The following is a 115343-nucleotide window of genomic DNA, read 5'->3' on the forward strand; positions in this document are numbered from 1 at the left end:
ACAGTGGCCTTAAACATCGCCGCTGAATGTATCGCAGGATTCCAGCTTTCCGCTGTCGAAACCGCGCTGGAACCATTTGGCGCGCTGGGCTGAGGTGCCATGGTTGAAGCTTTCCGGCACGACATAGCCTTGGCTGCGGCGCTGCAACGTGTCATCGCCGATCTGATGCGCGGCATTCAGCGCTTCCTCCAGGTCTCCGGCTTCCAGAATGCCTTTCTGCTCGGTGTAATAACCCCATACACCCGCGAAGCAATCGGCCTGCAATTCCACGCGCACCGACATCTGGTTCGCCTGCGTCTCACTCAGTTGCTGACGCATCTGGTTGAATTTCGGCAGAATGCCCAAAAGATTCTGGACATGATGCCCGACCTCGTGCGCCAGAACATAGGCCTGCGCGAAATCGCCGGATGCGCCGAAACGGTTCGCCAGTTCCTTATAAAAACTCAGATCGATGTAAAGCTTGCGGTCGCCGGGGCAATAAAATGGCCCGGATGCGGCAGAAGCAAAGCCGCAGGCTGAACGGACCTGGCCGGAAAACAGCACCATGGTCGGCGGCGTATAGGTCTGGCCCCGCGACTGGAAAATGCCGCTCCACACGTCTTCCGTCTCGGCCAGCACCGTGCGGGCAAACTGCGTGGTCTCATCATTGGCGACATTGCCGCCTTCGGCGACCGTCCGTCCTGATTGGTCGACTTGCTGGGTCATGCTCGGTCCCATGCTGCCATCGCCGAACAGGATCGGCAGCGGGTCAATGCCGAGCGCGCGCAACACGAAGAACATTACCACCAGAATGAGAATGCCGGAAATGCCGCCGCCGCGCACGATTCGAAAACCGGGACCGCCGAGTCCCCCGCCGCGACCGAAGCCGCCGCCTATACCACCGCCCTGCTCTCCGCGCAGATCTTCAACATTGTCGCTTTGCCTACGGCCTTGCCAGCGCATTGACCAACTCCCCTGCACCGTGCCGCTCCGAAGAAGCGCCACCAAACTATACCTGTAATTGTCGCAGAAAGAGTTGGCACGGCAACATAAAAAGTAAATGGCAGCGTCAATCACAAACGAAGACTCTTTCGCAATAGTTTGGGCACAAGAACACCCGTCATGCGCCGATAGGCGAAGCCTCTGCGATCTATACGCTAGCAATTGCAGAAATGCTCGGTTATCGCTACAGCATGTACCGTCAATGTGGGCACAGACGATGCAGAACCGAAAGCAACTTTACTCGATCCAGATCTTGCGCGGTCTCGCCGCAACTGCCGTCCTGATCGCTCATACGATCGAGCATCCACGCGCTGAAACCAACAATGCCATCACGATGCTGGGCGTTTTCGGTGTTCAACTGTTTTTCGTCATCAGCGGTTTTATCATCGCCTATGTCAACGCCGATGGTCCGTTCCGGCCCGGCGACTTCCTGACAAGGCGCGTTTTCCGCATCGTGCCGCTTTACTGGCTATGCACGATCACGGTTTTCTTCTGCGCGCTCTATCTGCCATCCCTGTTCAAAACCACGGTCGCGGATGTCGGCTATTTCATCAAGTCGCTCTTCTTCATTCCTGCGGCCACGCCGGGCGATCCGAGTGACTGGCGCCCGATCTTCAAGCTCGGCTGGTCGCTCAACTACGAACTGTTTTTCTATGCGGTCTTCGCCCTGTTCTGGTGGTGCAAAAGCGCCTTGCAGCGCACGGTCCTCCTGACCATAGTCTTCGGTGCCTGCGTTATCGGAAGCTTCTTTGTCGAGCCGTCGGCAAGTGTCGCCGCGTTCTATCTGCACAAGAACCTGCTGACTTTCATGAGCGGCATGTGGCTGGCGGAAGCGGAAAAACATCGCCTGTGGGAAAGGATGCCCCCGGCAACACTGGCTGGAATCGGGATACTGGCTGTGGCCGCGCTCTACGGCACCTTCTCCACCCCGCTGGCCGCGTTCAACAATTTCCCGATATATCTCATCATGTGCGGCGCGGCTGTCCTGCTGGTCGCTGGCGCGTTGGGCGTCGAGCGCTGGCTTGGCGACCTGCGAGACAATTTCTTTGTGGATCTCGGCGCGATTTCCTATTCGCTTTACCTGACGCACATGTTCGTGGTCGGTTTCGGCTGGGCGGTGCTGCGTAAATTGAACCTTGGCCCTGCTACTGAAATCGCCGGCATGGCAGCCATCGTGGTCGCGGCGATCATCGCGGCCAAGATTTCGTATCGCCTGATTGAACAGCCGTCGAACAGGCTCGGCCAGATGCTCACCAGGCGCAACAAACCATCGCTGACGGTCGCTCAGGCGGAAGCCTGAACGGCCCGTAAACGCTTTGGTTCGGTTATAACATCTTTCGAGAAAGCAGAATTTTCGTGAATGCCCCCACTTTCTTTGAAATAAAACGATTTGTGGGGTTCCGCTTATCGAAATGATTGCCTATAAGGCCCGCTTAGCCCACAGAATTCATACGCTGCCAACCCGCCGGAAAACCGTGCGGGCTTTTCTGGCAGGCTAAGAAGCATGTCTCTCGAAAGTGGGAACCGGTTTCGGGACAAGACAATGCGCGCGAAGAAGATAGGATGAGCTCATGCCGAAACGTACAGATATCAAATCGATCCTGATTATCGGCGCGGGCCCCATTGTCATCGGCCAGGCTTGCGAGTTCGACTATTCCGGCACGCAGGCCTGCAAGGCGTTGAAAGAGGAAGGCTACCGCATCATCCTCGTCAACTCCAACCCTGCCACGATCATGACCGATCCCGATCTGGCCGATGCCACCTATATCGAGCCGATCACGCCGGAAGTGGTCGCCAAGATCATCGCCAAGGAGCGCCCGGACGCGATCCTGCCCACCATGGGCGGCCAGACCGCGCTCAACACCGCATTGTCGCTGCGCCGCATGGGTGTGCTGGAACGTTATAACGTCGAGATGATCGGCGCCAATGCCGAAGCCATCGACAAGGCGGAAGATCGCGCGCTCTTCCGCGAGGCGATGAAGAAGATCGGCCTCGACACGCCGGGCTCGATGCTCGCCAACGCGACCGAAATCAAGGACGAGGACCGCAAGCGTCACGAAGCCAAGCGCGCCGAAGTGAAGGCGCAGTTCTCCGGCGACGATCTCGACAAGGCGCTCGACAAGCTGGAAACCGAATGGCAGCTCGGTGAAGTGGAGCGCAAGCAGCGCTATATGAGCCACGCGCTCGCCAAGGCAGCGCAGGCGCTCGACGTGGTCGGCCTTCCGGCAATCATCCGCCCAAGCTTCACGCTCGGCGGCACCGGCGGCGGCATTGCCTATAACCGTCAGGAATTCTTCGAGATCATCGAACGCGGGCTCGACGCCTCGCCGACGACCGAAGTTCTGATCGAAGAGTCGGTTCTGGGCTGGAAAGAATATGAAATGGAAGTCGTCCGCGACAAGGCGGACAATTGCATCATCATCTGCTCGATTGAAAACCTCGACCCGATGGGCGTGCATACGGGCGACTCGATCACGGTTGCGCCAGCGCTGACCTTGACCGACAAGGAATACCAGATCATGCGCAACGCCTCGATTGCGGTGCTGCGCGAGATCGGCGTCGAAACCGGCGGCTCCAACGTGCAGTTCGCGATCAACCCGGCCAATGGCCGCATGATCGTCATCGAAATGAACCCGCGCGTTTCGCGCTCGTCCGCGCTGGCTTCCAAGGCAACCGGCTTCCCGATTGCCAAGGTCGCGGCGAAGCTTGCCGTTGGTTACACGCTCGATGAGCTCGACAACGACATTACCGGCGGCGCGACGCCTGCCTCGTTCGAGCCGTCGATCGACTATGTCGTCACCAAGATCCCGCGCTTTGCATTCGAAAAATTCCCCGGCTCCTCGCCGATCCTGACCACCGCCATGAAGTCGGTCGGCGAAGTGATGGCCATTGGCCGCACGTTCCAGGAATCGTTGCAGAAGGCGCTGCGCGGCCTCGAAACCGGCCTGACGGGCCTTGATGAAATCGCCATCCCCAACATCGAGGAAGGCGACGAGAAGAACGCCATCCGCGCCGCTATCGGCACGCCGACGCCGGATCGTCTGCGCATGGTCGCGCAGGCAATGCGCCTTGGCCTCACCACCGAGCAGGTCCACGACGCATCGAAGATCGATCCGTGGTTCCTCGAGCAGATCGAAGCCATCGTGAAGACCGAAGAGCGTATTCGCGAACATGGTCTGCCGCAGGACGCTGAAAACCTGCGTATGCTGAAAGCCATGGGCTTCTCCGATGCGCGCCTTGCAAGCCTGACCGGCAAGGACGCCGAAGACGTGGCGAAGCTGCGCGCCGAGCTGGACGTGCATCCGGTCTATAAGCGCATCGATACCTGCGCCGCCGAATTCGCCTCGCCGACCGCCTATATGTATTCGACCTACGAAACGCCTTTCGTCGGCCAACCGCGCTCGGAAGCCGAAGTGTCGGATCGCAAGAAGGTCGTCATTCTCGGCGGCGGTCCGAACCGTATCGGTCAGGGCATCGAGTTCGACTATTGCTGCTGCCATGCGGCCTTCGCGCTCGGCGATGCCGATTACGAAGCCATCATGGTCAACTGCAACCCGGAAACGGTTTCGACCGACTACGACACGTCGGATCGTCTTTATTTCGAACCGCTGACCGCCGAGGACGTGCTGGAAATCCTGCGCGTCGAGCAGGAAAAAGGCACGCTTCACGGCGTCATCGTGCAGTTTGGCGGACAGACCCCGCTCAAGCTCGCCAATGCGCTTGAAAAGGCAGGCATTCCGATCCTCGGCACCTCGCCGGACGCCATCGACCTTGCCGAAGATCGCGACCGTTTCCAGAAGCTGCTCATCAAGCTCGACCTCAACCAACCGAAGAACGGCATCGCCTATTCGGTCGAACAGGCGCGCCTCGTCGCCGCCGATCTCGGCTTCCCGCTGGTCGTGCGTCCGTCCTATGTTCTGGGTGGCCGCGCCATGCAGATCATCCACGATGAACGGGCTTTGCAGAACTATCTGCTCGACACCGTGCCGGAACTGGTGCCGGAAGACATCAAGGCAAAGTACCCGAACGACAAGACCGGCCAGATCAACACGCTCTTGGGCAAGAATCCGCTTCTGTTCGACACCTATCTGACCGAAGCCATCGAAGTGGACGTCGATTGCCTGTGCGATGGCAAGGACAGCTTCGTCGCCGGGATCATGGAACATATCGAGGAAGCTGGCATCCATTCGGGCGACTCGGCCTGCTCGCTGCCGGTGCACACGCTTTCGCCAGAAATCGTCGCAGAACTGGAGCGTCAGACGGCAGCGCTTGCCAAGGCGCTTCATGTCGGCGGGCTGATGAATGTGCAGTTCGCCATCAAGGACGGCGAAATCTTCATTCTCGAAGTCAATCCGCGTGCATCGCGCACCGTGCCATTCGTGGCAAAGACGGTCGGCACGCCGATTGCCAAGGTCGCGGCCCGCATCATGGCCGGTGAAAGCCTTGAAGCCGCACTCGGCGCTTATGGCGGCAAGCCGAAGACGCCTTCCCGCCCGCATATCGCGGTCAAGGAAGCCGTGTTCCCGTTTGCCCGCTTCCCCGGCGTCGATACGCTGCTCGGACCCGAAATGCGCTCGACCGGCGAAGTCATGGGCCTCGACTACGACTATGCACTGGCTTTTGCAAAGGCACAGCTTGGCGCGGGCGTGGAACTGCCGCGCGAAGGCACTGTCTTCGTGTCGGTCCGCGATGAGGACAAGGAACGCGTGCTCGGTCCGGTTCGCCTGCTGGCTGGCATCGGCTTCAAGGTCATGGCGACCGGCGGCACGCAGAAGTTCCTCGAAGCCAATGGCGTCGAATCGACCAAGATCAACAAGGTCATCGAAGGCCGTCCGCATGTGGAAGATGCGATCCGCAATCGCCAGATTCATCTGGTTTTCAACACGACCGACAGCGCAAGCGCTGTTTCCGACAGCAAGTCGATCCGCCGCGCAACCCTGATGCAGAAGCTGCCTTACTACACCACCATGGCCGGTGCAGAAGCCGCCGCCGAAGCCATCGCCGCACTCAAGGCCGGCTCGCTGGAAGTGCGTCCGCTTCAGGATTACTTCCGCTGATCATCTGTCACGATGAGCCTACCGAGCCGCCGGTCATTCCGGCGGCTTTTTTCATGCCGTTTTCGCAGCCCGCACCTCCAGAGGCTTTCCCGAAGGATCGTCTTCCAGACTGACCTGCTGGGTGAAAAGCCCGTCATGCAGATGCGGTTTTCCCAGATGAATGACAGCCGCATCCTTCAGTTCATTAGTCAGCATGTCGCGGATTCGGTCGTAGGCTTCCGCATCAAGGCCGTCGAGCGCGCCATCGATGACGATCCATTTCGGTTTCTGCAAGATCAGGCGGGCAAAGGCGATACACTGGCGCTCGTCGTCGGTCAGGACGCGGTCCCAGCGCGCGACGCGATCCATGCTCGTGGAAAGCCGGTCCAGCCCGGCCCGCCGCAGGACATTTTCCAGATCCTCTTCGGAAAACTTCCTGATATCGAGCGGATAGACCATGATCCCCTTGAGGTTGCCCGGCGGGAAATAGGGCGCGCGCGGCATGAAGGCGACCCCATCGCTGGCGGGCATGCCGATCCGCCCCTCGCCCCATGGCCAAAGCCCGCCCAATGCGCGAAACAGCAGCGTTCGTTGCGTTTCTGTCCCGCCAGTCACCAGCACCCGCTCGCCGGGCTTCACCGAAAAGGCCCTGCGGGAAAGCTTAAGGCACTGATCGGGCGCGGCGATCGACACACCGTCCAGTGTCAGCCTGTCATCGTCATTCGTTGCAAGATCGATCTGCCGGTCCAGATGGCCAAGCGCATCCATGTGCAGCACCGCCTGACGAAAACTCGCGACGCGAAGCAGCGTCGCCCGCCAGTCGGCAATCGCCCCAAAATTATCGACGAACCAGCGCAGCGCGTTATGCACCTGCGTGAACGCGCCGACCGCCATCATCAACCCGCCGAATGTCAGCCCGCCGCCGAAATAGACGGGAGCCGCCACAAGGATCGGCGCGACGATGGTCAGCCAGCCATAACCGGCCGTCACCCATGTCAGCCGGGTGGTTGCGTAGACGATCTTGCGGATCGCGCCCAGAACCGCATCAATGTCCAGATCGAGGCGGCGCCTCTCGTCGCCCTCGCCGCGCGACAGGGTGATGGCGTCGAGATGCTCGTTGACCCGCATCAGCGACGCGCGAAAATCCGCCTCGCGCGCATAGCGATTGGCATTGATATTGACCAGGCTGCGTCCGACCATCCATGTGAGCCACGATGCGGAGGCCGCATAGATGATGACGGCCCAGACCATGTAGCCGGGGATCGAGAAACTGTAACCGGCGACATGAAACACGAAACCGCTCGACAGCGACCACAAGACCCCGACGAAACTCACCAGAATGACAGTCGACTGGAGCAGGTTGATCCCCAGATCGCAGGAGGTTTCGGCCAGATGGCGGGCGTCCTCATGCAGGCGCTGGTCCGGGTTGATGCCAATCTCGCCCGCATTGGCCAGCCGAAAGGCACGCCCCGGCACCAGCCATTGCCCTACCAGATCGCGGGCCAGCCCCTCGCGCATCTTCAGCTTGAACATCTGGTTGAGCCAGGTCTGCGATACGTTGAGCAGCAGGAGCGCGCCCGCGATCCCGAAAAACACCAGCAACTGATGGAAGAAAGCCTGCAAATCCCGGCGGGCAAGCGCATCGTAAAAAGGCTCGTTCCAGCGATTGATGGCGACCTGCCCGATGGCGATCAGCACGACCAGCACGAAAATGCCGGTCCCCAGCGCGATCAGCGTGTTGCGCACCGGCGAAACCAGAAAAGCGCCCACCATCATCGAGACCTGCGAAAAAAGATCGGTCCCATCGCGGGACGGAGTGCCGCCGAACAGCTTCGCTGAACTTTTGCGCAGGCGTTCCGTGACGCTGCGCCTCGCCCTCTTGCGGGGACGGCCTTTTTTGGGTGCGCTCTGCTTCGTCTTGTCCTTGTCTGGTTCAGACGTCATTTCCTGCCTCGCTGCCCACCCGCCGTTCCATGGTGCAGATATATTTGCAACATGCGCATTATGTACGTCACGCGGAAGTCAAAGATAGGATACCAGCACGCTTTTCGTGCAAACCAGCCGTGGTGACCCACAACAATATGCGGGTTTAGTCGAGAACCATTCGCTGCAATCATGGCCGGAAACCAATCCTGCCGGGAAGCAATACATGGCTGTCACGATTACGCCTATCGACAAGGTGCTCATTTATGCGACGTGGAACAACCGCCTTTTAGTCTTTGAAGAACCGGATTTTCCCGAAACGCCGCTTCAGGTGCCGGGCGGCACGGTTGAGGCGGGAGAAGACATTCTCGCCGCCGCCTATCGCGAATTCACCGAAGAGACGGGGCTTCTTTACGGCGACGGGATGATCCATCTCGAAACCGTCGATTATGACTATCCGGAAAGAGGATATACGGAACCTCACCGCCGCCATTGCTTCCATCTGAAATTGCAGGCTGCATTGCCTGAAACCTGGGACCATTATGAAATGTCGCCATGCGGCGGAAGCGATCCGATTCTGTTCAGGCTGTTCTGGCTCGACCGCCGGAGCGCACAAGACCGGCTGGGCCTCGGAATGGCAGGAAGCCTGAATAAAATCAATTTCTAGCTGGCAACGCAGCTGTCTTGTGTTGGTCAAATTTGTCGCATATAGTTAGCGCATCGATTTTTCGGTCGAGTGACTTTGCGACCCGTGCGGCCAGCCGTGCTTCCTGACGATCTCCTGTCCATAAATTCGATCCACAGGGACGTGTGCGAAGCATACGGACTATTCTACTACTTGTTACAAAGGAATTTCCCATGGCTACGGGAACAGTTAAGTGGTTCAACACGACCAAGGGCTTCGGCTTCATCCAGCCTGACCAGGGCGGCACGGACGTTTTCGTTCACATCTCCGCCGTTCAGCGCGCTGGCCTTGCCACGCTCGATGAAGGTCAGAAGGTTTCTTACGAAATCGTCCAGGACCGCCGTTCGGGCCGTTCGTCTGCCGACAACCTCGTCGCAGCATAAGTTTTGCCGCAAGGCATGGAAAAGGCGGGTCTTCGGGCCCGCCTTTTTGTTTGTCCGCATTTTTCTGCTATTCCAACGTCATAACGCTTGTGCAAGCATCAGCGCCGGACAGAAGGTTACGGCAGCCAATTGATCGGCACATGCCCCTTGTCGTTGGCGACACGCTGCAACCATTCACCCACGGCGGGATATTGCTGCATGTCGAAGCCGCCAAGATGGGCTTCATGCGTATAGGCATAGAGCGCGATATCGGCCACCGTATAATTGTCTCCGGCGATGAAGGGCGTTTTCTTCAACTGGGTTTCCATCACCGCCAGCGCCTTTTCGCCGCCAGCCAGCGTGGAAGCCAGACGCTCCGGCGTCGCATCACGCGACCGCTCCGGATAGACCTTCAACGCACGGCGCACGGCAATGTAAGGCTCGTGGCTATATTGCTCGAAGAAAAGCCACTGGTAAACCAGAGCCCGCTCGTAAGCATCTTCCGGCAACAGGGGCGTCCCTTCCGCCAGATGCAGGAGAATGGCATTCGATTCCGCGAGGAAACGCCCGTCTTCCAGTTCCAGCAGCGGAACCTTGCCGTTCGGGTTCTTGGCCAGATATTCCGGCGTGCGCGTCGATCCATCGAGCGAGGAAACCGCGACATGGCGAAACGGCCTGCCGATCTTCGCCAGAAGCAGGCGGGGTTTGTAGCAATTGCCGGAATCGGCTTGTTCATAAAGCGTCAGCATGGTCGTCTCCTGTTTGCCGCAATATTCCTGCCCGCCGGCTTCCTGTCCAATCAGTTTCTTTGCGCCAATATGTCAGCATTGCTGATGGATCTGTTCGTTTCGGCAACACATTTGCGCGAAATCCCGCAATTGCCGCCAAATTCTCAATCCTTCTGTTGCGCTTTCCGGGCCAATGGGACATAGAAAATTCGCAAAACCGGACCGCGCCCGGTGCCGGTTATCAGAGCCTGCCATCTATGGAGATCTATCATGGCATTTCTCGCCGACGCCCTTTCCCGTGTTAAGCCCTCTGCGACCATCGCGGTCAGCCAGAAAGCACGTGAACTGAAAGCCAAGGGCAAGGACGTGATTGGTCTCGGTGCGGGCGAGCCCGACTTTGACACGCCGGACAATATCAAGCAGGCGGCTATCGACGCGATCAATCGCGGCGAAACGAAGTACACGCCCATCTCCGGCATTCCCGAGCTGCGTCAGGCCATCGTTGCCAAGTTCAAGCGCGAAAACGGTCTCGACTACAAGCCGGAACAGACCATCGTCGGCACCGGCGGTAAGCAGATCCTGTTCAACGCCTTCATGGCGACGCTGAACCCCGGCGATGAAGTCATCATCCCTGCCCCTTACTGGGTGAGCTATCCGGAAATGGTGGCGATCAATGGCGGCAACCCGGTCTTCATCAACACCAAGATCGAGGACAACTTCAAGCTGACCGCCGCCGATCTGGAAAAGGCCATCACGCCGAAGACCAAGTGGCTGATCTTCAACTCGCCGTCGAACCCGACCGGCGCGGCTTACACGGAAGCAGAACTCAAGTCCCTGACCGATGTTCTCGTCCGTCATCCGCATGTCTGGATTCTGACCGACGACATGTATGAGCATCTGGTCTATGGCGATTTCGTCTTCACGACGCCGGCCCAGGTCGAGCCTTCGCTCTATGACCGCACGCTCACCATGAACGGCGTGTCGAAGGCCTATGCGATGACCGGCTGGCGTATCGGCTACGCAGCCGGACCGCTGCAGCTCATCAAGGCCATGGATATGGTGCAGGGCCAGCAAACCTCCGGTGCCTGCTCGATCGCACAATGGGCTGCGGTCGAAGCGCTTAACGGCACGCAGGACTTCATCCCGAAGAACAAGGAAATCTTCCAGGCGCGTCGCGATCTGGTCGTCTCGATGCTCAATCAGGCCAAGGGCATCCAGTGCCCGACGCCGGAAGGTGCATTCTACGTCTATCCATCCTGCGCTGACCTGATCGGCAAGAAGACGGAAGCTGGCAAGGTCATCGAAACCGACGAAGATTTCGTCACCGAACTGCTGGAAGCTGAAGGCGTTGCCGTCGTGCACGGCTCGGCATTCGGCCTCGGACCGAACTTCCGCATTTCCTATGCGACATCGGATGCGCTGCTGGAAGAAGCCTGCACCCGCATCCAGCGCTTCTGCGCCAGCCTGCGCTAGGGCATTTCCAGCAAAGGCGTGAAATAGTCAGAGCAAAGAATACCGAGGGGCCGAAAGGCCCCTTTTTCATATCTGCATGTCGGGACATGCCGTGGCGGGTGCCCGGACCTGTCAAAACAGACAGTTGAGCGTGAAAACCATCCGGCTATCCTTGCAATGCGTCGCACGGCCCGGCGAAAGGTCAAAAAAAAAGCCAGACAAATGTCTGGCTTTGAGTTTTGAAGGTGCCTTCAAGGCAAACCTCCAGAGGGGAACACTCAGCCCGCGCAAATGGGAGGAGGAAACGCAGCGCTGAGATGACCTTTATATGCCTGTTGCCCATTGTTTTTGCAATGAGACTTTAGCGCAATGCAGCTATGCATTTTACGCATGTCTAGATCAGACAAGAAAACCATTTAAAATCATCAAGTTACCTCGATCAGAATTACTTGATTATATTATGATTGGCAGATCGACCGCCTAAAGCATGGGCATTGGCAGCAAAGCGATGCCCGCAAATTTGGCAAATCACCCTTTTTGAGTCGCCCTAGCAGATGTCACGCAACTGTCACTGCAATGCAGCGGGCCTGTCACATAACGAGCCTAAAAGCCCCGGCAAGACGCCGCGCATGATGCGCCCGGCGCATGAGCAGCGCGTGAAATGCGCTGCCCCCACAGACAGACCCGAGAAGGAGCGTACCCGTGCGGATCGTTCAGATTACAGACACCCACCTCAGCCCCATCAAGCCGCACTTCAACCGCAACTGGGAGCCGCTCGTTGCCTGGATCGACCAGCAGAAGCCCGATCTCATCATCCACACCGGCGACCTGACGGTGGACGGCGCCGATGTGGAGGCCGACCTTCTGTTCTGCCGCGCCTGCCTCAACGAACTTCCCGCACGCGTTCTCACCCTTCCGGGCAATCACGATATCGGTCATCTTCCCGAAAGCCACCAGCCCGTCAATGCGCAGCGCCTGATGCGCTGGCGCCGTCATATCGGCCCCGACCGCTGGGCGGAAAACTTCGGCGACTGGCGCATTATCGGTCTCAACAGTCTCATTATCGGTTCCGGCGAAGCCGAAGAAGCCGAACAGTTCCAGTGGCTCGAAGACGAATTGAAGCACAGCGACGGCAAGCCGGTCGCCGTCTTCGCGCACAAGCCGCTCTTTGTGGACGGTCCGGACGAAGGCGACAGCGGTTACTGGGGCATCCGCCCTGCCCCGCGCCAGCGTCTCTATGATCTTTTCGCGCAGTATAATGTACAGCTTCACGCCAGCGGCCATCTGCACCGCGCATGGTCGGGCGACGCCTTCGGCACGAACTATGTCTGGGCGCCTGCCGCAGCCTTCATTGTCGGACCGATGGAACGCGATCTCCCCGGCGAGCGCATTCTGGGCGCAGCCGTTCACGATCTCGATGAAGTTGCCACGAGCAGCATCGTCCGCATCGATACGCTGACGCCTTATGTCATCGACGATGTGGTGCATGAAGTCTATCCGCACCACACCGGCGATGGCGAGAAGGTTACCGAGGAGGCAAGCCAGTGAGCACGCTCGTCCTCCGCGACATCGGCAAATCCTACGGGGGAAACCGCATTCTCGATGGCATTTCCATCGAAGCCGCGGAAGGCGAATTCATCGCCCTTGTCGGCCCGTCAGGATGCGGCAAGAGCACGCTTTTACGCATTCTCGCCGGTCTCGACCATGCCGATGAAGGAAGCGTCGAGCTTGCAGGCCGCAACATAACCGGCGCTCATCCCGCCGACCGCAACATCGCCATGGTATTCCAGTCTTATGCGCTCTATCCCCACCTGACGGCGGCGCAGAACATTGCCGTGCCGCTTGCCATGCGCGACCTGACCGCCGTGGAACGCCTGCCGATGATCGGCGCATTCGTTCCGGGGCAGCGCGGCAAACGCGCCGCCATCCAGAAACAGGTCAAGGCAACCGCAACCAGCCTCAAGATCGACCACCTGCTCGACCGCAAGCCGGGCCAGATGTCGGGCGGCCAGCGCCAGCGCGTGGCGCTTGCCCGCGCTCTCGTACGCCAGCCGGGCGCATTCCTGATGGATGAGCCGCTGTCGAACCTCGATGCCAATCTGCGCGTTCACACACGGGCCGAAATCGTCGAACTGCATCGCCGTGCCGGTGTTCCCACCATCTACGTGACCCACGATCAGGCCGAAGCGCTCAGCATGGCCGACCGCGTTGCGGTCATGATGGGCGGCAAGCTGCTCCAGATCGACACGCCGACCGCGATCTATAACGATCCCCGCCATATCGAGGTCGCGCAATTCATCGGCACACCGCGCATCAATATTCTGGAAGCATTGGTCAGCGATAACGGCATGGTGCATTTTGCCGGCCGCGCCATTTTGCAGGATGTCGCCGCCCATTCCGGCACCAATATCCGCATCGGCATTCGTCCCGAGCATTTTAAGCTCAAGCCGCACGACAAGACAGGTATTGCAGGCACGGTCGCGCGGATTGAGTTTCTGGGCTCCGAAGTGCTCGTCTACCTCAAGGCTCCGGGCGCCGCGCAGGACCTCACCGTGAAGCTTGCCCCGGAAGAAGCCCGCGACATCGCTGTTGGCCTGCCTGTCGGGCTGCATTTCGATGCCGCCCACGCCTATCTCTTCGGGGAGGATGGCCTGCGCCTGCGCCAGCCCGCCGGGAATATCGTCAAAACCGCATCTCCGGCAAAGGCCGCCGCTCATGTCTGATATAACGTTATCCGGCACCGCAGTCACCGGCGCACGCACGGCGGCGGAGGAAGCCCGCCGCCGCGAAGAACGGCTTGCCTGGAAGCTGGCGGCTCCGGCCATCATCCTCACGGTGCTGCTGATTCTTCTTCCGACAGCCGCCGTCATTTTCTGGAGCCTCACCAATTTCGAGCTCGGTTATGACGGTTTCGAATTCATCGGGCTGGAAAACTATGCCGAACTGTTCAGTGACCGCACTTTCCTCGTCTCGCTGAAGAACACCGCCATCTATACCGCCATCGTCGCGCCCGCTTCCGTCTTTCTCGGTCTCGGCGTGGCGCTCCTTATCGAAGGCGAAGTTCGCGGCAAATCCTTCTTCCGCACGGTTTACTTCCTGCCGGTCGCCTCGCTCCTCGTCGCCATGGCCACCGTCTGGCAATATCTGCTGCACCCGACCCTTGGCCCCGTCAACGCCATGCTGGGCATGATCGGCATTGCCGGTCCCAACTGGCTCGGCTCCAGCGACACCGTGCTGTTCAGCCTCGCGCTGATCGGCGTCTGGCAGAGCGTCGGCTTCAACATGGTGCTGTTTCTGGCCGGTCTCACCGCCATTCCGCGCGAACTCTATTCCGCTGCAGAAGTGGATGGCGTCAAAAACGGCTGGGAACGCTTCCGGCTGGTCACATGGCCGCTGCTCGGCCCGACCACGCTTTTCGTCACGACGATCAGCATCATCAACGCCGTGAAGGTCTTCGAAACAGTCAAGACGCTGACCGAAGGCGGTCCGAACAAGGCTTCGGAAGTCCTGCTCTGGACCATCTATCAGGAAGGCTTCGTCTATCTGCGCGTCGGCTATGCCTCTGCCATGACGGTGATCTTTCTCGCGGTCCTCGTGATCCTGATGTTGCTGCAATTCCGCGTGCTGGACCGCCGCACCCATTATTGAGGATACCCGGATGACATTGGCTCGTTCTTTCCGTCTTGGACTTCTGTCGCTGGGTGCCCTGCTTTTCCTCGCGCCCTATATCTTCATGCTGTCGACGGCAGCAAAATCGCAGCAGGACATATTCTCATCCTCCTTGTCGCTGATCCCGCACAACTGGGCGCTTTGGGAAAACATCACCAAGGCAATGAGCCGCGTGCCGATGGGGCTTTTGCTGTTCAACGGCGTGGTGGTCTGCGCGCTCGTCCTGGTCATCCAGGTCGTGGTCGCCATTCCCTGCGCCTACGCCATGGCAAAGCTCAACTTTCGCGGCCAGCGCATCATGATGATGATGGTCATGCTCGGCCTTTTGGTGCCGATCCATGCCACGGCACTGCCCTTCTATGTCGGCTTCAACCAGCTCGGCGTGCTCAACAGCTACTTTGCCTTAAGCGCCCCGTTCTTCATCTCGGTCTTCGGCATATTCCTGTTCCTGCAATTCTTCCGCGCCATGCCGGATGATCTCATTAGCGCCGCGCGTCTCGATGGCATGTCGGAAGCTGGCATCGTCATGCGGGTAATCGTGCCCAATGCCTGGCCTGCCATCACCGCCTTCTCGATCTTCTCCGTCGTCGCGCACTGGAACGACCTGTTCTGGCCGCTGATCGTCGTCAACGGCATGGAACGCGCCACGCCGCCGCTCGGCCTCCTTTATTTCCGCGCTGCGGAAGCGGGCGATGATTACGGGGCGCTGATGGCGGCAACGCTCATCATCACCCTGCCGTTGCTGCTGGCATTTCTCGCCGCCCAGCGCCGCTTCATCGAAGGCATCACCCTCACCGGCCTCAAGGGCTGAATTCGTCCCTCCCATCCTCCACAGGAGTTCAAACATGAAACGCTTTTCCGGCGCACTCGCCGCTCTGACCATGGCAACGGCCTTCGGCTCGCCCGCCCTTGCCGACACGACGCTGAACGTGCACTACCCGATGCCGGGTTTCTTCAAGGATGTCATGGCCGACATCTCCAAGAAGTTCATGGAAGAAAATCCGGGCATCAAGATCAACTTCGTCAGCCCCTCGGCAACCTATGAGGAAGGTATCCAGACGATCATGCGTCAGGCTGGAACCTCCGAAATGCCGGATATCACCTTCACCGGCCTGAACCGCCTGCGCGTGCTGGCGGAGCGCAATATCGGCGTCGACATGAAGCCGCTGGTCGAAAAAGAAACCGACATGGAAGCGCAGGGCTTCACCGATCACCTGCTGAGCCTCGCCCGCGTCGGCGACCGTCAGGTCGGTCTTGCTTTCGCAACCTCCAACCCGATCATGTATTACAATGCCGATCTTCTGAAAGCGGCAGGCGGCAATCCCGACACTCCCCCCACCACCTGGGACGAAGTGATTGAACTGGGCGGCAAGATCAAGGCGCTCGGCAACGGCAATGAGGGCATCGATTTCCGCTGGCAGGGCGACGACTGGATGTTCTCCGCCCTTCTGTTCGGCGCGGGCGGCACCATGCTGACCGAAGACGAAAAGAAGGTTGCCTTCAACGGACCGGAGGGGCTCGAAGCCTTCAAGCTCATCGACCGCATGGTGAAGGAAGGCGGTATGCCGGTTCTGACCAAGGCGGCTGGCGAACAGGCTTTCGCGGCTGGCAAGGTCGGCTTCTCGTTCCAGACCACCGGCGCGCTGCGCAACACGATCAAGAATGTCGGCGACAAGTTCGATCTTCGCACGGCGAAAATCCCGCTCATCAACGCCGAAAAGGGTCGCCTGCCAACCGGCGGCAATGCGGTCGTCATCCTGACCGAAGACCAGTCCAAGCTTGATGCGGCATGGAAATTCGCCAAGTTCGCCGCCGGACCTTATGGCGCGTCCGTGGTCGTCCCCGGCACCGGCTATGTGCCGAACAACGAACTGGCCGCAAAGTCCGACGAATATCTCGGCAAATTCTATGAAGAAAATCCACTCTTCAAGGCCGGTCTCAGCCAGATGAACCTGATGATCCCGTGGTATGCCTTCCCCGGTTCCAACGGCGTGAAGGTGACGCAGACCATCGTCGACAATCTTTCCCGCGTCGTTGAGCAGTCCGCCACGCCGGAAGACGCCCTTGCCGACGCTTCCAGAGAAGTCCAGCGCCTGCTGCCGCGCAAGTAGTCAAACCTTGATCCCAGTAGCCCTCACCCTGAGGTGCGGAGCGGAGCGAAGCCTCGAAGGGCGAGGGTGCAGTATACGCTCCCTCGCCCTTCGAGACGCTGCCTTCAGCAGCTCCTCAGGATGCGGGGAGCGGGATGCCGTCCGCCCTAAACAAAAAGGCCGCGCTGGCGATCAGCGCGGCCTTTTGATGGAGTGCAAGATGCGATCAATAGGTCCAGTTGCGGGCCTTCGAGAACAGGAAGTCGCGGAAGGCGTGGAGTTTCGCGGAATTCTTCAAGGCTTCCGGATAGCAGAAGAAGGTATCGAAGGACGGTATTTCCTCCAGCTCCGGCAGAAGCTGGACCAGACCGGACTCCTTGTCCGCCATATAGTCGGGAAGAACCGCGATGCCGACGCCCCGCTGCACGGCGCGGCGGATCGACAGAAGATTGTTGACCTGCAATGCCGGGATGCGCGAGCTGCCGTCGGTGCGTCCGGCGATCTCCAGCCAGTTGAGGCCGGTCAGATAGCTCGGCGCCGGTTCACCGAAGGTCACGACGCGGTGCTGGTCGATCTCGTCTATCGAGTTGAGCTTGCCATATTTCGAGACATAACCCGCAGATGCATAGACATGCATATGCACCGTGAACAGGCGGCGCTGGATCAGGTCGGGCTGCTGCGGCTGCCGCAACCGGATGGCGCAATCCGCATGGCGCATTGTCAGGTCCAGTTCCTCATTGTCGAGGATGAGCTGGAGCTGGATATCGGGATAAAGCTCGACGAATTCCTGAATGCGCTCGATCAGCCAGCCGGAACCGAGACCGACGGTCGTCGTGACGCGCAGGCGGCCTGTCGGCTTTTCCTTGCTTTCGGCAAGCTTCGAGCGAACGTTTTCCAGCTTCATCAGCACATCATGCGCGGTGCGATAGAGCGTTTCGCCTTGCTCGGTCAGGATGAGACCGCGCGCATGACGATGAAACAGCGGGACGCCGACATCCTGCTCAAGCGCGCTCACCTGACGCGAAATAGCCGATTGCGACAGATGCAATGTCTGGGCCGCGTGGGTGAACGACCCAGCCTCAGCCGCCGCATGAAAAATGCGCAGTTTATCCCAGTCGAGCGGTGCGACCACGGTATTCCCCTCTCATTACTCCGCAGCTTCGTGCAGCGGTTCCTGTGCGGCAAGCCAGCGCTCGGCCTCAAGGGCAGCCATGCAGCCCATGCCGGCAGCAGTCACGGCCTGACGATAAATGTCGTCCGTGACGTCGCCCGCGGCGAAAATGCCCGGAACGTCGGTAGCCGTCGAATCGGGCGCGGTCCATAGATAGCCGTTCGGCTTCTGCTTCAGTTTGCCCTCGAACAAGGAAACCGCAGGCGCATGGCCGATGGCGACAAAAACGCCATGCGTGTCGAGTTCCTGCGTTTCGCAGGTCACGACATTCTTGAGACGCACGCCGGTGACGGTCGCGCCCATGGGCGGTTTTGCTTCGGTGCCGAGGATTTCATCGATCACGCTGTTCCAGATAACGGAGACGTTCTGGCGCGAAAGCAGGCGATCCTGCATGATCTTTTCTGCGCGGAAACCGTCGCGGCGATGCACAACCGTCACGCTCTTGGCAATATGCGAAAGGTAAAGCGCTTCCTCGACAGCGGTATTGCCGCCGCCGACCACGACCACATCCTTGCCGCGATAGAAGAAGCCGTCACAGGTCGCGCAGGCCGAAACGCCGCCGCCCATGAAGGTCTGCTCGCTGTCGAGGCCAAGCCATTTGGCCTGTGCGCCCGTGGCGATGATCAGGGCATCGCAGGTATAGACCGTGCCGGAATCGCCTTTCAGGCGGAAAGGACGCACCGTCGTTTCAACCTCGGTGATGATGTCATGGACGATTTCAGCGCCGACATTCTGCGCCTGCGTCGCCATCTGGTCCATCATCCACGGTCCCTGCACCGGATCGGCATAGCCCGGATAGTTTTCCACGTCGGTGGTGATCATCAGCTGACCGCCCTGCTGCAGCCCGGCGATCACGATGGGCTTCAGCATGGCGCGGGCGGCATAAATCGCCGCAGTATAACCAGCAGGACCCGAGCCGATGACAATGACTGGCGCATGACGCTGTGACATGAAGTTTTCTCCGGTCCCGGAGCGCTTCGGCCTGCTCAGGCCTTGTCAGCGCCCCACATGTTGGCTTTCACGTGCGCCTCGAACCGCTCACAATCCGGCACACACTAAAATCGATTAAAAGCGGCGGGTTCCAGCCCAGCAGAATCGCTTTCGCATCCTGTTCGGCCAATGCCCCGATATTATGGCCAAGGTAGGTCCGGCCCTCATCGTTTGCAAGGTTCCACAGGGATTTGCTGCGCTTTAGCCACAGCTTGTAACCATTTGAGCAAAGCCTTTCGCGCCAATACGTTGCGGGTAGATCGATCTCACGCTAAACAAGCTTCATGCAATGAATAATCCGCCAACCCGGAGCCGGCCGCCATTTACAAGTCAGTCGCCAATATCTGCGCGCGTTTCGGCCTCATCATGGCTGCCGCCATGCTTCTGCCTGCGGCGATCGACCTGCGCGACGGAAGCGACGACTGGCTCATTTTCGTGCGCTCGGCTGCGGCCACCGGCGCTCTTTCCGCCCTGTTCCTGCTGGCCACGCAAAACCAGACAATGCGCTTCACGCCGCGTCTCGGTTTTCTGCTGACGGCCTGCCTGTGGCTGACCGCAAGCTTCCTCGGCTCGATCCCGCTCTATTTTTCGCATCTGCCGATCAGCTACGCCACGGCGTTCTTCGAGGCCATGTCGGGCGTCACGTCCACAGGCGCGACCGCGCTCACCGGGCTCGACAACATGCAGCGCGGCATTCTCTTGTGGCGCTCGATCCTTTGCTGGATCGGCGGCGTCGGCTTTATCGGCCTCGCCCTTCTGTTGCTGCCATCGCTGCGGGCGGGCGGGCTGGCGCTCTTTCATATGGAAAATTCCGACAAGTCGGAGAAAATCCTCCCGCGCATGAACCAGATCGCGCTCGGGATCATACTGGCTTATCTCAGCCTGACGGCGGCCTGCATCATCGCCTATTTTGCTGTCGGCATGAGCGTTTTCGACGCCATCAATCATGGCCTGACGACCGTGGCCACGGCAGGTTTTTCCACGCATGACAGCTCAATCGGCTTCTATGAGGGAAACCGGCTGCTTCTTGTCGTCTCCACCATCTTCATGGCGCTTTCGGCGCTCCCATTCGTGCTTTACATCAAGGCCTTCATGCCGCGCCGCATGGAATCGCTTGCCGACCCGCAGGTGAAACTGTTCTTCGCAATCGCCATCGGTTTCAGCTTTGCGCTTGCCGTGGTGCTGCGGCTCGGCTCCGACGTGCCTTTCGGCGACGCGCTGATTTCCGCCTCGTTCCACTTCGTGTCGGTCATGACCACCACAGGCTATGCCACGGAAGACTATTCGCTGTGGGGACCGCCTGCGATTGGAATTTTCTTCCTCGCCTCGTTTCTCGGCGGTTGCGCCGGCTCGACGTCGGGCGGCATCAAGATGAACCGCCTCATCATCCTGTGGAGCCTGACGCAAGCCAATCTCGCCCGCCTCATCATGCCTCATGCGGTCATCAAGATCCGCTATGGCACCTCGGAAATTTCCGGCGATATCGCGCAGAACGTGCTGCTCTACCTGTTCCTCTATTGTGCGTCGCTCGTGATCGGCGCGGTGCTGCTCGCCTCACTGGGCCTCGATTTCGTATCGGCCTTCACCGGCGCGCTGACGGCGCTTTCCAATGTCGGCCCCGGTTTTGGCGACACGATTGGCCCCGTCGGCAACTTTTCCACCATTCACGACCCGGCATTATGGGTGCTTTCATTTCTTATGCTGGTCGGGCGTCTGGAGCTCGTTACGGTGTATATCCTGTTCACTCGCGCTTTTTGGGTGCGTTGACAGGGCGTCAGGCAGTTTACATCCAGCCGCATCATTTGATATGAGCAGGATTAGATTGCGCCGCGATGGCGACGAATGTTCTATAATTACCCCGGAATGAAATTTCCTTGCGCGCGGAGTTACGCATGCCGATCAAGGCCGATCTGGATGAAATCGATTGGAAAATCCTTCGGGAGCTCCAGAATAACGGGCGCATCACCAATGTCGAGCTGGCCGAGCGCGTCGGCATTTCGGCCCCGCCCTGCCTTCGCCGCGTGCGCAAGCTGGAAGAAAGCGGCGTCATCCGCGGTTATCGCGCCATTCTGAACGGCAACTCGCTCGGACAGGACCTCGTTGCGTTCTGTTCGGTCGGCCTGCATCGTCAGGCGGATGCGGACCTCAAGGCTTTTGCGGAGAAAACCAAGCAATGGCCGCTGGTACGCCGCGCCTGGATGGTTTCGGGCGAATCCGACTTCCTGCTCCATTGCGTTGCGCGCGATCTCAACACGTTCCAGACCTTCGTGATCGAGGAACTGACCGCGGCTCCCAACGTGGATTCCGTGCGTACCGCGCTGACCATTCGTCCGGTCAAGGACGAACCGCTGATGATCCTCTGATCGTCTGACGGCAGGCCGGGAAGTTTCCGATTATTTCCCGGCGAACACGCGCTCGTAAACACCGCTGATCGCAGCCGCTTCCTTTTCGAGCGGAAACGTGGCGCGAACATGCCTGAGTGCATTTTCGCCGTCGCGTTCGGCCATTCCCGGATCGGCCAGATAGGGCTCGATAGCCTTGCGCAGCGCTTCCCCGTCACCAGCCGCAACCGATGTTCCGGTGCCTTCCACGATCATTTCCGCATAAGCGCCCGCATCGCTGGCGACCACTGCCGTTTGTGACGCCATGGCTTCCAGCGGCGTCAGCCCGAAACCTTCATTGCGCGAAGGCGCTACATAAAGCGTCAGGCGGCGATACCACACGCGAATATCGGGCACTTCACCCAGAATAAGAATGCGATCCTGCAAGCCCGCAGCCGCGATCTTCGCCCTCAGAGCATCCTCGAAAGACTGGTGTTCGGCAGTCGTGCGCCCGGTAATGATCGCCGTCCAGTCCGGATATTTGGGCAGAAGCGCGACCATCGCGTCGACAAAAAGGTCCGTTCCCTTGGAGGAACGCACGCGACCGAAGCAGCCGACGGCATATTTTCCCGGCAGGCCGGACGCCGCGAAACTGTCCTCGCCGCCAACCGGCGGATGAAACCGCTGCAAATCCACGCCATGCATGATGACATCATGCGGCACTTCAAGAAAGCTTCCCGAACGGCCGCTCGTTGCAATCACCGCATTCATGCGGCGGATCAGCCATTTGGTGAAGGGCTTGTGGTGGCGCTGCGCAGCGGAAGTAAAGATAAGCCTCAGTTTCATGCGCAGCACATCGCGCATGAAAATACCGGCCAGCATTTCGATATTGCGCCGCGCGTGCCAGATGCGGAAGGGCTTCGTTCGCGGCTTCGACCAGAAGGACAGCAACGCGCTCCAGCCAAGATGCGGGAGCGTATCGGGCAGGCCCGGCCCCATCGTCGCGATGTTCAGCCCCTTTGCGCGCTGCAACGGGATGAGCTGGACGATTGTCGATGTAACCCCGGAGAGGCGGCGCTTGAAATTCGGCGCCACCACCTCGACATCCTGAACCGGGACTTTCATGGAAATCAGACGAACTTCAAGCCGACGATTTCATAGGAGCGCGAGCCGCCCGGCGCGTTGACTTCAATCGTGTCGCCTTCGCCCTTGCCGATCAGCGCGCGCGCAATCGGCGATGAGATGGAAATCCGGCCCTGCTTCACATCGGCTTCCTGATCGCCGACGATCTGGTAGATTTTCTCTTCTTCCGTATCTTCGTCGATCATGGTGACGGTCGCGCCGAACTTGATGCGATTACCCGAAAGCTTGGAAACGTCGATGACTTCCGCGCGCGCAACCAGATCTTCCAGCTCGTTGATACGGCCTTCATTCAGGCTCTGGGCTTCTTTCGCAGCGTGATATTCGGCGTTTTCGGACAGGTCGCCATGCGCACGCGCTTCAGCAATTGCCTCAATAATCCGAGGGCGCTCCGATTGCTGGCGCCAGCGCAGCTCTTCCTTGAGCTTTTCAAAACCGCCAGGGGTCATAGGGAACTTTTCCATACCCAGTCCTTTCCTTCATCCGGCGCTTCGCCTCTCCCCGAGGCCCTGCACGCACCGGCAGTTTGATTTGCCCGCCTCACCTCGCGCAATGCTTGGATAGTGCGAGGCGCTTTTCGGAGGCTTCCAACCCCCGAGACACAAAAAGAAAACGGTCGCCGAAACATCCGTCTCGGAACCGTTCGAATAACCATTCACAGAACTATAGCATTTCCATCAATCATTTCACGCGGAAAAATATGTCCCTGTCAACTCTCTGCAAAAGCGGCGCTTTCCCGCGCCGGTTATTTCGGGTTGACTGGCCAGCTCGCCGGCCATTTCTCCGGGCCTCCCGCATAACTGCCATCGCAATCGCCTTTTGAGCGTTCCTGCACCAGCACGAAACGCACCCGGCCCTCGCCGCTGTCGGTGGCTTTCCAGACATCGTAAATGCCGCAATCACCAAGCCCCCTGCCCTTGAAGAAGGCCGTCAGCGTCAGGGATTTCTGGTTCCAGTCTATGTTCCATGCCGTATCGGTCACTGTGGGGCCATCGTCGGAAATGGTAGGCAGGGAGATCGGCACGATCCTGTTTTCATAGCGGCTATAGAAAGCATAGGGCTGATTATAGGCGCCCGGCGATCCGCACGGCAGTCCGATGAGATCGAGACCATCGGCAATCCTTGTCTCGAAGCCGCCCGCATTGCGGAACATGCCGGGACTGGTCCCGCCGCAAACCGCCGTTTCCTCGGAAAAGTCCTTGCGGATTTCAGCCGGTATCTCTTGGACCGTCTCAATCAGCTTGAGTACGGGTGGAGCGGGCGCCGGCTTGCTGCCCTTGACCTGCAACGCCTCGACGGTTCCATCGCGCGATTGTTGTTCATCCACATAGATCAGCCCGCCGACAAATCCCGAAAGTGAATAGGTCGAAGTCACTCCGGCCAGTTTCAGCTGCAACTTCTGGCCGTTCTTCATGGCTTCAAGCACCTTGGCAAGATCGCCCGTATAATCGAGCTGATCGTCCTCTGCCTTCAAGGCCGAGACATCGACGTCAAGCAGCGGCTGGCCGTCGACGGAAATCTCCAGCTTGCCGGTTTTCCGGGATTGATCGACATAGGAAAGCTGCAGCACCGGCTTCGACCCCAGCTGGCTGCTGCGAAAAATGCCAAGTCCTATACCGGATTCGGGCGCTCCATCGCCTGCGACCGGCGTGAGGGTCAATGTGCAGTTCTGCGCGAAATCGCACAGGACCTGCGTGTCGCGAACCTTCTTGAAAGCCGCCTGCGATTCTCCGCTGGCCGCAAACAGCATCGCCGTGGCAATCGACGCCAAGAAAGCGGTCCCGAAAGCGGCGCCGAAAGCGGCCCCGAAAGTGGATTGACGAGATAAAGAAAGCATAAAACCCCCGCCGGTATGAATCCCTGAAAATCCGGTCATGCATGAATGTCGCAGAATCGGAAGGTCCCTTGCCGCCTGCCCGCAATATTGCCTATAGCATGACGGTTGGAAAAGATCGAACCGAGGTAAGGATGACGCGCGTACAGGCCAACATGCTGCTGCTTCTGGCGGGCGCCATCTGGGGCATGGGTTTCGTCGCGCAATCGACGGCGATGGCCAGCATCGGGCCGTTCCTGTTCATCGGCATCCGCTCGGCAATCGCCTCGCTCACCGTCCTGCCATGGGCCGTGGCGGAAGGGCGCCGCGCGAAGATCAGCCTCAGCCACTCGAACTATCTCTTCTTCATGGTCATCGGCCTGAGCCTCTTCATCGGGCTCGTCCTCCAGCAGATCGGGCTCATCACCACGTCCGTCACCAATGCCGGGTTTCTGACCGGGCTTTATGTGGTGATGGTGCCGGTGCTCGGCGTCATCCTGTTTCGCACATGGCCGCATCCGGTGGTCTGGCCCAGCGCCGTGGCCTGCCTTGCAGGCATCTTCCTGCTCTCCGGCGGCACGCTAACCGCGCTCAAGCAGGGCGACCTGCTGGTCATCGGCGGCGCCGTGTTCTGGGCATTGCAGGTGGTGCTGATCAGCCGCGCAAACCGCGCCGGACGGCCGATAACACTGAGCTGCGTCCAGTTCGCGACCAGCGCCGTCGCGGGACTTGCCATTGCTTCCATGGTTGAAGATTTCAACTGGACCGCCATCACGCTGACCTGGAAGGAAATCCTCTTCACCGGCGTTTTCTCGTCCGGCGTCGCCTTCACCCTGCAAGCCATCGGGCAGCGCTATACCACCTCCGCGCAGGCCGCGATCTTCCTGGCATCGGAAGCGCTTTTCGCGGCCCTGTTCGGCGCCATCTTCCTCGGCGAACGCGTGACCTTCATCGGTCTCATCGGCTGCGGACTGATCTTCTCCGCCATGATGGCTGTCGAGCTTGTACCCATGTTCTGGAAACGCAAGCCGGAACTTGCCGCTGCCGAGTGATTTCATCAGGCCTTGAAAATCAAGGCCGCCCCGCCCGCAATGAGCGCAAAGCCCAGCAGGTGGTGCCAGGTAAAGGCTTCCTTGAGATAGAAGACCGAGAACAGGCTGAAGATCACCAGGGTGATGACTTCCTGAATGGTCTTGAGCTGCGCCGCCGAATAGACCTCATGCCCGATGCGGTTGGCCGGAACCGCCATGCAATATTCGATCAGCGCAATGCCCCAGCTGATGAAAATGACGGTGACGAGCGGCGTGCTGGTGAATTTCAGATGCCCGTACCAGGCGAATGTCATGAAAACGTTGGAACCGATGAGAAGCAGGATCGGCAGGACGCTTGGCGAAATCAGTGCTGACATGGAAATGACTTCAGGGACCGGGAGGAGTTGTCTGCGGCATGGCCCGAAAACCGCCGCACGGTGATAAAACAACGGCGGCGATTTGCCAATCCTGCCCCCTGTTGCCCCCATTCCGCCACAGCCCTTAACGCGGGCGCTGACTCTTCCTTTACGCTTGCAGGCTAATATTCAGGAAACGCCATCGGTCTGGTCTCCTGAAGAAAGGTATGGACATGAGTTCCGCGTTGTCCGCCGCCGCTCCAGTCAGCCGCCAGCGCCCCCGGTTGCGAGGTCTGGCCCCCTCTTTATCCATCCTGCTGCTCGCCGTCCTCGCTGGCTGTTCCGGCGAAAGCGCCCCGCGTCCGCAGGCCAGTGTCGGCAATTCCGATATGATGGTGCCCGAGGCCCCGGTAGCGAGAACGGCGCCGGTCGCGCCCCCGCCTGTCATGCAGGAGCCGCATGAAGAGCGCGTCGTCGGCCTTGCCGAAGAGGAAGAAAACCACGTCGCCCAATCCGCACCGCAGAGCCGTCCGCAATATTCGGGCGACTATGGCTTCTCGGCCCCCATTCAGAACCCGGTGACGGCTGCCGAAAACATCTATACGATGTCCAACGCGGAAGCAGCCTGCCGCACGCGCCTCAAACGGCTCGGCGTCGTCTTCAAGGAAAAGCCGACCATCTATCGCAGCAGCTCCTGCCATATCGAGAACCCGATCGAGGTGTCAGGCTTCAACAGCGGCTCCATCGCCTTCAAGCCGGCGGCGACGCTGAACTGTCAGGTGACCGAAGCCTTTGCCCGCTGGATCAAGGGCGACCTGCAACCCGCCTCGCGCCTGCGCTATCTGTCCGGTGTCAGCACGATCTATAATGCCGGGGGCTATTCCTGCCGCACGATGAACCACCGTCGCGGCGCGAAAATGTCGGAACATTCACGCGGCAACGCCATCGACGTCACCAAGATCGTGCTCAACAACGGCAAGAACATCATGGTGCGCAAGCCGGGCTTCTTCGCTTTCCGCGAAAAGGGCCTGCTCAACAGCGTGCGCTCCGATGCCTGCGGCTATTTCACCACGGTTCTCGGCCCCGGCTACAACCCGGAACATGCCGACCATTTCCATTTCGACCTGATGCAGCGCCGCAGCGGGTATCGCGCCTGCAAATAAGCCCGGCGCGATGCCGGGCTTGACGATGCCTCATTTTTCCGGCGGCACCGGCGTCGGCTTGCCCTCTTCATCCAGCGCCACCATGATGAACTCGCCATGGGTCACGAGATCCATCTGCTGGGTCAGATAACGCTGCGCCCAGGCCTCAACCCGCAGGGTGATCGAGCTGCGTCCCACCCGCGTGATTTCCGTATAGACACACAGCGCATCGCCGATCTTCACGGGCTTGGCGAAGGACATTTCCCGCACCGCTGCCGTCACCACGCGCCCCTTTGCGCGCTCCGCAGCACGAATGCCGGAGGCGGAGTCCATCTGCGCCATCACCCAGCCGCCGAAAATATCAAATGCCGCATTCGCATCCTTCGGCATGGCAGGCACACGCAATGTCAGCATACCCTTCGGCGTACCATCACTACTCATCAACATGGTTCCTTCAAAGCTTGGGTGTCTGATTTCAAACCGGCGGGCACCGGAACAGACACCGGAGAGTCGCGCCGGAGTATGTAACAGGCGCACGGCGGTGAAAAGAGCTGCCAATCAATCTTCAATCACAGCTTATTTACACGGCTTTGCTTGATATCCATTAATCATAACGACACCATCATAAATAAATTTAAAGAAATACCGGAATATCCATGATATTAATATATCAATTTCGATGCAATAGGGGTCGACAGGATGCGGAATATAGTTAAATCAGCAGTTATTACATTAGCACTTCTAACTACAACCGGCGCGCAAGCTGCAAACGCCATTGTAACCACCACGATAAACCTGCGTACTGGACCGGGAACCGGCTATGGAAGTCTGGGCAGCATCCCCAACGGCGTCGGCGTCACGGTTGCGGGCTGCACGGACGGCTATGGCTGGTGTCAGGTGAGCTATGGCGGATTGTCCGGCTGGGCTTCTTCCCGCTACATCGCCATCCAGTCCACAGGCGGCGTCTATACGACCAACGACAATTTCGGCTCCACTGCCGCCGCTGTCGGCATACCGCTGATCGCGGGCATGGCCATAGGCGCGGCGGTCGCCAATAGCGGACCCCGTTATTACGACCCCTATTATCGCGGCGGCTGGGGTCGCGGCCCGACCATCGTCAATGGCTGCATTGGCCGCAATTGCCAGTCGAACTGGGGACCGCCGCGCCCGCATTGGGTAGACCGTCCGGGCTGGAACGATCATCCGGGCTATCATCACAATTTCGGGCCGGGCCCGCGTCGTTTCGGCAGGCGGTAAAAAGGTCTGCTCCTGACAGCCTTCTGTCAGGAGCATCGTTGGATATGTTGAGGGCGTGAAGGATTCCACCTTCTCGCCCTTTTCATTTGGGCGTTGAAATTCCATATTGGAAGCATGACGCGGAAAGTGGAAACCGGTTCCGCTTAAGACATGCGGTAACAATATAGGGCCATGGCTTCCTCAAAAGACAAACACTCCCAGGATTCGCACGACAAGGCTGGCGGCTTCGGTGAAGCGCCACAGGCCGGGTTTTCCGGCGCGCCCCTATCCGGGTCCATTGCTGATTGGGCAAAGGAAATCGGCGATGAGGCGGCCAAGCTGCGCGCAAAAAATCCAAAACAACCCAAGAAGATTCCCGAGCGCAGCAAGGAAGCCTCGCGCACGGGCCGCGGCACGTCGATGGGCGGCGCGGCTTCCGCCAAGGAACGCGCGGCGGCTGGCCTCAATCCTGTCGCCGGTCTCGACATCAGCCTTGAAGACGCCGCAGGCCTGAACCCGTCCGGCGCGACGGCGACGGTTCAGGCCCTGTCGGACCTGATCGCCTCCGGCAATCCGCTGTTCAAGAATGGCGAGCTGTGGACCCCGCACCGCCCCGCCCGCCCGGAGAAATCCGAAGGCGGCGTGCCGATCCGCATGGAGACCGAGTTCGAACCGTCCGGCGACCAGCCGACGGCCATTCGCGATCTGGTGGAAGGGTTGGAGAACAATGACCGCACGCAGGTTCTGCTCGGCGTCACCGGCTCCGGCAAGACCTTCACCATGGCGCAGGTCATCCAGCAGACGCAGCGCCCTGCCCTGATTCTCGCGCCCAACAAGACTTTGGCCGCGCAGCTTTATGGTGAGTTCAAGAACTTCTTTCCGAACAACGCTGTCGAATATTTCGTTTCCTACTACGATTACTACCAGCCGGAAGCCTATGTGCCGCGCTCGGACACTTATATCGAGAAGGAATCGTCCATCAACGAGCAGATCGACCGGATGCGCCACTCAGCCACCCGTGCGCTGCTTGAGCGCGACGACGTGATCATCGTCGCCTCCGTATCGTGCATCTACGGTATTGGTTCGGTCGAAACCTATACGGCCATGACCTTTGAAATGAAGATCGGCGACCGGCTCGACCAGCGCCAGCTTCTCGCCGACCTCGTGGCGCAGCAATACAAGCGTCAGGACATCAATTTCGTGCGCGGCTCGTTCCGCGTGCGCGGCGACACGATCGAACTGTTCCCGGCCCACCTTGAGGACCGCGCCTGGCGCATTTCGCTTTTCGGTGACGAGATCGAATCCATTACCGAGTTCGACCCGCTGACCGGCCAGAAGACCGGCGAGCTCAAATCGGTGAAGATCTACGCGAACTCGCACTATGTGACGCCGCGCCCGACGCTCAATCAGGCGATCAAGTCGATCAAGGAAGAGCTGAAGCACCGGCTTGACGAACTGACCCGCGCCGGTCGCCTGCTGGAAGCGCAGCGGCTCGACCAGCGCACCACCTTCGACCTCGAAATGCTGGAAGCGACCGGTTCCTGCGCGGGCATCGAAAACTATTCGCGCTATCTGACCGGGCGCAACCCCGGCGAGCCGCCGCCGACCCTGTTTGAATATATCCCCGACAATGCGCTGGTTTTCATCGATGAAAGCCACGTCACCGTTCCGCAGATCGGCGGCATGTATCGCGGCGACTTCCGCCGCAAGGCAACGCTTGCCGAATATGGCTTCCGCCTGCCATCCTGCATGGACAACCGCCCGCTCCGCTTCGAGGAATGGGATGCCATGCGCCCGCAAACCATCGCCGTTTCGGCGACGCCGGGCGGCTGGGAAATGGAAGAAGCAGGCGGCGTGTTCGCAGAACAGGTCATCCGCCCGACCGGGCTGATCGACCCGCCGGTCGAAATCCGCCCCGCCAAAACGCAGGTCGATGACGTGCTCGGTGAAATTCGCGATACGGCGGCAAAAGGCTACCGCACGCTGGTCACCGTGCTGACCAAGCGCATGGCGGAAGACCTGACCGAATATCTGCATGAACAGGGCGTGCGCGTGCGCTACATGCATTCGGATATCGACACGCTGGAGCGCATCGAGATTATCCGCGACCTGCGGCTTGGCGCTTTCGACGTGCTGGTCGGCATCAACCTGCTGCGCGAAGGTCTCGACATTCCCGAATGCGGCTTCGTCGCCATTCTCGACGCCGACAAGGAAGGCTTCCTGCGTTCGGAAACCTCGCTCATCCAGACCATCGGCCGCGCGGCGCGTAACGTTGACGGCAAGGTCATTCTCTATGCCGACAATATTACCGGCTCGATGCAGCGCGCGATGGACGAAACCAGCCGCCGCCGCGAAAAGCAGATCGCCTATAACGAGGAACACGGCATCACGCCTGCTTCGGTGAAGAAGAATATCTCGGATATTCTCGGCTCGGTTTACGAGCGCGATCATGTCCGGGCGGATATTTCGGGCTTCGCGGAAGAAGGCGCGATGATGGGCAACAACCTTGCCGCCCATCTGGAGCATCTGGAAAAGCAGATGCGCGACGCCGCTGCCGATCTCGACTTCGAAAAGGCCGCGCGGCTGCGCGACGAGATCAAGCGCCTGCGCGAGACGGAATTGGCCATCGCCGACGACCCGCTGGCACGCGAATTCGAGGCGGGCGACGCCGGTGCCAGCCGCAACAAGGGCAAGCCCTCCGGTAATTCGCGCTTCCGCAAGCCGACGCTGGATGAAATGGGTGCGGATACGACGCGCCCGCTTGGCAAGCCGTCCTTGTTCCAGAAACCGTCGCTTGACGATATGGGACCGGGCACGGATATGGCAAAACCGCTGTTCCGCAAGAACACGCTGGACGAGATGACGGTGAAGCGGACGGAAGTGCCGAGCGGCGGCAACGATGCAGCGATCCGCCGTGAGCGCGCCGGCATCGGCTCTTACGAGGACCCGGCAGAAACCGCGCGCAAGAAGCGCCGTCCCGGCAAGACAGGCCGACCGGGGCGGTGAACAGGCCCCGGTTTCCGTTTACCTAATCAAACACTGTTGTCCATGTAAGCTTTTAGTGCATCACCATAGGTGATGTCGTTTGATCCGGAGTGAGCTAGAAGCGCTTTGAGACTCTCAATTAGCTTCTCATTTTTATTTTTCTTGGCTCTTCTGGCCTCTTTCTCTTCCAAATCTTCTATAATTGTAGTTATTTTTATATTCTCAATGGGGACCCGCTTTCGCTCGCCGTCCACTTTTATCGAGTATAAAGATTTCAGTCCCTGATCTTGTCCGAAAATATCAGTCTGTGAATTTGAGAAAACGTTAGCATTTCTGGAAACAATTTCATTTAGGATGCGCCGAAATGCAATTTCTTCTAGTTGTAATTTACTTTCAGAGATAAGGTCAGAATGGTTTTTACGAAGATATTTTATCACATTATTATTGGAAGCATCGCCGGATTGAGCCAAATTATGCAGGGCTTTACTCATCGCAATTTTCAACTCTGTAATTGCTTTTGGCATTGTTCTACCGATCTCCAAATGAAAATTCTGAGGAGTTCACGCTACCAAGAAAGGCGCTCATTGGCAGTGATTTGCTTAGCGCTTCAATATATCTAATCCTAAAATATAACCTGATACTAAATCCAGATATCAACAACTTTTGCGAGCATTTGAGAGATCTGCATCATCAAACTGTAATGTTATACCCCCCAATTGAATGGGTATCGCCCGACAAGACAGGCCGACCGGGGCGGTGAGAAAACCTCTTAGGGAATAAATTGGAAAGGCCGCATTTTGCGGCCTTCCCATATCCCCATTGGTGTTCGGCCTACCGGCACTGCCCGCTGCTCATGATTCGATAGCCTGCACGGTCGGCTTCGCAACGGTTGGGGAAAGTGCGCCTGTCGTTGCCGCGCCGCGCGCAAACCGGCATATATTCGCGAGTGCAGGCGCCTGCGCCCGGCCTGTTGCCCTGATGCGGCGGGCGCACCGGACCGACACCCTGTCCACCCCAGCCGGAGCCGGGCCGCGACGAGCATTGGCCGTTTGAAACAACGCGATAGCCTTCCGCCCGCGCCTGGCATGAATTGCCAAACGTTTTGCGCGAAGAGCCGCGCTGCGCGCAGACCGGCGCATAGATCATCGGGCACATTTGGGGCTGCGACGGTCCGGGCCGCAGCGGCGGACGATGATCGACCCCGCCTTCCGCGACGCAACCGGCAAGAAGTAGCGCGCCCGCAAGCGCGGCCAATTGTTTAAAACGATGAAATTGCATTTTCCTCTCCCTCTGTCCCGAAGTCTAAAATGGCGCAGCCTTCAATAAGGGCAAGTCCTTTCGCAAAAGTGCAAAACCTTGCGGACCATATCGACAACCCGCTCATATAGGTTACCTTGGCCGAAGTTGAGGGGCGGAACAGGCAGCATGAATCGTTACAGGCATAGCATAGCGGTTATCCTCGTTTCGCAGCTTTTCAGCCTGCCTTACGGCATCGTTTCGTCCCACGCGGCGAGCGAACCGAACCCGCCGGTCCACTCGCCGCCCCCCTTGCCGCCGGAGAAGGACGCCCCGACTGTCGACCGCATCTGCCAGCTCATCGGCGCCAATGCCGACACCCACGGAATCCCGCGCGATTTCTTCGCGCGGCTGATCTGGAAGGAAAGCCGGTTCGACCACAAGGCGGTGAGCCCGGTCGGGGCCGAAGGCATCGCACAATTCATGCCCTATACCGCGAAGGAACGCGGGCTGGCCGATCCCTTCGATATCGAGCAGGCCATTCCCGCCTCGGCGAGTTTCCTACGAGACCTGAAAGGCGCTTTCGGCAATTGGGGCCTTGCAGCCGCCGCCTATAATGCAGGCGCGGGGCGTGTTTCCAGTTGGATGCGATCCGGCGGATTTCTGCCGCTCGAAACAGAAAATTACGTACTGGATATTACCGGCGTGCCCGCCGACGATTTCGCTGCCGGCAAGGAGATCGTGAACCGTCCGCTTGATCCCAAGCTCGCCTTTGAAGACGCCTGCAAGCGCCTGCCGATCATCCGCAGCGCCACCATTCCAATGTCGCGCGTCAAGCCGAAGCCGTGGGGCATACAGGTTGCGGGCAATTTCCGCCGCAGCGCTGCCGTCAATCAGTGGGCGCGCCTGCGCAGGCAATTCAGCGCCGTGCTCGCGGGCCACGAGCCGGTCGTCAGCCGGATACGCACGCCCATGGGACGCCGCGGCATCTATGCGGTTCGCATCGGCGCCGACAGCCGAGGGGAAGCCGACGGCATTTGCACAAAACTGCGCGCAGCCGGCGGCGCATGCATAGTTTTGCGCAACCGATGAGAAAAACGCGGTGAGTACCTGCTAAATCAGCAATATATTGGGGAAACCCTGTTCTGTTTTGGGATTCGACCGATGATTTTCTTGAAACTTTCGTAAAAAATTCAAACGATACCGGTTCGAAGATAACCAATCATGTCCTCCCCGAAGAATTTGCTTGCCAAATACCGCTTCATAGATCAGTCTCCATCTGTTCGGGCATTTAGCGAACAAATGGAAGACTGGAAGAACGGCGTGCCGGGGCCGCTATAAGTTCCGGGTCGAAGGCTCCCCTTCGGCAATGATCGGTTCCTTCCCAATGTCGAGAACTGCCTGCATAACCCTCTGCCGGGTGTGTGGTGCGCTTGGCAGAAATCGTAATACCGCCGTCCCTACGGGAGCGGCGGCGCCAAGGAAAAGGAACGGATCCCATGGCACAGACCGGACAGGTCAAATTCTTCAATACCGAAAAAGGTTTCGGTTTCATCAAGCCGGACGATGGTGGCGCAGATATCTTCGTACACATCTCCGCAGTACAGGCTTCTGGCCTCACGGGCCTCGCAGACAATCAGAAGGTTTCCTACGAGACGGAACCGGATCGTCGCGGCAAGGGCCCGAAGGCCGTGAACATCACCGTTACCGGCTGATCGTTCATAAAAGAACCTACCACTTGCCCCGGCTTCTGCCGGGGTTTTTTATTGCCTGTTTGGCGTCTCCCCTATTTGAGCGCGAAATATTACAGATACTGCACGTAATTTACCGGAAACTGGCCGCTTTCCGCCGCGTTTCACCATTGTTCAGCCTCCATTCATGTCGAAAGAGTTAATTAGTTATTCATAAACGATGCGTGCCCCTTTCGGGCCAACGTACCGGAGACATTGCAGTCGAGCTTCTGAAGGAGCGAACAATGAACCGATTTGCGAAAACAGCCATTCTGGCAGCGGCATCCCTCGCGGCTGTGGCCGCGCCGCTTGCGACGGCATCGGCAGATTCCTGGGGTCGTCCTGGTTGGGATCGCGGCGGCTGGGACCGTCCTTACTACCGTGAGCGGCATCGCGACCATAGCGACGCTGTCGCGGCTGGCGTGATCGGCCTCGCCGCAGGCGCCCTTCTCGGCAGCGCACTTAGCCAGCCATCGCAGCCGACCTATGTGCAGCCTGCTCCGGTCTACGCGCCGCCCCCGCCGCCGCCAGCCTATTATCCGGCAGCGCCGGTGCGTCAGGCAACCTATTACCGCGCAGGCTATGAGCCATGGAGCCGCGGCTGGTATCAGTATTGCTCCGACCGCTACCGGTCGTTCAACCCGAACACCGGCACCTATCGCGGCTATGACGGGCGCGATCATTTCTGCTCTGCCAACTGAGATCGCGGAAAACAGACAGATAGAGCGGTTCCGTTAAAACAGGAACCGCTTGAGGCACTCAGCAAAAAGCCGCCCTTCCGGCGGCTTTTTCATTCATGCATATCCGATATCGTTGAGGAACGGATTGGAGCGCCGCTCCTCTCCGAACCGCCCGCCCGGGCCATGCCCGCAGATGAAGCCGATATCGTCGCCAAGCGGCAGCAGTTTTTCCTTGATGGAGCGAATCAGCGCCGCGTGGTCGCCGCCCGGCAGGTCGGTGCGCCCGACCGAGCCGTTGAACAGCACGTCGCCGACAATCGCGAATCGCGCTTCCGGGTTGAAGAACACCACATGGCCCGGCGCGTGACCCGGCGTGTGGAAGACGTCGAACACGTGCCCGGCAACGGAAACCTTGTCGCCCTCGTTCAGCCAGCGATCCGGCGTCACGTTGCGCACGCCCTGAATGATGCCGTATTTCAGGCCCGTCGCTTCCAGATTGTCGAGCAGGAACTTGTCATCCTTGTGCGGGCCGATAATGTCCACGTCCAGCGCTTCCTTGAGGTCGAGCGCAGCCCCGGCATGGTCGATATGGCCGTGCGTGATCCAGATAGCCTCGACGTTGACCGCCTGAGATCCAATCGCGTCCAGAATGCGGTCGAGATCACCGCCCGGATCGATCACCACGCCCTTCTTGCTCTCGCTGTCGAACAGGATGGTGCAATTCTGCTGGAAAGGCGTGACGGGAACGATAATGGCCTGCAATTGCCCCATAGTGTTACTCCACTCAAAATAAACAGCAGCGCTTCCGCCACAGATAGTGTGCCCGACCCGTCAGGTGAAGCTCTAAATAGATACGGGCGGCTGATCGCCGCCCGTTTCCCCTCTCCAGGATTGTACGGAACGCCCTGGCCGAAAGCCGTTTCAAGGTTTTCGGAATGCGCCCCGACAGTTCGTCTAGAGCGGCGTGCGTCCTCACAGACCCACAAAGGTCGCTCTAACCTATCGAATCTACACATCGTGCTTTCCGAAAATCGATTCCGATTTTCGGGCCGATGCTCTAGCCGGTTGTCCCCACAACCTTACGTTCTGCGATGCATCAGGCCTTGGCGGCCATCGCGTTCTTGATCAGGCCGACAATGGCCGTGAGTACGATACCGCCGACGCCGCCGCCAGCCAGTTGGCCGACAACGCCATTGAGCACGGAATCGAGACCGCCGCCGGACAGCATCGGAAGCAGCTGACCGAGGATGACACCGCCGATGCCGCCCGCCACCGTGTTACCCGTGGTTCCCAGACTGATATTCTTGACTGCGCCTGCGATGTTGCCGCCAACCGCGCCAGCGACCAGCTGAAGAATGAGAGGTAGTAGAGCTTCCATAATCGTCACCCCATCTGAGTTTTAAACCGGAATAGCGCGACTCCGGCAAAAAAAATCATGTGCGGAAACTTGGCAATGTCAAACAATAAGCGACGGAAAAACAAAGAAGCGGCCCGAAGACCGCTCTTTTTCTGTTTAAAACCCAGTTACTCCGCCGCAGCGCGCTTCGGCTGAACTTCTGCCGAATAGTCATTCATCAGAAGATTTGTGATTTCGGAAGGCTTGAACCGGTATTGGCCGATCTCCGAAACCGGCGTCACTTCCGCTGCCGTGCCGCACAGGAAGCATTCGGAGAAACCGGCAAGTTCTTCCGGCATGATCGCCCGCTCGATGACTTCGATGCCGCGGCGCTTGGCAAGATCAATGATCGTGCGGCGCGTAATGCCGTCGAGGAAGCAGTCGGGCTTCGGCGTGTGCAGCGCCCCGTCCTTGACGAAGAACACATTGGCGCCGGTTGCTTCCGCAACCTGCCCGCGCCAGTCGAGCATCAGCGCATCCGCATAGCCCTTGGCCTCGGCGGCATGTTTGGAGATCGTGCAGATCATGTAGAGACCGGACGCTTTCGAGCGCGACGGCGCGGTGCGCGGGTCGGGGCGGCGATATTCGGCAACGTCGAGCCGGATGCCCTTCATTTTTTCTTCCGGCGAGAAATAGCTCGGCCATTGCCAGATCGCGATGGCCAGATGAATGCGGTTGTTCTGCGCCGAAACGCCCAGCGAATCCGAGCCGCGCCACGCGATCGGGCGCACATAGGCATCCTCGAAACCCTGTTTCTTGAGCAGTTCGCGGCAGGCATCGTTGATTTCTTCGACGCTGAAAGGAATCTCGAAACCGAGAATGCGCGCGGACTCATGCAGGCGTTCGGTATGCTCATTGAGCTTGAATATCTCGCCGCCATAGGCGCGCTCGCCTTCAAACACGGCGCTTGCATAATGCAGGCCATGGGTCAGCACATGGATTTTTGCATCCTTCCAGTCGACGAATTCTCCGTCCAGCCAGATGAATCCGTCCCGTTGATCGAATGGAATCGCAGCCATTTTCTTGCTCCTTGACTTTCCTCGCGGCGCTGTCTCGACACGGTTTCAGGCCGATTTCAGACCGGACAAACTTCTCCGCGACCCGTCTTCCCCAGTTAAATCGATATAAATGGTGAGACGACCACCTTTTTCTGCGTAATTGCTGGCCTTTTTGTTCAAAATGCTTTGAGGTCACGCAAACATATTGCGCGAAATCCAGCCGGAGCATGCATGGACAGAAAATAAATCCTCCACAGGGATCGAATATTGCGGGGACCCTTCTCGCCATCCGTCCTCGGACGAGCGGCGGCAGACCGGCCAGCGCAATTATTCCTCCTCCATGCACGCGTCAGCGCAAACATTATTCCAAAAAAGCCAGCTCACGCTTATCGAAAATTATCTGGGCGATTGAATTATGTCAATAATGCTGACATATTTAACGCAACAGAACGGAGCACCGATGTGAATTCGACGAACGATCTGAATTATATAAGCAATCCGTTGACGGCTGAGGAGGCGGCCGACCTCAACGTGATCGAACTTCTGTTTTTTTCCTATCGCGATTTCACCGCCGACCCTGATCTCATTCTGGAAAAGATCGGATTCGGGCGGGCGCATCACCGCGTTCTTTACTTCATCAACCGCAAGCCCGGCATGACGGTTGCCGAACTGCTGGAGGTTCTGCGCATAACGAAGCAAAGCCTTTCGCGTGTGCTCAAGCAGCTCATCGATACCGGCCATGTCGTTCAGGCGACCGGCCTGCATGACCGCCGCCACCGCAAGCTTTATCCGACCCGCAGCGGCCGTGAGCTGACGCTTGCGCTGGCCCTTCCGCAGTCGCGGCGCATCGCGCGCGCGCTGGAGGATTGCGGCCCGCAGGACCGCGCGGTGATCGAGCGCTTTCTCTATAATATGGTCAATCCCGAACGGCGTCCGCAGATCGACGAATTTTCTGCCGACGATCCCTCGTCCCGGCCAGCTTGATACGAGTGTTACGCATCGTAGCAGTTAGTGCTTGCATAAAAGCAGGCCCGTGCAGGCAGTGAATGGACGTGCCGCATTCCTGTCGGTAATATGCGTGCCAAAGCATCGGGCTTAAGCCGCAATGCTGAAGCGAAATTATCAGAACGGGATCGAAAGACGCCATGGCAGCAGAAGAAGAAAAAACGCTCTCGGATGACGCGCCGCATCTCCTCGTCGTTGACGACGACACGCGCATCCGCAGCCTTCTTTCGCAATATCTGACCAATAGCGGTTTCCGTGTCACCATTGCCGGCAGCGCCGCCGAAGCGCGCCGCAAGCTGGAAGGCATCGATTTCGACCTTCTGATCCTCGACGTCATGATGCCGGGCGAAACCGGCGTTTCGCTGACGCGCTCGCTGCGCGAAAAGAAGAATGTCCCCATCCTCATGCTGACGGCTTTGTCGGAAACCGACAACCGCATCGACGGGCTCGCCGCTGGCGCGGACGACTATCTGCCGAAGCCCTTCGATCCCCGCGAGCTGACGCTTCGCATCAACAATATTTTGCGGCGCGGCGCGCCTCCGGCGCAGCCCAAGATCGAACAGATCGTGTTCGGCCCCTATACGTTCTTCATCCCGCGTCGCGAGCTGAAAAAGGGTTCCGAAACGATCAAGCTGACCGATCGCGAGCAGGACATCATGGCGATTTTCGCCGAGCGCGCCGGTGAAACGATCCCGCGTCACGAGTTGACCGGTCAGGACGGCGATGTCGGCGAGCGCACGATTGACGTCCAGATCAATCGCCTACGCCGCAAGATCGAGCAGGACCCGGCCAATCCGGTCTGGCTCCAGACCGTGCGCGGCATCGGCTACAAGCTGAGCATCGAGTAGCAATCGGCAGTGCCGGGATAGTGCGATCGGAAATGGTATTCTCACAGAACGCGAAGCGCAGCCTGAAAAGAGCTTTCCGGTTGCGCCGCACACCGGGAACGCCATCGCCAGCCGCGAATGCCGTTCCTGTGCCGCAGCCAGTGTGGGCCTGACACGATGAAATCGCCCTTGAGAAAATTCTCCCGCTGGTTGGCCCGCATCATGCCAAAGGGGCTTTATGCGCGCTCGCTCATCATCATCATCGCGCCGATGGTGCTGCTGCAATCCGTGATCGCCTATGTGTTCATGGAACGTCACTGGCAGATGGTGACGGAACGTCTTTCCACCGCCGTCGTGCGCGATATTTCCGCGATCATCGACATTCTGGAGACCTATCCGCAGGAACCCGGCTACGATAATCTCATCCGCATCGCGCAGCAGCGGCTGGCGCTGAATATCTCGATCCTGCCGCCGGATCCGCTGCCGCCGCCCGGACCGAAGCCGTTCTTCGCCATTCTCGATTACTTCCTCAGCGAAGAAATCACCCGCCAGATCAACCGGCCCTTCTGGGTGGATACGGTAGGCGATTCCGATCTCATCGAAATCCGCATCAAGCTTGAGGACAAGGTGTTGCGCGTCTTTGCAAGGCGCAGTCAGGCCTATGCGTCCAATACCGGCATCTTCCTGACGTGGATGGTGGGTACCGCGCTCGTTCTGCTCATCATCGCCATCGCCTTCCTGCGCAACCAGATCAAGCCGATCCAGCAGCTTGCCGAGGCGGCGGAAAGTTTCGGCAAGGGACGCCCCATGCCCGAAGGTTTTCACCCGCGCGGCGCGGAGGAAGTGCGCCGCGCGGGCATTGCCTTCATCCAGATGCGCTCGCGCATCGAGCGCCAGATCGAGCAGCGCACGGCCATGCTGTCCGGCGTCAGCCACGACCTGCGCACCATCCTCACCCGCTTCAAGCTGCAACTGGCGCTGGCTGGCCATTCCATCGACACCGAGCCGCTCAATCAGGATATCGCCGACATGCAGACCATGCTGGAAGGCTATCTCGCCTTTGCGCGCGGCGAAGGTTCGGAAGAAACGGCAAGCTATGATGTCTCCCGGCTGTGCGAAAAGCTGGAGAACGAGGCGCGGCTGCGCGAACGCGGCTTCAAATACCGCATCGAGGGCGACAGCGAGGTCCATGTGCGCCCCAATGCCTTCTCGCGTCTGGTCAGCAACCTGGTTTCAAACGCCTTCCGTCATGCGCAAAATGTCGAGCTTTCCATTTCGCATGTCGAAGGCTGGCTGAAAGTGGTCGTGGACGATGACGGGCCGGGCATTCCGGAAGACCGGCGGGAAGATGTGTTTAAGCCATTCGTCCGGCTGGATGAGGCGCGAACGCAGGATTCCGGCGGCACGGGGGGGCTCGGGCTTGCCATTGCGCGCGACATCGCGCGCAGCCATGGCGGTGACATTTCGCTGGAAGATTCGCCGCTGGGCGGCCTCCGCGCCATCATCCACATTCCGGCTTAGAGCGGTTCCTGTTCTAACAGAAAAACCGTTTCATACTTTTGCTGGAAATTCTCCAGGCGTTCTGGCTTGGGGCTGGGGAAATAAACTTCAGAGCAAAGCGATAAGCAGGAGTTTTCACGCTTCTTTTCCCTCATCCTGAGGAGCCGTTGAAAACGGCGTCTCGAAGGGCTGAGGGAAAACGCCCAATGCCTGCCACAGTGCCTGCCCTCGTCCTTCGAGACGGCTCCTTCGCAAGCTCAGAAGCCTCCTCAGGATGAGGGGTCGACGCGGTTGCTCAACGCGAAATCATCACGCTCTTAATAAAGCTTGCCGCCGTTTGGCACCGGCTTGTCGATGGCTGCGAGGACCACTTCACCGTTTTCATCCGGCATGCCGAGCGTCAGCACCTCCGACATGAAGGGACCGATCTGGCGGGGCGGAAAATTCACCACAGCCATGACCTGTTTGCCGATCAATTCTTCTGCCGTATAGCGCTTGGTAATCTGGGCCGATGATTTCTTGATGCCGATCTTTTCGCCGAAATCGATCTTCAGCTTGTAGGCGGGCTTGCGCGCTTCAGGAAATGGCACGGCTTCCACGATGGTTCCGCTGCGGATATCGACCTTTTCGAAATCCGCCCAGCTTATGGTGGTGGCTTCGCTCATTTTTTACTCCCCCTCACTCACTCACGATCGAATGAGAGCCTGAATTCAAAAGCGTCATGTGCGTGCGAAAATGGCGATTTTCGAGTACCGGAGCGGAGCGTACTTGAATGTACGTGAGCACCGGAACGCAGATAAATTGCCATTTGCAGCCGCACAGGGTGACTTTTGGAACAGGCTCTCAGGCGCGACCGACTGTCTCGAACACCACACTCTCCAGCGCCTCGCGGGCCGTCACGCCCGACCAGACCACGAACTGAAAAGCCTGAAAATAGGCCTCGCAGGCTTCCAGCGCCGCCGAAAGCAGCACTTCCACCTGACGGCTGGTCGGCTCCGCGCCGCCTGCCAGCAGCAGCGACTGGCGATACATGATCGCGCCTTCCTGCTGCCAGAGATCGAAATGGCCCATCAGCAGTTTTTCGTTGATGAGCGAAAGCAGGCGCATCACTTCGTTGACGCGTGGCTCGGCCACCTTGATGTCGAATGCGCAGGCCAGATGCAATGCCTCGAAATCCTCCATCCAGGAAAACGAGATGTGATAGTCAGTCCAGTTGCCCGCAACCGAGATTGCGATTTCGTCGTCGCCAGTCCGCTCGAACGTCCAGTCGTTTGAATGCGCGACCTGTTCGATCACATCCACCGGATGCGCCTCACGTGCGAATTCAAGCTCAAGAAGGCTCATGTCCGTTTCCTGTTCTGGGAATCATCTGCCCCCAGATGTTTCCTAATTCCCGGCGTGCAGGTAACTGCCCGCCCGCGCCGGTCACCGCGCAAGAACAGGCGCAGGAAAACAGGCACGAATTGATCGGTCGAGGAACCGGCATGCACGGTGGCATGCAAGCGCCCCAATGGCACACGCACATACGCAACTGATACTGGAAAGCAGCCTGAAAGACGCGAAACCTGACACACAGCCCCTCGCCGCCGCCCACATGACCGCATTACGAATCATGTAGTGTTTTCAGTCTATTGATGCTGAATCTGAACGCCAGCCCCTTTTCAAAAAAGAGACATGAAAGCATGTGGAAATATGCGGGGGGCGGGCCGCGACCCTTGCCTTAACCGACTCTAAGACAAGGGTTTTTGCCGCTTGCGGCCTGTTAATAAATAATCAGGGATTATTTTTGGATTTTGCCGAAGTTGAAGCCGATTTTGCCGTTTTGGCATCGGAATCGGCTTCCAATTTCGCAAGACGCGCTTCGAGAGCTTCGATTCTTGCCAGCAAGGCGCTGTTTTCCGCGCGTGCCTTGATCGCCATTTCGCGAACGGCTTCGAAGTCTTCGCGCTGCACGACATCGAGCGTGTTCAGCACGCGTTCGCCCTGCGAACGCAGCGCCGTTTCCACTTCGCGGCGCACGCCCTGCGCAGCGCCTGCCGCATCCGTCACAAGCTTGGCGAGTTCATCGAGAACCCGGTTCTGTCCGCTGGTCATGGCTTTCTTCCTATCTGTTTAACGGCCTGCTCGACCCTGAATTTGAAATAGGGCTGTCTCCGTTGCGATGCAAGCGCGGGCCTGCAATCGTGATTAATCCAAACCCGGCTTGACCGCCGAAACTTCGTCCAGCATGTTCCCCTCACAAAATGGAGTGATTTCATGATCGAGACGTTGCTGCCCGTATCGGCGCTCGCCTTCCCCAATATCGATCCGGTGATTTTCAGGATCGGGCCGCTGGCAGTGCACTGGTACGGCCTCGGCTATGTCGTGGGCATCATGTTCGCCTGGTGGTACGGCAAGAAGCTCCTGCGAAGCCACCGCCTGTGGGCGAACAACCAGCCGCCCATGGCGCCCGAAGCGCTCGACGATTTCGTCATCTGGGCGGCGCTCGGCGTCGTGCTGGGTGGGCGCATCGGCTATGTGCTCTTCTATAATTTCTCCTTTTACATCTCCAACCCGCTCGCCATTCCGGCGGTGTGGGATGGCGGCATGTCGTTCCACGGCGGCATTCTGGGCACGACGCTCGCCATGTTCCTGTTTGCCCGCTCGCGCGGCATCAGGGTGTGGAGCATGTTCGACACGATTGCCGCCGGTGTTCCGGTCGGGCTTGGCGTGGTGCGCGTCGCCAATTTCATCAATTCGGAACTATGGGGCCGCGTCAGCGATGTGCCTTGGGCGGTCTATTTCCCCAATGGCGGTCCGCTGCCGCGCCATCCAAGCCAGCTTTATGAAGCCTTCCTTGAGGGGTTGGTACTGTTCTTCGTGCTGTTCCTGCTCGTCTGGGTCGGGCGCAAGCTGAAGAAGCCGGGCTTCCTCGCGGGCGCATTCGTCACCGGCTACGGCCTCAGCCGCATCGTGGTCGAATTCTTCCGCGAGCCGGACGCACAGCTCGGCTATCTCTTCGGCGGATGGCTTACCATGGGCATGGTGCTTTCGGTCCCGATGGTGCTGATCGGGCTCTGGGCCATGTGGCGCGCAAACCGGGCCGCGGCAAAGGATGCCTGACCTCTCGCTGAAAGACCGGCTGAAACGCCTGATCGCCGCCTCCGGGCCGATCAGTGTCGCCGATTACATGGCCGCCTGCCTCGGCGACCGCGAGGCGGGCTATTACACCACGCGCGAACCTTTCGGACGCGACGGCGATTTCATCACCGCGCCGGAGGTGAGCCAGATGTTCGGCGAACTGATCGGCATATGGTGCGTCAGCGAATGGGATGCGCTGGGACGCCCGGATAATGTGGTGCTGTGCGAGATCGGCCCCGGTCGCGGCACGCTGATGAGCGACATGCTGCGCACCATCGGCAGGCTTGCCCCGCAAATGCTGGCCCATGCGCATGTTGCCATGGTCGAAACCAGCCCGCGCCTTGTCGAAAGACAGAAGGAAAAGCTGGCCGATGCAGGCGCGAAGATCGACTGGTTCGAGCGTTTCGCCGATATTCCCGCCGATGGGCCGCTGATCCTCGTTACCAATGAGCTGTTCGACGCGATCCCGTTCCGGCAATTCGTCAAGGTGGGTGGCCGCTTTGTCGAACGGATGATCGCGCTCGACGAGAAGGACGCGTTTCAATTCGTCAGCGGTCTGGGCGGCATAGACCCCGCTCTCCTGCCGCAAGGTCACGCAGACGCAGAAGAAGGGGCTATCTTTGAAGCAGCCCCGGCGCGCACGGCCTTGATGCAGGAAATCGCCAGCCGTATCGCGACAACGCGCGGCGCGGCGCTCAACATCGATTACGGCCATCTGGAATCCGGCTTTGGCGACACGCTGCAAGCCATGCTGAAACACGGGTTTGACGATGTGTTCGCCCATCCGGGCGAAGCCGATCTCACCAGCCATGTCGATTTCGACAGTCTGGAGAAGACCGCAAAAGCCTGCGGCTGCAAGACCGGAACCATGACGCAGGGCGAGTTTCTGCTTGCAATGGGCTTAGCTGATCGCGCCGGGCGGCTCGGCGCGGGCAAGGATGCGGCGTTTCAGGAGAAAATCCGACAGGACGTCGAAAGGCTGGCCGCGCCCGATCAGATGGGAACCTTGTTCAAGGTTCTCGCATTGAGTGACCGGCAGACACGTCTTTTGCCTTTTGAATGAGAACTACCAGATCACGCTCTTTTAGAAAGCCGCGATTGACAAGCCGTCCGAGCTCCCCCACCATCCCGCCGTTTGAAACGAGATTGCCATGACAGACACGCCGCAACCGCTCCGTTCGCCTCTCCTTGAAAAGCCCGTGGCGCAGAACGGGAAGCGGATCGCGCATGGCTTTTTCACCCGCAAGGGCGGCGTTTCCGATGGCATCTATACGGGCCTCAATGTCGGCAGCGGATCGAACGATGTGCCGGAAAAGGTCGCGGAGAATCGCCGCCGTGTCGCAGCAACCCTTGGCGTTGCGCCCGATCATCTCATGACGGTGCATCAGGTCCATTCGCCCGATGTTATCCGCGTCACCGAACCTTTCGGCAGCCCGCGCCCCAAGGCCGACGCCATGGTGACCAATGTTCCCGGCATTGCCATCGGCGCGCTTTCCGCCGATTGCGGCCCGGTGCTTTTTGCCGATCATGAAGCCGGAATCATCGGTTCCGCCCATGCCGGATGGCGCGGCGCTTTTGGCGGCGTTCTTGAAAACACCATCGAGGCCATGATCGGGCTTGGCGCGAAGCGCGAAAATATCGTCGCCGTTCTGGGACCGACCATCGGACCGGAAAACTATGAGGTCGGACCGGAATTCTATGCCGAGTTCATCGGCAGGGACCCGGCCTATACCGCCTATTTCCGTCCATCGGACAAGGCAGACCACAAGCTGTTCGACCTGTGGACATTCATCACCGACCGTCTGACGAAGGCTGGCGTAAAGGCCGAATCCCTGCGCCAATGCACCTATGCCGATGAGGAACAGTTCTATTCCTACCGGCGCACCACCCATCGCAACGAACCCGATTACGGGCGTCAGATTGCAGCGATCGCCATCATAGAAGATTAGGAGAACCGCATGGCCCTTCACTTCGAGCCGGAAGAATTCGCCGCACGTCGCGACCGACTGATCTTGAAGATGGAGGAGGAGAAGCTGGATGCGCTTCTGCTGTTCGCGCAGGAGAGCATGTACTGGCTGACCGGCTATGACACATTCGGCTTCTGCTTTTTCCAGTGCCTCGTGGTGAAAGCCGACGGATCGATGGTGCTAATGACGCGCTCCGCCGATCTGCGGCAGGCGCGCCATACGTCGAATATCGAGAACATCGTCGTCTGGACCGACCGCGACAATGCCAATCCGGCCTCGGACCTGCGCAATATCCTGACCGACCTTGAGCTGCTCGGCACGCGGATCGGCATCGAATACCAGACGCATGGCCTCACCGGCGCCAATGCGCGCAAGCTGGACGAACAGTTGCAGAGCTTCGCCAAGCTTTACGATGCGTCCGGCATGGTGGACCGCCTGCGCCTTCTCAAAAGCCCCGCCGAAATCGCCTATGCCAGGCGCGCTGCGGAACTGAGCGACGACGCGCTGGATGCGGCGATCAAGCTGACCAAGGGCGGCGCGAGCGAAGCCGATATTCTGGCTGCGATGATGAGCGCCAATTTCGCGGGCGACGGCGACTATCCGGCGAACGAATATATCATCGGCTCGGGCGACGACGCCCTGCTCTGCCGCTACAAATCGGGCCGGCGCAAGCTGAACAAGAACGACCAGCTCACGCTCGAATGGTCGGGCGTGTTCCGGCATTATCACGCGCCGATGATGCGCACGCTGATCGTCGGCAAGCCGACCGCGCATCATCTGGAGCTTTATGCCGCCGCGCGCGAGGCGCTGGAAGCCGTGGAAGCGGCAATGACCCCCGCCTCGACATTCGGCGACGTGTTCGACGCCCATGCGCGGACCATGGAAGCGCACGGCCTCACCCGCCACCGGCTCAACGCCTGCGGTTATTCGGTGGGCGCGCGCTTCACCCCATCATGGATGGATCCGCAGATGTTCTATGCCGGAAACCCGGAAAGCATCCAGCCGGACATGACGCTTTTCGCCCATATGATCATCATGGATTCCGACACGCAGACCGCCATGACGCTGGGGCAGACATATCTCACAACAAATGGCGCAGCTCAGCCATTATCCCGCCATTCTCTTGATATGATTGTCAAATGAGGCGCAATCGGCGATAAAACGGCACGTCAGGAAAAGTCGACTGAACAGAACTGAAATGCCCTACCGCAGGGAACCTGCGCCTTCAGGAGCATGAAGCCGAACATGAACAAGGCACATCTTTCGTTGCTGCTGTTGCTTACCGGGTTACTTGCCGCCTGCAACAGCACTGAATCCGCTTTGAACGTACAGGGCAGCAATCAGAGTTCCGGGCAGGCCGTTGCCCCGGCGACGCCAGCCGCGGGCGCCGCGCAACCCGCGGCAACGACCCCAACCGGCACCGCGCCCGCAACCGGCGCGCCAGCCGCGCCGCAACGCAGTGCGGGCCTGAAGCCGGGCAAGCTGCATATCGCCCCCATTGTCGGCGCGCCGGTCAATGTGGTCACGCCGCTCACGCATCGCATCAATGACGACGCCAAGGCCAAGGGCATCGAGCTTGCGGGCAATAACGACCCGAGTGCGGCCTATGTCATGAAGGGATATTTCTCCGTTCTTTCGGAAGATAACCAGACCACGGTTCTCTACGTCTGGGACGTGCTGGATGCGTCCGGCAACCGCCTTCACCGCATACAGGGTCAGGAGAAAGTTCAGGGCGCGGCAGCAGACTCATGGAGCGTCGTTCCGGCTTCCGCCATGCAGGCAATCGCCGACCGCACCATTCAGGAATATTCCACCTGGCTTGCGGCAAATCGCGCATGAACCGGTCCTTTCGCGGCAAAAGGCTGAAATCTTTTGCTGAATCGGTTTTGCATATTGTGGGAAAGCCGGATTTCCGGCCTTTTTGGAGCAATTGTGTTCCTTCGGGCCTTGCAATAACTGTGACTCTTTGCAATAGCCCCCGCATCCGAAAGAACCTGCAAGCTGCTGTACTTGATCCCGTCAGATAAGTACGCAGCTTTAAAATTTTTGAGATTGTCCGTTCCGGCGGACTTTTGCAACAACCAGACTGCAAACCGCGACCGCATCGGCGTCAGAGGCAAAAGAATGAAACTTTTCGCAGGCAACTCCAACCGGGTTCTTGCCGAATCCGTTGCTCAATATCTCAACATTCCGCTCGGTAAGGCCAGCGTGCGCCGCTTCGCCGATCAGGAAATCTTCGTAGAGATTCAGGAAAACGTGCGCGGCGAAGACGTATTCGTTCTGCAATCGACCTCCTATCCGGCAAACGATCACCTGATGGAACTGCTCATCATGATCGATGCCTTCCGCCGTTCCTCGGCCCGTCGCATCACCGCCGTCCTGCCCTATTTCGGCTATGCCCGTCAGGACCGCAAGCCCGGTCCGCGCACGCCGATCTCGGCCAAGCTCGTCGCCAATCTCATCACCGAAGCCGGCGCCAACCGCGTCCTGACGCTTGACCTTCACGCCGGTCAGATCCAGGGCTTCTTCGATATCCCGACCGACAATCTCTATGCCGTTCCGGTCATCGCCCGCGATGTGAAGGCCAATTACGCCACCGGCAATTGCATGGTCGTCTCGCCGGACGTCGGCGGCGTGGTGCGCGCCCGCTCGCTGGCCAAGCGCATCGATGCGCAGCTTGCCATCGTCGACAAGCGCCGCGAGCGCCCGGGTGAATCGGAAGTCATGAACGTCATCGGTGATGTTTCCGGCAAGGACTGCCTGCTGTTCGACGATATCGTCGATTCCGGCGGCACGCTCTGCAACGCAGCCGAAGCCCTGCTCAACAAGGGCGCAAACAGCGTCACCGCCTATATCACGCATGGCGTTCTGTCCGGCGGCGCGGTTGCTCGTATCGCCTCGTCAAAGCTGAAGGAACTGGTCATCACCGATTCCATCCAGCCGACCACCGCCATCAACGATGCGCCGAATATCCGCGTGCTGTCGATCTCGGACCTCATCGGCGAAGCCATCGCCCGCACGGCAGCGGAAGAGTCGGTTTCCAGCCTCTTCGACTAAAACAACAGCCTGAGGGCGATCCCGAAACATGCCGCCAGCAACAGCACGAGCGGCATGTTCATCCTGAAGACGACAAGCAACAATGCCGCCGCGCCTGCGATCAGGACGGCGGCATTGTCTATTGTGCTCCAGACCGGCAGCGGCAATGTGAAAGGCCCGACAGCCTTCTCCACCACCTGCGAAAACAGGACATGCAGCGAGAACCACAGCGCCAGATTGGCGATAACGCCAACGACTGCAGCCGTAATCCCGCCCAGCATCGCCGACAGCCAGCGCACCTGACGCAGCCGCTCGACGAAAGGCGCACCTGCCAATATCCATAGGAAACACGGCACGAAGGTGAACCACAGCGCGATCAGCCCGCCGAAAAAGCCGCCCAGAAGCGGCGGCAGGCCGGACAGGTTCGCAGCCCCCACAAAGCCGACGAAAACCAGCACGAGGATCAGCGGTCCCGGCGTGGTTTCCGCCAGCCCAAGCCCGGTCAGCATTTCTCCCGGCTTCATCCAGCCGAAATGCTCGACCGCCTGCTGCGCCGTATAGGAAAGCGCTGCATAAGCGCCGCCAAATGTCACCGCGGCAAGCTTCGAGAAGAAAGCCGCTTCCTGCACGAAGACATGCGAGCCGCCAAAAGCCAAGAACAGCCCAAGCAAAGGCAAAAGCCACAGCCCGCCCCAGATCAGCGCCTGCTGCGTGAATTCGTGCAAGGCACCGGGCGTCGCCTCGCCCAGAACTGTTGCTGCACCATTCCCCTCAACCACGTGTCGCAGGCCACCGGCAAGTGCCGCCAGCAGAACGACAAGCGGAAACGGCAATTTCAAAAGCGCTATGGCGATAAATGCCGCAACGGCTACGCAATAGGAAAAGCCGGAAGCGAGCGTGCGCTTTCCCATCCGGTACAGCGCTTCGAAAACCACGGCCAGAACCGCAGCCTTCAGGCCGAACAACAGCCCGGCCACCACGTCCACATGTCCGAAGGCAATATAGATTGCCGACAATGCAAGCATGACCGCCGCACCGGGCAGCACGAACAAAAGCCCCGCCAGCAGGCCGCCGCGCCAGCCTTTGACCGCCCAGCCGGAATAGGTCGCAAGCTGCATGGCTTCCGGCCCCGGCAGCAACATGCAGAAATTGAGCGCATGGATCAGCCGCTCCTGATCCATCCATTTCTTTTCATCCACGAGAACGCGTTGCAGCATGGCGATCTGCGCCGCCGGCCCGCCAAAGGACAGAAGCCCGATCTTGCCGAAGGTCGCGAAAAGTTCTTTGAAATCCGGCTGCTTTATTGGCTGTATCACGCTGTCATCCTGAATGGCTCCTTCGCCAGCTGTCGAGGATGATCATTACAGGTTCATGACAGTTTTCACAGGCCTACTCGGCGGCAGCACCCTCTTCGGCAAAATCGTCTGGGGCATTCGGATCGCCCGGCGCGGTCTCGCAGCCGAGATCAGGGAAATTGACGATGCGCATTCCCTTGAAATCATTGCGGACCACCAGAAGCCCGCGTTCTTCGAAATAGGTCAGGAGACGCCGGGCCCGGCTGAACGAATGCGTGCCATAGGCCCGCGCCAAAGCCGCATCGGACGGGCAAGGCGCGCCGGTGACGGCTGCCTGCGCCACAATCAGGAACACGCCCTGCACATCGTCGGTGAGGCTTTCCGAAAGCGACAGCGCCTGCTGCCATGTCTCGCCATTGGCGACATCGCTTTCGATGCTGGCCTGCGCCACCGCCAGCCTCCTGCGGAAAGCGGGCAATGCCAGCGGCTCGCCCGGAACGCGATGAATGCGGCAACGCACCAGAAAATCCTGATAGAGAACGGCAACCGAGCGGAACGAGGCTTCAGGATCGTCCACGATCTCGCGCATCACCTTTTCCAGAAGCTCTTCGCGTTCGGCCTCCACGATACCGGGGAAAAGCGGCTCTTCGACCGGCTCGGCTTCAGGCTTTGGCTTTGCCACCTGCGCCAGGATTTCCGCCGTCGATGGCGGCGGTGGCGGTGGCGGCGCCCTGCGCACGGCGGTGCGGATTTCCTGCGGCGCTGGCGTGAAGATAAGATCGAGCGCATCTTCCGGCGCATCGGGAAGCGGCATCAGCTTCGGCGACGACGAACGCGCCGATGTTTCGACCTTGCCGATCTTGATCGGCAACGGGCGACGCGATAATGCAGGACCAAGCGCCACAAAATGCCCGCGCTGCAAATCGCGGAACATTTCAGCCTGTTTGCGCTCCATGCCGAGAAGGTCGGCCGCGCGCGCCATGTCGATATCGAGGAAGGTGCGCCCCATCAGGAAGTTGGAGGCTTCGGCGGCAACGTTCTTGGCAAGCTTCGCCAGCCGCTGCGTGGCGATAACCCCGGCAAGACCGCGCTTGCGTCCGCGGCACATGAGGTTGGTCATCGCGCCAAGCGAAAGCTTGCGCGCTTCATCCGACACTTCGCCGGCGGCGGCGGGCGCGAAAAGCTGCGCTTCATCCACGACGACGAGCATCGGATACCAGTAGTCGCGCTCGGCATCGAAAAGACCGCCAAGAAAAGCCGCCGCCGAGCGCATCTGCTGCTCGACGTCCAGCCCTTCCAGATTGAGCACCACCGAAACACGATGCTGGCGGATGCGTCCGGCAATGCGGGTCAGTTCGGCTTCGGTGCGGGCGGCATCGACAACGACATGGCCGTAAAGATCGGCCAGCGTGACGAAATCCCCTTCGGGATCGACGATGCACTGCTGCACCCATTGCGCGCTCTGTTCCAGCAGGCGGCGCAGAAGATGCGACTTTCCGGAACCGGAATTACCCTGCACGAGCAGGCGCGTGGCGAGAAGCTCCTCAAGATCAAGCATGGCCTGCTTGCCACCGCCAAGCGCTGCTGCTGAAGCAGAACCGCTACCAGTGACGGAACCCATGTCGATACCGACCTGCATCTCGCCTCCTTGTTTCAATATCGCAGGAACAGACGACTCGCGCAGCCATGCCGCCAGTCGATCAGGCATTCGCTTAACACTTTTGCGGCTGTCATTGCCACCCGTTAATGCATGTCTCCCAAAAGTGGGAACCGGTTTTGGGATAAAGACATGCATGAAAACAAAAACTTAAAGCGTGTCATATGACGACGAAAAAGGTGACACGCTTTAAGACAAATGCCCACAGATGCCGGGCAGTAGATTTCAACCTGAAGTTTTGATAGCAATCTTCTCAGGGGGCAAAAGCAGCAAGCGTCCAGCCAGCGGGCGCGTCGGGGAGGATGAGCCACCTCGACCGTGGCAAAGGCTTTGCTCTCTATTCGGAGGTGAATTCTATGTGGTTAATACCCATTAGATTCACACTTAGAGTAAAGAAAACCCGCACCGGCTGGCAAGCTACAGTGCGGGTACAGCTCTTCATCTAAGTACATGGTAGCTGGAGTTCGCGCTTCAGCTACCAATCCGAATATAGGCCATCGGGTACATCTTATCAACTGTGACCTGCCATCTGAACGGGCAAACCCAAAAAACTTGCGCCGCCGCACGCTATGGTCTATAGCCACCGCCATCCGCGTAGACACCCTTGGAGGCAACGCGGAATGGAGCGGTCCGGTCTTTCACCCTGTGACAGACGATACGGGCTGTTTCATGTCGTTTGTTGAAGCATGATCCCGAACCGGTTTTCGGACAAGATCATGCGCGGAAAGCAGGCGACACTCCAGTAACATCGAAAGGAAATGCCATGAGCGAGACTTACGTGCTCAAGGCCGATCTGCGTACCCGGGTTGGTAAGGGGTCCTCCCGCGAACTGCGTCGCAACGGCCAGATTCCTGCAGTCATCTATGGCGACAAGCAGGAGCCCCTCGCAATCGCCGTCTCCTATAAGGAGATTTTCTACAAGATCCATGGCGGTGGCTTCAAGACCACTGTTGCCACGATCGAAGTGGACGGCAAGAAGATTCAGGTCCTCCCGAAGGACTACCAGCTGGACCCGGTCCGCGACTTCCCGCAGCATGTCGACTTCCTGCGCGTTTCCGCGAAGTCGGTCGTCCACGTGAATGTTCCGGTTCACTTCAAGAACGAAGAAGCAGCTCCCGGCATCAAGCGCGGCGGCGTTCTCAACATCGTTCGCCACGACGTTGAACTGATCGTTCCGGCCAATGCAATTCCGGAAGCACTCGATGTCGACCTGACCGGCCTCGAAATCGGCGACTCCGTCCACATTTCGGCAATCAAGCTGCCGAAGGGCGTGACGCCTGCTATCCAGGATCGCGACTTCACCATCGCCACCATCGCGGCTCCTGCCGGCCTGAAGTCGGAAGAAGCCGCTGAAGGCGCTGCAGAAGAAGAAGCCAAGGACGGCGAATAATCGCTTTCCGCATAGGTGCGCTATAGAGGGGCTCTGAACCATGCTGCTCATCGCAGGTCTTGGCAATCCGGGCCCCAAATATGTGCATAACCGGCATAATATCGGTTTCATGGCGGCGGATGAAATATTCCGCCGCCATCGCTTTTCCAACTGGCAGAAGAAGTTTCAGGCCGAGATTGCCGATGGCGTGATTGACGGCGAGAAGGTGCTGCTGATCAAGCCGCAAACCTTCATGAACCTTTCCGGCCAATCCATCGGCGAGGCCATGCGCTTCTACAAGCTGACGCCCGCCGATCTCGTCGTCATCTATGATGAACTCGATCTCATTCCGGGCAAGCTGCGCATCAAGACCGGCGGCGGCTCCGGCGGCCATAACGGCATCAAGTCCATCGACGCCCATATGCAATCCTTCCCCGGCGGCCAGAATTATCGCCGCATGCGGCTTGGCATCGGCCATCCCGGCGCGAAGGAACTCGTGCATAATTATGTTCTCGGCGATTTCGCCAAGGCTGATAATGAATGGCTGGATACGCTTCTGGGTGCTGTCGCCGATAATGTCGCCATGCTCGCCAAGGGCGAGAACAACAGTTTCATGAACCGCGTCGCGCTCGCCATGGGCGACGGCAATCAGCGGCCAAGCGGGTTCAAGGCCGATCCTGCGCAACTGGAAAAGGCCCCGCCAAAGGCGCAGAGCCATATCCGTCAGGCGCGGCAGAACCAGAAAAAGCCGAACATTCCCGAAAGCGGCCCTATGGCCGACATGCTCAAGCGGCTTTTCGGGAAAAAGGATTGACGCTATGCCGTCCTATGACGCATAGCCACACCAAGAAAATTCTAGTCTGATAGGTACGATCATGGGTTTCAAATGCGGCATTGTCGGTCTGCCGAATGTTGGCAAGTCGACGCTTTTCAACGCGCTGACCAAAACGGCCGCCGCACAGGCCGCAAACTATCCGTTCTGCACCATCGAGCCGAACACAGGCGAAGTGGCGGTTCCCGATCCGCGCCAGAACGAGATTGCCAAAATTGCCGGTTCCAAGGAAATCATCCCGACCCGCATCAACTTCGTGGACATTGCCGGTCTCGTGCGTGGCGCTTCAAAGGGCGAAGGTCTCGGCAACCAGTTCCTTGCCAATATCCGCGAAGTCGATGCCATCGTGCATGTTCTGCGCTGCTTCGAGGATGACGACATCACCCATGTCGAGGGCCGCATCGATCCCGTATCGGACGCCCAGACCGTTGAAACGGAGCTGATGCTGTCAGACCTCGAAAGCATCGAGCGCCGCATCGTGCAGATCCGCAAGCGCGCGACGGGCAAGGACAAGGAAGCGCTGACCGTCCTGCCGGTGATGGAAGCAGCACTCGAACTGCTCCAGAACGGCCAGCCTGTCCGCCTGATGCTGAAGGACATTTCGCCGGAAGACCTGCTGACGCTGAAGGGCCTGAACCTCTTGACCTCCAAGCCGGTTCTTTATGTCTGCAACGTCGCCGAAGGCGATGCTGCCAAGGGCAACGAATTTAGTGCCGCCGTCGACAAGATGGCTGAGGAACAGGGCGCGCAGACGGTCATCATTTCCGCCGCCATTGAAGCCGAAGTCGCACAGCTTCCCGATGAGGAAGCCAAGGAATATCTGGAAAGCATGGACCTTGAGGAACCGGGCCTCGACCGCCTGATCCGCGCCGGTTACAAGCTTCTCGATCTCATCACCTATTTCACCGCTGGACCGAAGGAAACCCGCGCCTGGACCATCAAGCGCGGCACCAAGGCTCCGGCCGCCGCCGGTGTCATCCACACCGATTTCGAGCGCGGCTTCATCCGCGCCCAGACCATCGCCTATGAAGACTACGTCAAATACAATGGCGAAGTCGGCGCGAAGGAAGCCGGCAAGGCACGCGACGAAGGCAAGGAATACATCGTCCATGACGGCGATGTGATGCTGTTCCGTTTCAATACCTGATACGATCAGGCCGCCGAAACCGGCGGCCTTTTCTTTATGCCTACACGGAGGAAACCCAGGGTGAGCAAGCCTCTGCCGAAATATGCCTATGAGGATATGGAACCGGGAATGACCCTTCCCTTCGGTCCTCGTACGATCAGCAAGGAAGAAATCATCGAATTTGCCAGCGCGTTCGATCCGCAGCCCTTCCATCTGGATGAGGAAGCCGGCAAGGCGAGCGTGCTCGGCGGGCTGGCCGCGTCAGGCTGGCACACAGCCTCCCTCATCATGCGGCTGGTCTGCGATGCCTATCTGACCGATTCCACCTCACAGGGCGGTCCCGGCGTGGAATTTACGCGTTGGAAACGTCCTGTGCTGGCGGGCGATACGCTGAATGGCGTGACGACCATCAAGGACAAGCGCATTTCCAGATCGCGCCCGTCAATCGGGCTGGTAACGTTCCATCATGAACTGTTCAATCAGCGCGGCGAAAGCGTCTGCGAAATGCAGCATCCATGCATGATGCTGCGCCGTGACTACGATGCGGCTGCGGGAGATGCGTCATGAGTTTTCTGGAAGACAATCTCGGGAAAAACCTCGTCATCGGCAGCTATACGTTTACGCCTGAGGAAATCATCGAATTCGCGAGGAAATACGATCCGCAGCCGTTCCATCTGGATGCCGAAGCGGCAAGGAACAGCGTCTTCGGCGGGCTGTGCGCTTCCGGCTGGCATACGACGGCAGTGTTCATGAAGCTCAATGTCGCCTCCATCGTCCAGGCGACGAAGGATGCTCTGAAACGCGGTGAGACGCCGCCGACATTCGGCCCCTCGCCCGGCTTTGAAAACCTCAAATGGCCGAAGCCGGTCTATGCCGGGGATACGATCACCTACAAGCGCATGGTCCATGCCATCAGGCCGATGGCTTCCCGCCCCGGCTGGTCGATGCTGACGATGACGACGACCGCCCACAACCAGAATGGCGAAGAGGTATTGTCATTCGACAATGCAGCCATGGTGAAGCTGCCGCCAAAGGCCGATGTCTGAAACAACAAAGCCCGGAGCGATCCGGGCTTTTTCGTTCCTCAATCGCCCTCAAAGGCGACAAGCGTGCGAACCGGAACGCCGAGCGCTTCGAGCTTCTTGCGGCCCCCCAGATCCGGCAGATCGATGATGAAGCAGGCGGCAACGATTTCCGCGCCCATCTGAAGCAGAAGTTTCGCCGCCGCTTCCGCGGTTCCGCCTGTGGCGATCAGGTCGTCCACCAGAATGATCCGCTCGCCCTTTTCAATCGCGTCGCGGTGCATTTCCATTTCATCGATGCCGTATTCAAGGCTGTAGGCGATGCGCACCGTATCGCGCGGCAGCTTGCCCTTCTTGCGGATCGGCACGAAACCGGCGGAAAGCTGGTGCGCGATCGCGCCGCCCAGAATGAAACCGCGCGCCTCGATACCGGCCACCTTGTCGACCTTGTTGCCTGCATAGGGATAGACAAGTTCATCAACGGCGCGGCGGAACGCCTGCGCATCGCCCATGAGCGTCGTCACGTCGCGGAACTGGACACCCGGCTTCGGATAATCCGGAATGGTGCGGATCGCATCCTTCAAGCTGGCTTTAAATCCGGATTCCATTTTCCATCCTTTCAGTGGCCTGCGGGCCGGTATACTAATTATGGCAAAGCCGGGACCAAGCTCCTTTACACCCTCAAACGAGCAAAATGCAAAAGAAACCGCTCCTTTTAGCGAAGAACATTGCGGCGAAGCACGGACATTTTTATGGCTGAATTGTGGCGGCAAGCAAGGGCTCGCCATTTTTGGCAGCACAAAAAAATGGGCGCCCGTGGCGCCCATTTTCTAACATGAATTGGCCTGTCAGTGCTTCACGTCCGACCAGATCGAACGCTTGGCAACATAGACGAGACCCGCAAAGAGGATCAGGAAGATCATGACCCGGAAGCCGGTCCGCTTGCGTTCTTCCAGATGCGGTTCCGCGGCCCACATCAGGAAAGCTGAAACGTCGCGCGCATACTGGTCCACCGTTTCCGGCGAGCCATCGTCATAGGTGACCTGCTCGTCGCTGAGCGGCTTTGCCATTGCCAGCGACTTGCCGGCAATGAAGTACGGGTTGTAGTGCGTGCCTTCGGCGATCTGCATGCCGGCAGGCGGCTGTTCGTCAAAGCCGGTCAGCAGCGAATGGATATAGTCCGGGCCAGCTTCGTTATACTGCGTGAATACATCGAAGATGAACTGCGGAAAACCACGTTCCACCGCCCGCGCCTTGGCGATGAGCGAAAAGTCTGGCGGAGCGGCGCCATTGTTTGCCGCCGCAGCCGCAGCCGCGTTCGGATATGGCGACGGGAAGTGGTCGGTCGGAAGCGCCTTGCGGGTGAACATCTCGCCATCCGCGTTCGGGCCGTCCTCAACTTCATATTCGGCGGCAAGCGCCTTGACCTGTTCAGGCGAGTAACCGAGACCTTCCAGCGTGCGGAAGGCCACGAGGTTCATCGAATGACAGGCCGCGCAGACTTCCTTGTAGACCTTCAGGCCGCGCTGAAGCTGGCCCTTGTCATAGGTTCCGAACGGACCGGAGAAGCTCCACTTTTCCTGTTTCGGATGGTGGATCGGGAAATGTTCCGGCTCCGCGGCGTTACCGCCTTCCGCAGCCGAAGCGCCGCCCAGAGCTATCCCAAGCGCAACCAGCGGAGCAACACCGAAGGCAGCGAAGTTCTTGAGGATGTTTTTCATTGTGACGTCCTTCATCTCTCTCGCTGCTCAGCCTTTGATTTCCACAGGGGCAATCTCGGCCTTGCCGTTCTTCTCCAGAACCGCCTCGGTGATCGAGTTCGGCAAACGCTTCGGCGTTTCGATCAGGCCGATGACCGGCATGATGATGATGAAGAAGGCAAAGTAGTAGAGCGTGCCCAGCTGCGCCATGAAGACGTAGGAACCTTCCGCCGGACGCGAACCGAGCCAGCCGAGGAAGATGGCGTTGATCACGAACAGCCAGAAGAACAGCTTGAACCACGGACGATAGACAGCCGAACGAACCTTCGACGTATCGAGCCACGGTACGACGAAGAGGATGGCGATCGAGCCGAACATGGTCAGAACGCCGCCAAGCTTCGAATCGATCGGGCCGATGTTGAAGGTGATGGCGCGCAGCATCGCGTAGAACGGCAGGAAGTACCATTCCGGAACGATGTGAGCAGGCGTCTTGAGCGAATCGGCCGGGATATAGTTATCCGGATGGCCGAGGAAGTTCGGCATGTAGAAGATGAAATAGGCGAAGAACACGAAGAAGACGAGCGCGCCGAAAGCGTCCTTGATGGTCGCATATGGCGTGAACGGCACCGTATCGGTCTTGGACTTGACTTCAATGCCGGTCGGATTCGTCTGGCCCGTCACATGCAGCGCCCAGACGTGCAGGATAACGACACCCGCAATCATGAACGGCAGCAGATAGTGCAGCGAGAAGAAGCGGTTGAGCGTCGGATTGTCGACCGCAAAACCGCCGAGCAGCAGCTGCTGGATCGGTTCGCCGATGATCGGGAAAGCCGTGAAGAAGCCGGTGATGACCGTCGCGCCCCAGAAGGACATCTGGCCCCATGGCAGCACGTAGCCCATGAAGGCGGTTGCCATCATGAGAAGGAAGATCACCACGCCCAAAATCCACAGAAGCTCGCGCGGTGCCTTGTAGGAACCGTAATAGAGGCCGCGGGCAATATGGAGATAGACGGCAATGAAGAAGAAGGATGCACCGTTGGAGTGCATGTAGCGCAGCAGCCAGCCGGAGTTGACATCGCGCATGATCTTTTCGACGGAATTGAACGCAATGCCCGTATCCGCAGCATAATGCATTGCCAGCACGATGCCGGTAACGATCTGCGAAATGAGCATGAAGCTCAGGATGCCACCGAAGGTGTACATGTAGTTCAGGTTACGCGGCGTCGGATAGGCCACGAAGGAATCATAGACGAGACGCGGCAAGGGAAGCCGTTCGTCCACCCATTTTTCGATGCCGGTCTTCGGCGTGTATGTGGAGTGTCCACCACTCATGTCTTCTCTCCCCAAGACCTGTTAGCCGATCCTGATGACCGTATCGGAAGTGAACGCATATTGCGGGATGTGCATGTTTTCCGGCGCCGGGCCGCTGCGGATGCGACCGGCCGTGTCATAGGTCGAGCCATGGCATGGGCAGAACCAGCCGCCGAAGGAGCCGGATTCGCCGAGCGGCACGCAACCCAGATGAGTGCACACGCCGATCATCACCAGCCAGTTTTCCTTGCCTTCGCCTGCCGAGCGGGCGAGATCGGTCGCCTGCGCGTCCGAAGCGAGGTTGGCATTACGCGCGTTCGGATCCTTGAGATCGCCAAGAGCGGTCGCCTTGGCATCCTCGACTTCCTTGGCGGAGCGGTTACGGATGAAAACCGGCTTACCACGCCATTTAACAGTTAACGATGCTCCTTCCGTCAGGGACGAAACATCAACCTCGATGGACGCAGCCGCGAGTGTCGAAGCGTCCGGACGCATCTGGTCGATAAACGGCCAGGCCAGTCCGCCAACTCCGACGACACCGGCCATTCCCGTCGCAATATACAAAAAATCACGCCGTGTCGGCTCAGCCGTGTCGTGTGCGCTCACGTGCCAATTCCTTTTCAACCTGCATGTTCAATTGAACTCTCCCCTCGTCCTCTTTTGCACTTGCGCAAAAGTAGTCCCGCAAGTGCTCACAGGACGAAATTCCCTCCATTTCACTTTCCGGTTTATGCGTGTAAAAAACGCTTGTCCAGACACCAAGCCCTTATGACGGCACGATGTCGCAGGCGAATTTGCCTGCCCAATTCAGGGAATGCTCAGTAAAGCTGCAGCGGTGGAAAGCTTTCAACTTTCCCTGTTCTGCCCTATGAAACCGCCCGACTGGCGGGCCCAAAGTCCCGCATAGATGCCGCCGCGGGCGATAAGTTCGTCATGCGTGCCTTCCTCGACAATGCGGCCCTGATCCATCACGACGAGCCGATCGAGCGCTGCAATGGTGGAAAGGCGATGGGCAATGGCAATCACGGTCTTTCCGTCCATCAGGCGTTTCAGGTTTTCCTGAATGGAGGCTTCAACTTCCGAATCGAGTGCCGATGTCGCCTCGTCGAGGATCAGGATCGGCGCGTCCTTGAGGATGGCGCGCGCGATGGCGATGCGCTGGCGCTGTCCGCCCGAAAGCTTGACGCCGCGCTCGCCCACGAAGGCATCGAAAGAGCGGCGCCCCTGCAAATCTTCCAGATTGGCGATGAAGCCGTCTGCCTCGGCCTGCCGCGCCGCCTGCAGCAATTCCTCGTCGGTCGCATCGTCCCGCGCCAGCATGATGTTGTCGCGCAGCGACCTGTGCAGCAACGCGGTCTCCTGACTGACGACCGCAACCGCCCGGCGCAGCGATGTCTGCGTCACGTCGCGGATGTCCTGCCCATCGACCAGAATAGAGCCTTTCTCGACATCGTAGAGACGCAGGATGAGATTGACCAGCGTGGACTTGCCCGCACCGGAATGGCCGACAAGACCGACCCGCTCGCCGCCGCGCACCGTCAGGTTGATATTGTCGAGAACGCCTGCGGCCTTGCCGTAGTGAAAGGTGACGTTGCGAACATCGATGCGCGCCTCGGTCACCTGCAAGGGTTTGGCGTCGGGCCGGTCTTCCAGACCGAGCGGCGCGGAAACCAGCCGCATGGAATTTTCGATGAGTCCGAGCTGGCGCAACATGCCGTTCAACTGCATCATCAGACGCCCCAGCAGCATGTTGAGGCGCAGCACGAGCCCGAGCGTGAACGACACCTGCCCGACCGTGATGGCATTGCGCGTCCACAGATCGATGGCAATCGCCGCAACCGTCACGATCATCAGGCCCGAAAGTGCCGTAAGCGACACGCGAACACCGGTGAGCGAGCGCATGAACGGGAGGATCGCACCCAAATAGCGCTCGAAACCGTCGCGCAGATAGCGCTCATCGTCATCAGCGGTATTGAGCTTGATCGTCTGGATATTGGAATAGCTATCGACAATGCGACCATTGATCATCGAACCGGCCTCTGCGGAAGCCTCGGCATTTTTTCGGATGCGCGGCAGATAACGCCGGGCAATTAAGCAGAAAGCCATTATCCAGAGGACGACGGCCGCCGCCAGTCGCCAGTCAAGCCGCCCCACCAAAAACAGTGTAGTAATGCTGTAGATCGCCATGAACCAGACGACCTGAATGAGGCTTTCAATGAGATCGCCTGCCGCTTGTCCTGCCTGCCAAACCTTGGTGGCAATGCGCCCGGCAAAATCATTCTGGAAGAAGGCGTAGGACTGGCGCAGCACATAGGAATTCGCCTGCCAGCGGATCATGTTGTAGAAGCCCGGCGATAGAGTCTGGTCTTCCAGCAGCGTGTTGATCGCCGTCACGACGAGGCGGATGACAAGGACTGTGATTCCCATGAACAGGAGTTCAGGTCCTGCGGCCTGCAAAAGCGCCGACCAGCTTCGCTCGACGCCGCCCTTGCCCGCCTGATCCAGAATATCGACCAGCCTGCCGGTGAAGTAGAACAGGCCCGCCTCGACCAGCGGCAGCAATCCGCCGACGACAAGGGAAGCCGCCAGCGGCCATTTGGCCTGCCGCGCATAATGCCACAGAAAGCCGAGCGTGGTTGAAGGCGGTCTCAGCCTGTCCGGTTCACGAAAGGGATCGACCCAACGTTCGAACAGGCTGTAAACCGCTTTCATCAATGGCTCTGTCCTTATTTTACCAGCATATCCTCGGTATTTTCATCGAAGCCGAGGAAGCCGCCGGACTGGCGGGCCCATAGACTTGCATAAATGCCGCCGAGCGCCACGAGTTCCTCATGCGTGCCGTCTTCGACGATGCGCCCCTTGTCCATCACCACGAGGCGGTCAAGCGCCGCGATGGTGGAAAGGCGGTGCGCGATGGCGATCACGGTCTTGCCTTCCATCAGCGTGTTGAGGCTGTCCTGAATGGCCGCCTCCACCTCGGAATCGAGCGCCGAGGTGGCTTCGTCCAGAATGAGGATCGGCGCATCCTTCAGCATCACGCGCGCAATGGCGATGCGCTGTCGCTGCCCGCCCGAAAGCTTGACGCCGCGTTCGCCGACATGGGCATCGAGCCCCTGCCGTCCCTTCGGGTCGGTCAGCAGCGGAATGAACTGGTCGGCCTGCGCGAGACGGATCGCCTGCTGGAGCATTTCCTCGGTCGCGTCCGGTCGCCCATACATGATGTTCTCGCGGACAGAACGGTGCAGAAGCGACGTGTCCTGCGTGACCATGCCGATATTGGCGCGCAGCGAATCCTGCGTGACTTTGGAAATATCCTGCCCGTCGATCAGGATGCGGCCCTTCTCCAGATCGTAGAAACGCAGCAGCAGATTGACCAGCGTCGATTTACCGGCACCGGAACGCCCGACCAATCCCACTTTCTGGCCCGGCTTGATGGTGAGCGTGAGGTTTTCGATAACCCCCTTGCCCTTGCCGTAGTGGAAGCCGATCCTGTCGAAGTCGAGCTCGCCTTTGGTCACCTGCAAGGCCGGGGCGTTGGGAACGTCCACAACCTCATGCGAGCGCGCAATCGTGGTGATGCCGTCTTCCACCGTGCCGATATTCTCGAACAGCGCCGACATTTCCCACATGATCCACTGCGACATGCCGTTGAGGCGCAGCACAAGGCCGATGCCGACCGCAACCGCGCCCACGGAGATCGCCTCGTTCATCCAGAGCTGGATGCCGATTGCGCCCACCGCGAACAGCAGGATGCAGTTCGCCATATAGAGCGTGAAATGGAACATCGTGATGAGACGCATCTGCCGGTGCACGGTGCCGAGGAAGCCGTCGAGGCTCTCACGCACATAGGATTCCTCGCGGCTTGAATGCGAGAAAAGCTTCACCGTCGCGATATTGGTGTAGCTGTCGACGATGCGGCCCGTCATCAGGGAGCGGGCATCGGCCTGCTGTTCCGAAACCACCCGCAGGCGCGGGATGAAGAAACGCAGCAACAGGATGTAGACTATAAGCCAGACGGCAAACGGGATCATCAGGACCAGATCCGCGGACGCCGCGATGAACAGCGTGCCCGCGAAATAGACGATGACATAGTTGAGCACGTCCAGAAGCTTCATCACCGTTTCACGAACGGCAAGAGCGGTCTGCATCAGCTTGGTGGAGATGCGCCCGGCAAACTCGTCCTGGAAGAACGCCATCGACTGGCGGATCAGGTAACGATGCATCAGCCAGCGCACGCGCATCGGATAATTGCCGAGCAATGTCTGGTGGATGAGCAGCGAATGGATCAGCACCACGCCCGGCAGGCCGATCAGGACGACGCCCGCGATCAAAGCGAGCCGCCAGCCTTCATTGCTGAGGAAAGTCTCGCGCGACTGGTGCGACAGCCAGTCGACAATATTACCCATGAAGGCAAAGAGCGACACTTCGATCACGGCAATCAGCGTCGTGAAAATTGCCATGCCGACGATCCACGGCCATGCGCCGCGGGTATAATAAAGGCAAAAGGCTACCAGTCCGCGCGGGGGTTCGCGCGGCGGTTCTTCGGGATAGGCTTCGAGTCGTTTTTCAAACCATCTGAACATGGCGATCCTTTTACGGGCACCTTGCAGAATTTCCAAGACGGGACAGGAACAAAACAGGAATATTTTCACGTGGCGAGAACGTTTTTTCTTGCCGGCACTATTCCCGCTTACTGATATGTTGACGTTGGAGACCCAATCACGCTCAACGCTTGCAGCCATCCGATTTGTAAGCTACCCGCATCATATGGAACTGCGCGTCGCACTTTACCAGCCCGACATTCCCGGCAATACGGGAACCATCCTGCGAATGGCCGCTTGCCTTGGCTTCGCGGTCGACCTGATCGAGCCTGCCGGATTCGACGTCTCCGATCGCTCCCTGAAACGCGCCGGGATGGATTATCTGGAACAGGCAGCCCTCACCCGCCACGCGGACTGGCAGCATTTCGAGAACTGGCGCCAGCAGGCAGGCCGCCGCATCGTGCTGCTATCCACCAAGGCGGCGGTTCCCTATACGGATTACCAGTTTCAGGAAAATGACATTCTGCTCTTCGGCCGCGAGTCGTCGGGCGTTCCCGACACGGTGCACGATGCCGCCGATGCGCGGCTTCTGATCCCGATGATGCCCGGCGCGCGCTCGCTAAATCTTGCGATTTCGGTCGCGATGACGACGGGCGAAGCTCTCAGGCAAAGGAAAAGCCTCGCGAAATGACCGGATTCGCGAAGCGCAGCATCTCCTATCCGGTCTGAAAGGCCCGCTTCTCCCATGAACCTGTCCATGCGCACCGTCGCTCTCGCCGCTTCTGCCGCTTGCCTGCTGGCTAGCGCCCCGGCTTTCGCCAAGGAACCCGAAACCATCAAGCCGAAGGTGATGGTCATCACCATGTTCGGCGAGGAAGCCAAGCCATGGCTTGACGGCGAAAAATTCACGCACAAGATCAAGCTGCCGGGCCTCAATCCCGAATATCCGGAAATCGATTGCACCGCCGAAGGGCTTTGCCACATGACGACGGCCATGGGCTTCGCCAATGCTGCAAGCTCGGTTTCCGCCATGGCGCTGAGCGACAGGTTCGATCTCAGCCACACCTATTTCCTGATCGCAGGCATTGCCGGTGTCGACCCGAAGCAGGGCACGCTCGGTTCCGCACATTGGGCAAAATATGCCATCGACGCCAATCTGAACCATCGCATCGACATTCGGGAAGCGCCGGAAGGCTGGCCCACGGACTTCTTCGGCCTCGGTGCTGCGAAACCCGGCGAAAAGCCGAAATGGGCCGCTGGCACGGAAGTCTTCGAGCTGAACGGCAAGCTTGCCGAATACGCTCTGGCAACGACAAAGGACGTTGAACTTCTCGATAGCGACGCGGCGAAGGAATATCGCAAGCACTATACTGACGAAGCGGCAACCGGCGCGCCGAAGGTCACCATCTGCGACACGGCTTCGGGCGATACCTACTGGCACGGCGCGAAGCTCGGCGAAGCCATGGCCGAATGGTCGAAGCTTCTGACCGACGGCAAGGCGGACTATTGCACCTCGCAGATGGAAGACAATGCCACGCTGACGTCGCTGAAGCGCGCCGCCGAAGCTGGCAAGCTCGATTTCGACCGCATCGCGCTCTTGCGCACCGCGTCGAATTTCGACCGTCAGGGCAAGGACCAGACGGCGGCGGAATCGCTTGCCGCGAATTCTGGCGGCTTCCCGCTCGCCACGACCAACGCCTATCGCGTCGGCAAGGCCTATGCCGACAGCATCATCCGGAACTGGAAGGCATGGGAAAAGGCACCGCAGACCGCAGCGCAATAAGCCTGTAATGGAATAACGATTCAAAAAGCGAAGGCACCCCGCGGGGTGCCTTTTCTGCTTGCTAATCTGAATCGCATTTCAAGGCCTTGGCCATCGTGATTGAAGCACTGCTCAATCCGCGGTTGCCAGCCGGCGCATGGTGAACTCGATCACATCGTCGGGGCGCTCGCACCAGCTTTCAATCTCGGTCCAGTAGGCTGCTTTGGGGAATGTCTCAAACCATTCACGCGCCTTTTCGCGCGCCGCCAGCCTCGGCAGGGTGAATGTCTCGCGCACGAAGCCATCGCGCGGCATCCGGCTTTTCGTGCTTTGCTTCGCGCTTTTCTGGGCGCGGCTTTTCTCAAGCTGCCTGCGCAGTCCGTCAAGCGGTGGACGGGGCGGTGTTGCTGCCATGCGGGGGGCCCTTCCCGGCACTTCCAAACCTCAGGTAGAGAAAGATAGGGGAGCAGGGTCGCAAAGACGAGTCTTTTCTTGGGGAGAGCGTCGATACCGGCCTGCGATCAGGCGCTTCACGCTTTGCGCCGGTCGCAGACTTTGGTAAGTCAGGCAACAATAGTTCATCAATTTAACCTTGGCTGCGCGATATTGCCGAGCAATCCGGCGGATGCGCCGGAAGGACACGAAAATGCAACGCGACGAGATTCCGGCCATCATTCCGGCAGACATCGAAGAGAAGAAGCAGGCGGCACAACGCTGGTTCGAGGAATTGCGCGACCGTATCTGCGCAAGCTACGAACAACTTGAAGATGAATTGCAGGGCCCGCTTTCCGATCGCGAACCCGGGCGCTTCGTCCGCACGCCATGGCAGAAGGATGACGGCAAGGGCGGCGGCGGCGTCATGTCGATCATGCATGGCCGCGTCTTTGAAAAGGTCGGCGTCCATGTCTCGACGGTCTATGGCGAATTCTCGCCGGAATTCCGCAAGCAGATTCCCGGAGCCGAGGAAGACCCGCGCTATTGGGCGAGCGGCATTTCGCTGATCGCGCATCCGCAGAACCCGAACGTGCCAGCGGTCCACATGAACACGCGCATGGTCGTGACCACGCGCCAGTGGTTCGGCGGCGGGGCCGACCTGACGCCGGTGCTTGATCGGCGCCGCACGCAGGACGATCCCGACACGCTGGCCTTCCACAAGGCTTTCCGTTTCATCTGCGACAAGCACAAGGATATTGTCGACTACCAGCGCGTGAAGGACTGGTGCGACGAGTATTTCTTCCTGCCGCATCGCAACGAGCCGCGCGGCATTGGCGGCATTTTCTATGACTGGCTGCACTCACCGGAAGAAAAGGGCGGCTGGGATGCTGATTTTGCCTTCACCCGTGATGTGGGGCGCGGCTTCTCCGTTGTCTATCCGCATCTGGTGCGCCAGAACTTCAACAAGGACTGGACCGACGCCGACCGAAACGAGCAGCTCATCCGCCGTGGCCGCTATGTCGAGTTCAACCTGCTTTATGATCGGGGCACGATCTTTGGCCTCAAGACCGGCGGCAATGTGAATTCCATCCTGTCGTCCATGCCGCCCGTGGTGAAGTGGCCGTAAGGCATTGAAAAAGAGCCGGTTTTCCGGCCCTTTGTTTTATACGTCGAATGCCTTGTCAAAAGCGACGTCACCTTCCGGAATGTCCGGCCCGAAGGGCAGACACTGGAAATATTCCGGAGGCACGCCCGGCAGTTTCAGCCGCTGATCGGCCTTGAAGCCGAAGCGCCCGTAATAGCCGGGATCCCCCAGAAGGACGCAGCCTTTCGCGCCCGCCGCTCGCAATAAGGCAAGGCCCTCGCGGATAAGCTTGCCGCCTATCCCCTCGCCCTGCCGGTCCGGGCTGACCGAAACGGGACCAAGCCCGTACCAGCCTTTATCCTCACCGCCGATCTGAACCGGCGAGAAAGCGACATGGCCGAGAACCTGCCCGTCCTCTTCGGCAACCAGCGACAGGGTGAGCGCCTTTGCAGCGCGAAGCGCATCGACGATCTCCCCCTCCTTCTGGTTGCTGTAGGCCACGGTGCGGAATGCCTCGTCCGTCAGGCGACGGATTTCGGCGGCATCTTGCGGCATCTCCTTGCGAATATGCATGATGCCCTCCTTCACCGGTTGTTGAGCTGAGCACGAACATTTTCGCGCCCTTTGAACGAGATGCGATAAGGACTGCCCATGCGGGATTCGATGAGCCGCTTGCGGCGCAATTGCTGGAAAATCGCCATCGTGCAATCGGAAAGCAGATAGCCTTCGCGGGTATAGCATTCGATTTCGCAGATACGCCCGTTTTCGCGCAGATGGCGGATGTAGCCGCCCTGCGCCAGCACGTGCAATACGCGCTGTTCCATGCGTGAGATATTCATTGTTGTTCATGCCTGGATGGAAACCATGACAAGCATCAGCCTTCGCGGACAGCCTGCACCGTCCACGGCCAATGCCGTTTCCGTCCCTGGACCTGCCTGTCAGGCGCGCTCAGCACCCGTCATTCGCAGTTTCGTCCGGAACGCTCAAAGGCTTCCTACAATCTCCAGCATCAACAATTCCTCTTCCAGAGGTCAAAAACAGGAGGGCTATAACCCTCCTGCTCATTTACAAGCACGGAATCCCGGTGTCAAACCGTTCAGGATTTCGGCTGGTTACGCAGCTTTTCAGCTTCCGCGTAGAACTTCTTTTCCCACTCATTGTGGTTGTCCAGCCCTTCCTTGATGAAGGGCGTGAAGATGGCGAGGTTCATCAGGCACCAATTGATGAACCGGGCCGGGAACTTCAGCGGCTTCACGAAATCGACGAAAAGGACCACCCGCGTCTTGTCGGTGTGGTTCCACGCCTCATGCTCATAGGCATCGTCGAAGATCAGAACCTTGCCTTCCTGCCAATGACAGACCTGTTTGTCCACGCGGATGGCAAGCTTGTCGTTCGGCTCCGGCACGATGAGACCGAGATGCAGGCGCAGCACGCCATTATAAGGACCGCGATGCGGCGGCAGGTGCTTGCCCGGCTCGAAGATTGAGAACATCGCCGTGGTCAGGCCGGGGATCTTGTTGACGATCCGCCAGGTTTCCGGGCAGGCCTTGATGTTCTGTTCCGACTTCACACCGAAACCGAGCAGGAAGAACGTCTTCCAGCGATTGTCGGTCGAGATCGTCTTCACATCGGTCGAAATATCCTGAAAGGAAGGCAGTTCGCTCTGGCGCAGGAGAATCGTGTCCAGTTCCTTGCGGATGGCGGGCCATTCCTTCTCGATTTCCGCCGCCCATGGAAAGGTTGCATTGTCATAGACGGGCGGATTGCCGAGCTTGGCATATTTCAAATTGAGACCTTCGGCCCAGGATACGATACCCATGAAAAAACGGGTAATCCGGCTTGGCCGGTCCATCGCGGCGATGCCTTCCGTGCCAAACTTCTGCTTCGGATCGGTCGCTGCCTTGTCTTGTATCGATGTATCGGGATTGGACATCTCACGCTCTTTCAGAATGACGCTGAAACTTCCCAGCCATAAATGAATGAAACTATAGCGAAAATTTGCCGACAAGAGGTCAGCTGTTCATTTTCACGGCATTTCCAACAAAAGCGGGACACGGTTTTGTGTTCGGAAATGCCGGAGGAAAATAGTCAGGGCACAAATGCCCTAACCGCGGTCAAGTTTGTCCAGAAGCGCGGCCCGGTCAAGGCTGAAACCGGAGTCTATCCAGAAAGTTTCAAGGGACCGCAATACCTCGCCGAGCCCCGGCCCCTTCTCGATGCCCAGCGCCAGAAGATCGCTGCCCGTGACGGGAAAGACCGGCGCATCGTAGCGTTCGGCAGCGTCCAGAAGACGCGCGAAACCACCGGCGCGGATCATGGCATCGTCGCTGCCTGCGGCATCGGCCCGCGCCGCGGCATAGGCGAGACGAATGCGGTCGAGTACGGCCTGCTTGCTGCCGCGATAGATGGTCTTCTTCAATGCCTGTTCGGAAAGCTCCGGCTTGACCGCATCGGCGCGCGCCCAGGCTTCAAGGCGCGCCCTTTCCGCGTTGGACATTTTGAGCCGCTTGCCCATTTCTTCCATCCGCACGCTATCGGGCGGAACAATGCTTGCGAGCCGCAAAAGCGGATCAGCCTGCCAGCCAAGGTCGGCCTCGGTGCGCACCAGCCCATGAATGGCGTCGATACCCCATTTCTCGCTTTCCGGCAGGATCAGATTCAGCACTCCGCCCTGCCGCATCCACAAAAGCGCGCGCGACGGATCGGGCGCGGACAGCAACTTCTTCAGTTCCGCCCAGACCCGTTCGGCGGAAAGCTGCGCAAGGCCGTCTTTCAGCCGCGCGCTGGCCCGCAAGCCGTCAGCCTCAGGCCGTCCCGAACCATACCAGGCGAAGAAGCGGAAAAAGCGCAAGATTCGCAGATAATCCTCGCGAATGCGCTGTTCCGCATCGCCGATGAAGCGCAAAGTCCGGCTTTCAATATCGGCAAGACCGCCAACGTCGTCGATAATCGTGCCGTCAGCCGTCATGTAAAGCGCGTTGATGGTAAAATCGCGCCGTTCCGCGTCAGCCTTCCAGTCGGTCCCGAAAGCCACTTTCGCATGACGGCCATCCGTCTCCACATCCTGCCGCAGCGTCGTTACCTCGAACGGATGCCCCTGCACGACGACCGTGATCGTGCCATGCTCGATGCCAGTCGGCACCGGCTTGAAACCGGCCTCCTTCGCAAGCCTCACCGTCTCTTGCGGCAGATGCGTCGTCGCCAGATCGACATCGCTCACCTTGCTGCCAAGCAGCGTGTTGCGCACTGCGCCGCCGACCACGCGTGCCTCGCCGCCATCGCGGTTCAGCGCCTTGAACAGGGCCTGCAAGGGCTTTGCCTTCAGCCAGTCCGCCTTGCCGGAAATATTGATGGTCTCGCTCAAACGTAGAGCCTTTCATAAAGTCCGCGAATGATACCGGCGGTTGCCCCCCAGATGAATCGCTCGTGATAGGGCATGGCGTAATAGAAGCGTTCCTTGCCGTTGAACATCCTGCTTTCGCGGCGATGGTTCTGCGGGTTCATCAGGAAGGAAAGCGGCACCTCGAAAATATCGGCCACTTCGTCGGGGTTGGGATGCAGGTCGAACGGCGTCTTCACCACCGCCAGAATGGGCGTGATCGAAAAGCCGCTGCCGGTGAGATAGCGCGGCAGATTGCCGATGATCTCGGCGCGATCCGCCGCAAGCCCGATTTCCTCATTGGCCTCGCGCAGTGCCGCCCGTTCCGCCGTGCCGTCCTCCGGGTCGATTGCACCGCCCGGAAAGGCGATCTGGCCGGAATGCTTGCGCAATGTGTCGGTGCGCTGCGTCAGAAGCAGCGTGGCTTCCGACCCCCGATCCACCACCGGCACCAGCACGGCGGCATCGCGCATCTTCGCGGTCACCATGGCCTGCGTGAAATCCGGATTGAGCGAATGGTCGCCGGTTACCGCATCATGATCGGGACGCCAGTGCCGGACCCGCTCGGCAAAGTCACCGGCTGAAAAGTCAGGGAATGCATTCATTGCAGCGCCGCCTCCAGCGCATCGGACGCCATGATCGGAAACACCACGCCGCCGGAGCGGACGGCAAATGTCGGCACGCCGTCGATTTCGATTTCCTCGCCCAGCGCCACCAGATCATACATGACCGAACGGGCAATCAGCGCCTCCAGCCGTCCGCGCACCAGCACATAAGGCTTGAGGCCACCGCTTTCCCGCTCGACCACGAAGCGGAGCGGATGCTCTGCATCGGCGGTCACCACGTCACCCACATTGGTGCGGAAGGTCAGCGCCTGCGTCTCGCCTTCGCCGGAAACATCCATCTCGACGGCAATGAAATGGGCGTCTTCCACGCGGATGCCGACTTTTTCCACCGGCGTGACCAGATAGGTCTTGCCGTCCTCATCCTTGCGCAGCACGGTCGAGAACAGCCGCACAAGCTGTTTGCGGCCAATCGGCGTGCCCATGTAGAACCATGTGCCATCCGCCTTGATTTCCATGTCGAGATCGCCGCAAAACTCCGGGTTCCACCGCTCGACGGGCGGAATCCCCCGCTCTTTCGTCGCCGGTCCGCTTTGCGCATCGGCATGGGCGCGCGCGATCAGGGCTTCCAGCCCGCCGGTCGTCCCAGCGTTCCGTATCGAATCTTGCGGCGTGTCCTTGCCTTCAGGGGTGCTTTTTATCATCCGACTCGGTTATTCCTGCTCGAATGTGTTTAATATGCTGGAAGTCATGAAATAGTCACCGTTTCGCGGCTTGTCAGCACTATATGCGATTTATAAGGCACTTCCGCCAGAGCGGTCACATATTGCGAGGTCCATATGAGCGTTGCCGTTACGCCTGAAACCGCCAATCCCGAACAGATAATCGCGGAGGCCGAGCGGGCGCTCGCAGATATTGCCCGCATCAAGGCAAGCGTCGGCACTGTGATCTTCGGTCAGGAAAACGTAATCGAGCGCACGCTGGTCGCCGTGCTTGCCGGTGGCCACGCGCTCCTCGTCGGCGTGCCGGGCCTTGCCAAGACCAAGCTGGTCGAAACGCTTGGAACCGTGCTTGGCCTTTCTGGCCAGCGCATCCAATTCACCCCCGACCTGATGCCCTCCGACATCATCGGCTCGGAAGTCATGGAGCAGGATGCCGACGGACGCCGCTCCTTCCGCTATCTGAAAGGCCCGATCTTCGCGCAGCTCCTGATGGCCGACGAGATCAACCGCGCCAGCCCCCGCACCCAGTCCGCGCTTTTGCAGGCCATGCAGGAATATCATGTGACGGTCGCAGGCCAGCGTTACGACTTGCCCGCACCGTTCCATGTCCTTGCAACGCAGAACCCGCTGGAGCAGGAAGGCACCTATCCGCTGCCGGAAGCCCAGCTCGACCGCTTTCTGATGCAGATCGACATTCTTTACCCAGAACTGGATGCGGAACGCCGCATTCTTCTGGAAACGACCGGCGTTTCCGAGGCAAAGGCCTATGAAATCATCAACGCCGAGCGGCTGATCGAAATGCAGACACTGGTGCGCCGGATGCCGGTGTCGGAAAGCGTCGTGGAAGCAATCCTGAAACTGGTCCGTTCCGCCAGACCGGATGCCGATAATGAGCACGCGAAGAAACATATCGCCTGGGGTCCCGGCCCGCGCGCCAGCCAGGCGCTGATGCTCTGTGCAAGGGCGCGCGCGCTTTATGAAGGCCGTCTCGCGCCTTCGGTGGATGACGTGAAGGCGCTGGCCGAGCCTGTCCTGCAGCACCGCATGGCGCTCAACTTCGCCGCGCGCGCCGATGGCATGCATATTCGTGACGTCATCGCCAATCTGGTAAAGGCTGCTGTCTGATGGTCATCGGCGCAGAAGTTTCCTCCGCAGATCGCAAGGATACGCTTGCCCGCGCCCGTGCGCGGGCAGCCGCCATCCCCGATCTGCTGGTGGAAGCGCAGCGCGTGGTCAACACCATCATGAACGGCTGGCACGGACGCCGCAAACGCGGCCCCGGTGAAAATTTCTGGCAGTTCCGTCCCTATGTCGAGGGCGAATCGCTCGCCCGCATCGACTGGCGGCGCTCCGCCCGCGACGACCACACCTATGTTCGCGACCGCGAATGGGAATCCGCCCATACGGTCTGGCTGTGGTGCGATTTTTCGCCTTCCATGCTCTATCGTTCGCAGTTGGCGCCGGTGTCCAAGGAAGCGCGTTCGCTGGTGCTGACGCTTGCTCTTGCCGAACTTCTGTCGCGTTCGGGCGAACGCATCGCCTTTCCGTCGCTGATCCAGCCCTTTTCGGCCCGCAACGGAGCCGAACGTCTGGCAGGCGCATTGATGCACGAAGCGCCTGCCGCCGCCTTGCCGGATATCGGCCAGATCCGCCGCTTTTCGGAAGTTGTGCTGGTCTCCGACTTTCTGCATCCGTTCGATCAACTGACCGATCTTCTCGACCGTCTGGCAAAGCGCGGCGTTCGCGCGCATCTGGTGGAAGTTGCCGATCCGGCGGAAGAAACATTCCCCTATTCCGGCCGCACCGAGTTCCGTGATCCCGAAACCGGCGCAACGCTCGTCGCCGGTCGGGCTGAAACCTATGCGGACGACTATCGCCGCCTCTACATCGCGCGGCGCGAGACCCTCATCGATTTCTGCAAGCGGCTTGGCTGGAGCTATACGGTCCACCGCACCGACAGGCCGACGGCGGAAGCGCTGGCGCGCCTGCATGATGCGCTGAGCGCGAGCGGGGGACTAGGCGCATGAACTTTCTGCCGCTCGCCTTCGGTTCGCCGCTGATCCTCGCCGGGCTGATCGCCTTGCCGGTCATCTGGTGGCTTTTGCGCATGACGCCGCCGCGCCCGCAGGAGGAAACCTTTCCGCCGCTGCGCATTCTGGCGCAGGTCTTCAAGCGCGAGGAAGTGCCGTCGAAAAGCCCATGGTGGATGACACTGCTGCGGCTGCTCATCGCGGCGCTCGTCATTCTGGCGCTCGCCTCGCCGGTCTGGAATCCGCGCCCGGTGGCGCTTGCCGGAAACGAGCCGCTCGCCATCGTCATCGATAATGGCTGGGCTTCCGCCGAGGATTGGCAGCAGCGGGTCAATGCCGCCGAAAAGCTCATTGCCGATGCGGAAGGCACCGGCGCGCCGATCTATCTCGCAGGCACGGCGGAACCGGCCAATGCCGAAATCGGCCCCTATGACGGCAGGCGCGCCGCCGAGCGATTGCAGGCGATGGAGCCGCGCCCTATTCCCGTCGACCGCAAGGCGGCGATGGAGCGGCTCTCATCCGCCTTGCCAGCCGGTGCCAAGGTTCGCCTCGCCTTCATGAGCGACGGGCTGGCTGCGATAAACGATGCGCAAACCTTCGCCGAACTGGACAAATCAGGCCATCTCGCCTCGGTTCTCTGGTATGGCGCGAGCCTCAGCCGCATCTTCGCGCTGACCGGCATCGATAACAAGGCCGACAGTCTGGAAGCCGTCGCCATCCGCCCGGAGGGCGTATCGGCGCCGCGCACGCTCACCGCAGCCGCCTATGACGACAAGGGACGCCGCATCGCCGAAGCGCCGCTTTCCTTCCCGCTTGGCAGCGCGGAAGGCACGGCGCGGTTCAGCCTGCCGGTGGAGCTTCGCAACGATTTCCGACTGATCCGTGTCGACGGCATCGAACAGGCGGGCGCGACAAGGCTGATCGATGCGGGATCGGAACGGCGCACGGTCGGCCTTATCGCCAGCGGTGACGGCGATCTGGCGCAGCCCCTGCTCTCGCCGCTGCACTATATTTCCCGGGCGCTCTCGCCCTATGTCAATCTGATCGAACCGCGCTCCGCCGATCTCACGCAATCCGTGCCGGAAGTGCTGGATGCAAAACCGTCGATCCTCATCATGGCCGATATCGGCACGCTGCCGCAGCCTGTCACCGAACAGCTTTCCAAGTGGATCGAGGATGGCGGCACGCTGGTGCGCTTCGCAGGACCCCGCCTTGCCGGCGCAAGCGACAATGATCCGCTTTTGCCGGTGAAACTGCGCAAGGGTGAACGCGCGCTCGGCGGAACATTGTCCTGGTCGGAGCCGCAGAAATTGCGCGCTTTCCCGGACAAGGGGCCATTCGCCAGCCTTGCCGTCCCCGATGATGTGACGGTCACGCGGCAGGTTCTTGCCGAACCTTCATTCGATCTCAACGACAAGGCTTATGCCGTTCTTCAGGACGGAACGCCGCTCGTGACCGGCGAACAGCGCGGCCGCGGCAATATCGTCCTGTTCCACATTTCGCCTGATGCAAGCTGGTCGAGCCTGCCGATTTCGGGTTCGTTCGTGGAAATGCTGCGCCGCATCGTGTCGCTTTCACAGAGAACCGGCGCGCAGGACAATCAGGCTTCGGTCTCGCTGCCCCCCTACCAGCTGCTTTCGGCTTCCGGCGCGCTGACCCCGCCGACTTCGGAGGCCAAGCCGCTGATCGTCGAAAAGAACAGGCAGGCGAGCGTCAGCATCAACACGCCGCCCGGTTTCTACGGCAACGAGGATGGCCTGAAAGCGCTCAACATTTTTGAAGGTGCCAATATCAAGCTGCAACCGATTGCCCAGCCTGCATTTTCCGTCGGCATAACGCCCGCTTCCTACACGTCCGACCAGTCGATTTCACTGGCGGGACCGTTCTTCGCTGCCGCCGCAATGCTGCTGGCGCTCGACACGCTTTTGATGCTGTGGCTGCGCGGTGCCTTCCGCCGCCGCATGAAAGTGCGCGCCAAGGCGGCTGGCATCGCCGTGCTGCTGGCAGGTTCGCTTGCTTTCAACCTTGGTCCGTCCGGAACCGGCGAAGCACGCGCCCAGACCCAGCCGCAACCGCAGGTGCACAACGACAGCAAGCCGGGCGACGAAGCGATCGTCAATTCCGTCTCGAAGACGCATCTTGCCTATGTCATCACCGGCAGCGCTGAGACCGACGACATCAGCAAGGCCGGGCTGCGCGGTTTAGGCTTCGTGCTGATGGACAAGACCGCGCTTGAACCGGGCGATCCGATCGGCGTTGATCCCGCCAAGGATGAACTGGCCTTTTATCCGCTGATCTACTGGCCTATCGACCCCAACGCGCCGATGCCAAGCCCGGAAGCAATTGCCAAGGTCGATGCCTATATGCAGCAGGGCGGCACCGTTCTTTTTGACACGCGCGACCAGTTGCAGGCAGGCGCCAGCCTCGACCCGTCCGCCTCACCAGCCAACCAGCGCCTGCGCGCCATCCTCGACGGCATGAATGTGCCGCCGCTGGAACCCGTGCCGGACGATCATGTGCTGACCAAATCCTTCTTCATCATGCCGGATTTTCCGGGCCGCTATGAAGGAAGCCCGCTCTGGGTCGAGGCCACCACGCCCAACGCTTCGCCGCAGGACCGCCCTGTCCGCACCGGTGACGGGGTGACGCCGATCATGATCACGGCCAATGATCTGGCCGGTGCGTGGGCTGTGGATGAGCAGGGGAACCCGCTGCTGCCGACCGTGCCGAACGATCCGATGCAGCGCATCTATGCCCTTCGCGGCGGCGTGAATATCGTCATGTATATGCTGACCGGCAACTACAAGTCCGATCAGGTGCATGTTCCGGCCCTCCTTGAACGGCTGGGGAATTAGAGCATGTTTCGGAAAAGTAGGAACCGGTCTTCCGGTAAAAACATGCTCAAACAGAAGAGAAGGAGGTGAGAATGAATATCGAATTCGAACCCTTCCTCTCCACGCCATGGCTGATTGCGGTACTCGTGCCGCTGGCGCTGTTGGTGCTTGCCACCATTTTCCTGCGGATGCGCGGCGGGCTGATCCGCCTGCTGGCCGCTGCCGCGCTTGCGCTGGCTCTTTTCAATCCGGTCGTCATCAATGAGGAACGCGAGCCGCTGAAAAGCGTGGTCTCGATAGTCGTGGATCGCAGCCAGAGCCAGGAACTGGGCAGCCGCCGCGCTGACACGGATGCTGCCCTGAAAGCGGTGCAGGACCAGCTTCCAACCATGCCGCAGTTTGAGACCCGCGTGGTGGAAGCGGGCAAGCCCGGCGAGAACGAGGACGGTTATGCAACCCGTCTTTTCGGCCCACTGGCGCGTTCGCTTCTCGACGTGCCGCCTTCCCGGGTCGCGGGCGCGATCCTGATCACCGACGGTCAGGTGCACGATATTCCGGCCAACAAGAATGCGCTTGGCTTCGATGCGCCGCTGCATGGGCTTGTGACCGGCAAGCCGGACGAATTCGACCGCCGCATCCGCTTCAACAAGGCGCCGCGCTACGGCATCAGCGGCAAGCCGCTGGAAATGTCGTTCACGGTGATCGATGAAGGCAAGAGCCTCGGCAGCTCTGCGCCGGTTCAGGTCCGCGTCAATGGCGAGACCGTCAGCGAGGAAGAAGCGCGGATCGGGCAGGAAACGCCTGTCACTATCACCTTGCCGCGCGCCGGTGTGAACATCGTCGAAATCACCACGCCTGCGCTTCCCGGTGAAGTGACCGACGCCAACAATCGCGCTGTCGCGACCGTGGACGGCGTTCGCGAAAACCTGCGCGTGCTGCTCGTCTCCGGCGAACCGCACAATGGCGAGCGCACATGGCGCAACCTGCTGAAATCCGACGCCGCCGTCGATCTCGTCCACTTCACCATTCTGCGCCCGCCGGAAAAGCAGGACGGCACCCCGATCAACGAATTGTCGCTGATCGTTTTCCCGACGCGTGAACTCTTCGTGGACAAGGTCAACGAATTCGACCTCATCATTCTCGACCGCTACCAGCACCGCGATGTGCTGCCGCTCCTCTATTACGATTACATTGCGCAATATGTGGAAAATGGCGGTGCGCTGCTGGTCGCAGCCGGGCCGGAATATGCGGGCGAAATGTCGATTGCCCGCACGCCGCTCTATAGCGCCCTGCCCGCTATGCCGACCGGCACAGTGACGGAAAAGGCCTTCTATCCGCGCTTGACCGATCTCGGCAAGCGCCACCCCGTCACGCGCGGCCTCGATGGCAGCGATCAGGAGCCGCCGCACTGGAGCCGCTGGTTCCGCACAATCGACATCACCGCGCCGCAGGGCGAAACGGTGATGAGCGGCGCGGACAACAAGCCGCTGCTGGTGTTGAGCCGCGTTGGAAAAGGCCGCGTCGGCATGTTCCTCTCCGATCAGGGCTGGCTGTGGGCGCGCGGTTTTGAGGGCGGCGGTCCCTACGCCTCGCTCTACCGGCGCATTGCCCACTGGCTGATGCAGGAGCCGGAGCTGGAGGAAGAAGCGCTGACCGCTTCCGGCAATGGCCGCACCCTTTCCATCCACCGCCAGACCATGGGCGACAATCCGGGTGCGGCGAGCGTTACCACCCCTTCCGGCAAGGAATTGCAGGTCAATCTGGCGCAAAGCAAGCCGGGCCTATTCGAAGGCGCGTTGCAGACGGACGAGATCGGCATTTTCCGGGTGAAGAATGGCGATCTGGAAGCGCTGGCCCATGTAGGGCCCATCGATGCGCCGGAATTTGCCGACAGCATTTCGACGGTGGATCGCCTGAAACCACTTGCCGAGGCGACGGGCGGCTCGGTCCATCGTGTCCATGCAAGCGGGAACAGCGCAGTCCGTGTACCCGCAATCACCGCCATCAGCGGCAACCGCGCCGCTGGCGGCAATGATTGGATCGGCTTGCGTGAGACTTCGGATACGCAACTGAAAAGCGTCAACCGCCTGCCGCTGTTCTCCGGCTTTCTGGCGCTGTCTGCCCTGCTTCTGGTCTTCGGCAGCATGTGGTATCGCGAAGGACGATAGTGTTCCCAGGAAATCAGTTCAAACGGACGGATTTCCAATCCCGCTTCTCTGCGTCCGGAAATGCGGCAAAAACAAACAGATAGAGCAGTTCCAGCGATTCCGTTAATACAGGAACCGTTCTGGCAAACACTGTTGCAAGTTCAATCTTGCCGCCTCACCCTTGGTATACTTTTTATATATAAGTAATAAATAAATATAAAGCAGACAAATACCAGTATATTTATAGTTTTTCACATTTTCGCCTTATATTTCCTATAATATATATTTGCATTACTTTAAGGATAATAGATATGATATACCATCCTCCCTCAAATACGCATGAATTTGCTAATCCCGCCTCGCAATTAATTGTTAATGTAAGCACTGGCAAATACGATACTGATATCGATCAGGCTTCGATTAACCGGATGAACAAAATAATTGCCGAGATCGGAAAACATAAAGACCTGAAAAACGGTAATTTAATAGATTTCATATCAAAACAGTTTCTGGGAACGCCCTATGTTGCAAATCGCCTCATCGGGTCGCAAACCACTCCTGAGCATCTTGTTATTGATTTGAATGCCCTGGATTGTTTTACTTATATTGATTATGTTGAAGCATTCAGGAGAGCAAAAAATGCATCGGATTTCATTCGGCAAGTCGCGCATGTCCGATACAAAAATGACACCGTCAGCTTTTTCAAACGTCGTCACTTTTTCTCAGATTGGGCTTACAGCAATCCAGTTCTCGTGAAAGACGTCGCCGCACAAATCAGTCCGAAAACACAAACCGTGAGAAAGAGACTGAATGAAAAAGCGCCTGGTGAAAAATACCTTCCGGGGATTCCCATTGTAACGAGAGATATAAAATATATCCCTTCTCAATATATAGACAACAACGTCATCAAGAATCTGCATGTCGGTGACTATATTGGCATATATAGCCCTGACCACGGCATGGACGTCACACATGTCGGGATTTATACCAAGGTCAATGGCGTGCCAACATTCCGCAATGCATCGTCGCTTCGCGCCAACATGAAGGTCGTCGACAGTCCCTTTATGGATTACGTGAAGAACAAGCCGGGAATTGTCGTATTCCGTATCTCAGGCTCCTGAACAGGAAGCCTGAAAGCGCCGACAAACAGTCAGGCCCGGTTCGCGTGGCGCACGATGCCGCCGACGCCATTGACCGCGCCCGGGTCAATGACTGGATCGGCTTGCGTGGGACTTCAGATACACAACTGAAAAGCGTCAATCGTCTGCCGCTGTTCTCCGGCTTTCCGGCGCTGTCTGCCCTGCTTCTGGTCTTCGGCAGCATGCGGTATCGCGAAGGACGATAGTGCCTCAGGAAATCAGTTCAAACGGACTGATTTCCAATCCCGCTTCTATGCGTCCGGAAATGCGGCAAAAACAAACAGATAGAGCATTTCCAGCGATTCCGTTAATACAGGAACCGTTCTGGCAAACACTGTTGCAAGTTCAACCTTGCGGTCATACCCTTGGTGTACTCTTATATATAAGTAATAAATATAAAGCATACAAACACCAGTATATGTAGACTTCTCCACATCTTCACCTTATACTTAGTATCATATATGTTTTTATTAATTTAAGGATAATAGATATGATATACCATCATCCACCACATATGCATGAATTTGCTAATCCTGCCTCGCAATTAATTGTTAATGTAAGCACCGGTAAATACGATACTGATATCGATCAGGCTTCGATTAACCGGATGAACAAAATAATTGCCGAGATCGGAAAACATAAAGACCTTAAAAATGGTGATTTAATAGATTTCATATCAAAGCAATTCTTGGGAACGCCTTATGGTTCACATCGCCGGATCGGGCGGCACGATACTCATGATTATCTTTTTATTGATCTGAATGGCCTGAATTGCCTTACTTATATTGAGTATGTTGAAGCATTCAGGAGAGCAAAAGATGCATCGGATTTCATTCGGCAAGTCGCGCATGTCCGATACAAGAATGACACCGTCAGCATTATCAAACGCCGTCACTTTTTCTCAGATTGGGCTTACAGCAATCCAGTTCTCGTGAACGACGTTGCCGCACAAGTCAGTCCGAACGCACAAACCGTGAACAAGAGACTGAATGAAAAAGGGCCTAGTGAAAGATATGTTTCCGGGATTCCCATTGTAACGAGAGATATAAAATATATCCCTTCTCAGTATATAGACAACGACGTCATCAATAACCTGCATGTCGGCGACTATATTGGCATATATAGCCCTGACTACGGCATGGACGTCACACATGTCGGGATTTATACCAAGGTCAATGGCGTGCCAACATTCCGTAATGCATCATCGCTTCGCGCCAACATGAAGGTCGTCGACAGTCCCTTTATGGATTACGTGAAGAACAAGCCGGGAATTGTCGTATTCCGTATTTCAGGCTCCTGAACAGGAAGCCTGAAAAGCGCCGACAAAACAGTCAGGCCCGGTTCGCGTGGCGCACGATGCCGCCGACGCCATTGACCGCGCCCGGGGCAAGTTCGCAGGCCAGCATCCGGCGAGGATCGACCGGTGCCGGCATGACCATGCAGCCGGGCGCCACCATCTTGAAGCCGAACGGCCCGTAGTAAGGCTCGTCTCCGACGAGGATGACGAGCTTGTGACCTGCCTTTTCGGCGGCTTCCAGTGACATGCGCATCAGCCTGCCGCCGATGCCCCGCTTCTTCCATTCCGGCCTGACGGCAAGCGGCCCCAGCAGGAGCGCGGGCGTCTTGCCGATGACAACCGGCGTCTGCCGCACCGAGCCGACGACGATGCCGCCCATCAGCGCCACGAAGGAAAGATCGAGCGCGTGTGGACCGCCCTCGCGGATGAAATGTGCGGCGCGTGTAAACCGCCCCGGTCCGAATGCTTCGGCATTGATGGCTTCGATTTCGATGTCGTGCGCCGGGCATTCCTGCGCATAGGTCAGTTCAAGCTGCTGCATGGGCTTAGATCGCAATTGGAGAAGTCGAGGACCGTCAGGTCAATGGAATGCATTCCGCGCGCTTTGGCGCGGTCCAAGTTTCATCGTCGGATGAAAAGCATTTCCATTACATCGTTCTCCTGTGCGGCCAGCAATCGGAATGACCGCAATTTGGAAGTTGCATTACACCAAAATGGACAGAGGTAAAACCATTTTTTTCAAAATGGCGGTTTCAACTGCTCTATTTGACACCGTTACGCACTGTTCACGGCTTGGAATGCTGCAAAATGGCGGCTGTCGCCCTATTTTCCTGCCAAAAGGAGAAATCGCATGGGACTTCTGGTCGATGGCAAATGGCACGATGTCTGGTATGACACCGATAGCACGAAAGGCCGCTTTGAACGGTCGAAATCGCAATTCCGCAACTGGGTAACAGCTGACGGCAGCCCCGGCCCGACGGGCGAAGGCGGCTTCAAGGCCGAGCCGGGCCGTTATCACCTCTATGTTTCCTACGCCTGCCCATGGGCACATCGCACGCTGATCTTCCGCGCGCTGAAAGGCTTGGAAGACGTGATTTCGGTCTCGGTGGTGGATTATCTGATGGCGGAGGAAGGCTGGACCTTCCACGGCACCACCGGCAGCACCGGCGACGGCCTCTACGGCGCAAAGCGCCTCTACGAGATTTATACCCGCGCCGATCCGCATTATTCCGGCCGCGTGACCGTGCCCGTGCTGTGGGACAAGCAGCGCCAGACGATCGTCTCCAACGAATCGTCGGAAATTATTCGCATGCTCAACACCGCCTTCAACGCGTTCGGCGATGCCTCGCTCGACTTCTACCCGGAAGCGCTGCGCGGCGAAATCGATGCGCTCAACGATTTCATCTATCCCAACATCAACAACGGGGTTTACCGCGCCGGTTTCGCCACGACGCAGGAGGCTTATGAAGAAGCATTCGGGCAACTCTTCACCGCACTGGATGCGCTTGAGGATCGCCTTTCCCGCCAGCGCTATCTGACCGGCAAACGCCTGACGGAAGCCGACTGGCGACTATTCACGACGCTGTTGCGCTTCGATCCGGTCTATGTCGGCCATTTCAAGTGCAACCTGCGCCGCCTTGCCGATTATCCGAACCTTTGGAACTACACGCGCGAGCTTTATCAGGTGCCGGGCGTGGCCGCGACCGTGAACATGGAACACATCAAGGGTCATTATTATCGCAGCCACAAGACGATCAATCCGACGGGCGTCGTGCCGCTTGGACCGGAAATCGACTTGTCCGCCCCGCATGACCGGGATCGCTTCCAATAGCACTTCCAACGGAAGTGCGAAGCGCCTGCGCGGTTCACTGGACTGATTTCTGATCCCGCTTCCACCCACTGCGCTTTTCCTGCAACAGTGCCGGAACAACATCAGCATTCTCTTAAATCTCTAGCGCCCCATTGATTTCGATCAATGGGGCGTTTCCTTGCGCGGTCCAGATTGGCGCATCACTACCACTCCCCCAAGACTTCAAGACTGACCACGACTTAAGGAGAGAGAGATGAACCGCTTCACGACAGCATTGCTGGCCGCTACCGCCCTCACTTTGGCCGCACCGGCGGCTTTTGCCGCGGACGCCATCGTAGCCCAGCCTGCGTCCGAAATTCAGGCCGTGCCGGAAGCCCTGTCGCCCTGGCAGATCCGTGTGCGCGCACTCGGCGTCGTTCCGCAGAATTCCGGCTATGTGAATGGCGTTTCCGGTTCGGATCTCGACTACTCCAAGTCGATCACGCCTGAACTCGACATCACCTACTATTTCACCGATAATTTCGCCGCCGAACTCATCCTCGGCACGACCTATGCCAATATCAACGGTGCGGGTTCAATCGACGGCCTGGGCAAGATCGGCAAGGCCTGGATTCTGCCTCCCACGCTGACGCTGCAATATCACTTCACCAATTTCGGCGCCTTCAAACCTTATGTCGGCGCGGGTGTGAACTACACGGTGTTCTACAATCAGGATGCGACCGGCGTCGAATATCTGAAGGTCAAGAACGCATTCGGCGGCGCGCTGCAGATCGGCTTCGATTACATGCTGAACGAACATTGGGGCGTCAACTTCGACGTCAAGAAGCTGTTCCTGGAGCCGAAATTCGACGCCACGCTGGTTGGCGGCACCGAGGTAAGCGGCAAGGCCAAGCTCAATCCGTGGCTAATCGGCACGGGTATCACCTACCGCTTCTAAACTTCAGACGCCACGGTGAAGGCGCGGCGGATGCGCCTTCACCAAACCGGCAGCGGCTCCAGGTCGTGAAGTGCTTCCTGAAGGCGCCGCTTGGTCGAGGGCGTGGTTCCCTCCGGCAGATTGTCGAGCGGAAAAAAACCGCATTCGGCAATTTCGCGGTCAGGCAAGCGCGGCTCTGTCTGCTCGAATTGCCTGCACACATAGAGCGCCACATGATCGCGCGGCGATGCATGGGCGTTCTTGTAAAGCGCGAAAAGCCGGGGGGAGCCTTTCAGCACAATATTGCATTCCTCGCGCAGTTCCTTTTCCAGTGTCTCCATAAAGGTCTCGCCACGTTCGACGCCGCCGCCCGGCAATTGCCATCCGGGTACATAGGTATGCCTTACCAGAAAAACTGAATTGGCCTTCTCATCGAACACAATAGCCCGCACTCCTAATGTCATTGGGCGTCGTAATAAAAAATATGTATGAAATATAAAATGTCGAAAGCGCATTCCGTCTCTCCGCGAAGCAATCTACTTCGTATTAATGCATCAATGTCATCAACAAAAAGTCGCTAAACAGGTTTTGATTTTAAACATTATCCAGTAAACGGGGCATAGGCTCAGGACCTGTTAATTTGCTGGAAATGGCACCCGAAATGACAAGAGCTGCTAGGAGAGACGCGAAGAACGGGGTGGTTTCCCCGGTCAAGCGGTTCGACGCAGCAGATCGCCAGTCCTTTCGGTGTCCGAAGGATGTGGTCCATCCGCCCGGCTACTTCGTCGAAGAGGCTCGAAAATGAACCACATTTCCTTCGCATCTTCTCCTCGTATCCAAACGGATGGCCTCACACCATTTCTATCAAATTAGCAGGTCCTGAGCCTTATGTTCCGTCTCGCCCACATATCCGATATTCACCTTTCACCGCTGCCGCGCGTGCGATACCGCGAATTGGCGTCGAAGCGCATTACCGGTTACATAAACTGGCTGCGCAATCGTAAAAATGCGATGCACGGAACCGTTCTGGACAGTCTCATTTCCGACATGCAAGCGCAGTCGCCGGATCATATCGCGGTCACGGGCGACCTCGTCAATCTGGCGCTCAATCTGGAAATCGACATCGCCCATGACTGGCTCACAAAATTAGGCAATTCGCACGATGTTTCGGTCGTTCCCGGCAATCATGACGCCTATGTGCCCGGCGCGCTCGACAAATCCTGCCGGAAATGGGAACCGTGGATGCGCGGCGATGGCATCGACAACCACGGCAACCGCCCGCAATTCCCCTATATGCGCGTGCGCGGTCCCGTTGCGCTAATCGGTGTTTCCTCAGCGCGCGCGACAGCGCCTTTCATGGCCAGCGGCGACTTCCGTTCAGCGCAGGGCAAGCGTCTGGCGGCCATGCTGGATGAAACCGGTGCCCGCGGGCTTTTTCGCATCGTCATGATCCATCATCCGCCGATCCATGGCGCGACGCCCGCGCATAAGCGTCTTTATGGCATTCGCCGCTTCCAGAAGATCATACGAAAACATGGCGCGGAACTCGTTCTCCATGGCCATACCCATCTTATCACGCATTACGAGATCGACGGGCCGAACGGCAAGGTTCCAGTCATCAGCGTACCATCTGCGAGCCAGAATTTTGGCGGTCACAAACCCGCTGCCCGTTATAACATATTCAATATCGACAAACGGTCGGAAGGCGGCTGGTCCTGCCTCATGGAAGAACACGGCGTTTCCGATGCCAGCGAGAAAATAACGAAGCTCAACGAGCGCGTTCTTTATTGATTCCACAACAAAAACGGCGCCGAAGCGCCGTTTTCATTTCATTTATGTTCGCTCACTTCCCGATAACGCGGTTGGCAGCCGAGACAATCGCTTCCAGTGAAGCGCTGACAATATTGTCATTGATGCCCGCGCCGAACAGCTTGCCGCCCGGATGAGCCATTTCGACATAGGATATAGCCGAAGCGTCCGAACCCTGCTGTAGCGAATGTTCGGAATAATCGACCACCGACATCTTTACGCCGAGATATTTGGACAGCGCATCGACAAAACCGTCGATCGGGCCGGTTCCCTTGCCCTCGATATTTTTTGTCACGCCGTTATCGGTGATTTCGGCGGTGAGAATGCGGCGGCCCTTCTGCTCGGGATCGGGCATGGTGTGATGATCGACGAACTTGATGCGTGCGCCGGGCTGGGTGACATAGAGCTTCTGAAACTCGTCGTGAATGCGCTTCGACGGCAGTTCCTTGCCTTCTTCATCGGTAATGTTCTGGATGATCTCGCGGAACTCGACTTGCAGGTTGCGCGGCAGGTTGAGGCCGTAATCGGCTTGCAGGATATAGGCGATGCCGCCCTTCCCCGACTGCGAATTGATGCGGATGATCGCTTCATAGGAGCGGCCCACATCCTGCGGGTCGATCGGCAGATAAGGCACTTCCCAGACCGGCGAATTGGCCGAACGGCGCGCCTTCATGCCCTTGTTGATCGCATCCTGATGCGATCCGGAGAAAGCCGTATAGACCAGTTCACCGACGTAAGGGTGACGCTCGGCAATCTTCAACTGGTTCGAATATTCATAGACTTCCTTCATCCGGTTGATGTCGGTGCAGTCCAGTTCGGGGTCCACGCCCTGCGTATACATGTTGAGCGCCAGCGTTACGATATCGACATTGCCGGTGCGCTCGCCATTGCCGAACAGCGTGCCTTCAACACGGTCGGCGCCCGCCATCAGGCCCAGCTCGGTAGCGGCGATGCCCGTGCCGCGATCATTATGCGGATGCAGCGAGATGATCAGGTTTTCGCGATTATCGAGATTGCGGCACATCCATTCGATCTGATCCGCATAGACGTTTGGCGTGTTCATTTCCACCGTCGAAGGCAGATTGACGATCAGCTTGTTGTCCGCCGTTGGCTTCACAATATCGATGACGGCATTGCAGATTTCCAATGCCACTTCCAGTTCAGTGCCGGTGAAGCTTTCCGGCGAATACTGGAAACGATAGCCGCCCCCTGTAGAATTGGCTGCCTTGGCGGCCATATCCATGATCATCTTTGCTGCATCGGTCGCGATCTGCTTGATACCGCCCACATCCTTGGCGAAGACCACGCGGCGCTGCAATTCACTGGTGGAATTGTAGAAATGGATGATCGGCGACTTCGCGCCTTCCAGCGCCTCGAAAGTCCGCGTGATCAGTTCGGGACGGCACTGGACCAGCACCTGCAAGTCCACTTCGTCCGGCACATCGCCATGCTCGATGGCCCAGCGGCAGAAGTCGAAATCCGTCTGCGAAGCGGAGGGAAAGCCGATTTCGATTTCCGGAAAGCCCATATCGACCAGCAGGCGGAACATGCGCTCCTTGCGGTCATGGCCCATCGGGTCGATCAGGGCCTGATTGCCGTCGCGCAGGTCGACCGAGCACCAGATCGGTGCCTTTTCAATGCGCTTGGACGGCCAGGTGCGATCATCGAGCCGGGGAGCTGGGAATGGCGAATATTTGGTGCCTGCAATCGGCATGCCCTTGCGGGCAGAGATGGACTTTGTTTGCGGCTTGGCTACGGACTGATTCATTTTCGTTTCCTCCCGGCTGTCGACGGATTAAGGCCGTCAAGCGCGGACAATATTGATCGATATAAGGGTTTTCTGGAAAGGAGCACGGGCCTGCGACCGGGGGATCGACCGCCGGACGCTCCTTTCAGCGAGCCCGGCGATCGCCGCTAAGGCCGAGGGTAAGAAGCGAGTTTAGAACGCAAACATCAACGCGCGCGCCGAAGGCGGCTGCGGAATGTTCCATGGATGTTGCGCTTTTGATCGTCATGGGAAAAGCTTTTACACGCGCGCTATCCGCCATGCAAGACAGTATTTCAGTCAGGCAAATGGCACGGCGCTGGTTCCCGGCGGCAGCTTCGCCTCGTCCTCCGGCTCGACATGGATCACCACGCGCGCGCTGTCGATCTCCTTCTTCAGGGCATCTTCGATACGGTCGCAAATCACATGGGCATCGCCGACGCTCATTTCGGCGGCAACGACCAGATGAAACTCGATGAAGGTGACCCGCCCGGCAATACGCGTCTTGAGGTCGTGAACCTCGATGGCGCCCCCCGCATTGGCCGAAATCACGTCGCGGATGCGCATTTCCTCGGTCGGCTCCACGGCAATATCCATCAGCCCCTGCACCGAGGAATTGATGACATGCCAGCCCTGCCAGAGAATGTTGATGGCGACCAGTATGGCAAGCAGCGGATCAAGTATCGCCCAGCCTGTAGCCACGGCTCCCACAAGGCCAACCAGAACGCCGGCGGAGGTGAACACATCGGTCATGATGTGCTTGCCGTCGGCTTCCAGCGCAGGCGAACGGAACCTGCGGCCGGTGCGAATCAGCAATGTGGCCCACAGGCCGTTTATGATGGCCGCGGCCGTATTGATGGTGAGGCCGAGCCAGGGCTCATCGAGCTTGCGCGGTGTTTGCAGCGCAAACCATGCCTCGCGGAAGATCAGGAGTGCGGCCACCGTGATCAGGACGCCTTCGACGACAGCCGAAATATATTCGGCCTTGTGATGCCCGAATGGGTGATTGCCATCCGCGGGCTTGTAGCTCATGCGGATTGCCCACCACGCACCGATGGCCGCAATCACATTGACGATCGATTCCAGCGCGTCCGAGTAAAGCGCCACGGAGCCGGTCAGCGCATAGGCCAGATATTTCAGGCCCATCACACCGAAAGCAATGGGAATAGACCAAGCGGCAAGCCGCCGAACCTTTGCACTCGCGTCCATGATGAACCTTTGATTATCTTGATCTGTCCCGAAACCGGGACGGGCCTACGCACAGCCCTTCATTCGTTCGCTAGAGCACCGGCCCGAAAACCGGAACCGCTCTAACTATTTGTTTTGCCGCCTTTTCCAACGCAAAACCGTTTCCAGCTTCTCGGGATGCGCTCCAGCACGCGGGGCGTATCCTCAACGCATCTGGCATACGCAGCAGCAATTCGCCGCTGTTCTATACCCTAGAATATCGGAATTTCGTACCCTGTTTTTGTAGTTCCCAAATTTAATTTTCTCCTGCAAATGCAAGGCATTAAACTTGCAAATGAGTTGCCGAAGCAGGCAATGGGCAAGCCCCGGCAAATCTTAAAAAAGCGAGCCGCAGCGTGAGCTGCGGCTGGCTTGAAATCATCACCCGATGCCTTCGGTCAGTAATTGGTGCGGCGCGCCTTGTTCTTGCCCGCCAGATGCGTCACCACATTCTCGATCATGCGCATTCCGGCATTGTGGCCAAGCGTCATGATCGATTCCGGGTGGAACTGGACGGCGGCGACCGGCTCGTGCTTGTGCTCGAAAGCCATGATGACACCGTCTTCGGTCTCAGCTGTCACCAGAAAATCATCCGGCAGACGTTCTGGATCGGCGAAGATCGAATGATAGCGCCCCACCGTCACTTCCTTCGGCAAACCGGAGAAAATGCGCTCCGGCTTCGAGACCCGAATACGCGACGGCTTGCCGTGCATCGGAATGCGCAACTGGCGCAGCGTGCCGCCATAGGCTTCAGCGAGCGCCTGCAACCCAAGACAAACACCGAAGATCGGCAGTTCGCGCTTGCGCGCCTTGTCGATGGTTGCCTTGCAACCGAAATCCTGCGGCGTTCCCGGTCCGGGCGACAGGACCACGAGATCGGGCTTGATTCTGTCGAACACTTCTTCCGCCACCGGCGAGCGGACGGTGGAAACCGTCGCGCCCGTCTGGCGGAAATAATTGGCGAGCGTGTGCACGAAGGAATCTTCGTGATCCACGAGCAGGATGGAGATGCCCTCGCCCACCTTCGCCGCCACGCGCTCCTCTGCAACCTGATTGCTCTTCTGTGCTTCGCGCACGGCAGCAATCATCGCCGATGCCTTCAATTCGGTCTCGGCCTCTTCCTCTTCCGGATTGGAATCGAACAGAAGCGTTGCACCGGCGCGGATTTCAGCGACGCCATCCTTCACGCGGATGGTACGCAGCGTCAGGCCGGTATTCATGTCGCCATTGAAGTGCATCATGCCGATGGCTCCGCCATACCATGCACGCGGGCTGCGCTCGTTTTCTTCCAGAAAGCGCATCGCCCACAATTTCGGCGCGCCGGTAACCGTCACGGCCCACGCATGGCTCAGGAAGCCGTCAAACGCGTCCATGCCGTCGCGAAGCCGTCCTTCGATGTGATCGACCGTGTGGATAAGGCGCGAATACATTTCGATCTGGCGACGACCGATGACACGCACCGACCCCGGCTCGCAGACGCGGCTCTTGTCGTTGCGATCCACGTCCGAACACATGGTCAGCTCGGACTCGTCCTTCTTCGAGTTCAGCAGCTTCAGAATCTGTTCCGAATCCGAAATCGCATCCTCGCCGCGCTTGATCGTGCCGGAAATCGGACACGTCTCGATACGCCGGCCATTGACCCGCACGAACATTTCCGGCGACGCGCCAACCAGATATTCGTTCTCACCCAGATTGATGAAGAAGGAATAGGGCGACGGATTGATTGTCTTCAACCGGCGGAAAATCTCCGATGGGGCGGTGTGGCAGCGCTCGTAGAAGGTCTGGCCCGGAACCACTTCAAAGAGATCGCCGCGCTTGAAGCTGTCCTTGGCGCGCTCGACCAGCTTGGCATATTCGCCCGGATTATGGTCGCCACGCGCAAGCTTGGCATCCGAAGGCTTGAACGGCTTTGCAGGCGTTGCGCGCGCAAGGCCATGCGTGGAGGAACCGCCGCAGGCAAATTCATAACGATCCACCCAGGCGCGTGCCGCATAATGATCGGCTACGAAGATTTCGTCAGGAATGAACAGCACCAGATCGCGCTGGTCGTCGGGGCGCTTCAGCTTGTACTGGATCGGATCGAACTGGAACGCCAGATCGTAACCGAAGGCACCGTAAAGGCCGAGATTGGCGTCTTCCTCGGAGAAGAACAGGCCGACAATGGCGCGCAGGACCGTGAAGACCGAAGGCATGCGCGAGCGCTCTTCCTCGGTGAAGGTTCCGCTCGGCTGGGCAATGGTAAGCTCGATGCGGTTTTCTTCCGCCTTGTCGACCGTCACCTCGGCAAGCGCCTTCACCGTGTCCAGGATAGGACGAAGCAGGATGACGCCGCGGGCATTCAACGCTTCGATGCGCATGGTGCGGGCACGCGAGGTAATGACCACCGGCGGATCGACGATAGCCGTATCCCATCGCGTATAGCGGCCCGGATATTCGTAGTTTGAGGAAAACACCGCACCACGCCGTTCATTCAGCGCATCGATATAAGTCTCGATCGCGCCCTTGTAGGCTGTGAGGTGGCGCACGCGCTCGACGACGATGCCGCCTGCCGTCTCGTGCTGGAATATCTCGCTATCCGCAATCTTCGCATTCATGATCGGCTATCCCAAATCTAACTGTTTCCGAATATTTCCAGAACCCGGTTTCCCCGCCGGTCTTATTCAAACAGCCAAACAAAAAGGCCGCCCGGATAATCCCAGCGGCCTGTTTCCTGAACGCAAATGCACAAACGCCTGCGTGGCCGCTTTTAGCGGGCCCACCACCAACCGTTGATGACGATATTGCGCGAAATGTTCATGGACGTACTGTTAGCGTTCAATCTGCCCGCTTGCAACCGGAAAATTCAACGGCCGAAATCTGCCGCACAAGCCAACATCAGGACGACACGCTCCAAGTCTCGCAAAGAAAATCCGGACAGTTTGCGGCTGTCCGGATTTCCTTTAGAACCGGGATGAACGAGACAGAAGGAGAGGGACGTTTCCTTCAGCTCCGGGCACCCCCACACCCCATGCATAAATTCACAGGTATAATATAACTTTTAGTATGCGCATTATTCTTAGCACGGATTGTAGTTTCTTTGCAACCTGTGATTGTTATTTGCGCGTATGCTTACATTTAAGCTCAATTCATCGAAACAGTTCAAAAATTTGTGGGGCCACCCAACAAGTTTCGTCTTGCGTCCGGGAGCGATTTCGGATTCATTTCCGTGGCAACTCAAACACATATGCAAAAATCAAGAATAGAGCCGTCACACATAAACGGCCATTGGGGACAACTGATGAAGAATCTCGATGCGATGGACAGGAGTATTTTGCGCGCCCTTCAGGAGAACGGACGCCTGACCAATACCGAACTTGCCGATCGCATAAATCTCTCGCAGACGGCAACCGCCGAACGCGTCAAGCGGCTGACCCGCGAAGGGTATATTTTAGGCTATTCGGCGCGGCTTTCGCCGAAGATGCTCGACCGGGCCATGCTGGTCTTCATTGAGATCAAGCTGGACCGCACCACGCCGGAAGTCTTTGAAACCTTTTCGACTTTCACCCGCAACAATCCGGACATCCTGGAATGCCACATGGTTGCGGGCGGCTTCGATTATCTCGTTAAGGCCCGCGTTTCCGACATGGACCATTATCGCCGCTTCCTTTCGGAGGCGCTTCTTTCCCTGCCCGGCGTGCGGGAATCACACACCTATGCCGTGATGGAGGAAGTGAAGGAAACCGCCTATATCGCCGTCTGAGCCGGCAACAAGTCTTTCCTGAAACGCCGTTGCTGTCAGCAGAATGGCAGCAACGAACTCCCGATTTTGCACTTCCATCTTGCACACAACTATTTACGGGTATATACCCGCAATATGTCACATCCGTGTTTCTGCATTCTTCTGCGTCAGGCAGCCCGCAAGACATCAAGCGTCTACGACGACGCGCTGTCTCCGCTCGGCATCAATGTCGCCCAGTTCAGCACCTTGCGGAAAATCCGCCGCGCGGGCGCCATCTCGGTGACGGAACTCGCACATCTGTCGGAGCTGGACCGTTCGACCATGGGCCGCAACGTGAAGGTTCTGCAGCGCATGGGACTGGTCGAGCCCGCCGCCAGCGACGACCATCGCGAGACCAACGTCACGCTGACGGCGGATGGCCGCGATCTCGTGGAACGCGGCGGTCCGCTCTGGGATCAGGCGCAGGAGGAAATCGAGAACCGGTTGGGAAAGGACGGCGTGGAACAGCTTGAAAGCCTGCTTCGCAGCCTTGGATAACCGGACGCATTTTGACTGAAAACAATGAACCGAAGCCCCGCGACCTCTAGGAAGCGACGGGCTTCGCCGTCGACAATGGCTGGTGAATGGCCAGCATGAACCGAAAGCGCCAAAGATGATTTCTGCCCGCCTTGCAGGCTTTCTTGCACAAAGGAACATCCATTACGGATGGATCGTCGCCGCCATCACCTTCCTGACCATGCTGGCGACCGCTGCCGCGATGGGATCGGCGGGCATCCTGATCGAACCGCTCCAACGGGAATTCGGCTGGACGAATGCGAATATCTCCTTCGCAATGGCGCTTCGCCTCGTTCTTTTCGGCCTTATGGGGCCGTTCGCGGCTGCCTTCATGAACCAGTTCGGCCTGCGCCGCGTCGTGGCGACAGCTCTCGTCATGATTTCGCTTGGGCTGATCGGCTCCATTTTCATGACCGAGGAATGGCAGATGGTCGGGCTCTGGGGCATTGTAATCGGTCTTGGAACCGGCATGACCGCGCTTGTGCTCGGCGCGACCGTCGCGGCACGCTGGTTTGAAAAGCGGCGCGGCCTCGTCGTAGGCCTTATGACGGCCAGCAACGCCACTGGCCAGCTGGTTTTTATGCCGATCCTCGCCAGCGTCAGCCAGACTATCGGCTGGCGCACCTCGCTCACCATCGTCATCTGTTTCCTTGTTACAGCACTCCTGCTGGTCCTCGCCCTGATGCGCGATCACCCGGCGGATATCGGCCTCAAGCCTTTTGGCCGCACCGCTCCACTGCCAGCACCCGAACCCCGCAAGAGCTTCGGGGCCATGCTGGCCTCGCCGCTCGTCACCTTGCGCGAAGCATCCTCGACCGCAACCTTCTGGGTCCTGTTCCTGACCTTCTTCGTCTGCGGCTTTTCCACCAATGGCCTGATCCAGACGCACTGGATCACGCTTTGCGGCGATTTCGGCATCGCGCCGGTCGGCGCGGCGGGCATCCTTGCCGTGATCGGCGCCTTCGACCTCATTGGCACGATCATGTCCGGCTGGCTCTCCGACCGGTTCGACAACCGCTGGCTTCTGTTCTGGTTCTATGCGCTGCGCGGCCTGTCGCTGATCTACCTGACCTTCACTGATTTTACCGTGTACGAACTGGCATTGTTCGCCGTCTTTTACGGGCTGGACTGGGTGGCGACCGTGCCGCCGACCGTCAAGCTCGCCGCCGAACGGTTCGGTCCGGAAAAAGCCGGTCTGGTCTTCGGCTGGGTGTTCACCGGCCATCAGATCGGGGCTGCGGCGGCGGCCGCCTTCGCCGGGTTCGTGCGCACGGACTATGACAGCTACACCCCTGCCCTGATCCTCGCCGGTGCCATGTGCTTTGCGGCTGCGGCCATGGTGTTCATCATCAACCGCCCTGCTGCAAGACCTGCCTTGCAGCCATCATGAAGCGGCAGGTTTTTTGCCCTTCCTGTTCAGCGCCAGCACGCCGAGGCTGATCAGCAAGGCGGCGAGCGTGTCGGTCCAGCCCGGCACTTCGCCAAGCAGGACAAGCGCCAGAACCAGAGTAATGACGGGGATCAGCGCCGATAGCGCTGCCCCCGCAGCCGTTCCCAGCAGGACAACCGCGCGGTTGAAGGCAAAGACACCAAAGGCCGAGGTGAGAACGCCCTGATAGAAACCCTGTAAGGCAATATCGCCCCAGGACGTTGCGCCAAGCCCTTTGGGCAGGAAGATCATGTAGATCGGCAGATAGACGATTGCCGAAGTGACGGCGGCGATGGCGGTCGCGTGCAACCCGTCCATCCCTTTCTTGCGAAACACCATGACATAGATCGCCCAGACCAGTGCCGCGACGAAAAAGAACAGGTGCCCGAGCATTTCAGGCCCGCCCAGTAGCGATAGACCGGCGATCAGCATGGCCCCGATCACGATCAGCACGACCCCGGACCACCGTGACGGCGCAAGATGTTCCTTTAGAAGCGCCACCCCCAGAATGGCAACCATCGCCGTCATCAGCCCCGGAATGAGCGCCGCCGCGTGGGACGCCGGGGCATATTGCAGGCCGCAGGTGGTCAGCAGCGCATAGGGAACACCGGCTCCTGAAGCCAGAAGCACGAAGCCGAGCGGACCAAGCCGGCGAAGGCCGAAACCTTTCATCAGAACGACCGGCAACAGCACCAGTCCCGCCACGCCGAAGCGCAGGGCAATGATGTCGAAAGGCGTCAAGGCGGTCTTGAACCCGAACCGCGTCAGGACGAACGAACCGGACCATACCAGAACCCCGGAGAGCCCCCAGGCCAGACCGCGTATGGTATTGGAAGTCGAAGTCGTCGGATGGTTGTCGGTGATAGCCGTCATTGTCGCTCGCATCAGGAAAAAAGGAATAGCGCCGGACTATTGCATTCCTGGCCGCGACGAGCGCCACGGATAAGCGAGATATGAGATATTAGAATTTCTTATGCCGCCTTGCTTCTGGCCTCCAGAGCCACATCGCAAAACCGATCGATCAGATGCCTGACCGGGCTGTCGACCCGAAAGACGATATAGACGGTGCGGAACGTCGGCGGATCGAGGCGGCGCGCGCGCAATCCATGCAGGTCGGCGCCCGGCAGGCTGATTTCAGATAGCAGCGTGGTGCCGATGCCATGCCGCACCATTTCCAGCACCGTGGCGACGTCTCGCGTGCGCACCTGTTCGCTACGCGTTTCACCATCGCCCTCACCATGGATAATCCGGTCGATGATCATTTCGCAGCCCGCTGCCGCGATAAGCTGGCGGTTGCGCAGCTCCTCTGCGGCAACCGTGTCACTGCGCATGAAGGGATCGTCGCGCCTGCCCACCACAACCAGTTCTTCGCGACCAACTTCGCGAGCCTCAAGCTCGGGCGTCGGCAGCGAGGTAATGCCGAGATCGGCAATGCCGTCCCGCACCCACAGGCTGACATCATCATGTCCGCCCTCGAAAGCGCTGAACTCGATGCCGGGATAAAGCCGCTGAAACGTCTTTCGCAGGCCGGGCAAGACATATTGGAGCTGGCTCGGGATTGCCGCAACGCGGAGCCGTTCAGGCGCGCCGGACGCACTACACCGTGCTTGCAACTCTATCCGGTCGATGGCCTGAAGCGCCGCCTTGGCATCGGCAAGGATCGATTGTCCGAATGCCGTCAGGGCAGCCCCGTCCCGCTTTCGCGCCAGCACCTTGACCCCGAGTATCTTTTCCAGTGTCGCAATCGCCTGGCTTGCGCCCGATTGCGTCAGGCGCAGGCGCCGCGCCGCAGCCCCCACGCTGCCGGTTTCCGCGACAGCTTCAAGCAGACGTAACTGGACCAGACTGATCTTCATCGTTTTGGCTACGGCTCAATCTTTCATCAATGCATCGCCCCAGTCGGCGCGACGCGCCCAACGGAACAGATCTCCGTCGCGCTTGGTCAGCAGGCGTTCTTCCGCCCTGCCGTCATCCTTGCAGAGTTTAACCGAAACTTTGCCGCCGCCAACCCGTGTCGGCGCAATGACCCGCGCTTCCACATCCTCAACCGTCTCGCGCACCGCAGCAAGATAGATGAACTTCTCATCCTCCCAAGGCACTTCCGCTTCCTTGGTCAGGCGATGAATGCGCGAACGGGCAACGCGGCGCGAAAAATGGCACCAATCCGGGGCGATCAGTGGACAATCGAGCTGGTGCGGACAGGGCGCAGCAATAACCGCACCTGCGGCGACAAGTGCCCGGCGCGCATCGAGAATGCGCTGCCAGCCCGCCGGTGTGCCCGGCTCCACGATCACCAGCATCTGTCTTGCCGATGCCCACAGGCGCTCGATGAGTTTCTGCCTGTTTTCGGGGGCGAGTTCGTCGAGCACATAAGCAATCGTAACGAGATCAGCTTCAGGAAAATCGAGCTTTTCCCGCACCACATCCCCTGCTCGCCAGTCGAGATCAGACAATCCGCTATCTTGCGAAAGCGCGCTTCCCACCGCCCGGATCGCAGGACTTGCCTCGATCATGGTTGCCGATTGAAGCGTCGGCCAGCATTGCTTTGCCGCCCAAAGAGCCGTTCCCGGTCCTGCCCCCACATCAAGCATGGATTGCGGCGCAAAACCGGGACAGACCTCGGCTGCATTGTCCAGACTGGCGCGAACCGCCGCATAAGTCGCGGGCAGGCGCGCCGCCAGATAGGCCTTTGCCGCAAGATCGTCGGAAATATGCATCCGCCCGTCCCGGGTCTCGGCGCGGTAACGGCGCGAAAGCATGTCGGATGCGCGCTTCAGGTCGGCCAAGGCGACGCCCTCAAGCGCCGCATCCACCGCCTGTCGCAAGGAAGCTGGCAGTTCCATTGCCGGTCAGCGCTCCAGAACCTGTTTCACATCGACCAAGTTGGAACGAACACGCAGGATGTAAAAGCCCATCGTCGTCAGATGCGATGGCGTGAACCAGGCATCGGGGCTGCCGTTGGAAACGATGAAGGGCTGCATGTCGAGCGCGGCGCGCATCTGCTTTTCCATCTCGTCCCACACGCCGTCGAGGTGCTTCTCAGCCAGAACACCGCGGAAATCCGAATGTGCGGCGCGCAATAGGCCGTAATAGGCATAAAGCTGGCCATAGGCGAACCAGAAACGGTCATCCGCACGGGTGTCGAACCAGCCGGCATGGTAATTCTCGGCACGATCCTTGAGGATGGCTGAGGTGGAACCGAGATCGCTCGCGATACGGTCCACGAACTGGATCAGATTGTCGGCGCGGGCATCGAACGTTGCCTGACAGTTTTCAAGCCGCCCGTTGAATGAGCGCAGATCCTTGATCGCAGAACGGTAATAGCTCGGCGTCGGCGTCTTCGGACCGAAAGGACTCAGGCCGAAATACCAGGAATCCTCGGCAAATTGCAGGTTTCCGCGTGCCTTCTGCAAATCCGCATCGATCTGCGATGTGCCGCGCAAGCGCCCGATATTATCCACGAGTTCAATCGCGGTACGGCGCACGGCTGCATTGATGCCGCGCTGGAACGAAGCCTTGTTGTCGAGGAAAGGCGTGCGGTCCCAGTCCAGACCGAAAAGGCCAAGCTTGTAGAGGAGCATGGAGGAAATCCATGCATTCTGGTTGACGTTGAAATCGGTGAGATCGGCGGCGACCTCGGCAATGGCCGAGCGGGAACATTTGCGCGTCGAGGACGGCAATTGCGCTGCCTGAACCGGTTGGCTCGCCGACGCGGGATCGCTGGTCTGGTTGGCCTGTGGCGCGGCGGCAGGCTGCTCTGCCGGTGCAGCAGGAGCTGCCTCCGCTTTGACTTCTTCGCCGGGGGTGGTCGCGGTCTGATAGGTGTATTTGGCCGGATAATCGGGATCGAAATTCGTCCAGGCCTGAGTCTGCCAGATGAAATAGAGGTACAGCCCGCCGAGTCCGATCACGACAACCGAAACGGCGACTTTCCACAATATTCCGAGCCGCAGGAAAAGCCCCCACAATCCGCCAAGCGGAATGGCAATCAGGCGGGCAAGCGCCGCGATGAAACGCCCAAGGAAGGAAAAAACGCCCTTTACTGCATTCCACACCGTAAAAATATCCTTCCTCTTGCCCAAAAATCCGGGCTTCGCACCGCTTTTGCCGTCGCCCACAGACCTATGCATCGCAAGTCCCGTTCGCAAGCAGCCAAGCCTGAAAAGGCTTCAGGTTCTCAAATAGAGTGTGCTCATCTTTTCGACAACCCAACGGTCTGATTCCGACATTTGCATCCCGCGGATATGAGCGTTGAGCAAAGGTCGGAATCAGACCACTGGCAACTTTATGAATCGAGTGGATTTTTCGAATTTGACGTTTGAAACGAGATTTATATCGGACGGATATCAAACGTCAAATTCAATCCACTCGAACGCTCATCCAACTGATTTTATCCGTCATTTTCCGCTGACAGGGTTGAATCCCGGGAGCCGATCCGTAACATGGCGCCGACCCGCTTCGGCCAAGTGCGTGGCAATCCTGCCCGCCTCCCTTGCCGACGGTTCCGGAAATTGATGAGCGGCAAACAGCTTCAAGGCGGTTTCAAGTGAGGTGCGAAACGGTTTTTCGCCGGAAACTGCGATCAACGTCGCAATCAAGAACATTTTCGCCGCTATGGTACTTGAATGGCGAAATCTTTGGTGTTTGCTAAAGCTGGAACCGGAAAAACAATCAATCCGTAAAAACGGCCCGGTAAATGGAGAGAACAATGAAGTCCGCATCGACCTTTATGCTTACGCTTGCCCTGGGTGGGCTGGCCGGGGGAACGGCAATGCTGAGCGCGCCTGCAACCGCCTTCGCCGCTGAACCCGAAAGCTGCTCGACCGTCCGCTTCTCGGACGTCGGCTGGACCGACATTACCTCCACGACGGCGGTAGCGACAGAAATCCTCAAAGGTCTCGGCTACAAGACCGACATCAAGGTTCTCTCCGTGCCGGTAACCTATGCGTCGCTGAGCAAGAAGGACATCGACGTTTTCCTTGGCTACTGGAACCCGTCCATGAGCGCCGACCTCCAGCCCTATCTGGACAACAAGACCGTCGAGACGCTGCGCACCAATCTGACCGGCGCGAAATATACCCTTGCCGTGCCGAAATACGCCTATGACGAAGGCCTCAAGGACTTCAAGGATATCGCCGCTTTCAAGGACAAGCTTGGCGGCAAGATCTACGGCATCGAGCCGGGCAATGACGGCAACCGCCTGATCCTCGACATGATCAGCAAGGACGCCTTCGGCCTCAAGTCGTTCGAGCTGGCGGAATCCTCCGAGCAGGGAATGCTGGCGCAGGTCGCGCGCGCCATCAACAGCAAGGAACCGGTCGTGTTCCTGGCATGGGAACCGCATCCCATGAACAAGCGCTTTGAAATCGCCTATCTGACCGGCGGCGACGACTTCTTCGGCCCCAATCTCGGCGGCGCCAAGGTCGAAACCAATGTCCGCACCGGCTACACGCAGGAATGCCCGAATGTCGGCAAGTTCCTCACCAATCTGGAATTCAAGCTCGATATCGAGAACGAGATCATGGGCAAGATTCTCGACGATGGCCAGGAACCGTCCAAAGCCGCAAACGACTGGCTCAAGGCCAATCCCGGCGTTCTCGACCAATGGCTTGCCGGCGTGACCACTGTCGATGGCAAGGAAGGCCTTCCGGCCGTCAAGGCGGCGCTCGGCCTTTGATCCATGCTGCCGGACTGCGACAGACGCGGCCCGGCACGTTCCAGCACCTTCATCACAAGCACGCAGCAGGAGACTTGATCGTTGAACTGGCTGACGGACTACAAGATTCCTGTCGGACCAACCGCCAAATCTGTGGTGGACTGGCTGACGACCCATCTGGGGCTTTTCTTCGATACTTTGGCGGCGATCATGCAGGGCCTGATTGACGGCCTGTTGTATCTTTTGCAACTGCCCCATCCACTGCTTCTGATCGCCATCTTCGCAATCATTGCATGGCTGATCCAGCGTCGCATCTCCGTCGTCCTGCTCACCGTTCTTGGCTTCCTTTTCATCATCAATCAGGGCTATTGGGATCCGACCCTGAAGACACTGACGCTCGTCCTGTCGTCGTGTTTTGTCTGCATGGCCATCGGCGTGCCGCTCGGCATTGCGGCGGCCCATCGTCCGGCACTTTATGCCGCGATGCGCCCTGTCCTCGACCTGATGCAGACCTTGCCGACATTCGTTTACCTGATCCCGGCTATCGTTTTCTTTGGCATCGGCATGGTTCCGGGCTTGCTCGCCACCGTCATTTTCGTGATTCCCGCCCCAATCCGCCTGACCCAGCTCGGCATTTCCTCAACGCCGTCCTCCCTGATCGAGGCAGGCGAAGCCTTTGGCGCGTCGCGCTCGCAGCTTCTCTGGAAAGTCGAGCTGCCCTATGCGATGCCGCAAATTCTCGCGGGTCTAACCCAGACGATCATGCTTTCACTTTCAATGGTGGTCATCGCCGCGCTTGTCGGCGCTGACGGCCTTGGCGTCCCAGTGGTTCGCGGACTGAACTCCGTCAACATTTCACTCGGCTTCGAGGCAGGCTTCATCATCGTCGTAGTCGCAATCGTGCTCGACCGCATCTTCCGCGCCGGCAGAGAAAAATAGCATGCACCCGAAAAGTGGAGACCGGTTTTCGGATAAGATCATGCTCAAACAGAGACCAGGAGGTAGCGGATGACCATCATCGCACTCGAGGATGTCTGCATCATTTTCGGCAGCAATGTCGATGGGGCTCTTGCGCTTGCGGATCGCGGCGCAACCCGCTCGCAGATTCAGGCGGAAACCAATCTCGTGCTGGGCGTGCACAATTGCACGCTTAATATCGAGGAAGGCGAAATCCTCGTTCTCATGGGGCTGTCCGGCTCCGGCAAATCCACCCTGCTTCGCGCCATCAACCGGCTTAATCCCATTTCACGCGGGCGCGTTCTCGTGCGTGAGGGCGACCGTGCCATCGATGTCGGCAAGGCCGACCGCGCGACGCTCCGCCATCTGCGCACCGAACTTGTCTCCATGGTGTTCCAGCAGTTCGGCCTGCTGCCATGGCGCACGGTGGAGGAAAACGTCGCCTTCGGACTTGAGATTTCCGGCATGGGCAAGGAGGAACGCCTTGCCAAAGCCCGCGGCCAGCTTGAACTTGTCGGCTTGCAGGACTGGGCCAAGCGCAAGGTCGGCGAGCTTTCCGGCGGCATGCAGCAGCGCGTCGGGCTTGCTCGCGCCTTTGCAACCGGCGCGCCGATCCTGCTGATGGACGAGCCGTTCTCGGCCCTTGATCCGCTGATCCGCACCCGCTTGCAGGACGAATTGCTGGCTTTCCAGTCGCGCCTGAAAAAGACCATCGTCTTCGTCAGCCACGATCTCGACGAAGCCATGAAGATCGGCAATCGCATCGCGATCATGGAAGGCGGGCGTATCGTTCAGTGCGGCACGCCGCAGGAAATTCTCCTGCAACCCGCCGATGAATATGTTGCCGACTTCGTTGCGCACATGAACCCGCTCGGCGTTCTCAGGGCTGGCGACATCATGGTGCCCTTTGATCGCAATGCAGCCCCACGCCCCTTTGCGGCCACTGCACGACGTGAAACGCTGGTGCGCGACCTGATGAGCGCTGTCGCCGACAGCAGCGGCGATGTCGGGATCATCGAGAACGGCGCCATCGTCGGCAAGATTGCGGCGGACGACATTGTGCGTGCACTCGCCTGGCATCAGCAGCGCGGAACCTCATCCTAGAGCATTGCGGAACCTCATCCTAGAGCATTTCCAGCAAAAGTGTGAAACGGTTTTGCGTTGGAAAATGCGACACGCTTCAAACAAAAAAGCCGCACATTCACGTGTGCGGCTTTTTGATTTTCAGGCTGCGCAAGGTGCGGATCAGCTATGTGCCGCCTGTCTTGCGGCAGCGCGTGCTTCCACACGTGCCCGGATGGCATCTACATCCGCGCGCGGCGTGGCAGCAAAGAGCTTCTTCGTATAGTCGTGCTGCGGATTGTTGAACACGTCGTCACGCGAACCGTATTCCACCACCTCGCCGAAATACATCACCATCACCTCGTCGGCGATATAGCGCACGACCGAAAGGTCATGGCTGATGAAGACATAGGTGAGGCCGAACTCTTCCTGCAAATCGGCCAGCAGGTTCAGGACCTGTGCCTGCACCGAAAGGTCGAGTGCCGAAACCGGCTCATCCAGAATGAGCAGTTTCGGGTTGAGCATCAACGCACGCGCAATGGCGATACGCTGGCGCTGGCCGCCGGAGAACATGTGCGGATAGCGGTTGAAGTGCTCGCGGCCAAGGCCGACCTTCAACAGCATCTGCATCGCCTTGGCGCGCCGTTCTTCCGCCGACATGTTGGTGTTCAGCAGCAGCGGCTCCGCCAGCACGTCGCCGATCTTCTGACGCGGATTGAGCGAACCGTACGGGTTCTGGAACACGATCTGCACCTTCTGGCGCATTTCGGCCGTCAGGCCGTCACGAGCGATGTTCACATCCTTGCCGCCGATCTTCAACTCGCCGGAAGTCTGTGGATCGATCATCGTGAGAATGCGGGCCAGCGTGGACTTGCCGCAACCCGATTCACCGACAATCGCCAGCGTCTTGCCCTTTTCCACCTTGAAGCTCACGCCCTTGACGGCATGAACCACCTTTGCCTTGCCGAACAGCCCGCCGCCGACATGATAATCGCGCTTGATATCGCGCGCCTCGAGAACAATCTCGCTCATCGCGCTTCTCCCGCACCATTATTTTCAAAGACGAAATCGGACACCGTCGGAAGACGGTCGCCGGTCGCATTTTCCGGCAGGGCCGACAGCAGCGCACGGGTATAAGGGTGCTTGGGCGCGGAGAACAGCGACAGCACGTCGGCATCCTCCATCTTGTGGCCCTTATATTGCACGATCACGCGGTCCGCCGTTTCGGCAACCACACCCATGTCATGGGTGATCATGATCAGACCCATGCCGTGTTCGACCTGAAGCCGCATCAGGAGATCGAGGATCTGCTTCTGGATCGTCACGTCCAGAGCAGTCGTCGGTTCGTCGGCGATAAGGAGCTTGGGATTGCAGGCAATCGCAATCGCGATCATGACGCGCTGGCATTGGCCGCCCGACATCTGGTGCGGGAAGCTTTTCAGGCGTTCCGCCGCATCGCGAATGCCGACGAGTTCCAGTAGCTCAATGGCGCGCGCACGGCTCGCCGAGCCGTTCATGCCCATATGCTGCTTTAGCACTTCCTCAAGCTGATAGCCGACCGTGAAGCAGGGATTGAGGCTTGCGACCGGTTCCTGGAAAATCATGGAAATGTCACGTCCGATGATCTTGCGGCGCTCCTTGTCGGACATCGTCCGCAAATCCTGGCCATCGAAGGTCATGGCGTCTGCGGTGACAGTCGCGGACTTGGGCAGGAGGCCCATGACGGCGAGCATTCCGACCGACTTGCCCGAGCCCGATTCACCGACAATCGCCAGCACTTCGCCCTTGTCGACCTTGATATCGATCCCGTCAACCGCCTTGAAGGGGCCGGTCGAGGTGTCGAAAGAAACCGAAAGGTTCTTGATTTCAAGCAGAGCCATCGATCAGCTCCTCTTCAGTTTCGGGTCAAGCGCATCGCGCAGACCGTCGCCAATCAGATTGATGGCGAGAACAGTAATCAGGATCGCGAGACCGGGGAAGGTAACAATCCACCAGGCACTCAAGATGAACTCACGCGCCTCGGCAAGCATCGTGCCCCATTCTGGCGTCGGCGGTTGCGCGCCCATGCCGAGGAAGCCCAGAGCCGCAACGTCGAGGATGGCGTTGGAGAACGACATCGTTGCCTGCACCACGAGCGGGGCAAGGCAGTTCGGCAGAATGGTCTTGAACATCAGGCGCAGCTTGCTTGCACCGGCAAGCTTGGCTGCGGTCACATATTCGCGTTCCTTTTCTGCCATGACGGCTGCGCGGGTAAGGCGTGAGAAGTGCGGCAGCAGGACCAGCGTGATCGCGAGAACCGCGTTGATCAGGCCCGGTCCCAGAATTGCCACCAGAACCAGTGCCAGCAGCAGCGACGGGAATGCCAGGATGACGTCCATGATGCGCATGAACACCGTATCGACGCCGCCACCGAAATAGCCGGTAATAAGACCAATCGTGATGCCGAGGCACATCGAAATGATGACGATGACGAAGCCCACGAGCAGCGAATATTGCGAGCCGTAGATCAGGCGGGACAGGATATCGCGTCCGACCGCATCAGTTCCCAAAAGGAACTGCGTCGAGCCGCCGTTTTCCCAGAATGGCGGGACCTTCACGAATTCACGGAACTGTTCCGTGGGATCGTGCGGCGCAATAAGCGGAGCAAAGATTGCGACCAGAATGATCGCGACAAATACGAAAAGACCGATCACAGCGCCGCGATTGACGCTGAAATAGAACCAGAAGTCTTTCAGCGCGCGCATCTTGCCAATGTCGTTCGCGGCTTCCGGCTGAATAGCTGAGTGTGTCATGATACCCTCACTTATGCCGGATACGCGGATTGATGAGACCGTACAGCAGATCGACGACCAGATTCACCAGCATGATGATGAATGCGATCAGCAGCAATCCGCTTTGCACGACCGGATAGTCGCGGCGGAAAATGGAATCGAGCATCCATTTGCCGATACCGGGCCATGAGAAGATCGTCTCGGTGAGGATCGCGCCGGCCATCAGAACGCCGACCTGAAGGCCGATTGTCGTGATGACGGGGATCATCGCATTGCGCAGTGCATGCAGACCGACAACGCGGCGAATCGGCAGGCCCTTGGCGCGTGCGGTGCGCACATAATCCTCACCCAGAACTTCCAGCATCGCCGAGCGCGTCTGGCGTGCAATGACGGCCAGCGGAATGGTCGCGAGCACGATCGTCGGCAGGATGAGATGCGAGACCGCGGAGGCGAAAGCGCCCTTCTGGTCCGACATCAGGCTGTCAATCAGCATGAAACCGGTGACGGGCGGGAAGAAATAGAGCAGCGAGATGCGGCCGGAGACCGGCGTCCATTGCAGCACGCCTGAGAACAGAATAATGAGCAGAAGCGCCCACCAGAAAATCGGCATTGAGTAACCGACCAGCGAAACGCCCATCAGTCCCTGATCGAACCATGAGCCGCGCTTGACAGCCGCGATGACGCCGGCGGGAATGCCGAGGAGAATAGCCAGAATGATCGCGCAGATGGACAACTCAACGGTTGCAGGAAACAGCGCGAAGAATTCAGTGAGAACAGGCTTTTTGGTCACCAGTGACTGGCCGAAATCGCCATGCAGCAGGTTCCAGACATAGTCGAGATATTGCTGCCAGATCGGGCGGTCGAAGCCAAGTTGCGCCATCAGTTCGGCATGGCGCTCGGGGCTTACGCCGCGTTCGCCGGCCATCAACAGCACAGGATCGCCGGGAAGAACCCGGACGAAGGCAAAAGCCACGATTGTGATGCCTATGAAGGTCGGAACCAGATAGACGAGTTTGTTCAATAAGAAGCGGAACATACAAAAACTCCGACCGGGTGCAGGGGATCACCCTACACCCGGCCGCTCGTGTTGTCAGATTTTACTCGGAAATATCGACTTCTTCGAAGCGATAGTCACCAAGCGGGCTCTGCTTGAAGCCGGTAACCTTGGCCGACATCGGCACGAAGACCGTCGAGTGAGCGAGGGTGTTCCACGGAGCCTGCTCCTTGAAGATCACCTGCGCTTCTTCGTAAAGCTTGGCGCGCTCTTCCTGGCTGGTCGTGACCTTGGCCTTCTGGATCAGGTCTTCAAACGGCTTGTAGCACCACTGGGCGCGGTTGTTCGAACCAACGCCAGCGCAGCCGAGAAGCGTGCCCATGAAGTTGTCCGGATCGCCATTGTCGCCGGTCCAGCCGAGGATCACGGCACCGTCACGCTCCTTGTCGCCCGATTTCTTGAGGTATTCGCCCCATTCCATCGAAACGATCTCTGCACTGACGCCAACCTTGGCAAGATCGGACTGCATGAGTTCAGCCGTGCGGCGGCCGTTCGGCATATAAGGACGGCTGACGGGCATAGCCCACAGCTTCATCTTCAGATCCTTCACGCCAGCGGCTTCGAGAGCCTTCTTGGCAGCTTCTGGATCGTACTTGTCGTCCTCGATCTTGTCGTTATAGCCCCACATCGTCGGCGGGATCGGGTTCTTGGCCACCTGGCCCTGGCCCTGATACACGGCATCGACAATCGCCTGCTTGTTGATAGCCTGGTTCAGCGCCTTGCGGACTTCCGGCTTGTCATAAGGCGCCTTCAGCGTGTTGTACGCGAAGTAAGCCACGTTAAGGCCAGCCTGCTCGTCGACCTTGAGGTTGGAATCGGCCTGGAGGCCCTTGATGTCGGCCGGAGCCGGATAGGACATCAGATGGCATTCGCCAGCCTTGAGCTTCTGCGCGCGAACAGCAGGATCGGTGGTGATCGCGAAGACGAGATCGTCGATCTTCGGCTTGCCGCCCCAATAGTTTTCATTGGCCTTGAAGCGAACGACGGCGTCCTTCTGGTAGGCGACGAACTGGAACGGGCCGGTGCCGACCGGAACCTGGTTCAGATCGTCCTTCTTGCCATCGGCGGCAAGCTTGTCGGTATATTCCTTCGAGATGATCGAAGCGAAAGGCATCGAGATATTGGCGAGGAACGGCGCTTCCGGACGGTTCAGCACAAACTTGACCGTGTAATCGTCAACCTTGACGATGTCCTTGATCAGAGCGCCCATCTCCATGCTGTCGAAATATTCGTAGGTGATGCCAGCGGTGTACTGATGCCAGGGATTATCCTTGTTGCGCATGCGGTCATACGAAAAGATCACGTCGTCCGCATTGAAATCACGCGTTGGCGTGAAATAGTCGTTCGAGTGGAACTTGACGCCCTTGCGCAGATGGAAGGTGTATTCCAGACCGTCGCTGGAAACGTCCCAGCTCTCTGCGAGACCCGGCACGACTTTCGTGGTTCCGTTTTCGAATTCGGCAAGGCGGTTGTAAACCGGATGGGCCGAGGCGTCGAACGTATCGCCGCCGGTATAGGCAGCCGGATCGAAGCCTTCAGGCGAAGCCGGCGAGCAATACACAAAGGTCTTCGCCGATGCAGCACCGCCCATCAGAGCCACCAGCGCGGTTGCTGCCAGGAGTTTTTGGTAGAATTTCATTATTGTCCGCCTCCACGGAAAAGCATGCCGCGCGCACCCCATTGCCCGCAGCTTGCGCTTATCGAAACGTGTGGATCGCCACTTTGCAAGCGCAATTTTTAGAACCACTTCATATTCTCAACCGATTACGGGACTAATCGTTAGATTTTTATTCTAACGAGACGGGCAATTTCGGAATATTGCGCTAAAGCGTGCGGATTTATAATATTATTCGCACGCATTTTGCATGGGGTAATGCAAGCTGTGCATCACCGACTCGGACGCGACATCGATGTGTCCGATCAATTGGAAATTGTTCCCGGTTTCAGCCGCCAGCAGCATCGACATCCAAATGGACTGGCGCTTTCTGAAAAGGCGCAGTATTAAGTGGACAGCAAAAATCATATTTAAGTTGCGCATCGATGCCCGAAGCCAATCCCATTCGCCCCACCACGCCCGAGGCCATTCAGCTTGCCAAGACCTTGCTGCGTACGTCGCGCTATGGGGCCATTGCCGTTTTCGATGCGGCAACCGGCAGACCGCTGGCGAGCCGCGTTGCAGTGGCAACGGACACGGATGGCACTCCGCTGATATTGGTCTCCGGCCTGGCGGCACATACGCCGGGCCTGCTGGCAAACCCGGCCTGCTCGCTTCTGCTCGGCGAGGTCGGGAAGGGAGACCCCCTCGCCCATGCCCGCGTCACGCTGCACTGTCAGGCGCGAAAGGTTGAGAAGGCCGCCACCGACTATCCGCGCGTCCGCCGGCGCTATCTCAATCACAATCCGAAGGGTTCGCTCTATGTAGATCTGGGGGATTTCGCTTTCTTCCGGCTCGAAGTGGAAGGCGCCAGCCTCAACGGCGGCTTCGGCAGGGCATTCAACCTGACGCGGGACGATTTAATATGTGCAGCGTCCATCAGTGCCGACTTTGCCGAAGGCGAGCAGAACGCGCTTGACGGCCTTAATGAAAATCATGCGCTTGAAATCGCACATATTGCGCGCGGGCTTACGAAATCAGGCGCCCTTCGAGAACAGTTCAAAATTGTGGGTATCGACCCCGATGGTGCCGATATTGCCAGTGGCGACCGCGTTCTTCGTCACGTATTTTCGACGCAGCCCGATTCCCTAAGGGAAGCTGTTACAGCACTGGCGAAACGGTAAAATAAACCCCCTTGAAACAAAATCGCATTTTTTTTGGGACGAAATTGCACGTCTTTATACTGGATTGAATATAAGCAAGGGCTTTTCAAACGCCGCCACTAGCATTATTTTGAACGTGCATGCTTATGAAAATTTGCATGTATATTTTTAACTTTGTCCAGTCTTACGGGGGTATGACGGCAAATGAGCAACCAAGATACTTTCTTTGATTTGATTGAAAATGTAGATCAGGCCGCCGATTTTCTTTCGGCTCTTGCTAACAATAAGCGATTACTAATTTTATGTAAGTTGCTTCACAATGAAATGTCCGTCGGTGCGCTTGCCAAGGCGATTGACCTTAGCCAATCCGCTTTGTCTCAGCACCTGGCAAAACTACGAGCTCTTGAACTCGTTTCAACCCGCCGCGACGCGCAGACCATCTACTACATGGTCTCTTCGCCGCATATCGAGTTGATGTTGTCGACATTATCGAGTCTGTATATGAGTCCAGCACCGCGCAGACAGAATCTGGCGGCAGTCGCTCACGCATAACATCATGAGGTCACAGCCGTGCGATGAACGAAAATTCTCATTCGCACGGCTGCGTCCTGACCATTGACGATCCGGACGACATCCGCCTCTCCCCTTATCGCAGCATTCGCGAAAAAGACCTCGTGGGCCGACAGCAGCGTTTCATTGCGGAAGGCAAGGTGGTTCTGAACGTCCTGCTTTCCTCTTCCGCACGATTTGAAACGGAATCGCTGCTCGTTCTGGAAAACCGGCTGGCAGGCCTCGCGGAGCAACTTGGTCAACTCCCGCCCGATGTTCCCGTCTATTCCGTCCCGCAGGCCGTCATGGATGCAGTTGCGGGATTTCATGTTCATCGGGGCATTCTCGCGGTCGGTCGCCGCACACCGCAGCCCGGCCTGCAGGCGATGCTCGCAGCCCTCCCCGCCAAATCGCTTGTCGTGGTATTGTGCGGCATTTCCAATCACGACAATGTCGGCTCTATTTTTCGCAATGCCGCCGCTTTCGAGGCAGACTGCGTGCTGATGGATGAAACTTGCTGCGATCCGCTTTATCGCAAGGCCATCCGTGTATCCGTCGGTGCGACGCTAAAAGTCCCCTATTTCCACGGCGGCAATATCGATGAAATCATCGCCGCGCTTGGCGATGGCGGTTTCAATCTGCTTGCGCTCAGCCCGTCATCTTCGCTCAGCATCTATGATGCGGCGAAGCATGACCGTCACGGACTCCTGCTCGGAACCGAAGGGGAAGGATTGCCACCAAGGTTACTTGAAAAGCTTCAAACGGCGCGGATTCCCATGTCGGCTGCATTCGACAGCCTGAATGTCGCAACCGCATCGGGCATCGCCCTGTCCCGGTTCAGCAAGTTTTCATGAGCAAATATCAAAAAAACCTCCGGCTTCGGACCAGAGGTTTTTTTAATTCAGCCGGAAAGATTTATCAGGCTGCCGAGGCGCTAGCCGTGTTGGCAACAAGACGGCGCAGCATTTCTTCCGCCTGCGGTTCACGCTCGGAACGACCGATAAAGCCGCCGCCAAAGACGCGCGCGGTATTGCTCTCGTCGGAATAGAGCACGCAGGCCTGTCCGGGAGCGATGCCGCTTTCGCCATCCACCAGCTCAACCCAGGTCTGGCCATCGGCATGGTGCAGTACGGCGGGACGCGGCGGCCGTGTCGAGCGGACCTTGGCGAACACCTCCATGCCGCTTTCGGGCAAATCGCCAATTGGCGCATCGCCCAGCCAGTTGATGTCGCGCAGGAAAACTTTGTGCGTTTCCAGCGCTTCACGCGGACCGACGATAACCCGTGCATTGGCAGCATCAAGATGGACGACATAAAGCGGTTCACCAGTGGCGACCCCAATACCGCGGCGCTGGCCGACCGTGTAATGCACGATGCCGTCGTGGCGGCCGAGCGTACGCCCGTCAATATGGACAATATCGCCAGGATTGGCCGCTTCGGGCTTCAACTTGGAGATAATGTCCGAATATTTGCCCTGCGGCACGAAGCAAATATCCTGGCTATCCTGCTTCTTGGCGACGGTCAGGCCCATTTCCTCCGCGATTTCGCGTACCTGCGCCTTCGGCAGATGACCAAGCGGGAAGCGCAGATAATCAATCTGCTCCTGCGTGGTGGCGAAAAGGAAGTAGCTCTGGTCGCGATCCGTGTCGACCGGACGATAAAGCGCGCGATGCGCGCCATTGGCGCGGCTGCGAATATAGTGGCCGGTCGCCAGCGCATCGGCACCGAGATCGCGCGCGGTTTGCAGGAGATCGGCGAATTTTACCGTCTGATTGCACGAAACGCATGGGATAGGCGTTTCGCCGCTGACATAGGAATTCGCAAAAGGATCGATCACGGCCTCGCGGAAGCGCGCTTCGTAATCGAGGACGTAATGCGGAATGCCCAGACTTTCCGAAACGCGGCGGGCATCTTCGATGTCCTGTCCCGCGCAGCAGGAACCGGCGCGGTGAACCGCTGCGCCATGGTCATAAAGCTGCAGCGTCACGCCAACGACATCGTAACCTTCACGTTTGAGAATCCCGGCCACAACAGATGAATCGACGCCGCCCGACATGGCGACGACAACGCGCGTGTCTTCCGGCTTTCCCGGCAGATCGAGGCTGTTCAGGCTCATGATTGATTCCAGCTTCCGGGCAAGTGCCCTGCTTCTCAAAATTTAGGTTTCTTCGCCCTATATAGGCCAAACTGCGGCAATTTGCCAAGGGGCCGGGAACAATCATTGGCCAGTTTGCGACAGGCGGCGCACACTTCCCCGTGAAGTTTTCCGGTCTTATGTCCCGAAAATGCTGGCAAGAGCGCGATAACGAGCATTTTTTCAAGTCTTACCAGAGAGTTACCAGCGGCTTAGGTAATTTTTAAAGCTGTCGGGTTAGTCTCCTACTCGATTAGGTCCTTGAGTGTTGTGTAGAGAGTACAATGACCGATCTGGTAAGACCGCGTATAAAGTATGTTATCGGTCCTGATGGCAGCCCGCTGACCATCGCGGACCTCCCCCCCGCCAATACAAGGCGCTGGGTCATCCGCCGCAAGGCTGAAGTCGTCGCCGCGGTGCGGGGTGGACTTCTGAGCCTTGAGGAGGCATGCCAGCGTTACACATTGACGGTGGAGGAATTCCTTTCCTGGCAATCCTCAATCGATGAGCATGGTCTCGCCGGCCTCAGGACCACCAGAATTCAACAGTATCGTCACTAAAACCGTCTCCCAACACCGGGACCGGCTTTGGAAGGACGGGATCGGGCTCCTGCGGAACAGGTCTTCCGCGAAGGGGCCATTGATCGACAAATCGAAAACCGGCCCTCGCGGCCGGTTTTTATTTGCACATTGCGTTCCTATGTTGTGAACTTGGCGCGTTGATCCAGACACGCAATGTTCAGGAGGATGGCATGAGCGGAACGATCGAGATTCGCAAGGAAGACAGTTCCGACGGCGGACGCTATGCGGCTGTTCTCGACGGCAGTGAAGCCGAAATGACCTATACGAAGCTCGGCCCTTCGCTGATATCCATCGACCATACTTTCGTGCCCGATGCGATGCGTGGCAAAGGCGTCGCGCAGGCACTTGCCAAGAATGCGGTTCTGGATGCGCGCCGGAGCGGGTGGAAGATCATCCCGCGCTGCAGCTTCATGCACGCGCAGGCAATGCGCCATCCCGACTGGTCGGATGTTTTCGGCAAGGAATAATCGCTGGACTGAACCCTATTGCAGGTCGCGGATGCGGCGCGCCAGGCTCTTGGGGCCGGCCTTCTTGCCCTTTCCCGTGTCCGCTTTTTCGGCTGCCTCAAGAATGGAATGGATCGGCGATTCCGGCCCTTCCTTTTCAGCGGTCGCCGCTACCATGCGGGCGGCAAGTGCGGCCATTTCTTCGCGAAGGACTGCGTTCTCGCGCTTGATTTCAGCTAATTCCGGGCCGTCGCTCGCGCCAGCATTCCGGCGGCTATAACGCTCGATTTTTTCCTGTGCGTCCGAAAGTTCGGAAATCAGCTTCTCGAGTTTCTGCTGCAACTCGCTATTGCGCCGCTTTTCACTTTTCAGCTCCGTCTGCGCCGAGGTCAATTGGGTGGAAACTTCGTTGTAACGGGCTGCGGCTTCCTTGCGATCTCGACGCATTTCGGTCATCTCATTTGTCAGACGGCTATATTCCGTCTCGCTTCCACTTATCTCGATACGCAATGTATCGGCCAGCCCCTCAAGCGCGGTGTAATGGCTTTGCATCCGTTCCAGTTCAGCCTGGAGGATTTGTGCCTTTTCCAGTGCTGTATCGCGCGCGTGCTCGGCTTCTTTCGTCACCCGCTCGTGTTCTGCCAGCTGTTTCTCGATATCAGCCTGACTTGCCTCAAGCAACGGAATGCGTTTCAGCTCTTCATATTGCCGGGCAAGCAACACCTTCTGTTCGGCATTCTTCTGGCGTTCGAGCTTCAGCAACTGCTCCTGCCGGCTGACCGCAACGGCATATTCCGCGCGCAGCCCGTCGCGGTCAGCGCGAATCTCGGCAAGGGTGATGGGCAGTTCCGCCTGAACCTGCCGCCGCGCCAGAAAGAAGGCGCGCCGCCAGACCGAAGGGCCGAGCAGAACCACGACGAAAACCGTCACAAGCACCCCGAATATGAAAAAGAGAGCGGACTGGATCACGGTTTCAAATGGGCCCGAGCGGTTTCAGACAAGCATTTACTATTCATAATGCGCAGCCGACCGTCTTTCCAGCCAGCAAAACAATCACCGGCTGAAAGGACACGGATCGGCAACCGGATTCTAGAACGGATTCCAGGTCGGAGCGGCAGACAGTTTCAGATAACCGATATTGACGCCCAGCCTCGCGCCCACACCCGTGCGGATCGGCACAAGCATGATGTTTTCGCGTTTCAGGACGTTGAAGCCGACACCGGCGACGACATAGGCGGAACCCGCTACACCGGCGTAACGGCCGTAAAGATTCTGGATGTCGTCCAGATTATAAACGAGCATCATCACGCGGGAACCCTGGCCGCCGAAATCCCAGCCAAGCGAGGGGCCTTGCCAGTAGGTCTTATGGTCGCCCGCGTTCTTGGTATAGAGTGTGCCTTCGCCATAGGTCAGGCCGCCGATGAAGGCGCCGGAACCTTCCTCGCCAAGAATATAGCCGTTGGGCAGACCAAAGCTCTGGAACGCCTTCTCGACCGCACTTGCGATTCCACCCGAAGCTGACCCGAAGAACCTGTGACCAGATTCGACGATTTCATCGGCAGTGTATGTGTTCTGCGCCCTGGCCTGATTTGGCAGGGCGATGAAAGAAACAAACAGCGCCGCAAAAAACGCAACGAAGCACGCCGCATTGCGGAACCTGATTTGCGACAGGGATTGTGTGGCCATGTAAAATTCCTTTTGGCTCTCCGCTCCTCTGTCTGACGGCCCTGTTAAAAAGCCAGACCACGTCTCTTACGGACATTTTGGTCGAATCGCGCCTATTTTAGACCCGAATTTATTGTCCAAACCTTTAAGCACCGAAATTGACTTTACCAAGGCATGAGATTTCCAGCTTTCCTCCGGAGGGTATGCCCGGTCGAGGGATCAAAAAGCGAGCTTTGTTGCGGCAGTCCGATGGCGCGTGTATCCAGTTAAATCGACATTCAGGGCGATTCGCCCCTCTTCATGCAGCGCGCAAACTCTGGCTTTGCGGGCTGTCTCGTTAACCGATAACGATCCCGTTATCCGACCCGCTCGGAGACCGGGATCAGTCCGCGTTCCGGAGAAAACGCCATGCCAATGCCCGTTACCCTTTCCGCGCTCGATCTCGGTGCGCTTCTGTGCAGCCGGATCTGTCATGACATTATTTCGCCGGTCGGCGCGATCAATAACGGTCTGGAACTGCTTGAAGAAGGCGGAGCCGACGAAGATGCAATGGCGCTCATCAAGTCGAGCGCCCGCAACGCCTCCGCCCGGCTTCAGTTCGCGCGCATCGCTTTCGGCGCGGCAGGCTCGGCTGGCGTACAGATCGACACCGGCGACGCGCAGAATGTTGCCACCGAATATTTCAAGAATGAAAAGCCGGAATTCACCTGGGAAGGCACCCGCGTCCTTCTGCCGAAGAACAAGGTCAAGCTGCTTTTGAACATGCTGCTGATCGGCAACGCGGCCATCCCGCGCGGCGGCTCGCTGGCCGTGCGCCTTGAAGGCGGCGACACCGAACCGCGCTTCGTCGTCACCGTGAAGGGCCGCATGCTGCGCGTTCCGCCGAAGTTCCTCGAACTTCACTCCGGTGCTGCCCCTGAAGAGCCGATCGACGCCCATTCCGTCCAGCCTTATTATACGCTTCTGCTGGCCGAAGAGGCCGGCATGAAGATTTCCATCCACGCGACTGCGGAAGACATCGTATTCTCTGCTGAATAAGCGCGCCTGAGCGCGGGACCCACCCGCGCTCACACTGGCAACTGTCATCACATATCCACAAGGGGAACTGAATGGCGAATGAACCAATGGCAGCTTATTGCCTGCTGGTGGATGACTCCTCTGTCATCCGCAAGGTCGCCCGCCGCATCCTTTCCGAAACCATCGCAGAATTTGCTGAAGCCTCGACAGGCCGGGAAGCGCTCGAAGCCTGTTTTTCACGCATGCCCGACGTCGTTCTGCTCGACTACGACCTGCCGGACATGACGGCGCTGGACGTCGTGACCGAACTGCGCGCCATGCCGGGCGGCGACCAGCCGCGCATCATCCTTTGTCTTTATGAACTCGACGTCACCCGCATCATGCGGGCGAAGCGCGCAGGCGCCAACGGCTATATTCTCAAGCCATTTGACCGCGCCTATCTCACGGAGCAGTTCGCAGGCGTTCTGTCCGCCTGAAATCGGCTGCAAGGTCCAAAAAGCAAAAGCTCCGCCGAAGCGGAGCTCAGATTGATTACAAACCCCTCGATTTTTGGCGACAGTCAAAAATGAGGGGTTTTGATTCCGATTTGTTCACGTTTTGAATCTGAGACGTTCC

110 protein-coding genes are annotated in these 115343 nt (G+C 58.7%); 59 read left to right on the forward strand and 51 right to left on the reverse strand.

Annotation, left to right across the window (positions count from 1 at the left end; translation table 11 throughout):
* Nucleotides 1-9 precede the first annotated feature (9 nt).
* A complete protein-coding gene (ypfJ, locus tag F9K78_RS01085; RefSeq protein ID WP_121982792.1) occupies nt 10-942 on the reverse strand; it encodes a KPN_02809 family neutral zinc metallopeptidase in 933 nt (310 codons plus the stop codon).
* Between the two features lie 256 nt (nt 943-1198).
* Here ypfJ and F9K78_RS01090 point away from each other — a divergent pair, with 256 nt between their 5' ends.
* Both F9K78_RS01090 and carB read left to right on the forward strand, forming a co-directional pair.
* The gene (locus F9K78_RS01090) at nt 1199-2281 is read left to right on the forward strand and encodes an acyltransferase family protein (RefSeq protein ID WP_121986002.1); all 1083 of its coding nucleotides are present in this window, start codon (nt 1199-1201) and stop codon (nt 2279-2281) included.
* Nucleotides 2282-2552: 271 nt separating this feature from the next.
* On the forward strand, nt 2553-6038 hold the full coding sequence (carB, locus tag F9K78_RS01095) for a carbamoyl-phosphate synthase large subunit (protein ID WP_121986001.1): 3486 nt from the start codon (nt 2553-2555) through the stop codon (nt 6036-6038).
* A gap of 51 nt (nt 6039-6089) precedes the next feature.
* On the opposite strand, the gene F9K78_RS01100 is transcribed toward carB, so the two are convergent.
* Entirely contained in the window at nt 6090-7961 is a 1872-nt protein-coding gene (locus tag F9K78_RS01100) for an ABC transporter ATP-binding protein/permease (RefSeq protein ID WP_121986000.1), read from the reverse strand.
* A gap of 205 nt (nt 7962-8166) precedes the next feature.
* On the opposite strand from F9K78_RS01100, the gene F9K78_RS01105 reads away from it, so the two are divergent.
* Nucleotides 8167-8607, forward strand: a complete 441-nt coding sequence (locus F9K78_RS01105) for an NUDIX hydrolase (protein ID WP_121985999.1) — start codon at nt 8167-8169, stop codon at nt 8605-8607.
* A 191-nt stretch (nt 8608-8798) separates the two neighbouring features.
* Nucleotides 8799-9008, forward strand: a complete 210-nt coding sequence (locus F9K78_RS01110) for a cold-shock protein (RefSeq protein WP_006471898.1) — start codon at nt 8799-8801, stop codon at nt 9006-9008.
* A gap of 116 nt (nt 9009-9124) precedes the next feature.
* On the opposite strand, the gene F9K78_RS01115 is transcribed toward F9K78_RS01110, so the two are convergent.
* Nucleotides 9125-9736 carry a glutathione S-transferase family protein gene (locus F9K78_RS01115; RefSeq protein WP_121985998.1) on the reverse strand — a complete coding sequence of 204 codons (612 nt, stop codon included), beginning with the start codon at nt 9734-9736 and terminating at the stop codon, nt 9125-9127.
* Between the two features lie 249 nt (nt 9737-9985).
* Here F9K78_RS01115 and F9K78_RS01120 point away from each other — a divergent pair, with 249 nt between their 5' ends.
* The 6 genes from F9K78_RS01120 to F9K78_RS01145 all read left to right on the forward strand — a co-directional run bounded on the left by F9K78_RS01120 (nt 9986) and on the right by F9K78_RS01145 (nt 16947).
* A complete protein-coding gene (locus tag F9K78_RS01120; RefSeq protein WP_121982786.1) occupies nt 9986-11188 on the forward strand; it encodes a pyridoxal phosphate-dependent aminotransferase in 1203 nt (400 codons plus the stop codon).
* Between the two features lie 681 nt (nt 11189-11869).
* A complete protein-coding gene (locus F9K78_RS01125) occupies nt 11870-12715 on the forward strand; it encodes a metallophosphoesterase family protein (protein ID WP_121985997.1) in 846 nt (281 codons plus the stop codon).
* A complete protein-coding gene (locus tag F9K78_RS01130; RefSeq protein WP_121985996.1) occupies nt 12712-13890 on the forward strand; it encodes an ABC transporter ATP-binding protein in 1179 nt (392 codons plus the stop codon). Before F9K78_RS01125 ends, F9K78_RS01130 begins: the two co-directional genes overlap by 4 nt.
* Complete coding sequence (locus F9K78_RS01135) at nt 13883-14815, forward strand: carbohydrate ABC transporter permease (RefSeq protein WP_121985995.1); 933 nt, start codon at nt 13883-13885, stop codon at nt 14813-14815. Before F9K78_RS01130 ends, F9K78_RS01135 begins: the two co-directional genes overlap by 8 nt.
* A gap of 10 nt (nt 14816-14825) precedes the next feature.
* A complete protein-coding gene (locus F9K78_RS01140; RefSeq protein ID WP_121985994.1) occupies nt 14826-15647 on the forward strand; it encodes a carbohydrate ABC transporter permease in 822 nt (273 codons plus the stop codon).
* 34 nt (nt 15648-15681) lie between these two features.
* Complete coding sequence (locus tag F9K78_RS01145; RefSeq protein ID WP_121985993.1) at nt 15682-16947, forward strand: ABC transporter substrate-binding protein; 1266 nt, start codon at nt 15682-15684, stop codon at nt 16945-16947.
* Nucleotides 16948-17152: 205 nt separating this feature from the next.
* Here the strand turns inward: F9K78_RS01145 and F9K78_RS01150 are convergent, their stop codons facing one another.
* Together F9K78_RS01150 and trxB are read right to left on the reverse strand one after the other, a co-directional pair.
* Nucleotides 17153-18058: a LysR family transcriptional regulator gene (locus F9K78_RS01150; protein WP_006467289.1), complete on the reverse strand. Its 906-nt coding sequence runs from the start codon at nt 18056-18058 to the stop codon at nt 17153-17155.
* 15 nt (nt 18059-18073) lie between these two features.
* Complete coding sequence (gene trxB / locus F9K78_RS01155; protein WP_121985992.1) at nt 18074-19048, reverse strand: thioredoxin-disulfide reductase; 975 nt, start codon at nt 19046-19048, stop codon at nt 18074-18076.
* A gap of 405 nt (nt 19049-19453) precedes the next feature.
* On the opposite strand from trxB, the gene F9K78_RS01160 reads away from it, so the two are divergent.
* Complete coding sequence (locus F9K78_RS01160; RefSeq protein ID WP_063620782.1) at nt 19454-20854, forward strand: TrkH family potassium uptake protein; 1401 nt, start codon at nt 19454-19456, stop codon at nt 20852-20854.
* 125 nt (nt 20855-20979) lie between these two features.
* Complete coding sequence (locus F9K78_RS01165; protein WP_006471903.1) at nt 20980-21450, forward strand: Lrp/AsnC family transcriptional regulator; 471 nt, start codon at nt 20980-20982, stop codon at nt 21448-21450.
* Between the two features lie 30 nt (nt 21451-21480).
* Here the strand turns inward: F9K78_RS01165 and F9K78_RS01170 are convergent, their stop codons facing one another.
* The 3 genes from F9K78_RS01170 to F9K78_RS01180 form a co-directional block, all read right to left on the reverse strand.
* On the reverse strand, nt 21481-22533 hold the full coding sequence (locus tag F9K78_RS01170) for a glycosyltransferase family 4 protein (protein WP_121985991.1): 1053 nt from the start codon (nt 22531-22533) through the stop codon (nt 21481-21483).
* 5 nt (nt 22534-22538) lie between these two features.
* On the reverse strand, nt 22539-23012 hold the full coding sequence (gene greA / locus F9K78_RS01175) for a transcription elongation factor GreA (protein ID WP_121985990.1): 474 nt from the start codon (nt 23010-23012) through the stop codon (nt 22539-22541).
* A gap of 281 nt (nt 23013-23293) precedes the next feature.
* Nucleotides 23294-24298 (reverse strand): DUF1176 domain-containing protein, encoded by a 1005-nt coding sequence (locus tag F9K78_RS01180; RefSeq protein ID WP_162929755.1) that lies wholly within the window; start codon nt 24296-24298, stop codon nt 23294-23296.
* Nucleotides 24299-24516: 218 nt separating this feature from the next.
* Here F9K78_RS01180 and F9K78_RS01185 point away from each other — a divergent pair, with 218 nt between their 5' ends.
* Nucleotides 24517-25413 carry a DMT family transporter gene (locus tag F9K78_RS01185; protein ID WP_121986042.1) on the forward strand — a complete coding sequence of 299 codons (897 nt, stop codon included), beginning with the start codon at nt 24517-24519 and terminating at the stop codon, nt 25411-25413.
* A 5-nt stretch (nt 25414-25418) separates the two neighbouring features.
* Here F9K78_RS01185 and F9K78_RS01190 read toward each other — a convergent pair whose 3' ends face one another.
* Nucleotides 25419-25769 (reverse strand): DMT family protein, encoded by a 351-nt coding sequence (locus F9K78_RS01190; protein ID WP_112585798.1) that lies wholly within the window; start codon nt 25767-25769, stop codon nt 25419-25421.
* Between the two features lie 212 nt (nt 25770-25981).
* Here F9K78_RS01190 and F9K78_RS01195 point away from each other — a divergent pair, with 212 nt between their 5' ends.
* Nucleotides 25982-26911 (forward strand): extensin-like domain-containing protein, encoded by a 930-nt coding sequence (locus F9K78_RS01195; protein WP_121986041.1) that lies wholly within the window; start codon nt 25982-25984, stop codon nt 26909-26911.
* 30 nt (nt 26912-26941) lie between these two features.
* Here the strand turns inward: F9K78_RS01195 and F9K78_RS01200 are convergent, their stop codons facing one another.
* Nucleotides 26942-27331, reverse strand: a complete 390-nt coding sequence (locus tag F9K78_RS01200; RefSeq protein ID WP_121982833.1) for an acyl-CoA thioesterase — start codon at nt 27329-27331, stop codon at nt 26942-26944.
* 258 nt (nt 27332-27589) lie between these two features.
* Here F9K78_RS01200 and F9K78_RS01205 point away from each other — a divergent pair, with 258 nt between their 5' ends.
* Nucleotides 27590-28147, forward strand: coding sequence for an SH3 domain-containing protein (locus F9K78_RS01205; RefSeq protein ID WP_121985989.1), 558 nt, complete (start codon nt 27590-27592; stop codon nt 28145-28147).
* Between the two features lie 171 nt (nt 28148-28318).
* Entirely contained in the window at nt 28319-31132 is a 2814-nt protein-coding gene (gene uvrB / locus F9K78_RS01210) for an excinuclease ABC subunit UvrB (RefSeq protein ID WP_151682030.1), read from the forward strand.
* A 26-nt stretch (nt 31133-31158) separates the two neighbouring features.
* On the opposite strand, the gene F9K78_RS01215 is transcribed toward uvrB, so the two are convergent.
* Together F9K78_RS01215 and F9K78_RS01220 are read right to left on the reverse strand one after the other, a co-directional pair.
* Complete coding sequence (locus F9K78_RS01215; protein ID WP_121985987.1) at nt 31159-31635, reverse strand: hypothetical protein; 477 nt, start codon at nt 31633-31635, stop codon at nt 31159-31161.
* Nucleotides 31636-31942: 307 nt separating this feature from the next.
* A complete protein-coding gene (locus F9K78_RS01220; RefSeq protein ID WP_121985986.1) occupies nt 31943-32389 on the reverse strand; it encodes a Kazal-type serine protease inhibitor family protein in 447 nt (148 codons plus the stop codon).
* Nucleotides 32390-32536: 147 nt separating this feature from the next.
* On the opposite strand from F9K78_RS01220, the gene F9K78_RS01225 reads away from it, so the two are divergent.
* The 3 genes from F9K78_RS01225 (at nt 32537) to F9K78_RS01235 (ending at nt 34778) form a co-directional block, all read left to right on the forward strand.
* On the forward strand, nt 32537-33439 hold the full coding sequence (locus F9K78_RS01225) for an SPOR domain-containing protein (RefSeq protein ID WP_235925375.1): 903 nt from the start codon (nt 32537-32539) through the stop codon (nt 33437-33439).
* A gap of 407 nt (nt 33440-33846) precedes the next feature.
* Complete coding sequence (locus F9K78_RS01230) at nt 33847-34062, forward strand: cold-shock protein (RefSeq protein WP_006471910.1); 216 nt, start codon at nt 33847-33849, stop codon at nt 34060-34062.
* 260 nt (nt 34063-34322) lie between these two features.
* Nucleotides 34323-34778, forward strand: a complete 456-nt coding sequence (locus tag F9K78_RS01235; protein WP_121982445.1) for a BA14K family protein — start codon at nt 34323-34325, stop codon at nt 34776-34778.
* Between the two features lie 93 nt (nt 34779-34871).
* Here the strand turns inward: F9K78_RS01235 and F9K78_RS01240 are convergent, their stop codons facing one another.
* The 3 genes from F9K78_RS01240 to F9K78_RS01250 all read right to left on the reverse strand — a co-directional run bounded on the left by F9K78_RS01240 (nt 34872) and on the right by F9K78_RS01250 (nt 37172).
* Nucleotides 34872-35528, reverse strand: coding sequence for an MBL fold metallo-hydrolase (locus tag F9K78_RS01240; protein WP_121985985.1), 657 nt, complete (start codon nt 35526-35528; stop codon nt 34872-34874).
* A gap of 325 nt (nt 35529-35853) precedes the next feature.
* The gene (locus F9K78_RS01245) at nt 35854-36135 is read right to left on the reverse strand and encodes a hypothetical protein (RefSeq protein WP_006471911.1); all 282 of its coding nucleotides are present in this window, start codon (nt 36133-36135) and stop codon (nt 35854-35856) included.
* Nucleotides 36136-36281: 146 nt separating this feature from the next.
* Nucleotides 36282-37172 (reverse strand): branched-chain amino acid aminotransferase, encoded by an 891-nt coding sequence (locus F9K78_RS01250; protein WP_121985983.1) that lies wholly within the window; start codon nt 37170-37172, stop codon nt 36282-36284.
* A 441-nt stretch (nt 37173-37613) separates the two neighbouring features.
* Here F9K78_RS01250 and F9K78_RS01255 point away from each other — a divergent pair, with 441 nt between their 5' ends.
* From F9K78_RS01255 to F9K78_RS01265, 3 genes are all read left to right on the forward strand, one after another.
* On the forward strand, nt 37614-38135 hold the full coding sequence (locus tag F9K78_RS01255; protein ID WP_121982485.1) for a MarR family winged helix-turn-helix transcriptional regulator: 522 nt from the start codon (nt 37614-37616) through the stop codon (nt 38133-38135).
* Between the two features lie 161 nt (nt 38136-38296).
* Complete coding sequence (locus tag F9K78_RS01260; RefSeq protein ID WP_121982449.1) at nt 38297-39004, forward strand: response regulator; 708 nt, start codon at nt 38297-38299, stop codon at nt 39002-39004.
* A 156-nt stretch (nt 39005-39160) separates the two neighbouring features.
* On the forward strand, nt 39161-40504 hold the full coding sequence (locus tag F9K78_RS01265; RefSeq protein WP_121982450.1) for an ATP-binding protein: 1344 nt from the start codon (nt 39161-39163) through the stop codon (nt 40502-40504).
* 296 nt (nt 40505-40800) lie between these two features.
* On the opposite strand, the gene F9K78_RS01270 is transcribed toward F9K78_RS01265, so the two are convergent.
* The 3 genes from F9K78_RS01270 to F9K78_RS01280 form a co-directional block, all read right to left on the reverse strand.
* Nucleotides 40801-41148 (reverse strand): tRNA-binding protein, encoded by a 348-nt coding sequence (locus F9K78_RS01270; RefSeq protein ID WP_121985981.1) that lies wholly within the window; start codon nt 41146-41148, stop codon nt 40801-40803.
* A 178-nt stretch (nt 41149-41326) separates the two neighbouring features.
* On the reverse strand, nt 41327-41827 hold the full coding sequence (locus F9K78_RS01275) for a type III secretion system chaperone family protein (protein WP_006467319.1): 501 nt from the start codon (nt 41825-41827) through the stop codon (nt 41327-41329).
* 429 nt (nt 41828-42256) lie between these two features.
* Nucleotides 42257-42577 (reverse strand): accessory factor UbiK family protein, encoded by a 321-nt coding sequence (locus F9K78_RS01280; protein ID WP_121985980.1) that lies wholly within the window; start codon nt 42575-42577, stop codon nt 42257-42259.
* A gap of 162 nt (nt 42578-42739) precedes the next feature.
* Between F9K78_RS01280 and lgt the strand changes: the two genes are divergently transcribed.
* The 6 genes from lgt (at nt 42740) to F9K78_RS01315 (ending at nt 48627) form a co-directional block, all read left to right on the forward strand.
* The gene (lgt, locus tag F9K78_RS01285; protein WP_121985979.1) at nt 42740-43585 is read left to right on the forward strand and encodes a prolipoprotein diacylglyceryl transferase; all 846 of its coding nucleotides are present in this window, start codon (nt 42740-42742) and stop codon (nt 43583-43585) included.
* Complete coding sequence (locus F9K78_RS01290) at nt 43578-44666, forward strand: class I SAM-dependent methyltransferase (protein ID WP_121985978.1); 1089 nt, start codon at nt 43578-43580, stop codon at nt 44664-44666. Before lgt ends, F9K78_RS01290 begins: the two co-directional genes overlap by 8 nt.
* Nucleotides 44667-44754: 88 nt before the next feature.
* Nucleotides 44755-45552, forward strand: coding sequence for a peptidoglycan editing factor PgeF (gene pgeF / locus F9K78_RS01300; RefSeq protein WP_121986040.1), 798 nt, complete (start codon nt 44755-44757; stop codon nt 45550-45552).
* A gap of 9 nt (nt 45553-45561) precedes the next feature.
* On the forward strand, nt 45562-46713 hold the full coding sequence (locus F9K78_RS01305) for a M24 family metallopeptidase (RefSeq protein ID WP_121985977.1): 1152 nt from the start codon (nt 45562-45564) through the stop codon (nt 46711-46713).
* A gap of 90 nt (nt 46714-46803) precedes the next feature.
* Nucleotides 46804-47409 (forward strand): hypothetical protein, encoded by a 606-nt coding sequence (locus F9K78_RS01310; protein ID WP_121985976.1) that lies wholly within the window; start codon nt 46804-46806, stop codon nt 47407-47409.
* Nucleotides 47410-47694: 285 nt separating this feature from the next.
* Nucleotides 47695-48627, forward strand: a complete 933-nt coding sequence (locus tag F9K78_RS01315; RefSeq protein WP_061345920.1) for a ribose-phosphate pyrophosphokinase — start codon at nt 47695-47697, stop codon at nt 48625-48627.
* Here the strand turns inward: F9K78_RS01315 and chrA are convergent.
* Both chrA and F9K78_RS01325 read right to left on the reverse strand, forming a co-directional pair.
* The gene (gene chrA / locus F9K78_RS01320; protein ID WP_121985975.1) at nt 48624-49922 is read right to left on the reverse strand and encodes a chromate efflux transporter; all 1299 of its coding nucleotides are present in this window, start codon (nt 49920-49922) and stop codon (nt 48624-48626) included. The genes F9K78_RS01315 and chrA overlap by 4 nt on opposite strands.
* Nucleotides 49923-49995: 73 nt before the next feature.
* Nucleotides 49996-51540 (reverse strand): ATP-binding protein, encoded by a 1545-nt coding sequence (locus F9K78_RS01325; protein WP_121985974.1) that lies wholly within the window; start codon nt 51538-51540, stop codon nt 49996-49998.
* A gap of 781 nt (nt 51541-52321) precedes the next feature.
* Between F9K78_RS01325 and F9K78_RS01330 the strand changes: the two genes are divergently transcribed.
* From F9K78_RS01330 to F9K78_RS01350, 5 genes are all read left to right on the forward strand, one after another.
* Complete coding sequence (locus F9K78_RS01330; protein ID WP_121982461.1) at nt 52322-52948, forward strand: 50S ribosomal protein L25/general stress protein Ctc; 627 nt, start codon at nt 52322-52324, stop codon at nt 52946-52948.
* Between the two features lie 40 nt (nt 52949-52988).
* A complete protein-coding gene (gene pth / locus F9K78_RS01335) occupies nt 52989-53741 on the forward strand; it encodes an aminoacyl-tRNA hydrolase (protein ID WP_121985973.1) in 753 nt (250 codons plus the stop codon).
* 61 nt (nt 53742-53802) lie between these two features.
* A complete protein-coding gene (ychF, locus tag F9K78_RS01340) occupies nt 53803-54906 on the forward strand; it encodes a redox-regulated ATPase YchF (protein WP_121985972.1) in 1104 nt (367 codons plus the stop codon).
* Between the two features lie 60 nt (nt 54907-54966).
* On the forward strand, nt 54967-55452 hold the full coding sequence (locus F9K78_RS01345; protein ID WP_121985971.1) for a MaoC family dehydratase: 486 nt from the start codon (nt 54967-54969) through the stop codon (nt 55450-55452).
* Nucleotides 55449-55931 carry a MaoC family dehydratase gene (locus tag F9K78_RS01350; RefSeq protein ID WP_121985970.1) on the forward strand — a complete coding sequence of 161 codons (483 nt, stop codon included), beginning with the start codon at nt 55449-55451 and terminating at the stop codon, nt 55929-55931. Before F9K78_RS01345 ends, F9K78_RS01350 begins: the two co-directional genes overlap by 4 nt.
* 38 nt (nt 55932-55969) lie before the next feature.
* Here the strand turns inward: F9K78_RS01350 and F9K78_RS01355 are convergent, their stop codons facing one another.
* The 6 genes from F9K78_RS01355 to F9K78_RS01380 form a co-directional block, all read right to left on the reverse strand.
* On the reverse strand, nt 55970-56515 hold the full coding sequence (locus tag F9K78_RS01355; protein WP_121982466.1) for an adenine phosphoribosyltransferase: 546 nt from the start codon (nt 56513-56515) through the stop codon (nt 55970-55972).
* 240 nt (nt 56516-56755) lie between these two features.
* Entirely contained in the window at nt 56756-57628 is an 873-nt protein-coding gene (locus F9K78_RS01360; protein ID WP_174813504.1) for a cytochrome c1, read from the reverse strand.
* Between the two features lie 27 nt (nt 57629-57655).
* Nucleotides 57656-58939 (reverse strand): cytochrome b, encoded by a 1284-nt coding sequence (locus F9K78_RS01365; RefSeq protein WP_121982468.1) that lies wholly within the window; start codon nt 58937-58939, stop codon nt 57656-57658.
* A 21-nt stretch (nt 58940-58960) separates the two neighbouring features.
* Complete coding sequence (petA, locus tag F9K78_RS01370) at nt 58961-59524, reverse strand: ubiquinol-cytochrome c reductase iron-sulfur subunit (protein WP_121982469.1); 564 nt, start codon at nt 59522-59524, stop codon at nt 58961-58963.
* A 240-nt stretch (nt 59525-59764) separates the two neighbouring features.
* Nucleotides 59765-61630 (reverse strand): ABC transporter ATP-binding protein, encoded by a 1866-nt coding sequence (locus F9K78_RS01375; protein WP_121985969.1) that lies wholly within the window; start codon nt 61628-61630, stop codon nt 59765-59767.
* Nucleotides 61631-61644: 14 nt separating this feature from the next.
* Nucleotides 61645-63501 (reverse strand): ABC transporter ATP-binding protein, encoded by a 1857-nt coding sequence (locus F9K78_RS01380; RefSeq protein ID WP_121985968.1) that lies wholly within the window; start codon nt 63499-63501, stop codon nt 61645-61647.
* A 184-nt stretch (nt 63502-63685) separates the two neighbouring features.
* Between F9K78_RS01380 and F9K78_RS01385 the strand changes: the two genes are divergently transcribed.
* Together F9K78_RS01385 and F9K78_RS01390 are read left to right on the forward strand one after the other, a co-directional pair.
* A complete protein-coding gene (locus F9K78_RS01385; protein WP_121982472.1) occupies nt 63686-64150 on the forward strand; it encodes a tRNA (cytidine(34)-2'-O)-methyltransferase in 465 nt (154 codons plus the stop codon).
* A gap of 54 nt (nt 64151-64204) precedes the next feature.
* Nucleotides 64205-65242: a purine-nucleoside phosphorylase gene (locus F9K78_RS01390; RefSeq protein WP_121985967.1), complete on the forward strand. Its 1038-nt coding sequence runs from the start codon at nt 64205-64207 to the stop codon at nt 65240-65242.
* Between the two features lie 111 nt (nt 65243-65353).
* On the opposite strand, the gene F9K78_RS01395 is transcribed toward F9K78_RS01390, so the two are convergent.
* Nucleotides 65354-65635 (reverse strand): hypothetical protein, encoded by a 282-nt coding sequence (locus tag F9K78_RS01395; RefSeq protein ID WP_121982474.1) that lies wholly within the window; start codon nt 65633-65635, stop codon nt 65354-65356.
* Nucleotides 65636-65867: 232 nt separating this feature from the next.
* Between F9K78_RS01395 and hemF the strand changes: the two genes are divergently transcribed.
* Nucleotides 65868-66782 carry an oxygen-dependent coproporphyrinogen oxidase gene (gene hemF / locus F9K78_RS01400; protein WP_121982475.1) on the forward strand — a complete coding sequence of 305 codons (915 nt, stop codon included), beginning with the start codon at nt 65868-65870 and terminating at the stop codon, nt 66780-66782.
* A 36-nt stretch (nt 66783-66818) separates the two neighbouring features.
* Here the strand turns inward: hemF and F9K78_RS01405 are convergent, their stop codons facing one another.
* The 6 genes from F9K78_RS01405 to F9K78_RS01430 all read right to left on the reverse strand — a co-directional run bounded on the left by F9K78_RS01405 (nt 66819) and on the right by F9K78_RS01430 (nt 71386).
* Entirely contained in the window at nt 66819-67313 is a 495-nt protein-coding gene (locus tag F9K78_RS01405; RefSeq protein ID WP_121986039.1) for a GNAT family N-acetyltransferase, read from the reverse strand.
* 11 nt (nt 67314-67324) lie between these two features.
* The gene (locus tag F9K78_RS01410; RefSeq protein WP_121982476.1) at nt 67325-67579 is read right to left on the reverse strand and encodes a YjhX family toxin; all 255 of its coding nucleotides are present in this window, start codon (nt 67577-67579) and stop codon (nt 67325-67327) included.
* Between the two features lie 257 nt (nt 67580-67836).
* Nucleotides 67837-68673, reverse strand: coding sequence for an ornithine lipid ester-linked acyl 2-hydroxylase OlsC (olsC, locus tag F9K78_RS01415; RefSeq protein ID WP_121982487.1), 837 nt, complete (start codon nt 68671-68673; stop codon nt 67837-67839).
* Nucleotides 68674-68844: 171 nt separating this feature from the next.
* Entirely contained in the window at nt 68845-70104 is a 1260-nt protein-coding gene (locus F9K78_RS01420; protein ID WP_121985966.1) for a CCA tRNA nucleotidyltransferase, read from the reverse strand.
* Entirely contained in the window at nt 70101-70724 is a 624-nt protein-coding gene (locus tag F9K78_RS01425; protein ID WP_121985965.1) for a CoA pyrophosphatase, read from the reverse strand. Before F9K78_RS01425 ends, F9K78_RS01420 begins: the two co-directional genes overlap by 4 nt.
* Nucleotides 70721-71386, reverse strand: coding sequence for a DUF1285 domain-containing protein (locus F9K78_RS01430; protein ID WP_121985964.1), 666 nt, complete (start codon nt 71384-71386; stop codon nt 70721-70723). Before F9K78_RS01430 ends, F9K78_RS01425 begins: the two co-directional genes overlap by 4 nt.
* A gap of 135 nt (nt 71387-71521) precedes the next feature.
* Between F9K78_RS01430 and F9K78_RS01435 the strand changes: the two genes are divergently transcribed.
* From F9K78_RS01435 to F9K78_RS01470, 7 genes are all read left to right on the forward strand, one after another.
* A complete protein-coding gene (locus F9K78_RS01435) occupies nt 71522-72529 on the forward strand; it encodes an AAA family ATPase (protein ID WP_121982480.1) in 1008 nt (335 codons plus the stop codon).
* A complete protein-coding gene (locus F9K78_RS01440) occupies nt 72529-73431 on the forward strand; it encodes a DUF58 domain-containing protein (RefSeq protein ID WP_121985963.1) in 903 nt (300 codons plus the stop codon). Before F9K78_RS01435 ends, F9K78_RS01440 begins: the two co-directional genes overlap by 1 nt.
* Entirely contained in the window at nt 73428-76289 is a 2862-nt protein-coding gene (locus F9K78_RS01445) for a DUF4159 domain-containing protein (RefSeq protein WP_151682031.1), read from the forward strand. Before F9K78_RS01440 ends, F9K78_RS01445 begins: the two co-directional genes overlap by 4 nt.
* Nucleotides 76290-76360: 71 nt before the next feature.
* Entirely contained in the window at nt 76361-78436 is a 2076-nt protein-coding gene (locus F9K78_RS01450; RefSeq protein WP_121985961.1) for a hypothetical protein, read from the forward strand.
* A 290-nt stretch (nt 78437-78726) separates the two neighbouring features.
* Complete coding sequence (locus F9K78_RS01455; protein ID WP_121985960.1) at nt 78727-79536, forward strand: DUF1460 domain-containing protein; 810 nt, start codon at nt 78727-78729, stop codon at nt 79534-79536.
* Between the two features lie 44 nt (nt 79537-79580).
* Nucleotides 79581-79760, forward strand: coding sequence for a hypothetical protein (locus F9K78_RS01460; protein WP_121985959.1), 180 nt, complete (start codon nt 79581-79583; stop codon nt 79758-79760).
* 284 nt (nt 79761-80044) lie between these two features.
* Entirely contained in the window at nt 80045-80854 is an 810-nt protein-coding gene (locus F9K78_RS01470; protein WP_121985958.1) for an N-acetylmuramoyl-L-alanine amidase-like domain-containing protein, read from the forward strand.
* A 31-nt stretch (nt 80855-80885) separates the two neighbouring features.
* Here F9K78_RS01470 and F9K78_RS01475 read toward each other — a convergent pair whose 3' ends face one another.
* Nucleotides 80886-81392 (reverse strand): GNAT family N-acetyltransferase, encoded by a 507-nt coding sequence (locus F9K78_RS01475; protein WP_121982434.1) that lies wholly within the window; start codon nt 81390-81392, stop codon nt 80886-80888.
* A gap of 309 nt (nt 81393-81701) precedes the next feature.
* Between F9K78_RS01475 and F9K78_RS01480 the strand changes: the two genes are divergently transcribed.
* Together F9K78_RS01480 and F9K78_RS01485 are read left to right on the forward strand one after the other, a co-directional pair.
* The gene (locus tag F9K78_RS01480) at nt 81702-82682 is read left to right on the forward strand and encodes a glutathione S-transferase family protein (RefSeq protein WP_121985957.1); all 981 of its coding nucleotides are present in this window, start codon (nt 81702-81704) and stop codon (nt 82680-82682) included.
* Nucleotides 82683-82914: 232 nt separating this feature from the next.
* Nucleotides 82915-83598, forward strand: coding sequence for an OmpW/AlkL family protein (locus tag F9K78_RS01485; protein WP_121982432.1), 684 nt, complete (start codon nt 82915-82917; stop codon nt 83596-83598).
* A gap of 38 nt (nt 83599-83636) precedes the next feature.
* Here the strand turns inward: F9K78_RS01485 and F9K78_RS01490 are convergent, their stop codons facing one another.
* The gene (locus F9K78_RS01490; RefSeq protein ID WP_121985956.1) at nt 83637-84092 is read right to left on the reverse strand and encodes an NUDIX domain-containing protein; all 456 of its coding nucleotides are present in this window, start codon (nt 84090-84092) and stop codon (nt 83637-83639) included.
* A gap of 373 nt (nt 84093-84465) precedes the next feature.
* Here F9K78_RS01490 and F9K78_RS01495 point away from each other — a divergent pair, with 373 nt between their 5' ends.
* On the forward strand, nt 84466-85368 hold the full coding sequence (locus F9K78_RS01495; RefSeq protein ID WP_121982430.1) for a metallophosphoesterase family protein: 903 nt from the start codon (nt 84466-84468) through the stop codon (nt 85366-85368).
* 52 nt (nt 85369-85420) lie between these two features.
* Here F9K78_RS01495 and leuA read toward each other — a convergent pair whose 3' ends face one another.
* The 3 genes from leuA to F9K78_RS01510 all read right to left on the reverse strand — a co-directional run bounded on the left by leuA (nt 85421) and on the right by F9K78_RS01510 (nt 90972).
* Entirely contained in the window at nt 85421-87154 is a 1734-nt protein-coding gene (gene leuA, locus F9K78_RS01500; RefSeq protein WP_121985955.1) for a 2-isopropylmalate synthase, read from the reverse strand.
* A gap of 297 nt (nt 87155-87451) precedes the next feature.
* Complete coding sequence (locus tag F9K78_RS01505; RefSeq protein ID WP_121985954.1) at nt 87452-88360, reverse strand: cation diffusion facilitator family transporter; 909 nt, start codon at nt 88358-88360, stop codon at nt 87452-87454.
* A 416-nt stretch (nt 88361-88776) separates the two neighbouring features.
* A complete protein-coding gene (locus tag F9K78_RS01510; RefSeq protein WP_121985953.1) occupies nt 88777-90972 on the reverse strand; it encodes an anthranilate synthase component I in 2196 nt (731 codons plus the stop codon).
* A 683-nt stretch (nt 90973-91655) separates the two neighbouring features.
* On the opposite strand from F9K78_RS01510, the gene F9K78_RS01520 reads away from it, so the two are divergent.
* From F9K78_RS01520 to F9K78_RS01530, 3 genes are all read left to right on the forward strand, one after another.
* Nucleotides 91656-92117 (forward strand): Lrp/AsnC ligand binding domain-containing protein, encoded by a 462-nt coding sequence (locus F9K78_RS01520; RefSeq protein WP_006472719.1) that lies wholly within the window; start codon nt 91656-91658, stop codon nt 92115-92117.
* 114 nt (nt 92118-92231) lie between these two features.
* Nucleotides 92232-92633, forward strand: coding sequence for a MarR family winged helix-turn-helix transcriptional regulator (locus tag F9K78_RS01525; RefSeq protein ID WP_121985951.1), 402 nt, complete (start codon nt 92232-92234; stop codon nt 92631-92633).
* A 115-nt stretch (nt 92634-92748) separates the two neighbouring features.
* On the forward strand, nt 92749-94041 hold the full coding sequence (locus F9K78_RS01530; RefSeq protein ID WP_121986038.1) for an MFS transporter: 1293 nt from the start codon (nt 92749-92751) through the stop codon (nt 94039-94041).
* Here the strand turns inward: F9K78_RS01530 and F9K78_RS01535 are convergent.
* From F9K78_RS01535 to F9K78_RS21820, 5 genes are all read right to left on the reverse strand, one after another.
* Nucleotides 94036-94953, reverse strand: a complete 918-nt coding sequence (locus F9K78_RS01535) for a DMT family transporter (RefSeq protein WP_121985950.1) — start codon at nt 94951-94953, stop codon at nt 94036-94038. The two genes, F9K78_RS01530 and F9K78_RS01535, sit on opposite strands and share 6 nt — an antisense overlap.
* A 98-nt stretch (nt 94954-95051) precedes the next feature.
* Nucleotides 95052-95936 (reverse strand): LysR family transcriptional regulator, encoded by an 885-nt coding sequence (locus F9K78_RS01540; protein ID WP_121985949.1) that lies wholly within the window; start codon nt 95934-95936, stop codon nt 95052-95054.
* 15 nt (nt 95937-95951) lie between these two features.
* Nucleotides 95952-96923, reverse strand: a complete 972-nt coding sequence (locus F9K78_RS01545) for a small ribosomal subunit Rsm22 family protein (RefSeq protein ID WP_121985948.1) — start codon at nt 96921-96923, stop codon at nt 95952-95954.
* A 6-nt stretch (nt 96924-96929) separates the two neighbouring features.
* Complete coding sequence (locus F9K78_RS01550; protein WP_121986037.1) at nt 96930-98135, reverse strand: DUF2333 family protein; 1206 nt, start codon at nt 98133-98135, stop codon at nt 96930-96932.
* A 342-nt stretch (nt 98136-98477) separates the two neighbouring features.
* Complete coding sequence (locus tag F9K78_RS21820; RefSeq protein WP_162995379.1) at nt 98478-98801, reverse strand: hypothetical protein; 324 nt, start codon at nt 98799-98801, stop codon at nt 98478-98480.
* Between F9K78_RS21820 and F9K78_RS01555 the strand changes: the two genes are divergently transcribed.
* The 3 genes from F9K78_RS01555 (at nt 98789) to choV (ending at nt 101797) form a co-directional block, all read left to right on the forward strand.
* Nucleotides 98789-99757 (forward strand): choline ABC transporter substrate-binding protein, encoded by a 969-nt coding sequence (locus tag F9K78_RS01555; RefSeq protein WP_151682032.1) that lies wholly within the window; start codon nt 98789-98791, stop codon nt 99755-99757. The two genes, F9K78_RS21820 and F9K78_RS01555, sit on opposite strands and share 13 nt — an antisense overlap.
* A gap of 81 nt (nt 99758-99838) precedes the next feature.
* Nucleotides 99839-100675, forward strand: a complete 837-nt coding sequence (gene choW, locus F9K78_RS01560) for a choline ABC transporter permease subunit (protein ID WP_121985946.1) — start codon at nt 99839-99841, stop codon at nt 100673-100675.
* Nucleotides 100676-100744: 69 nt separating this feature from the next.
* Nucleotides 100745-101797, forward strand: a complete 1053-nt coding sequence (gene choV, locus F9K78_RS01565) for a choline ABC transporter ATP-binding protein (protein ID WP_121985945.1) — start codon at nt 100745-100747, stop codon at nt 101795-101797.
* 141 nt (nt 101798-101938) lie between these two features.
* On the opposite strand, the gene F9K78_RS01570 is transcribed toward choV, so the two are convergent.
* The 5 genes from F9K78_RS01570 to F9K78_RS01590 all read right to left on the reverse strand — a co-directional run bounded on the left by F9K78_RS01570 (nt 101939) and on the right by F9K78_RS01590 (nt 107219).
* Nucleotides 101939-102787 carry a dipeptide ABC transporter ATP-binding protein gene (locus F9K78_RS01570; protein WP_121982420.1) on the reverse strand — a complete coding sequence of 283 codons (849 nt, stop codon included), beginning with the start codon at nt 102785-102787 and terminating at the stop codon, nt 101939-101941.
* A complete protein-coding gene (locus tag F9K78_RS01575) occupies nt 102784-103635 on the reverse strand; it encodes an ABC transporter ATP-binding protein (protein ID WP_121982419.1) in 852 nt (283 codons plus the stop codon). Before F9K78_RS01575 ends, F9K78_RS01570 begins: the two co-directional genes overlap by 4 nt.
* Before the next feature lie 3 nt (nt 103636-103638).
* Nucleotides 103639-104547 carry an ABC transporter permease subunit gene (locus F9K78_RS01580; protein ID WP_121985944.1) on the reverse strand — a complete coding sequence of 303 codons (909 nt, stop codon included), beginning with the start codon at nt 104545-104547 and terminating at the stop codon, nt 103639-103641.
* A gap of 7 nt (nt 104548-104554) precedes the next feature.
* Complete coding sequence (locus F9K78_RS01585; RefSeq protein WP_121985943.1) at nt 104555-105562, reverse strand: ABC transporter permease subunit; 1008 nt, start codon at nt 105560-105562, stop codon at nt 104555-104557.
* A gap of 61 nt (nt 105563-105623) precedes the next feature.
* Complete coding sequence (locus tag F9K78_RS01590) at nt 105624-107219, reverse strand: ABC transporter substrate-binding protein (RefSeq protein WP_121985942.1); 1596 nt, start codon at nt 107217-107219, stop codon at nt 105624-105626.
* A 401-nt stretch (nt 107220-107620) separates the two neighbouring features.
* Here F9K78_RS01590 and F9K78_RS01595 point away from each other — a divergent pair, with 401 nt between their 5' ends.
* The 3 genes from F9K78_RS01595 to F9K78_RS01605 all read left to right on the forward strand — a co-directional run bounded on the left by F9K78_RS01595 (nt 107621) and on the right by F9K78_RS01605 (nt 109740).
* The gene (locus tag F9K78_RS01595) at nt 107621-108358 is read left to right on the forward strand and encodes a HugZ family pyridoxamine 5'-phosphate oxidase (RefSeq protein ID WP_121985940.1); all 738 of its coding nucleotides are present in this window, start codon (nt 107621-107623) and stop codon (nt 108356-108358) included.
* Between the two features lie 183 nt (nt 108359-108541).
* Entirely contained in the window at nt 108542-108889 is a 348-nt protein-coding gene (locus F9K78_RS01600; RefSeq protein WP_121985939.1) for an ArsR/SmtB family transcription factor, read from the forward strand.
* A gap of 23 nt (nt 108890-108912) precedes the next feature.
* The gene (locus F9K78_RS01605) at nt 108913-109740 is read left to right on the forward strand and encodes a TrmH family RNA methyltransferase (protein WP_121985938.1); all 828 of its coding nucleotides are present in this window, start codon (nt 108913-108915) and stop codon (nt 109738-109740) included.
* A gap of 64 nt (nt 109741-109804) precedes the next feature.
* On the opposite strand, the gene mnmA is transcribed toward F9K78_RS01605, so the two are convergent.
* A complete protein-coding gene (gene mnmA / locus F9K78_RS01610) occupies nt 109805-111001 on the reverse strand; it encodes a tRNA 2-thiouridine(34) synthase MnmA (RefSeq protein ID WP_176022934.1) in 1197 nt (398 codons plus the stop codon).
* Nucleotides 111002-111303: 302 nt separating this feature from the next.
* Here mnmA and sciP point away from each other — a divergent pair, with 302 nt between their 5' ends.
* On the forward strand, nt 111304-111579 hold the full coding sequence (sciP, locus tag F9K78_RS01615) for a CtrA inhibitor SciP (RefSeq protein ID WP_002964694.1): 276 nt from the start codon (nt 111304-111306) through the stop codon (nt 111577-111579).
* A gap of 191 nt (nt 111580-111770) precedes the next feature.
* Complete coding sequence (locus F9K78_RS01620) at nt 111771-112067, forward strand: GNAT family N-acetyltransferase (RefSeq protein ID WP_121982411.1); 297 nt, start codon at nt 111771-111773, stop codon at nt 112065-112067.
* Nucleotides 112068-112082: 15 nt separating this feature from the next.
* On the opposite strand, the gene F9K78_RS01625 is transcribed toward F9K78_RS01620, so the two are convergent.
* Entirely contained in the window at nt 112083-112991 is a 909-nt protein-coding gene (locus tag F9K78_RS01625) for a coiled-coil domain-containing protein (RefSeq protein WP_176023084.1), read from the reverse strand.
* Nucleotides 112992-113135: 144 nt separating this feature from the next.
* A complete protein-coding gene (locus F9K78_RS01630; RefSeq protein WP_121982409.1) occupies nt 113136-113732 on the reverse strand; it encodes a DUF1134 domain-containing protein in 597 nt (198 codons plus the stop codon).
* 387 nt (nt 113733-114119) lie between these two features.
* On the opposite strand from F9K78_RS01630, the gene chpT reads away from it, so the two are divergent.
* Nucleotides 114120-114749, forward strand: coding sequence for a histidine phosphotransferase ChpT (gene chpT / locus F9K78_RS01635; protein ID WP_121982408.1), 630 nt, complete (start codon nt 114120-114122; stop codon nt 114747-114749).
* Nucleotides 114750-114820: 71 nt separating this feature from the next.
* A complete protein-coding gene (locus tag F9K78_RS01640) occupies nt 114821-115204 on the forward strand; it encodes a response regulator (protein ID WP_121982407.1) in 384 nt (127 codons plus the stop codon).
* Nucleotides 115205-115343: the final 139 nt, after the last annotated feature.

Origin of the sequence: Brucella pseudintermedia (genome assembly GCF_008932435.1) — a bacterium.
GTDB classification, from domain to species: domain Bacteria; phylum Pseudomonadota; class Alphaproteobacteria; order Rhizobiales; family Rhizobiaceae; genus Brucella; species Brucella pseudintermedia.

Coding starts and splice junctions, on each gene's coding strand:
- ypfJ (WP_121982792.1), bottom strand. CDS start 942: ATGCGCTGGCAAGGCCGTAGGCAAAGCGACAATGTTGAAGATCTGCGC.
- F9K78_RS01090 (WP_121986002.1), top strand. CDS start 1,199: ATGCAGAACCGAAAGCAACTTTACTCGATCCAGATCTTGCGCGGTCTC.
- carB (WP_121986001.1), top strand. CDS start 2,553: ATGCCGAAACGTACAGATATCAAATCGATCCTGATTATCGGCGCGGGC.
- F9K78_RS01100 (WP_121986000.1), bottom strand. CDS start 7,961: ATGACGTCTGAACCAGACAAGGACAAGACGAAGCAGAGCGCACCCAAA.
- F9K78_RS01105 (WP_121985999.1), top strand. CDS start 8,167: ATGGCTGTCACGATTACGCCTATCGACAAGGTGCTCATTTATGCGACG.
- F9K78_RS01110 (WP_006471898.1), top strand. CDS start 8,799: ATGGCTACGGGAACAGTTAAGTGGTTCAACACGACCAAGGGCTTCGGC.
- F9K78_RS01115 (WP_121985998.1), bottom strand. CDS start 9,736: ATGCTGACGCTTTATGAACAAGCCGATTCCGGCAATTGCTACAAACCC.
- F9K78_RS01120 (WP_121982786.1), top strand. CDS start 9,986: ATGGCATTTCTCGCCGACGCCCTTTCCCGTGTTAAGCCCTCTGCGACC.
- F9K78_RS01135 (WP_121985995.1), top strand. CDS start 13,883: ATGTCTGATATAACGTTATCCGGCACCGCAGTCACCGGCGCACGCACG.
- F9K78_RS01140 (WP_121985994.1), top strand. CDS start 14,826: ATGACATTGGCTCGTTCTTTCCGTCTTGGACTTCTGTCGCTGGGTGCC.
- F9K78_RS01145 (WP_121985993.1), top strand. CDS start 15,682: ATGAAACGCTTTTCCGGCGCACTCGCCGCTCTGACCATGGCAACGGCC.
- trxB (WP_121985992.1), bottom strand. CDS start 19,048: ATGTCACAGCGTCATGCGCCAGTCATTGTCATCGGCTCGGGTCCTGCT.
- F9K78_RS01160 (WP_063620782.1), top strand. CDS start 19,454: ATGGCTGCCGCCATGCTTCTGCCTGCGGCGATCGACCTGCGCGACGGA.
- F9K78_RS01165 (WP_006471903.1), top strand. CDS start 20,980: ATGCCGATCAAGGCCGATCTGGATGAAATCGATTGGAAAATCCTTCGG.
- F9K78_RS01170 (WP_121985991.1), bottom strand. CDS start 22,533: ATGAAAGTCCCGGTTCAGGATGTCGAGGTGGTGGCGCCGAATTTCAAG.
- greA (WP_121985990.1), bottom strand. CDS start 23,012: ATGGAAAAGTTCCCTATGACCCCTGGCGGTTTTGAAAAGCTCAAGGAA.
- F9K78_RS01180 (WP_162929755.1), bottom strand. CDS start 24,298: ATGCTGTTTGCGGCCAGCGGAGAATCGCAGGCGGCTTTCAAGAAGGTT.
- F9K78_RS01185 (WP_121986042.1), top strand. CDS start 24,517: ATGACGCGCGTACAGGCCAACATGCTGCTGCTTCTGGCGGGCGCCATC.
- F9K78_RS01190 (WP_112585798.1), bottom strand. CDS start 25,769: ATGTCAGCACTGATTTCGCCAAGCGTCCTGCCGATCCTGCTTCTCATC.
- F9K78_RS01195 (WP_121986041.1), top strand. CDS start 25,982: ATGAGTTCCGCGTTGTCCGCCGCCGCTCCAGTCAGCCGCCAGCGCCCC.
- F9K78_RS01200 (WP_121982833.1), bottom strand. CDS start 27,331: ATGAGTAGTGATGGTACGCCGAAGGGTATGCTGACATTGCGTGTGCCT.
- F9K78_RS01205 (WP_121985989.1), top strand. CDS start 27,590: ATGCGGAATATAGTTAAATCAGCAGTTATTACATTAGCACTTCTAACT.
- uvrB (WP_151682030.1), top strand. CDS start 28,319: ATGGCTTCCTCAAAAGACAAACACTCCCAGGATTCGCACGACAAGGCT.
- F9K78_RS01215 (WP_121985987.1), bottom strand. CDS start 31,635: ATGCCAAAAGCAATTACAGAGTTGAAAATTGCGATGAGTAAAGCCCTG.
- F9K78_RS01220 (WP_121985986.1), bottom strand. CDS start 32,389: ATGCAATTTCATCGTTTTAAACAATTGGCCGCGCTTGCGGGCGCGCTA.
- F9K78_RS01225 (WP_235925375.1), top strand. CDS start 32,537: ATGAATCGTTACAGGCATAGCATAGCGGTTATCCTCGTTTCGCAGCTT.
- F9K78_RS01230 (WP_006471910.1), top strand. CDS start 33,847: ATGGCACAGACCGGACAGGTCAAATTCTTCAATACCGAAAAAGGTTTC.
- F9K78_RS01235 (WP_121982445.1), top strand. CDS start 34,323: ATGAACCGATTTGCGAAAACAGCCATTCTGGCAGCGGCATCCCTCGCG.
- F9K78_RS01240 (WP_121985985.1), bottom strand. CDS start 35,528: ATGGGGCAATTGCAGGCCATTATCGTTCCCGTCACGCCTTTCCAGCAG.
- F9K78_RS01245 (WP_006471911.1), bottom strand. CDS start 36,135: ATGGAAGCTCTACTACCTCTCATTCTTCAGCTGGTCGCTGGCGCGGTT.
- F9K78_RS01250 (WP_121985983.1), bottom strand. CDS start 37,172: ATGGCTGCGATTCCATTCGATCAACGGGACGGATTCATCTGGCTGGAC.
- F9K78_RS01260 (WP_121982449.1), top strand. CDS start 38,297: ATGGCAGCAGAAGAAGAAAAAACGCTCTCGGATGACGCGCCGCATCTC.
- F9K78_RS01265 (WP_121982450.1), top strand. CDS start 39,161: ATGAAATCGCCCTTGAGAAAATTCTCCCGCTGGTTGGCCCGCATCATG.
- F9K78_RS01270 (WP_121985981.1), bottom strand. CDS start 41,148: ATGAGCGAAGCCACCACCATAAGCTGGGCGGATTTCGAAAAGGTCGAT.
- F9K78_RS01275 (WP_006467319.1), bottom strand. CDS start 41,827: ATGAGCCTTCTTGAGCTTGAATTCGCACGTGAGGCGCATCCGGTGGAT.
- F9K78_RS01280 (WP_121985980.1), bottom strand. CDS start 42,577: ATGACCAGCGGACAGAACCGGGTTCTCGATGAACTCGCCAAGCTTGTG.
- lgt (WP_121985979.1), top strand. CDS start 42,740: ATGATCGAGACGTTGCTGCCCGTATCGGCGCTCGCCTTCCCCAATATC.
- F9K78_RS01290 (WP_121985978.1), top strand. CDS start 43,578: ATGCCTGACCTCTCGCTGAAAGACCGGCTGAAACGCCTGATCGCCGCC.
- pgeF (WP_121986040.1), top strand. CDS start 44,755: ATGACAGACACGCCGCAACCGCTCCGTTCGCCTCTCCTTGAAAAGCCC.
- F9K78_RS01305 (WP_121985977.1), top strand. CDS start 45,562: ATGGCCCTTCACTTCGAGCCGGAAGAATTCGCCGCACGTCGCGACCGA.
- F9K78_RS01310 (WP_121985976.1), top strand. CDS start 46,804: ATGAAGCCGAACATGAACAAGGCACATCTTTCGTTGCTGCTGTTGCTT.
- F9K78_RS01315 (WP_061345920.1), top strand. CDS start 47,695: ATGAAACTTTTCGCAGGCAACTCCAACCGGGTTCTTGCCGAATCCGTT.
- F9K78_RS01325 (WP_121985974.1), bottom strand. CDS start 51,540: ATGCAGGTCGGTATCGACATGGGTTCCGTCACTGGTAGCGGTTCTGCT.
- F9K78_RS01330 (WP_121982461.1), top strand. CDS start 52,322: ATGAGCGAGACTTACGTGCTCAAGGCCGATCTGCGTACCCGGGTTGGT.
- pth (WP_121985973.1), top strand. CDS start 52,989: ATGCTGCTCATCGCAGGTCTTGGCAATCCGGGCCCCAAATATGTGCAT.
- ychF (WP_121985972.1), top strand. CDS start 53,803: ATGGGTTTCAAATGCGGCATTGTCGGTCTGCCGAATGTTGGCAAGTCG.
- F9K78_RS01350 (WP_121985970.1), top strand. CDS start 55,449: ATGAGTTTTCTGGAAGACAATCTCGGGAAAAACCTCGTCATCGGCAGC.
- F9K78_RS01355 (WP_121982466.1), bottom strand. CDS start 56,515: ATGGAATCCGGATTTAAAGCCAGCTTGAAGGATGCGATCCGCACCATT.
- F9K78_RS01360 (WP_174813504.1), bottom strand. CDS start 57,628: ATGAAAAACATCCTCAAGAACTTCGCTGCCTTCGGTGTTGCTCCGCTG.
- F9K78_RS01365 (WP_121982468.1), bottom strand. CDS start 58,939: ATGAGTGGTGGACACTCCACATACACGCCGAAGACCGGCATCGAAAAA.
- F9K78_RS01375 (WP_121985969.1), bottom strand. CDS start 61,630: ATGAAAGCGGTTTACAGCCTGTTCGAACGTTGGGTCGATCCCTTTCGT.
- F9K78_RS01380 (WP_121985968.1), bottom strand. CDS start 63,501: ATGTTCAGATGGTTTGAAAAACGACTCGAAGCCTATCCCGAAGAACCG.
- F9K78_RS01385 (WP_121982472.1), top strand. CDS start 63,686: ATGGAACTGCGCGTCGCACTTTACCAGCCCGACATTCCCGGCAATACG.
- F9K78_RS01390 (WP_121985967.1), top strand. CDS start 64,205: ATGAACCTGTCCATGCGCACCGTCGCTCTCGCCGCTTCTGCCGCTTGC.
- F9K78_RS01395 (WP_121982474.1), bottom strand. CDS start 65,635: ATGGCAGCAACACCGCCCCGTCCACCGCTTGACGGACTGCGCAGGCAG.
- hemF (WP_121982475.1), top strand. CDS start 65,868: ATGCAACGCGACGAGATTCCGGCCATCATTCCGGCAGACATCGAAGAG.
- F9K78_RS01405 (WP_121986039.1), bottom strand. CDS start 67,313: ATGCATATTCGCAAGGAGATGCCGCAAGATGCCGCCGAAATCCGTCGC.
- F9K78_RS01410 (WP_121982476.1), bottom strand. CDS start 67,579: ATGAATATCTCACGCATGGAACAGCGCGTATTGCACGTGCTGGCGCAG.
- olsC (WP_121982487.1), bottom strand. CDS start 68,673: ATGTCCAATCCCGATACATCGATACAAGACAAGGCAGCGACCGATCCG.
- F9K78_RS01425 (WP_121985965.1), bottom strand. CDS start 70,724: ATGAATGCATTCCCTGACTTTTCAGCCGGTGACTTTGCCGAGCGGGTC.
- F9K78_RS01430 (WP_121985964.1), bottom strand. CDS start 71,386: ATGATAAAAAGCACCCCTGAAGGCAAGGACACGCCGCAAGATTCGATA.
- F9K78_RS01435 (WP_121982480.1), top strand. CDS start 71,522: ATGAGCGTTGCCGTTACGCCTGAAACCGCCAATCCCGAACAGATAATC.
- F9K78_RS01440 (WP_121985963.1), top strand. CDS start 72,529: ATGGTCATCGGCGCAGAAGTTTCCTCCGCAGATCGCAAGGATACGCTT.
- F9K78_RS01445 (WP_151682031.1), top strand. CDS start 73,428: ATGAACTTTCTGCCGCTCGCCTTCGGTTCGCCGCTGATCCTCGCCGGG.
- F9K78_RS01450 (WP_121985961.1), top strand. CDS start 76,361: ATGAATATCGAATTCGAACCCTTCCTCTCCACGCCATGGCTGATTGCG.
- F9K78_RS01455 (WP_121985960.1), top strand. CDS start 78,727: ATGATATACCATCCTCCCTCAAATACGCATGAATTTGCTAATCCCGCC.
- F9K78_RS01470 (WP_121985958.1), top strand. CDS start 80,045: ATGATATACCATCATCCACCACATATGCATGAATTTGCTAATCCTGCC.
- F9K78_RS01475 (WP_121982434.1), bottom strand. CDS start 81,392: ATGCAGCAGCTTGAACTGACCTATGCGCAGGAATGCCCGGCGCACGAC.
- F9K78_RS01480 (WP_121985957.1), top strand. CDS start 81,702: ATGGGACTTCTGGTCGATGGCAAATGGCACGATGTCTGGTATGACACC.
- F9K78_RS01485 (WP_121982432.1), top strand. CDS start 82,915: ATGAACCGCTTCACGACAGCATTGCTGGCCGCTACCGCCCTCACTTTG.
- F9K78_RS01490 (WP_121985956.1), bottom strand. CDS start 84,092: ATGCGCTTTCGACATTTTATATTTCATACATATTTTTTATTACGACGC.
- F9K78_RS01495 (WP_121982430.1), top strand. CDS start 84,466: ATGTTCCGTCTCGCCCACATATCCGATATTCACCTTTCACCGCTGCCG.
- leuA (WP_121985955.1), bottom strand. CDS start 87,154: ATGAATCAGTCCGTAGCCAAGCCGCAAACAAAGTCCATCTCTGCCCGC.
- F9K78_RS01505 (WP_121985954.1), bottom strand. CDS start 88,360: ATGGACGCGAGTGCAAAGGTTCGGCGGCTTGCCGCTTGGTCTATTCCC.
- F9K78_RS01510 (WP_121985953.1), bottom strand. CDS start 90,972: ATGAATGCGAAGATTGCGGATAGCGAGATATTCCAGCACGAGACGGCA.
- F9K78_RS01520 (WP_006472719.1), top strand. CDS start 91,656: ATGAAGAATCTCGATGCGATGGACAGGAGTATTTTGCGCGCCCTTCAG.
- F9K78_RS01525 (WP_121985951.1), top strand. CDS start 92,232: ATGTCACATCCGTGTTTCTGCATTCTTCTGCGTCAGGCAGCCCGCAAG.
- F9K78_RS01530 (WP_121986038.1), top strand. CDS start 92,749: ATGATTTCTGCCCGCCTTGCAGGCTTTCTTGCACAAAGGAACATCCAT.
- F9K78_RS01535 (WP_121985950.1), bottom strand. CDS start 94,953: ATGACGGCTATCACCGACAACCATCCGACGACTTCGACTTCCAATACC.
- F9K78_RS01540 (WP_121985949.1), bottom strand. CDS start 95,936: ATGAAGATCAGTCTGGTCCAGTTACGTCTGCTTGAAGCTGTCGCGGAA.
- F9K78_RS01545 (WP_121985948.1), bottom strand. CDS start 96,923: ATGGAACTGCCAGCTTCCTTGCGACAGGCGGTGGATGCGGCGCTTGAG.
- F9K78_RS01555 (WP_151682032.1), top strand. CDS start 98,789: ATGAAGTCCGCATCGACCTTTATGCTTACGCTTGCCCTGGGTGGGCTG.
- F9K78_RS21820 (WP_162995379.1), bottom strand. CDS start 98,801: ATGCGGACTTCATTGTTCTCTCCATTTACCGGGCCGTTTTTACGGATT.
- choV (WP_121985945.1), top strand. CDS start 100,745: ATGACCATCATCGCACTCGAGGATGTCTGCATCATTTTCGGCAGCAAT.
- F9K78_RS01570 (WP_121982420.1), bottom strand. CDS start 102,787: ATGAGCGAGATTGTTCTCGAGGCGCGCGATATCAAGCGCGATTATCAT.
- F9K78_RS01575 (WP_121982419.1), bottom strand. CDS start 103,635: ATGGCTCTGCTTGAAATCAAGAACCTTTCGGTTTCTTTCGACACCTCG.
- F9K78_RS01580 (WP_121985944.1), bottom strand. CDS start 104,547: ATGACACACTCAGCTATTCAGCCGGAAGCCGCGAACGACATTGGCAAG.
- F9K78_RS01585 (WP_121985943.1), bottom strand. CDS start 105,562: ATGTTCCGCTTCTTATTGAACAAACTCGTCTATCTGGTTCCGACCTTC.
- F9K78_RS01590 (WP_121985942.1), bottom strand. CDS start 107,219: ATGAAATTCTACCAAAAACTCCTGGCAGCAACCGCGCTGGTGGCTCTG.
- F9K78_RS01595 (WP_121985940.1), top strand. CDS start 107,621: ATGCCCGAAGCCAATCCCATTCGCCCCACCACGCCCGAGGCCATTCAG.
- F9K78_RS01600 (WP_121985939.1), top strand. CDS start 108,542: ATGAGCAACCAAGATACTTTCTTTGATTTGATTGAAAATGTAGATCAG.
- F9K78_RS01605 (WP_121985938.1), top strand. CDS start 108,913: ATGAACGAAAATTCTCATTCGCACGGCTGCGTCCTGACCATTGACGAT.
- mnmA (WP_176022934.1), bottom strand. CDS start 111,001: ATGAGCCTGAACAGCCTCGATCTGCCGGGAAAGCCGGAAGACACGCGC.
- sciP (WP_002964694.1), top strand. CDS start 111,304: ATGACCGATCTGGTAAGACCGCGTATAAAGTATGTTATCGGTCCTGAT.
- F9K78_RS01620 (WP_121982411.1), top strand. CDS start 111,771: ATGAGCGGAACGATCGAGATTCGCAAGGAAGACAGTTCCGACGGCGGA.
- F9K78_RS01630 (WP_121982409.1), bottom strand. CDS start 113,732: ATGGCCACACAATCCCTGTCGCAAATCAGGTTCCGCAATGCGGCGTGC.
- chpT (WP_121982408.1), top strand. CDS start 114,120: ATGCCAATGCCCGTTACCCTTTCCGCGCTCGATCTCGGTGCGCTTCTG.
- F9K78_RS01640 (WP_121982407.1), top strand. CDS start 114,821: ATGGCGAATGAACCAATGGCAGCTTATTGCCTGCTGGTGGATGACTCC.